The organism is Maribacter sp. Hel_I_7, from assembly GCF_000688315.1.
GTDB lineage: Bacteria > Bacteroidota > Bacteroidia > Flavobacteriales > Flavobacteriaceae > Maribacter > Maribacter stanieri.
In genome coordinates this window covers 1,903,156-2,018,498 of the sequence record NZ_JHZW01000003.1, presented here as the reverse complement: position 1 = coordinate 2,018,498, position 115,343 = coordinate 1,903,156, and the positions used below count along the sequence as shown (strand labels likewise).

Below are 115,343 nucleotides of genomic sequence, written 5' to 3'. Positions count from 1 at the left end.
ACGCGGTGTCAATGTTTCTAAAGCACGCTCAATTTCTGTACGAAGTGACTCATGTAATAACTCTCTGTCCGGATTTGGAGATTCGCCACTACGAAGTACATCATAAAGGTTAGAATCTTCACCGTCAATAAGAGGCGCATCCATAGATACGTGTCTACCTGAGTTTTTCAATGATTGTTTAACGTCTTCAACAGTCATATCCAATTCTTTTGCAATTTCTTCAGGAGAAGGCATTCTTTCATGCGCTTGCTCAAGGAAAGCAAAAGTTTTGTTGATCTTGTTGATAGAACCAATTTTGTTCAATGGCAAACGAACGATACGAGATTGTTCTGCCAAAGCTTGTAAAATAGATTGACGGATCCACCATACGGCGTAGGAGATAAATTTAAATCCCCGCGTTTCGTCAAAACGCTGTGCAGCTTTGATAAGACCAAGGTTTCCCTCGTTAATCAAATCCGGTAAAGTAAGTCCTTGGTTTTGGTACTGCTTTGCAACTGACACCACGAATCTGAGGTTGGCTTTGGTAAGTTTTTCAAGAGCGATCTGGTCGCCTGCCTTGATACGTTGTGCCAACTCTACTTCTTCATCAGCGGTAATCAAGTCTACTTTTCCAATTTCTTGTAAGTACTTGTCCAAAGATGCGGTCTCCCTATTGGTAACCTGTTTTGTAATCTTAAGCTGTCTCATTAAAATAAATTAAGTTCAGTTTGCATAGACTGCATATACTTATACGTAAAAAACTTCCGAATGTTACAATTGAGTGTAAAAAACTTCATTTTTTTGTTGAAATGCACAAAATAAAGCTCTAACATATTTGTCGGTGCTTGTTTTTTAAACTTACATGGCTGTTGATGTCTTCATAATTTTGAGTTGCAATCAGGTCTGTTTTTAAAACATACATGTATTATTATATCATTAGGTCTTAGTTTTTTACATAGAATGAGCTGTTCTTAAAATTTTAGAATTGCTATGTTGATTGCCTCTATATTTACATCTTGTTAAATCAAATATTTCTATCCTTTAGCTGAATAATTTTTTTGTTGCTTCATTTATTTGGGATGACACAAGAATACTTATCAAAAGCATCTACCTATAATGAGTTGGATGATTCAATAGGGTGGATGGGGAACTCAAAGAGTAATTTTCCTAAACATCGTTTGCAGAAAAATCTATTCTTAAATTTTGGACAAGACCATAGCGGTAGACTTAAAGATTCGTCTTAACGTTTATAAGCCCTTTTATAAAATTGATTGGCAATTGTACGAAGGGTGTATTCAATTTGTTTATGGTAAAGAAATTATTGTATTAGGTGAGATGGACTCTTATTATCAAATAAAAAAACATGTTTTTAGTCGAATGGGCTTGAAATATTATTTTATGGATATAGATAGCAGCTCAAAGCATAATACTTATATCGGAGCCTTTATCAATGCCAATTTAGGGTAAGCTAACTTTAGTGAACTTACGGAAGGGTATGTACACAAATTTGATTTTTGAAAGTAGTTTGTGCTCAATTTCAAGCAAAAAAAAACTCGTTTAATTAAAAACGAGTTTTTTAGTTATTTAAGAATAATTAATCTCTTCTTGGTTTTCTATCACGATCGTTTCCACGACGGTCATCTCTACGCTTATCATCACGTGGTGGTCTTTCAACAAAACCTTCTGGTTTTGGTAAAAGCGCTTTACGAGAAACTTTCTCTTTACGAGTACGTTTGTCTAACCCGAAGTATTTTACATCAAAAATGTCACCCATATTAACAACATCGGTTACATTTTCTGTACGTTCCCATGCTAATTCACTAACGTGTAATAACACTTCGTTTCCTGGTGCATCCATATATTCAACAACAGCTCCAAAATCTAACATTTTGATCACTTTTACTTCGTATACGCTACCAACCTCTGGCTTAAATAATAAAGAATCTATTTTTGCCATAACAGCATCAATACCTTTACTACCTACACCTAATATTTCAACAATACCTTCTTCTGTAACAGGATCTTCGTTAATAACGATAGTTGTTTCAGTTTCTTTTTGCATTTCTTGAATCACTTTTCCTCCAGGTCCAATTAAAGCACCAATAAACTCGTTAGGAATACGTCTAGTTACCATTGTTGGTGCGTGATCCTTAACAACTGAGTTTGGAGTAGAAATAGTTTCAGTGATTTTACCCAAAATATGCAAACGACCATCTCTTGCTTGTTTTAGTGCATTTACTAAAATTTCGTAAGACAATCCTTTTACTTTAATGTCCATTTGACATGCAGTAATACCTTCTGAAGTACCAGTAACTTTAAAGTCCATATCACCTAAGTGATCTTCATCACCTAAAATATCAGAAAGAACAGCATATTTACCAGTTTCAGCATCAGAAATTAAACCCATTGCAATACCAGAAACAGGTCTTGTCATTTGAACACCTGCATCCATTAATGCCATTGTACCGGCACAAACAGTTGCCATAGAAGAAGAACCGTTAGATTCTAATACTTCAGATACTACACGTACAGTGTAAGGGCAATCTGCAGGAATCATTCCTTTTAAACCACGTTGCGCTAAGTTACCATGACCAACTTCTCTACGAGATGTTCCTCTTAAAGGTCTAGCTTCACCTGTACAAAAAGGAGGGAAGTTATAATGTAAATAGAAATTTTCTTCGCCTTCATAAGATGGCATATCTATTTTGTTAGCATCTCTAGATGTACCTAAAGTTACTGTTGCCAATGCTTGAGTTTCACCTCTAGTAAAAATTGCAGAACCATGTGTTGATGGTAAGTAATCTACCTCACACCAAATTGGTCTAATTTCATCAGTCTTACGACCATCTAAACGCAAACCTTCATCTAAAGTTAAAGTTCTAATTGCAGCTTTTTCGGCTTTAGCATAATACTTAGATACTAAATCACCATAATCAGCCAATTCTTCTTCAGAGAAATTTGCTTTAATATCTTCTTTAATTTCAGAAAATGCAGTACTTCTTTCTTTTTTAGAAGAACCTGCTTTGGCAATAGCATAAACTTTATCATATGCCATGTCATGAATTTTCTTAGCTAAATCTAAATCTTCTCTTTCTTCAGCATACTCACGTACTTCTTTCTTGCCGAAAGCTTCAGCCAATTTTACTTGGGCAGCACATTGTACTTTTATAGCTTCATGTGCAAATTTAATTGCTTCAGCCATTTCCTCTTCAGAAATTTCATCCATTTCACCTTCTACCATCATTACAGAATCGGCAGATGCACCAATCATCATATCGATGTCAGATTCTGCTAATTGAGCTCTAGTAGGGTTAATAATGAATTCACCATTTACACGACCAACTCTAGCTTCAGAGATAGGACATTCAAATGGGAAATCTGATAATTGTATAGCAGCAGAAGCGGCTAAACCAGCCATAGCTTCTGGCATAACATCATCATCATGAGACATTAACTGAATCATAACTTGTGTTTCTGCGTGGTAATCTTTTGGGAATAACGGACGTAGAACACGATCCACTAAACGCATAGTTAATACTTCACCGTCACTTGGTCTTGCTTCTCTTTTAAAGAAACCACCTGGGTAACGACCAGCAGCTGCAAATTTTTCACGGTAATCTACCGTAAGTGGAAGAAAGTCCACATCACTTTGTTTGTAATTGGAAACTACTGTACATAATAACATACATTTTCCTGATTGAACAACAACAGAGCCGTGAGCCTGTTTTGCCAATTTTCCTGTTTCGATAGAAATTTCTCTACCGTCACCAAGGTCTATGACCTCTTTAAATACTTTTGGAATCATAAAATTCGATTAAAACCTGCGTATTGCAGATTTGTTAAACAATGGTCTTTCCGACTGAAATTTCTCTGGTCGGAGTTGTTGTGTTGTGTTGTGTTGACCAATGAAAAACCGTGTGTAGCTTTTTGTTCGCCTTTGCCAAAGTGTTTGGCTTAATCTCCCAAGGCATGGAGTAATTAAAAAAAAGGGGATAGTTAACTATCCCCTTTTTTGCAATATTATTTTCTAATACCAAGCTCTTTAATTAGCTCTCTGTATTTTACAATATCATTTTTAATCATGTAATCAAGAAGACTTCTTCTTTTACCTACTAGTTTCACAAGTGAACGCTCAGTGTTGTAATCTTTATGATTTTTTTTCAAGTGACCAGTTAAGTGGTTGATTCTGTGTGTAAATAAGGCAATTTGCCCTTCTGTAGAACCAGTGTTTTCTGCTTTACCACCGTGTTTCTTGAAAATTTCTGCTTTTACTTCTTTTGTAAGATACATTCCAATATTATTTTAAATGATTTTTATGTATTATGATTGATTTTCAATCAGGGCGCAAAGATACTCTTTTTTTAATATAAGAAACTATATCGAATCAAGAAATAAATTTAGGCTTCTTTAGATCTCACAGGGTTGTTCTGAATTAGGTCAATATATAGGTTAACCTTTTTCTTTAAATCTCTTCTGTGAGAAATAAAATCTAAAAAGCCATGCTCCAATAAAAACTCTGAAGATTGAAAACCTTCAGGTAATTCTTTACCGGTAGTATCTTTAACTATACGAGGACCTGCAAAGCCGATTAAAGCGCCTGGTTCGGCAATATTAATATCGCCTAACATAGCATATGATGCCGTTGTACCACCTGTTGTAGGATCTGTACATAATGAAATGTATGGTAAACCAGCATCAGATAATTGAGCCAATTTAGCAGATGTTTTAGCTAATTGCATTAATGAAAGCGCAGCCTCCATCATACGTGCCCCACCAGATTTAGAAATCATCATAAATGGTGTTTTCTTTTTGATGGCGTGGTCAATACCACGAGCAATCTTTTCACCTACAACACTACCCATAGAACCGCCTATGAATTTAAAATCCATACAGCAGATAACGATATCTTTACCAAAGGACTTTCCGTATCCTGTTCTTACAGCATCTTTAAGTCCGGTTTTTTTCTGTGCAGCTTTTAAACGCTCGCTATATTTCTTGGTATCCTCAAATTTTAAAGGGTCTTTAGAAGTAAGCTTTTCATCAAGTTCAGTAAACTTATTGTTATCGAACAGGATTTCAAAGTATTCTTTACTACCGATCCTTACATGATAATCATCTTCTGGGCTTACATAAAAGTTTTTTGCAAGATCATCAGACTCGACAATTTTACCTGTGGGCGATTTGTACCACAAGCCTTTTGGAGTGTCTTTTTTTTCCTCGGTAGAGGTTTGTATCCCTTTTTCTTTTCTTTTAAACCAAGCCGTCATATCATCCATTTATTGGTTAATCTAAAGTTTATTAAAGCGTATTAACGTTATTTAAATCTTCAAACGCTTTTTTCAAACGCTCAATAAAAGCAGTTTCACCTTTTCTTAACCAAACTCTTGGGTCATAATATTTCTTGTTAGGCTCATCTGATCCTTTAGGATTTCCAATTTGTGCCTGCAAGTAATCTTTATTATCCTGTACGTAGTCACGAACACCTGCTAAAAATGCATATTGTAAATCAGTATCAATGTTCATTTTAATAACACCGTAGCTGATACCTTCTCTAATTTCTTCTACTGTTGATCCAGAACCACCATGGAATACAAAATCGATATGGTTATGCTCAACCCCGTATTTCTTAGAAATGTATTCTTGAGAATTCTTAAGGATTTTCGGAGTTAATTTTACGTTACCTGGCTTATATACACCATGAACATTACCAAATGCAGCGGCAATTGTAAACTTAGGGCTAACTTTAGAAAGCTCTTCGTAAGCATATGCTACTTCTTCTGGTTGTGTATATAATTTAGAATCATCTACATCAGAATTATCAACACCATCTTCTTCACCACCTGTAATACCTAATTCGATTTCTAAAGTCATGTTCATTTTGCTCATGCGCTCTAGGTAACCTTTACAGATTTCAATGTTCTCTTCTAAAGGCTCTTCAGAAAGATCGATCATATGTGAACTGAACAATGATTTACCAGTTTCAGCGAAATGTTTTTCACTAGCATCTAGAAGACCGTCGATCCAAGGCAATAATTTTTTTGCACAATGATCTGTATGTAGAATAACTGTAGCACCATAAGCTTCTGCTAATTGGTGAACATGTTTTGCACCTGCAACTGCACCTAAAATAGCTGCTTTTTGCCCATCATTAGAAAGACCTTTACCAGCATTAAACTGAGCTCCACCATTAGAAAATTGAATGATAACAGGAGCATTTAAGCTTGCTGCTGTCTCTAGAACACCATTAATAGTATCTGAACCAATAACGTTTACCGCAGGTAATGCAAATCCTTTTTCTTTTGCGTAGTTGAAAATTGCTTGAACTTCGTCTCCGGTTGCAACTCCCGGTTTGATATTGTGAGCCATAATTATGTAGTTGTTTGTTTCTAAAAAAAAATGAAAAACAAAAGTAATAAAACAATTATATTTAAAAGGGATAGTTGATGCCTATTTGCAATACAGAATTCGCAAAATTATAATCTCTAAACCAACGTTTAGACTGAATTTCAGCAGGGTTGTAGGTTTTAAAGCCTAAATCTAACCTAAAAAGAAAGTAGGTAAAATCGTATCGCAGCCCAACACCGGTACCAAGAGCAATATCCTTTAAAGATCCCAATCCGTCAAAAGTAGCGTCAGGGTCTTCTACATTATCTAGAACGTTCCAAATGTTACCGGCATCGGCAAAAATTGCTCCGTTAATGTCACCAACAACAGGAAATCTATATTCTAAGTTTAAAGCTAATTTTAAATTTGCTTCATTAAAATCATTTACTGCAGATACACTACCAGGACCTAATGAGTAAGGGAACCATGCGCGGTTATCGTTTGAGCCACCACCAAAATAACTTCGTACAAAAGGAATGTTGTCAGAATTACCGTAAGGTATAGCAATACCGAAAAAAGCTCGCGCAGCTAATACATTTGAACGTGATAAGTCCCAATATTTAACATACTCAAATTCATTTTTAATGTACTGTGAAAATGGAACACCAAAAACTAAAAGTTGGTCATTGTCATTTTTGTTAAAGGGTATAAATGATGAGAATGCGGATAAAACATTTCCAGCGCCTTCAATCTTCCAGCGAAATTGATAAAATGAATTATCGATGATTCCTGTTCTATTTGTTTTATTGAACGTGTAGTTTGTTGCGAAAATTAAATTGTTTTCAGTAAGTCTAATTCTTCTTTCTTCAATTGAACTAACATCATCAAAATCGCTGGTAGTAGAAGCTACTTCATTATCTAAAATAGCACTTGTGAATCCTTTTGTACCTGATGGAATTATTAAATTAAGTTCAGTGTCGCTATCTCCTGTTTCAAAATAATCGGCTAATTCTGGGTATAAATCAGCGTCCTCATATGTGTCAGCAATATCGTCTAAGAGTTCATATGTGTTTGTATAGACATTATAGAACCTGTTACTGTTTACGTTTCTTACAAATTGGATGTTCAATAATTCAACATCGTGATTTACAAAGTCGCTAGGTGTCCAGCTGTAGCCTAAAACGGTGTTGAATGTCTGCTTGTCTAGACCAATATTATTCTGAAAATTGGTTCCAATAGCAATTCTAGTTTTAGGTAGCGTGTAATTAGGTATTATTCTAGACGTATTAATGAATGGAAACCAAATTCTTGGGAAATCTAAAGTTACATCTCCACCAAATTCTGAGAAATAGTTGGCTTCAAAAGTATTGCTGCTCAAAAGACCATAAGATCCATTTGCCGAAATGCTTAAGTTTTCTGCTCCTTTAAAAATGTTTCTTATAAGTAGGGTAGTGCCTAGACCAACACCTAATCTACGTAAGTTAGAACGACTAACTTCAAAATCAGTCCCAAGCGAATACTTGGTTTTTGGGGCTAAATAAATATTGGTATTTACCTGGTTACCTAAGGAGTCCGCTTCAAAAATAATGTTTGGATACTTAAAAACATTAAGTGCGTTTAACTGTCTAGAAGTTCTAATTTTATCTACATCTCTATAAATACTATCCTTTTTAAAAAAGATGGCATTTGCCAAAGTTTTTGGTTTAATGTCAAAATTTTTAGAGTAATGAATGGTATAATCTTGGTAATCTAGTGTGTAAAGAGAATCTTGGGTGCTTGTAGATAAGTAGTCTGTATAGATATTGATCTTATTAATTTTTTCAACTTTATAAGCAGATGTCGTTACTTCGTTTTCACCTCTAGTTTTTAAATCACCAATATTAAGGGTGATATTCATTTTTTGGTCATCTGCAGATCTAGTGGTATCCCTTAATATATCGAAAGTAATGGAGCTTTCTTGAAAATTTCTAATACCACTATTTCTAAAAATACCTGTTAGTCGTTCTCTTTCGCTGTTAAAGTTAGATAAGTCGAATTGCTGGCCTTCTCTTATTAGTGAGTTTGCAGAATTTAAAAAATAAAGCGAGTCGATTGCGGTTGATGAAATATTGTTGCCAAGAGAATCTATCATATAAGGGTCTCCTAGTGCTATATGATAATTTACTTTTGCTTTTTTGTGTTTAGTACTGTCAATAAGATATGTGGTAGAGTTGGTGAAAAAACCCTTACTCTGATAATAGGCACTTAGTTTTGCTAAAGTTAAACGTGTTTTTGTAGTATCAAGAATAGTAGGTTCTTCTCCAATATCTTTAAGCCAGTTGCTAAGACCTTTTACCATAAAAGACTCCCCTAAACGCTCTACTTGTTTAGCGGAAAGTAATTTTGTAAGTCTCTTTTTTCTGTTTTCTTTCTTATAAAGCCATTCATTAAAAGAGGAATCCGGATTTTCTTTGGCTAGGTTATATAAATTAAGTCTTAATGGATATCCTAATACGGTAGAATTGGATTTTTGATAGATAAGACTTTCTAATTCTTCGTTGTTTACTTTTATAGAATCGGCGTAGATGGAGTTCTTAATTACCAAATATTCATCTTCCTCAACTTTTTTAAGCGAGTTACAGGATAGCAAGACTATTGCTAGTAGTGATAATAAGCTTAATTTAGCCATGTTGTTTTTGGAGCAAAGTGCCATCCTCATATAAATCAAAAATACATTATTTGAATGGTTGTCAAAAGTGAATTGAAACTTATCAAAAGTCTACAGCAAAAAAAGTGCCGAAATGAGCATGGACTTTTTGTTGTTGAAGGTAAAAAGACCGTGGAGGAAGTATTGAATTCCAACATGGAGATTTATAAATTATTTACTGTTGATTCTAATGAATTGGAAACTGGTGACATACCGTTCTATTCAATATCAAATAAGGAATTATCACAAATAAGTAGCCTTAAAAATCCTAATGGATATCTTGGGGTTTTTTATATTCCTAAACCAACAGATCAAATTCTTTCAGATTGGATTTTAGTATTGGATGGTGTACAGGATCCAGGTAATTTGGGTACCATAATTAGATTGTGTGACTGGTTTGGAATTACAGATATTATTTGCTCAACGGATACTGTTGATTGTTATAATCCTAAAGTGCTACAAGCAACTATGGGTTCTATTACCAGAGTAAATGTTCAATATAAGGATCTTGATGCTTTTTTAAATTCAACACAATTGCCAGTGTATGGAACATTTATGGATGGGGTAAGCGTAAATAATACAAAACTGCCGAAAAAAGGAATAATGATTATGGGTAATGAGGGTAAGGGTATTTCAGATGCAATTGCTAAATTATGTACAGATAGGTTGGCTATTCCACAATTTGGCGAAGCAACTACAGAAAGCCTAAACGTAGCTTCTGCAACTGCAATTTTACTACATGAAATTAGAAAGTAGTTAGGTGTTGGTAATCGAATAATTTATTTTTTGCTAATTGCTAATTGCTAATTGCTAATTGCTAATTGCTAATTGCTAATTGCTATTACTATTACTATTCAAAAGTAAAATTGATGAAAAGACCACGAGTTTTTAAAGATTCAATATTTCCGGTCCAAGGACTATTTGGATCTTGATCTGGTACTAGTTCATCGGTTAAGGCAAAAACACCTCGTATGGATGGAGTGAATTTAAAGTATTCCAAATAAAAATCTATGCCAAAACCTAGTTCGTAATTATAAACCCATTTTTTCATTCTAAAAGTACCAGAGCTGTTATCATCTAGACTTTCTTCATTACTACCTAGATTTAAACTACGTGAGCCACCAGCTAATAAAAATGGTTTAAAATTCCCGAATCTTCGTGTACTTGCTTTAAGTAGAACAGGAAAATTGATATAAGTAGATTTAACTTCTCGAATAGCATCACGTTCATCATCAAAGCCAGGAAAGCCCATTAATCTTGATCCGTAATGTAGACCTGGTTCAAAGCGAAGGTCTAAAAATTCGTTAAGTCGCAGTTCGCCAATCAATCCAACATTAAAACCAAAACTTTTGCTAACTAAGACATCTTGTGCATTTTCCTTGTATTCAATTTTGAAATCATACTGATTTAAACCTAAGAAATAACCCCAGTTAATGAGTTTCTTATCCTCGTTCTGTTTGTTCAATATGGGACTTTCGTTGAATTGAGCACTCAATATATTCGTTATCAACAACGTTAGGCTTATAAAAAACCACTTCTTCATATATGCTGGTTTACGATTGTAAAACGTCAAATATATATTGTGAGTATGCTAAAATTAAATATTAGCCTTTTTCGCAACATAAATTGATGCAACCCCAAATGTTTGAGGTTTATTCGTTACATCTATAAACCCAATTTCCCGTAAAATATTGTTGAAGTTTTCGCCATGAGGAAAAACGGATGCAGATTCGCTTAGATAGCCATATGCAGAATCATCTTTTGAAAAAAGTTTACCTATTAAAGGGAGGATATTTTTTGTGTAAAACTTATATCCTTGTTTGTACGGTGTTTTAGTAGGTACTGAAGTTTCTAAGATAACTAATGAACCATTAGGTTTTAAAACACGAAGTATTTCAGCCATTCCCGTTGTAAGAGTTTCAAAGTTACGTACTCCAAAAGAAACGGTAACGGCATCAAAAGAATTATCTGCAAAAACAAGGTTTTCACTATCGCCTACGACCATTTCAATAGTATTGTCTAGATTTTTGTCCGTAACTTTTTCTTTACCGACAGACAGCATCCCTGGTGAAATATCAAGACCTACAATTTTCTTAGCACCGGTACTAACCAATGCGATAGCTAAGTCTCCTGTGCCCGTAGCTATATCCAAAATAGACTCAGGCTGTTCTTTTTTTAATATTTCAACCACTTTTTTACGCCATTTAATATCTATACCAAAAGAGATAACACGGTTTAAGCCGTCATAATTTTTAGAAATAGTATCGAACATTTTTGTAACCTGTTCCTTTTTTCCTAGATCAGAATCTTTATAGGGCGTAACTTTTTGGGGCATTTGATAGCTATTTTTTTGGCAAATATACAATATAGCTATTGCTTAATTCCTTTTTAACCACTTAGCTTGGTATAAGAAGTCTTAAAGAATTGAAAATAAAGAATAAACTAATTTAATTATGTAATTTTGTGCCTTAATAAATGCTATGTTTTTTCAAACCTACTTTTAAGTATCTGTAATATTTAAGAGAAGAAAATTGGTACTTGATTGGTAGCGCTCTAATAAAATAAATGAAGATTATAATTGCTGGTGCTGGGGAGGTAGGCTTTCATTTAGCTAAGTTGCTTTCTTATGAATCACAGGATATTACTTTAATCGATTCTAAAAAAGAAAGTCTTGCATACGCGGACAATCATTTAGATATACGAGTTTTAAAAGGTGATGCAACTTCTATTGCGGTATTAAATGATGCCCAGGTAAAAGATTCAGATTTGGTTATTGCGGTAACTTCTTCTGAAACAACGAACTTAACGCTGTGCATGTTGGCAAAGCAGTTGGGGTGTAAGCGTACTATTGCTAGAATATCAAATACCGAATTTATAAAGAACAAAGAATTACTGAAATTCTCAGAATTAGGTATAGATGAGTTAATATCACCAGAAGCATTAGCGGCGACGGAAATTCAAATGTTGTTGAATAAGTCTGCTTTTAATGATACATATGAGTTTGAGGAAGGTGAGCTGATTATGGTAGGTGTTTCTTTACTAAAGTCTGCACCGTTTGTAGGTAAGATGGTAAAAGAAGCCGCAAAGATTTTTCCTGAGCTACACTTTATGCCAATTGCACTTCAGCGAACAGGAACTCAATATACAGTAATACCACGTGGAGATACTGTTTTTAAAGAAGGTGATCAGGTTTATTTTATAACAGTGAAAAAGGGTGTTGATGAACTCTACAAACTTACTGGTAAGAAAAAAGCCGAAATCAAAAATGTAATGATTCTTGGTGGTAGTAAAGTAGGGTATAAAACTGCAAGAGATCTTTGTGCCAATAAATTCAATGTAAAGCTAATTGAGAAGAATAAAGAAAAAGCTTTTGACTTAGCAGATGAATTGCCAAATGCTTTGGTAATTAATGGCGATGGTAGAAATGTTGAATTGCTAGATGAAGAAAGTTTAGAATCTATGGATGCGTTTATAGCGGTAACCGGAAATTCAGAAACTAATATTATGTCATGTTTAGTGGCGAAATCCAAGTATATAAAAAAGACAATTGCCTTGGTAGAGAATATGGATTATTTTCAACTTTCTCACTCCATTGGTATTGATACTTTGATAAATAAAAAACTTTTAGCTGCCAATAATATCTTTAGACATATTCGTAAAGGGGAAGTGGTAGCTCTAATGCGTTTAAACAATTTAAATGCTGAGATATTAGAATTTATAGTAAAAAGGAATTCTAAAGTAACGGGAGCAATCATACGAGAATTAGACTTTCCTAAAGCAGCCACTATTGGTGGGGTTGTCAGAGGCGGTGTAGGTCATATTGCCCTTGGTGGATTTAGAATACAAGAAGGAGATAGGGTAGTAGTTTGTTGTTTGCCTTCAGAGATTCCAAAAATTGAACGAATGTTCCTTTAAGATGCGGCTTAACTTAAGAATCATATTTCATTTAATGGGGCTTCTGCTGCTTTGTAACGGAGGCTTTATGCTTTTAGCGGCTGTTGTTAGTGGTGTTTACCAAGATGGCGCTACTTTAAGTATAATGTTGGCATCTATCACCACTATGTTTGTAGGGGTTTTTATGATGTATTATACCAGGGGTCATAAAAAAGAGGTTAAACAGAAAGAGGGTTATATCATAGTAACTTTCGGTTGGATCGTGATGTCCATTTCTGGTATGCTACCATATCTATTTTCAGGAGCGATACCAACGGTTACAAATGCTTTTTTTGAAACCATATCGGGTTATACAACAACTGGGGCTTCTATTATGGATGATATTGAAGCTATGCCAGAGGGTATTTTGTTTTGGCGAAGCTTAACCCATTGGATTGGGGGTATGGGTATAATTGTATTGGCAATTGCCATATTACCATTGTTGGGAATTGGAGGTATGCAGTTGTTTTCTGCAGAAGCCCCAGGGCCTACGGGAGATAAATTGCACCCTAGAATTACAGATACGGCAAAACGTCTTTGGTTAATTTACTTTGGGTATACCGTGGCTGAAACAATCTTGTTGCAAATTGCAGGTATGTCTTTCTTTGATGCTATAAACCACGCTATGGCAACCCTGTCTACAGGAGGTTTTTCTACTAAAAATGCTAGTGTTGCTTATTGGAACGATCAACCAATGATTCAGTATATCATCATTTTCTTTATGTTTTTAGCTGGTAGTAATTTCGTTTTAAGCTATTTCGCGTTTAAAGGAAAGGTACAGAAAGTATTTAAGGATGAAGAGTTTAGGTATTATGCAGGTTTCGTTGTTGTATTTACCATTATAGTTGCTTTAGGTGTCTATTATAAAGCTAATATAACAGAGTTGACTCCTGGTTATCCTATGGTATTGGGTAAGGCGGAGAGCGCATTCAGGCATTCATTGTTTCAGATTATTTCGGTAATAACTACAACAGGTTTTGTTAGTGCAGATTTTACACAGTGGACTCCCTTTTTAACCGTCTTTTTCTTTGGACTATTCTTTTTAGGTGGCTCTGCTGGTTCAACAGCTGGTGGTATAAAGGTAATGCGTCACTTATTGATTATTAAGAACGGAGTGTTGGAGTTTAAGCGAACGTTGCATACAAATGCCATAATTCCAGTACGTTATAACAATAAAACAGTAAAGGAAAAAATCGTTTATAACATCATTGGTTTCTTCGTGTTGTATATGTTGTTATTTATTATTGGGGCACTGGTACTTGGTTTTCTCGGTTTAGATTTTGAATCGGCTATAGGTGGTGCAGCATCTTCTTTGGGTAACGTTGGTCCGGCATTAGGAAGTTTAAATCCTGTAAGTAATTTTAATAGTTTGCCAGATTTGGCAAAGTGGTGGTGTGGATTTTTAATGCTGGCCGGTAGGTTAGAACTCTTTACGGTATTGATATTATTGACACCATATTTTTGGAAACGAACATAAGCCGAATGATAACTTTCATTTATAAAATAAAAAAGTCCCTTCAAACGAAGGGACTTTTTTAATATGATTAAGTGCTGAGGTTTATTTCAGCGCCTCTTTTATTCTTGAAATAGCTTCTTTAATTTCCTTAACCGATGCGGCGTAAGAAATACGTATACAATTACCATTACCAAAAGCATCACCGGTTACGGTAGCAACATTGGCAGCTTCTAAAATATACATAGAAAAGTCTGAAGCATTATTAATTTTTGTACCGTTCAAAGTTTTACCGAAATATGCGGTAACATCTGGGTATACATAAAATGCACCTTCAGGTTCGTTACATTTAAACCCTTCGATCTCATTTAATAAACCTAAAATAAGCTTACGTCTTTCTTTAAATTCATCAACCATATATTTAATACGATCAGGAGATTCTTCTAAAGCAGTAATAACGGCTCGTTGAGCAATACAATTTGCACCACTCGTTACTTGACCTTGTAATTTGTTAGTTGCACGCGCTATGTAAGCTGGTGCGCCAATGTAACCTATACGCCACCCGGTCATAGCAAATGCTTTTGCAACACCGTTTACGGTAACTGTACGATCAAACATATCTTCAAATTCAGCCATAGAAGCATGCTTCGTTACGCCGTAACTTATATGTTCGTAAATTTCATCACTCACTACAATAATTTGAGGGTGATTTTTTAAAACGTCTGCAAGAGCACGCAACTCTTCTTTACTGTAAATTGATCCACTAGGGTTGCATGGCGAACTATACCATAGCATTCTAGTTTTAGGTGTAATGGCAGCTTCTAATTGTTGGGGAGTCATTTTAAAATCATCCTCTAATTTAGTAGGCACTTCTACAGGTACGCCATCTGCTAGTTTAACTATGTCGCTATAACTTACCCAGTAAGGACAAGGTAAAATAACTTCATCCCCTGGGTTTAATATTACTTGGGCAACGTTGTATAAAGATTGTTTTGCTCCAGTTGAAACAACAATTTGTGCAGGCTCATAACTTAAATTGTTATCTCTCTTGAATTTAGTGATTATAGCCTTTTTAAGGTCTACATAACCATCTACAGGAGTGTAAGCATTGTAATCGTCTTTTATAGCCTGAATTGCAGCCTCCTTAATGTAATCTGGAGTATTAAAATCAGGTTCGCCTAAGCTTAAACCTATAATATCTTTTCCTTGTGCTCTTAATTCACGGGCCTTAGCGGCCATTTCCAAAGTAGCTGACGGTGTAACACTGTTTATTCTGTCCGAAAGTTGATTGCTCATGGGTGCTATTGATTTCTAGTATTGTAATGTAGGCTCTTTGCCTAATTCTTTTAAATGTTTAAAGTGCGAAATTATAGCTTTTCTAGTAGTTTTATACTCGTGATATGGTAAATTAAATTCCTGTGCTGTTTGTTTCACAATTTTAGAAATATTTGTGTAATGTACATGGCTAATGTTAGGAAATATATGATGCTCTACTTGGTGATTTAATCCACCAGTAAACCAGTTTACGATTTTATTTTTTGTACCAAAATTAACGGTAGTAAAAAGTTGGTGAATAGCCCAAGTATTTTTCATTGTTCCAGATTCGTCTGGTAAAGGTGTGTCTGCGTCATCAACAATATGTGCTAGTTGAAAAACAACACTTAATATTACGCCAGCTACATAATGCATTAAAAAGAATCCAATTAAAATTTTCCACCAAGCAATATCTAAAATTAACATTGGTAGTACGATCCAAATAGTAATATATAATAACTTGGTAACGATAAGTGTACTCCAGTTCAATCTAGCGCTAGGTAATTTACCGTAAGATAATTTACGTTTCATGTAGCGATACATTTGCTGAAAATCTGTAGTAATTGCCCAATTAAAAGTTAGCAACCCATAAAGAAGTACGGAGTAGAAATGTTGAAACCTATGGTGTTTCTTCCATTCTGCATGTTTAGAGAAACGTAGAATTCTACCTGCTTCCATATCCTCATCATGTTCATGTATGTTAGTGTACGTATGGTGTAGTACATTGTGTTGTACTTGCCAATTGTAAACGTTACCGGCAAGAATGTATATACTGCTTCCCATTAGTTTGTTTACCCATTTTTTGTTAGAATAAGCCCCGTGGTTACCATCGTGCATTACGTTCATACCAACACCGGCCATACCGATACCCATAACAATGGTTAATAATACGTTTGCCCAATTAGGTAGACCTAAAGTTAAAATCAAAAAATAAGGAGCAAGAAAAAGAGCGAACATAACCACTGTCTTAAGGTGTAGTTTCCAATTTCCTGTCTTTTTTAATTTATTGGTTTTAAAGTAATCGTTAACTCTGCTATTTAAAGTTTTAAAAAACTTTGCAGAATCTGTTCTTGGAAAGCGAATGCTATTTTGTTCCATAATTCGGTAATCTTTTACTTAATATGATGTAATTGAATGTATAATAGTTTGATAGCTTAATTAAAAGCTAAATCTTTGCAATAGTGAATATACTAATAATATCTACTTTACAAATATACGGATGACAGCTGAAATCATATTTGAAAATTTTCCCAATTTATCTGAAGATCAGAAACAAAACTTCATAAAATTAGAGGAACTATATAAAGATTGGAACCAAAAGATTAATGTAGTTTCAAGAAAAGATATAGATGAGCTTTATTTAAGACACGTTTTACACTCGCTTGGAATAGCTAAATTCATAGCGTTTAAAGATGGTTCAACTGTACTTGATGTAGGTACGGGTGGTGGTTTTCCGGGAATTCCTTTAGCCATTTTTTTTCCTGAAGTACACTTTACTTTAGTTGATTCCATCGGTAAAAAAATAAAAGTGGTTAATGAAGTTGTAGAGGGATTGGGAATCACTAACGTAACCACTATTAATGCAAGAGTTGAAGAAATACCTGGCCAGTTCGATTTTATCGTAAGTAGGGCAGTGGCTGCTATGCCTACATTCGTGCACTGGATTAAGGGTAAAATCAAAAAGGAGTCAGCACATTCCATAAGAAATGGAATACTTTATCTAAAAGGTGGAGATTTAAAAGATGAATTGAAAGACTATAGAACAGCGGAAATCTTTGATTTGACCGATTACTTTAAAGAGGATTTTTTTGAAACAAAGAAAATGGTCTACCTACCCTTGAAATACAAAGGCTAGAGAAATCTCCTAACTAAGTTGAATTTAGATGCTAAATGCTTGGTAATAAGCTCTTCTGTATTTCTGTACAAATAGTTTAATAGAATTCCAGGTTAACATATAAAAACTGCTTAATTGAGTACTTGTTTTAGAATTTTTCATAAGAAGTTGATTTTGAATGAACTATGAATTTCGGAAATTCTTCATTAGTTTACAATTTATTAACGTTAAATTTACATTGATATTGTTTGTAACACCGGCTCTTATTTTGAAATAATAAAAAAACGCCCAATAACTACTAAGTAGTTTTTGGGCGTTTTTAATCTGAATTTGGTTTTTATTTACTCCATGGTGGTACAACACCGTTTGTTCTTGCGTAGGCAATAAGTTGACCTTTATGTTCGCCGTTATGTTCCATAATGGCTAATAAACCACCTAGTTTATTAGATTTCATAAACCCGAAATCAACTTCTTCATTTAAACTACCATCTTCTACTTTGGTAATGTTTTCAAGTACAAAATCGTTAGATTTTTTAAGAGCGGCAATGATGTTTTCTTTTCCTGTGATTTTACCCAAATTCATTACATCTACATCTTCAGGTGGCGCAAAGCCTAGTTTAGAGGCAAGAAAATAATTTCCGCCTGCTACATGCAAAAGAGCTTCGCCAACAGAACTGATGCCTTCAGCAGGTCTCCAGTCATATTTGTCCTCTGGGAATGCTTCGGCAAGTTGTATTACTTGGGCTTGATTACCTGTTAAAACTGCTTTAATTGTGTTTTGTGTTAATTCTTCTTGTGCATAAGAAAAACATCCAACAAATAAGAATGTAATTACTAGTAACTTTTTCATAGTTGAGGTTTTAAGTTGAGTGAAAATCAAAATTTATTAGAGTAATGTACTATAATTATTGAGTACAGTCAATAAAAAAGGCCGAATATGAATTCGGCCTTCTTAAATGTTTTATCCTAAAAATGGATACCTGTAATCAACTGGAGTAACAAATGTCTCCTTAATTAATCTTGGAGATACCCAGCGTAAAAGGTTTTGTGCGGAACCAGCTTTGTCATTTGTTCCAGAAGCTCTTGCTCCACCAAATGGTTGCTGTCCAACAACAGCGCCAGTAGGTTTGTCATTGATATAGAAGTTACCTGCACAATTTTGCAGGGCTTTAGTAGCTTCATCAATAGCGTATCTATCTTGTGAAAGAACAGCACCTGTAAGTGCGTATTCAGACGTGCCATCAATTAATTTTAATGTTTCGCTCCATTCTTTGTCATCATAAACATAAATAGTTACAACAGGACCGAATAATTCAGTTTCCATAGTTGTGTATTTAGGGTCTGTAGTTAAGATAACTGTAGGTTCAATGAAATAACCTTTAGACTTGTCAAAAGAACCACCTGCGTAAACTTCTGCATTCTTGTCCTCTTTTGCTTGGGTGATGTATTTTGCCAATTTATCAAAAGAACCTTCGTGAATTACGGCGGTTATAAAATTGCTCATATCCTCAGGAGAACCTGGTTTGTTAAATGATGCAATATCAGCTTTAACATATTCTAAAATCTCTTTTGAAGTAGATTTCGGTAAATATACTCTTGATGCAGCACTACATTTTTGACCTTGAAATTCAAATGCCCCTCTAGAAATAGCTGTGGCCACTTGTTTTGGGTTAGCCGTTGGGTGTGCAAGAATAAAATCTTTACCGCCAGTTTCACCAACAATTTTTGGATAGGTTTTGTAGGTATGAATGTTATTTCCTATTTGTTTCCAAAGTTCTTTGAATACGTGTGTAGAACCTGTAAAATGTATACCAGCAAAATCAGGGCTGTCCAATACCGTTTCGGTAATCATTACTGGGTCACCATAAACAACATTAATAACTCCGTCAGGTAAACCAGCTTCTTTAAAGATATCTACGATTACTTTTGCAGAGAATATTTGACTATCACTAGGTTTCCATACAACTACATTACCCATCATGGCGGCACTTGCAGGTAGGTTACCTGCAATAGCGGTAAAGTTGAATGGGGTAATTGCGTAAACAAAACCTTCTAATGGTCTATATTCGACTCTGTTCCATATTCCTTCTGCAGAATCTGGTTGTTGCTCATAAATTTGAGACATATATTCTACGTTAAAACGTAAAAAGTCAATCAATTCACACGCAGCATCTATTTCTGCCTGGTGAATATTTTTAGATTGCGCAATCATGGTCGCTGCGTTAATTTTTGCTCGGTAAGGGCCTGCAATTAACTCTGCCGCTTTAAGGAAAATAGCCGCTCGTTGTTCCCAAGTTAGGTTGGCCCAAGCATCTCTTGAAGTTAAACAGTTATCTATTGCAGACTGCACATGCTTTTTCTCCGCGGTATGATAAGTACCTACAATATGCTTGTGGTCGTGCGGTGGTGACATAGGCTTAGTATTGCCTGTACGTACCTCTTCTGATCCAATGTACATTGGTACATCAACCGTATCGTTGAAATATGCTTTGTATTGTTCCAAAACCGCTTCCCTCTCTGGAGATCCAGGAGCGTAGCTTTTAATTGGTTCGTTAAATGCTGTAGGAACTTGAAAAAATCCTTTACCCATTGTCAAAATTTTTAAATTAAAAAGTTGACCAAAGGTACTAAAAGGGTGTTGGACTAAAAACTATAAAAAAGGTAAAAGGATTTAGTTTAGGGCAAAAGGTGCACTAAATTTAAAAGTAGGAATGTAGACCCTGAATTTTTCGGCGTTATTTATGATTACCATATTATAATGACCTTTCATAGCACCTATTGGTGATGTTAGAAGACAGCCAGAATTATAGGTGTGAGAATCCCCAGGTTGAATTACAGGTTTTGTACCTATAACACCTTCACCATCTAAGGTTTCCATATCATTTAAAGAATCATATATTTTCCAATGACGAGAGGTTAACTGAACAGCATCTTTACTTTGATTCTCAATGGTAATAGTATACCCAAATGCATAATGCATTTTGTAATTTTTAAAGAACGTGCCTTCAAAAGTTGTCTGAACCGATATTTTAATGCCTTTAGTGACCTGTGTTATCATCATATTTAATATGTAAATACGCTTGCAGCGATTAATATTGTTATCGCAATACCCCCTAAGATAAAAAATATTGTATTTAGGAGAAAATACTTTATAACAGTTTTAACTCTTCCTTGCTGATAGAAATTTCGCATTGCTTTATAAAGGTAGATTGCGAATATTAAAATAAATAATCCTTCACTACCAATATTGAACAAAGCGTTAATCAAATTGCTAACAATGAGCAAGATAAATAATAATGATTGATTGTGGAAACTAAAGATTAAATGATCGGTATAAGTATATTTTTTTCTGATATAGACCATCCAAATGAAGAAAGAAAAGAACGGAAGAAAGAAAAATGTGGTAATTGGAAGTTTTGAGATCAGAGAATTTAAAAATGAACCCGGTCTTCTTTCAATATCCGATAAACTATTAGCTAAGTTAAATGCCATTTCATTTTCCTTTGCTTTCGGTAAATTGAATTTAGTGACGCCCTGTTCAAAATAATTTATGGTATCGTGTTTTATAACGGTGCTAAAAAATTGAATTTTTTCAGCGAATCTTTCGGCTATTCCGCCTGAATCTATTTTTTGGAAATATAATTCTGGGTTAGATAATAGGGTAGAATCACTTTGGCTTATTCCATTGGTAATAAACCTTTTAATTTTTAGGGAATCTAATTGGGCAAGAGCTATTTGTTTTTCTTGCTCGCTATCAAATTCAAGCTTATTTAATTCTGTGTCAAGATTAAAAATAGGGCTGTTGTTTCCTGAGCCAAATTTATTGAAAGATTCAAATTCACTATTGAAACTTATTATTAAAAAGTAAATTATGGCTAGACTTAATAGAAAACGAAAGGGGTTGGTGTATGAAAGTCGTTTGCCAGAGATATATTCATTGGTAATTTTACCTGGTCTTAAGAGCAGGGCGGCAAGTGTACGCCATAACTTAGAATCGTAAGAAAGGTAATTGGCGAGAAATTCTTCAAAAAAATCAACTAAAGTGAGTTTTTTGGTGCTGTTAGCTTGCGAGCAATTAGGGCAGTATTTATCGCTTAATTCTAATGGGTGCCCACAATTAAGGCAATTTACGCCTCTATATCGCAGTTTAAATCTTCCTGATGGTTGAATAGTTGGTTTGTTTTCCATGAATCAATGAAAAACGCGAATATACAGCTAGTTGGTGATATTTCTAGAGTTGGCAGAGCCAATACCTATTATACTATCGTACATGTCTCCAAAATTTCTGTAATATACCAGTACCAAATAGTTGTTTTCGGTAAAATGAAAATTTCCGTCTACCTCGTTCAGCTTAGTTTTTTCTCCATTTTTTAAAGCGTATTTATAATTGTAGAAACCTTGTTTCATTTTTAATTTAGCTTCTAGCATACCGGTTTTTTCATTGTACACCATCTTATTTTCATCGGTAAGAGCGTAGTTGTTGAATTTGCCAAAAATGTAAACATCATCAAGAGCTATAAACTCGGTATATGGAAGACTAAAATAAACATTGGTGTATTCCGCTTCTCTCGAAGCGTTATCTCCTTGTAGAGTTCTTATGACAAAATCACCGTTAATATCAGGAAAATAGGTGTAGGCTTTGTCATTTCTAAATCCGTCGGAAAATAAATAATGATTATAAAGGTCGGTAAGGTCTATACTTGAGATCTGTGAACTTGGCGCTCTTAGGTCGCTTGTGTCAAAAAGCAAATATTCGTTACCACCATAAAAAGCCGTTTCTTGATCGTATTTATAAACTAATTCGCTACCCATAGTGTACTGCGGTGCTATATTGGTAATGGCAGTACCCCAATAATGATTTTGAAGTATGGCTACTTTTACTTCCTTTTTGGGGTTAATCAACCTTAATGATCCGGAGGTGATGCTAAATTGAACCACCTGCTTTTCATTGATAAAATTAAAGTCCCTAGAACGTTTTACTGAAGTAGAAACGGAAACAATGTCTTTGTAAACTACAAACCTTCTTGAAAACTGTAGATCATCATCACTATTGTAGATTTCTAACAGGTAGTTGCCACTAACTTTTAACCTGACATTGTCATTAGGTATGGTTAGTTGGTAATTAGAGTAGGATTGTAATGTGCTGTAACTATTCTCGTAATCTGTAATTCGTTGGTTATCTACACCATCTAGATATTGTGATTTTAATAACGAAGACGGGGTCCAATCATAATCGCAATGAACAACCTTATAGTAATAGTCTTGCTCATTGGCCAAAAGGTCATCGAATTCTAAATAAATAGGTTCCCCGATTTTAATAACAGGAAATTGGTCTTCTGTAGGTCCTTTAAAGATGATGGACTTTATGTTATTTGGTGGATTTACTTCTACTTGAACCTGGGCAACTAAATTTTGCAAAAATAATAGACAAATAAAATGTTTGAAGAAAATGCGCATTGTACCCCGTATTTTTTAAGTAAAGGTAAACAAAAACGATGCCTAAAAAATATAGCTCGTTCTAATGTCTAAATTATGGGACAATAATTATGAAAACGAAGTTTTTGTACTTAAATTTGCTCAAATTTTGATAACCTAAAGGTCTATACGCACATGTCAAAAGACATTCGAATTAAAAAAGGGCTTAACATTAATCTTGTGGGCGCCGCAGAACAGACTACTTCTAAAGCTGTTTTAAGTAATGTTTATGCTATACAATTAAGTGATTTTCACGGAATTACTCCTAAAATGATGGTAAAGCAAGGCGCCGAAGTGAAAGCGGGAGAGCCTTTGTTCTATAACAAAAACATGGAAAGCATGCTTTTTGTTTCTCCAGTAAGTGGTGAGCTTATTGAGATTGAAAGAGGGGATAGAAGACGTATTTTGACTTTAAAGATATTAGCAGATAAAACACAAGAGGCATTTTCAGGTGCAGCTTTAGATGTAGAGAAGGTGTCTAAGGAAGAGCTGAAGGCAACTTTGCTAAAAAGTGGCTGTTGGCCATTTATTAAGCAAAGACCTTATGATGTAGTGGCTAATCCTGATACAACTCCTAAGTCTATATTTATCTCTGGTTATTCAAGCGGGCCGTTACAGGCAGATTTGAATTACGTATTACAGGGTAAAGAAAAAGAATTGCAAACGGCAATTACTGCATTGGGCAAATTAACGCCAGGAAAGGTTCATGTTTCTGTTGGTTCAGCAAGTTCACCTCTTTCTTCTATGAAAGGTATTGAGTTACATAACGTTTCAGGTCCTCATCCAGCAGGTTTGGTAGGAACTCAAATAAATAAAATAGATCCTATAAATAAGGGTGAATTAGTTTGGACGGTAACTCCTCAAGATTTAATTATCATAGGTGATTATTTGATGACAGGAAAATTCAATGCCGAGCGTGTTATTGCTCTTGCGGGGTCTTCTGTTAAAGCGCCTAAATATTACACTACTAAAATAGGGGCTGAGATTTCTACCTTTTTATATGCTAGTGGAGTAAATGAAGAAAATTTTAGGGTTATAAACGGTGATGTTCTTACAGGTTCTAAAAGTAAGCCAGATGGTTACTTAGGTTTCTATAATAATACGGTTACGGTTATTCCAGAAGGAGATGATTATGAATTGTTTGGTTGGAATAAACCGGTTTTTGATAAAATCTCTGCTACTAGAGCGTTAACGTTCTCTTGGATGCAGCCTAATAAAAAATATGATTTAGATACCAATACTAACGGAGAGCATAGAGCTTTCGTAGTAACGGGACAATATGAAAAAGTTTTTCCGATGGATATTTTTCCAATGCAACTTTTAAAAGCTTGTATGGTAAAAGATTTGGATGAAATGGAGCAATTAGGTTTGTATGAAGTAGCTCCAGAAGATTTTTCGTTAACTGAGTTTATATGTATTTCTAAACAACCGCACCAGAAGATTATTCGCGAGGGGTTAGATTTATTGCAAAAAGAAATAGGATAAGAAATGAGTTTAAAAAGTAAATTACACGAACTTAAACTAAAGTATCAGGGTAAGAAAATGGCTCCTGCCTTTAATGCCTTTCATACTTTTTTGTTTTCTCCAGATGAAACCACTCATGCAGGTGGTACACATGTAAAATCTGCGGATGATTTAAAACGTACCATGAATACGGTAATAATGGCACTGATACCAGTGTTAATATTCTCTATGTTCAATGCGGGTTATCAGCATTTTTCTGCTATAAATGGTTTTCCGGCAGATTTTTCTTTAATGAACGATTTCCTTACATGGGATAACTTTTGGATCGGTATTATTAAGGTATTGCCATTAGTTGTTGTTTCTTACGGGGTTGGTCTTATAGTAGAATTTATTTTTGCTGTTAAAAAAGGTCACGAAGTAGAAGAAGGATATTTGGTTACCGGTATGTTGGTGCCATTAATAGTTCCTATTGATACACCTTTATGGATGTTGGCGGTAGCTGTAGTATTCGGTGTTGTTATCGGTAAAGAAGTTTTTGGAGGAACGGGAATGAATATCCTTAATCCTGCATTAACAATTAGAGCCTTTTTGTTCTTTGCTTATCCAACTTGGATGAGTGGTGATAAAGTATGGGTTTATGGTGCACGTGAGCGTTCAGAAGAAATTTTGGCAGGTGCGAATGTAGATGCAATTTCAGGTGAAACAATATTAGGTTACTTGGCACAGAACAAAGGTGCTGAAATGACTTATTCAGTTTCAGATATGTTCTTTGGTTTTATTCCGGGTTCAGTAGGTGAAACTTCAGCTTTTCTAATTCTATTGGGAGGTTTGTTTTTGATTTTTACAAAAATTGCTAGCTGGAGAATAATGTTGAGTGCTGTTATCGGTTCATTAGTAATGGGCTTAATATTCAATCAAGTAGTTGATTTTGGATGGGTTGGCGAATCAAGTAAGTTTTACGGATTGATGAGTTTCGATTTCTGGAAACATTTAATCGTAGGTGGTCTTGCTTTTGGTATTGTATATATGGCAACAGATCCGGTTACAGGTTCTCAGACAAACAAGGGTAAATGGTACTATGGTTTCTTTATAGGTTTTATATCTGTAATGATACGTGTATTTAATCCTGCGTATCCAGAAGGTGTTTTCTTGGCTATCCTTTTGATGAATGTATTTGCACCAACAATTGATCATTATGTTGTAAGGGGTAATATTAAGAGAAGAATGAACAGATTAAAAAATGCCACTATCTATCCAAAAGATTCAGATGGTAAGGCAGAAGAACTTAAAGCTGAAACAGTTTAATTATGGCTAATAAAACAGATAGTAACGTTTATACAGTAGTATTTGCTGCTGTTATGGTTGTGGTAGTTGGTTCGATACTAGCATTCTTGGCCTCAGCATTGCGTCCTAATATTAAGGAGAACGAACGTTTTGAAAAACAACAAAACATTCTTTACGCAATGGGTGTTAATGAAAATGGCGATGATGCCGGTAGTGTAAATTTTATTCCTACAGATGTAGTAGAAGAAGAGTTTGCAAGTTATATTAAAGAGCAATTGGTAATACAAGGTGACAAGATTACCGAGGATAATGAGGCTTATTTAATTGATTTAAAAAAGCAACTAGCTAATATCAAAAAAGGTGAAGATTACAAATTACCAGTTTTTATAGGAGAAAAAGATGGTAAGAAGTTTTATATCATTCCTATGTATGGTAAAGGACTTTGGGATGCCATTTGGGGTTTCATTGCTTTAGACGATACAATGACGGTTCAAGGTGTGTATTTTGACCATAAAGGGGAAACACCTGGTTTAGGTGCCAACATTAAAATGCGTTATTTCATGGACGATTTTAAAGGGGAGACTATTTTAAATGGTACACAATACGCAGGTATAGATGTAGCAAAGGGTAATAATGATCCTTTAAATAAAACTAAAGATGATAATGAAGTAGATGCCTTAGCGGGTGCTACGATTACAGGTAACGGTGTTTCTGCTATGATAAGAGAAACTGTTAAATTATATAAACCTTATTTAGAAACAATTAGAGCAAAGTAATATGGCACTACTATCAAAAAAAGATACAAATCTTATTACGGATCCGTTAGCCGATAACAACCCTATTACCATTCAGGTATTAGGTATTTGTTCTGCGTTAGCTATTACGGCAGAGTTAAAGGCATCTTTGGTGATGGCTGTTTCTGTAATGTTCGTTTTAGGTGCGGGTAACGTGGTAATCTCATTAATGAGAAACATTATCCCTTCAAAAATTAGAATTATTGTACAACTTATTGTTGTGGCTACATTGGTAATTATTGTGGATCAAGTACTTAAGGCATATCAATATGAATTAAGTAAAACCTTAGCGGTATTCGTTGGTCTAATTATTACGAACTGTATAATAATGGGTCGTTTTGAAGCATTTGCTTTGGCGAACGGACCATGGCGTTCATTTTTGGACGGAATTGGAAACTCTTTAGGTTATGGGGTTATTTTGGTTATCGTAGGGTTCTTTAGAGAACTTTTAGGTTCAGGTACACTTTTTGGATATCCGGTTTTGGGTGATCCAATTATGAAAACTGGTTTATATTCTACGGGATATGAAAATAATGGTTTTATGATTATACCGCCAGCAGCATTAATAGTTGTAGGTATTATAATTTGGGTGCAACGCTCAAGAAACCCAGCACTTGTAGAAGAGAATTAACAAGACATTTAAGTAGAAATTATGTTAGAACATGTAGAATTATTTTTTAAGTCCATCTTTATCGATAACATGGTATTTGCCGTGTTCTTGGGGATGTGTTCTTATTTAGCGGTATCCAAAAAAGTGGCTACTGCAGTTGGTTTAGGTGCTGCTGTTATATTCGTATTGGCGGTTACTGTACCAATGAATTGGTTGTTAGATAAATATTTATTGCAAGACGGTGCCTTAGTTTGGTTAGGTCCTGAGTATGCCGATTACAACCTTAGCTTTTTATCATTTATTTTATTTATTGCGACCATTGCTACAATGGTACAATTGGTAGAGATTGTAGTTGAGAAATTCTCACCTTCTTTATATAACTCATTGGGTATATTCTTACCGTTGATTGCGGTTAACTGTGCAATTCTTGGTGGTTCTTTATTCATGCAAGCTAGAGAAATTGAAACATTAGGTTTAGCATTCAATTATGGTGTTAGTTCTGGTATTGGCTGGTTCTTGGCAATTTTAGCAATTGCTGCTATACGTGAGAAAATTAGATATAGTAATGTTCCAGCTCCCTTAAGAGGTTTGGGTATTACATTTATTATTACTGGTTTAATGGGTATTGGCTTTCAAAGTTTTGGAGGTATGTTAACCGGTGGCGGTGATGATGCAGAAGAGGCTAACGAACAAGTTAACCAAGTTTTACAACCAGAGGTAATAACACCTTCAGAAGAAGAGATAGTAGTAGAAGAGAACAAAGAAATTGACGAAAAAGTTATTTCTTATAACGACGTAAATAAATAAACATGATTTTAGCTGCAAGTACTGGCGGAACTATAGTAATAACCGTTGTCGCATTTCTAATACTTTTAATGGTGTTAGTGGCATTACTTCTGTTTACTAAACAAAAACTTTCTCCATCTGGTCCTGTTACCATTACTATTAACGGAGAGAAGAAAATTGAAGTAGCTTCTGGTGGATCTTTGTTATCAACCTTAGGTAATCAAAAAGTATTTTTACCATCTGCCTGTGGCGGTGGTGGAACATGTATTCAATGTGAGTGTCATGTACTTTCTGGTGGTGGCGAAGCTTTACCTACAGAAACACCACACTTTTCTAAGAAAGAATTGAACCATGGTGCACGTTTAGCCTGTCAGGTTAAAGTGAAGCAAGACATGGAAATCACCATTCCAGAAGAGGTGTTTGGTATTAAAAAATGGCCTGCGAAAGTGGTTCGTAATTATAACGTAGCTTCTTTTATTAAAGAATTTGTAGTTGAAATTCCAGAAGATATGGGCTACAAAGCAGGTGGTTATATTCAAATTGAGATTCCTGAGTGCGAAGTAAAATATGCAGATATTGATATAACAGCGCACCCAGAAGAGCATGAAACTACTGATAAATTTCAAGCAGAGTGGGATAAGTTTAACCTTTGGCCTTTGGTAATGAAGAATCCAGAAACGGTTGAAAGAGCATATTCAATGGCATCTTTTCCTGCAGAAGGTAGAGAAATTATGTTGAATGTACGTATTGCTACTCCGCCATGGGATCGATCAAAAAATGGATGGATGGATGTGAACCCAGGTGTGGCTTCATCTTATATTTTTAATTTGAAACCAGGTGACGATTGTACTATTTCTGGACCTTACGGTGAATTCTTCATCAATGAGTCAGATTCTGAAATGTTATATGTAGGTGGTGGTGCAGGTATGGCGCCAATGCGTTCTCATTTATATCACCTATTCAAAACATTAAAGACTAAAAGAAAAGTTACTTATTGGTACGGTGGTCGTTCTAAAAGAGAATTATTCTATTTAGATCATTTTTACAAATTGGAAGAAGAGTTCCCGAATTTCAAATTTTACTTAGCATTATCTGAACCACAAGAAGAAGATAATTGGAAGGTAAAAGAAAATATTGATGCACCAGGAGATGGTTTCGTAGGTTTTATACATAATTGTGTTATAGATAACTACTTAAGTCTTCATGAGTCTCCAGAAGATATTGAATTATATTTTTGTGGACCGCCGTTGATGAACAAAGCAGTTCAGAAAATGGGTGAAGATTTCGGTATCCCTGATGAACATATACGTTTTGATGACTTTGGTGGATAAACTTAAAGTCTTAGAATTGATAAAAAAACTAACCGATATGTAATGTATCGGTTTTTTTATAAAAAGTATTTTAATATGCATGTATTAACAGAACAAGAACTTCATAACTTGGCAATGAATATTGTTGGGAAGAAATTAGAAGATGAAGGCTTTGAATTTTTAGCCGTTAACAGTGAATTACGTAAAAATCCGCAATTTGTTTGTACAAAGGATAAGAAGATGCGTTTTGTTGTGGTAAAGGCAATTGAATACCCTGGTGATCCCAAGGATATGGATTTCTTCATGTCCGATCCTAAGAAAATGAAAGAACACGCAGAAAAATTTGAGGCTACAACTTTTTATGCAGGTGTTGGTTTGGTAAATGCTACAGATCATAATTTACCTGTGTATTTAGATGAGGAATATATTGTTGATTATGATGGTTTAGTTGAGATATGAAGAAATATTTTTTAGTAGTTATTGTTGTTTTTGGATTGTTTCAATCTTGTAAGCAGAGTAACAGTGTTGGTGTTCGGAATGAGAATATTGGGGGTGCTTTAGGAACATCTTATAGTATTATTTCAATTACATCTGATAAAATTGATTTGCAAAAAGAAATCGATTCTGTATTTGCAGTAATTAATCACTCTCTATCTACCTATATTCCTGAATCGGATATTTCTAGAATCAATAATGGTGATAGTACTGTTGTTGTCGATGAAATGTTCAGGGAAGTTTTCAATCTCTCAAAGGAGATCAATAAGGAGACAAATGGCTTTTTTGATCCTACTGTAGGTACACTTGTAAATGCATGGGGATTTGGACCAGAACGCCAAATATCTATGGATAGCCTTAAGATAGATAGTTTGTTGAATTTTGTTGGTTTGGATAAGATTCTAATTGATGATACCAATCGTATAATTAAAACAAATCCGAATATTTATTTAGATTTCAATGCCATTGCAAAAGGATATTCTATAGATAGGCTTGCGGCAATGCTTGATGCCAAGGGTATTAATAACTATTTAATTGAAGTAGGTGGTGAATTGGTAGCTAAAGGGAAAAATACCATTAAAGATAAATCTTGGGTTGTTGGTATTGATGATCCAGAGATGCAAGTAAAAAGAGCTACTAAAATATTGATTAATTTAAATGATAGGGCATTAGCCTCTTCTGGCAATTATCGTAAGTTTAGAGTTGATGAGACTACGGGAAAAAAGTATGTGCACACTGTAAATCCTAAGACGGGATATACACAGATTTCTAATACATTAGCTGTAACCATATTGGCAGATGATTGTGCAACTGCAGATGCTTATGCAACTGCATTTATGGCTATGGATTTAAGTGATGCTTTTAAGTTAATCAATGAGAATAAAAGGTTAGAAGCCTATATTATTTATGTAGATGAAAAGGGTGAGACACAAGAATTTTTAACCAAAGGGTTTAAAGAGTTCGTAGTTGAATAACTATTTCTTTACTAAAGGAATTATCTCGCCATTTGCTAAACGATATCTATTAATTTCTTCTTGACTCATTAGTTTGGTGAAATCTATTTCTTCTACTTTAAAACCTATATCTCTTAATTTGTTAAAATAGTCTCTGCCGTAAATTCTAACATGATCATATTGACCAAATATTTTAGCACGTTCAATTTTGTCCGTAATGGTATTGTCCTCAAAAGTTTCTTCTCTATTTAAATCTTGGGGAATTTGAAAGATACCCCAGCCACCAGGTTTTAAAATTCTATATAATTCAGACATGGCTTTTGTATCATCAGGAATGTGCTCTAATACATGATTGCAAAGAATAACATCGAACTTGTCATCTTCAAAAGGAAGGTTGCAGATATCTGCCTTAACGTCTGCTAGAGGCGAATTTAAATCTGTCGTAACATAATTTAGGTTTTTGAGTTTTCTAAACCTTTTGTAAAACGCTTGTTCTGGTGCAAAATGTAATACATGTAATGGAGCGGTGAAAAAATTAGTCTCCTCTTTTAGAAATAGCCATAATAAACGATGGCGTTCTAAAGAAAGCGTAGAGGGAGAAAGCACATTATCGCGCGGGTTCTCATACCCATAGGGTAAAAAACTGCGAAAAGTATTGCCGTCTATAGGATCTTGATAAGTATCACCTTTATAATAAGCCTTAAAAAAAGGTTTTACTAAATAGCTAAGCGATATTAATACAGGCCTTGGGATAAGGTTTAGAAAAAATTTAAAAATTTTCTTCATTTGTATTTACTAAGCTTTTATTGTAGAAGCAGTAAACTCATCCTCTTCGTCGCTTACAATACCTAAAGCTTCGTAAATATATTTGAAAGTTGATAATAATTGTGGTTTACCGTTAACTATGGCAACATCATGTTCAAAGTGAGCACTTGGTTTACCATCAGCAGTAAGAATTGTCCAACCGTCTTTAAGTTGCTTAATATTTTTTGTACCCATATTGGTCATAGGTTCTATAGCAACAGTCATTCCTTCAGCAAATTTTTTACCTCTACCGCGTCTACCGTAATTAGGCATTTCTGGACCCTCGTGCATTTTTCTACCTAAACCATGACCTACTAATTCGCGTACTACGCCATAACCATGGTCTTCTGTGAATTTCTGAATAGCATAACCAACATCTCCAACTCGATTTCCTACCTTAAATTCACGTATACCAACATACAATGACTTTTTAGTGACCTCTAATAATTTCTTAATTTCAGGGGAAACTTCTCCTACTTCGAAAGTATAAGCGTGATCGCCGTAAAAATCATTTTTTAATGCCCCACAATCTATAGAGATGATATCTCCCTCAACTAAAGGGGTGTTATTTGGAATACCATGAACTACTTGAGCGTTAGGACTCATACATAATGAGTTTGGGAAATCATATAATCCCAAAAAGCCAGGTACTGCACCGTGATCTCGTATAAAAGTTTCAGCCAAAGTGTCTAAGTGTAGTGTAGTAACACCCGGTTTTACCTCTGAAGCAATCATTCCTAAGGTTTTAGAGACAATTAGCGCACTCTCTCGCATTAATTCAATCTCTTCGGCTGTTTTTAATTTTATCATACTAATATACTTTCTGTTTTGCCCAAATTTATACCAATGAATTCTGGGTCATAAATTTAGATTTTTCAATACCCATTAATTTTAAAATAGTGGGTGCTATATCTCCTAAGACACCATCTTTTATTTGGTGTATATCTTTATCTACTAATATTAGCGGAACTGGGTTGGTGGTATGCGCTGTATTAGGGCTACCATCTTCATTTACCATTGTTTCGCAGTTACCATGATCTGCAATAACAATTACTGAGTAATCTTTTTCAATGGCTGCAGTAATTACATCGTTAGCACATTTATCAACTGTTTCGCAAGCTTTTATAGCAGCTTCCATTACACCTGTATGACCAACCATATCTGGATTTGCAAAGTTCAAGCAAATAAAATCTACATCACCCTTTTTAATTTCTGGTATAATTTTATCCCTAATTTCATACGCACTCATTTCTGGTTGCAGATCATAAGTGGCAACTTTTGGTGATGGGCATAATATACGTGACTCACCTTCAAAAGGAACTTCTCTTCCGCCATTGAAAAAGAAAGTTACGTGAGGGTATTTTTCAGTTTCGGCAATTCGTATTTGCTTTTTGCCGGCATTAGATATAACCTCGCCTAAAGTTTCAATAATATTATCTTTATTGTAAACTACATGTACATTATTGTAAGACTCATCATAGTTGGTTAGCGTAACATAATATAAGTTAAGCTTATGCATATTTTGTTCATGCATATCTACTTGACTTAGTACTTGAGTTAGCTCTCTACCACGATCTGTTCTAAAATTGAAGAAAATTACGACGTCATCTTCTTTTACAGATGCAATTGGTGTACCATCTGTGCTGGTCATTACAATTGGTTTTATAAACTCATCGGTAATATCATTGTCGTAACTTTTTTGAATGGTTTTACCAATGTCAGTAGATTTTTCACCTACTGCATTTACAATGACATCATATGCTTCTTTAACGCGCTCCCATCGTTTATCACGATCCATAGCGTAATATCTACCAATTACAGTAGCTAACTTTGTATTTTTATCTGCACCAAAGTGTACAATATCTTCTAAAAAACCTTTGCCACTTTTTGGGTCTACGTCTCTACCATCAGTAAAGGCATGTAAATACATGTTCTCTACACCAGATTCTTTACCAGCGGTAATTAATCCTTTAATATGATTTGTATGGCTATGCACACCACCATCACTTAAAAGACCTAGAAAGTGAACATTCTTATTATTCTTTTTGGCGTATTCAAAAGCAGTTTTTAAAACAGGCTCAGAACTTAAGGTGTTTTCTTTAACCGCTTTGTTGATTTTTGCTAGATCTTGATAAACAATTCTACCAGCCCCTAAATTCATATGTCCTACTTCGCTATTTCCCATCTGACCTTCAGGTAGGCCAACATTCATACCATCGGTAAGTAAGTTAGAATTAGCGTATTTAGTATATAAACTATCAATAAAAGGAGTATTGGCTTTATCTACGGCAGATACAGCTGGATCAGGAGATTTACCCCAACCATCTAATATCATTAAGATTACTTTTTTGTTCATCTTTCAAAAGGTTTTAGGATAACAAAAATACTATGTTCTATTAAGTTAAGCTACTAGATTACATACCTTTTTTATATAGATAGTGTATCGCAACATATTTTCATGATGGGTGAAGATTTGTTTGTTAAAGTTTAGTTATAACAATGTTAAAGATTGAAACAATTTAGATTAGTTGGCGTCTTATAAGTGTACACTATTGTACTCATCAATTAAAATCAATCATCATGAAAAAAGTAATTCTTACATTATCAATGGTAGCTCTTACCATGGGATCAACAGTAATGGCTTCTGAAACCGCAAATTCAACATTAACTTTTAATACAGAACTTGTTTCCAAGGTTGATATTAGTTCATTTTGTAAAGCAGTTATACAAGGAGATTTAGAGACCGTAGAACGTTTAATCGATTTAGGTGAAGACGTTAATCAAAAATCTTTGGGTATGACGCCGGCAATGTTTGCTGCCCGCTATAACAAAGCAAACATTTTAAAGGTGTTAATAGCTAGTGGTGCTGATTTGAATATGCAGAGTAGTCAAGGGTATACGGCTAAACGTTATGCAGAACTTTCAAATGCGGCAGAGGCTCTTGAATTAATTGAAACAGCAATAGGAAGCTAAGTCCATTTTAAAATATTTCTACTTGTAGAAACTAAACCCTATGCCCCGATTTTTAAAGAAATTGAGGTATAGGTTTTTTTTAGTATTTTTTAATTGTTAAATATTTATTATTTCTTTCTTAATTTCATGATATTAACATAATTATATATGTAAATTTATGTAATCAATAAAAATATTAATCAAAACAATATAAATATTATGAAAAAATCAATTTCAATTTTGTTATTCATTAGCGTGTTTACATTAACAGGAGTTTATGCAAATAATAGTAATCTTATCAATTTAAACGAATCAATATCTGTTTCGGTCAATGATGAAATTAGCTCATTGTGCAAGGCGGTAATGAAAGGGGATATTGACCAAGTTAGAAGTCTTATCGCTATAGGGGAAGAATTAAATGAAAAGTCTTTAGGACTTACACCTGCAATGTACGCTGCTAGATATAATAAGGCAGAAGTATTAAAAGTGTTATTGCTAAACGGGGCAAACCTTAATATTAAAAGTGATCAAGGGTATACAGCTAAAGAATATGCTAAAATGTCTAATGCAAAAGATGTGCTAAGTGTAATAAATGAAAATTCTTAGTATTTAAATTTTTAAATAATACATAATTCTACTCCAAATAGTGTTCAGGTAAAAGAGTAAAAAACGTTAAAAATCAAATCCGTTTGCAGCTCTTATGACAAAAGCATACAGTGCCATAAATATCATTAGGGCACAAAATACTGAGTAGACTTTTAAAATTGCAACCAATATTTCTGGTTTACAGTTTTCAAACGCCTGCACGTATAAATTCTTGAAATGTGTAATTGTTCCCATTATAGTGTTCTTCTATGATTAAATCATAGCTATAAAGGCAATTCATAAATGGCAAAATAAGCTTGGGACTTACTCAAATTTACAAAAATATAAATAGCAAGGTATGTGCTCTAGACAAAGTGCACAAAAAATCCGATTAACCCTGGTTTTTGTACTTGTCTATGGCTTCTTTAATTTTTTCTATTCTATTTTCTGGATCAGGGTGGGTACTTTGAAACTCAGGAGTACGATCAGGACCGCCTGCTGCTTTTAAAATTTCCATAACTTTAATCATTTCATAAGGATCGTAACCAGATTGTATCATGAACAATACGCCAAGCTCATCACTTTCCAATTCATCACCACGTCCATTTTTTAAAAGTGTGTTCTGACCAATACTACCTAAAATACTACCCATATCACCAGCGCCAACTGTTGCGCCCATGGTTGCTGTCTGCCAAGTTTGACTATCTGCAATTCTTTCTGCAGAATGTCTACCAATAACATGACCAATTTCATGACCTAAAACTCCGGCTAATTGAGCTTCGTTTAGTTGAGAAAATAAAGCATAGGTTATAAAGCATTGTCCACCAGGTAATGCAAAAGCATTTATGGTCTGGTCATCTGCCAATAAATGAAAATCATATTGATATGGTGTTTCTCTAGCAATACTATTTTGAACTAACTTATTACCCACAGATTCAACAAAAGATTGTAAACGTTGATCAGGATAAAGACCACCATGTTGCTGCGCCATTTCTGGAGCACTTTGTAAGCCAATGGCAATTTCTTGATCAGAAGTCATAGTAATATGCTGGGATCTCCCTGTGTAAGGGTTCTCTTCAGTATTGCTGCATTTTTGTATAAATGCGAAGGCAACAATTGCCAAACCAATAAAAATTCTAATTTTCCAACTTCCTCTTCTCATGGTAATGTGTTATAGTACAGGCTCTAAAGTACAAAATGCTTATAATAGGTCACTATTAATATCTAAAACATTATTTTGAATGTAAGATTTTAAAAATCCCATTGTAAAATTATCTGCTCCGTAAAAATCTTCTCGAATAAGAATTGATGCGATATTCTTGCTTCTAAATTGCTCAAGCATTGGTATGGATAATGGTGCGTAGCTATAATGCCAAGGTTCATATTTAAACCCTCTTCTTTTAGGGTCATCTGTATATACTAGGTAAAAACCGTAGGTCTCGGAATTTTCATCCATCCATTTTTTGAAGTCAACGTAAGGACCTTCCCCTTCAAACTTATGAGGAACCAAAACATCACCCTCTACTTTTCTGTAACCATCAACTACATCAATATCGGTACCCCAATGATGTCTACTTGTACCTGGGATGGTAGAATATTCAATTATTTTATCAATAGCATCTGTAGGATTCATGCCATCATCATCTGTATATTTTAAAAATTTGCGCTCAAAAATTGCTTCTTGCCTATCGTAATTTCTAAAGCTTGAAACTATTTTAAGGTCAATGCCATCTTTGTATGCTGCTTTTTTCATTTCAACAAAGGCATCATGAGCTTCTTTTCGAAGGTTAATGTCTTTTCCATAAAGCTCAATATCCTCTTTTCCCATAAGTTCTAAAATGGAATATTCGGTATCTTCTTGAATAAAAAAAGTTGGGGCAATGGCTAGTGCCAAAGCAGCTGAACTGCTTCTGTTGATAAATGTTCTTCTCTGCATAACTCTATATTGGTGTTATTTAATACAAAAGATTTGCCAAACTTGATCAAAATGAAAAAACTTTTGAAATTGGTAAATCATGCAATGTAAAAGTAGTGAATCTTGAACTTAAAAGATTTTAGTATCAATTTTCTTCATAAGTAGTAAGGTATAAATACCCTTGATGTTTAATGTTTAAATCGTTCAAGGTTATTATGTAATAGTAAATACCAGAAGGTAAACCTATATTTTTAGCTATTACACCATTAACATTAGAAATACCATTAAACTCATTGTTATAATTCTTCAATGAGAATACCATTCTACCGTACCTATTAAATATTTGCAAGGCATTATTTGGAGAATTTTCTATACCCTCTATAATGAGATAATCATTTATACCATCACCATTAGGTGTCATATAATAATTATCTAAAGTAATATTATCTAAAGCTTCAAATATATCTGAATTGCCCCCAATGGTCAAAATTTCATAATCGTTAGGTATAAATTCTTCGGAAGTAATAGAACCATTACTAAAATCACCTTCAACATTGGTATTACCCAGGCTAACCCAAACTTTATCAGTTACGCTCCAACCAACAACTTTTAAATCAGAAATGAAGTCACCGAAAAAATTAGCATTACTGTCTTCGTCCCAGGTCAATGTCACTTTAGAAGGAACGCTACCTTCTAAATGCCAAAATTCATATTCACTTACAGATAAAAATTCGTTCTCTTTTAAACTGGTGTCGAAACTGGTGCCAACTATACTTGGGGTGTTAGGGTCTTCGAAATAGTATGCAGATTTGGCATAATCGTTAGAGCTAATGGATTCTATACTTAACGGACGTAATTTGCCATATTGTCCAATAGGAAAGGTGAATTCAGATTTCTTGCTCATTGCGGCATAACCGTCTACTTTAGTATTATCACCTTCTCCAATGTAAAATGAATTGTTTAAGAAATTAATATTTACTTCGGATGCAACTCGTGAAGTAATAATATCACCGGCAATTAAATTAGCATTGTTTAAAACGCCAACAGTATTGTCCACATAAAGGTCATTGTCTACGGCAACCTCAAAGTCATAGAAGACTGGGTTAGAGCCACCCGATATGGTTAGTGCTTTATCTATAGAATAAAAACCTACTAAGCCTTTATTTTGATTAAAGGCACCGTTATTTATAACATCCATATGGAATCCAACAATACCATCGTCATGAATTTGAATATTACCATAGTTATGCACAGCATCTTGACTCCAACAGACCATTGGTATCAAAAGCAGAAAAATAATTTTTATTATGTTATTTGCTAGGTTCATATTTTATTTAAATGCTTCGAATATTATAACTAAACCATCTGAAAAATTATCAGTGTTTAAAGTGAATCCATCTGAGTTAAAGTTGCTTAACGTGGCGGTAGTTAAACCCAAATTATCACCATTTTGATTGGCGTAACGTATTCCGATACTGTGTGAGCTAGAGGCATATCTAGATATATCGTTTATAGAATTACCGTTACCACCGTTGAAAATAACTTGTTCAGTTATGGAGCCATTGTCATCTCTAGCAAAACCTTTCATGCTACCATAGGCATTTGGTAAGCTATTGTCATTATTTCTTGTGCCATTATCTGTATTTAGATTAAAATCTTCAATGTTAGCATATGCTACAAAAGATATTGAAGATGGCTGAAATGGAATGCCACTTATGGTAATGGAACCACTACCTGTAATTCTAAATGTACCCGTATAGGTTTTTTTCTCTCCCATAGCACTCCATGATGTGCCGTTAAAAACATAAACTTCATTATCATCAGAATTAAAAACTAACGAGCCTTTTGATGCATCTGTTGTTGCATTGATATCTGATGTGGATGCCGTAATTAAACCTAAAAGTAATCCACTATCTAATTGAGCATTGGATAATGAAGTGATTAGTAGGCTTATTACTAAAATTATATTTGTTTTCATATTCATTTCTATAAATCTAAAATGGTAAACATAAACTCAGAATCAAATCTAGAACGGTCGGTGCCACCATTATCGTTATCACCAATAATAACTTCAAAACTTGTTGTAGTTTGGTTAGAGTAGGAGATGCCAGGATCATCGTTACCGGCACCACCTCTGCCAGGTTGTGTTAATTGAATAATATAATCGGCATCAGATACTGAACCTGCAGGTAGGGTAACTCTATAATAGCCTATGCTAATTCTTGTAACGGTTACACCTAGGGTCCCTTTGGTAACACCACCAGTAGCACTAATTTTACCAATGGCTTTTATCGGGCTAGCATAGAAGGCACCTCCATTGGCACCTACAGAAATATTATTGTTTGTTTCAGCCCCTACGGTATTTGCAGTTTGGCTAGTATTGGTTTCATTCGTATAAGTGATAAGACCAGTAGAAGTATTTTGAGTTAAGTTCGTAGATATATCAGAAGATTGATTTTCCCAAACTACGGTACCAGAACTGTTTGTGGTCAATACTTGATTATTACTGCCAGGCTGAATTTTAATAGGAGTTACATTGCCATCCAATATATTTTCGGTTTCTACCGCATCAACTTTTAGTTCAGAAGTGCCAACGGCATTTGAATTAATTTCCGACGCATTCACTGAATTTGGAGCAAGATCTGATGCCGTTATTGAATTGTCCGCAATTTTACCTCCAGCACCACCACTTATAGCGCCATCAGCTATGACAGTTGCATTAGTAGGTCCTGTTACATCACCAGCTAAATTATTTACAGAGAATGTAGTTGCACTTAAAGTTAGTCCAGTACCAGCCGTGTATTGTGTATCTGTATCGACCGTATGTGCTAAATCTGAGATTTGCGATTCGGTAATAGTTAAGGCAGTTTCATGTTGGGTAACGTTTGATTCTTGTACACGAGCATTATCAAGGACTCCAGCAGTTAAATCCGCCGCATCCGTAGTATGCGCGCCTGTACTATAATTGTTATTGGCAACAAAAGCATCCACTTCCGCTTCGGAAAGTTGTGTATTGGTGTCAACTGTATGTGCTAGGTCACTGATTTGCGATTCGGTGATAGTCAAAGCAGTTTCATGTTGTGTAACGTTTGATTCTTGTACACGAGCATCAGCTAAAACACCCGAAGTTAAATCCGCCGCATCCGTTGTATGCGCACCTGTACTGTAATTGTTATTGGCGACAAAAGCATCCACTTCCGCTTCGGAAAGTTGCGTATCCGTATCAATGGTATGTACTAAATCACTTATTTGCGATTCGGTAATGGTCAATGCAGTTTCATGCTGCGTAATGTTCGATTCTTGAACTCTTGCATCTGCGAGCACACCTGTAGTAAGGTCAGCTGCATCGGTGATATGCGCACCAGTACTATAATTGTTATTGGCAACAAAAGCGTCTACTTCAGCTTCGGAAAGTTGCGTATCCGTATCAACGGTATGTACTAAATCACTGATTTGCGATTCGGTAATGGTCAATGCAGTTTCATGTTGTGTAACGTTCGATTCTTGCACACGCGCATCATCAAGAACACCAGAAGTTAAATCCGCCGCATCGGTTGTATGCGCACCTGTACTGTAGTTATTGTTTGCTACGAAGGCATCCACTTCCGCTTCGGAAAGTTGCGTATCCGTATCAATGGTATGTACTAAATCACTGATTTGCGATTCGGTAATGGTCAATGCAGTTTCATGTTGTGTAACGTTCGATTCTTGAACTCTTGCATCTGCAAGCACACCTGTAGAAAGGTCAGCGGCATCAGTAGTATGCGCACCAGTACTGTAATTGTTATTGGCAACAAAAGTATCCACTTCCGCTTCGGTAAGTTGAGTATCATCGTCACCATCATCTAAACCTGCTGGTCTGTTCGCAAGACTTGTCCATTCTCCGTCAAAGTCATCCGTTGAATCCGTATCCAAATTAGCTGGTACATCCGTTAGATTGTTGAAACTACCATTGAAATCATCGGTAGCGTCAGTATCAAGGTTCGGAAATTCGGTATTAACTGCGGCTGCAACTTGTGCATCCGTCAATTGCGTATCGTCATCGCCGTCGTCCAAACCTGCTGGTCTGTTCGCTAAGCTTGTCCAATCTCCATCGAAATCATCGGTAGCGTCTGTATCAAGGTTAGGAAATTCAGTGTTAACTGCTGCAGCGACTTGTGCATCAGTTAATTGAGTGTCATCGTCACCATCGTCTAATCCTGCAGGTCTGTTCGCAAGACTTGTCCATTCACCATCGAAGTCATCCGTTGCGTCAATATCAAGGTTCGGGAATTCGGTATTTACGGCTGCTGCAACTTGTGCATCCGTAAGTTGAGTATCATCATCGCCATCGTCCAAACCTGCTGGTCTGTTCGCAAGACTTGTCCATTCTCCGTCAAAGTCATCCGTTGAATCCGTATCCAAATTAGCTGGTACATCCGTTAGATTGTTGAAACTACCATTGAAATCATCGGTAGCGTCAGTATCAAGGTTCGGAAATTCGGTATTAACTGCGGCTGCAACCTGTGCATCCGTTAGTTGAGTATCGTCATCGCCGTCGTCCAATCCTGCTGGTCTGTTTGCAAGACTTGTCCAATCTCCGTCAAAGTCATCTGTCGAATCCGTATCCAAATTAGCAGGGACATCTGTTAGATTGTTGAAACTACCATTGAAATCATCGGTAGCGTCAGTATCAAGGTTAGGGAATTCAGAGTTTACGGCTGCTGCAACTTGCGTATCTGTTAGTTGAGTGTCATCGTCACCATCGGCAATATCAGCGGGGATACTTGTAATGTTTGTCCAATCTGGATTAAGTTCCGCATCGTTGACCGAGAATTCGGTTCCGGTAAGGTCTAAACCTGTACCAGCGGTGTAAGTTGTATCGTCATCACCATCATCTAAACCTGCTGGTCTGTTCGCTAAGCTTGTCCATTCTCCATCGAAGTCATCTGTCGAATCAATATCCAAATTAGCAGGGACATCTGTTAGATTGTTGAAACTACCATTGAAATCATCGGTAGCGTCAGTATCAAGGTTAGGGAATTCGGTATTTACGGCTGCTGCGACTTGTGCGTCTGTAAGTTGAGTGTCGTCGTCACCATCGGCAATATCAGTAGGGATACTTGTAATATTTGCCCAATCTGGATTAAGTTCCGCATCGTTGACCGAGAATTCGGTTCCGGTAAGGTCTAAACCTGTACCAGCGGTGTAAGTTGTATCGTCATCACCATCATCCAATCCTGCTGGTCTATTTGCTAAGCTTGTCCACTCGCCATCAAAGTCATCCGTTGCGTCAGTATCAAGGTTAGGGAATTCGGTATTTACGGCTGCTGCGACTTGTGCGTTTGTAAGTTGAGTGTCGTCGTCACCATCGGCAATATCAGTAGGGATACTTGTAATATTTGCCCAATCTGGATTAAGTTCCGCATCGTTGACCGAGAATTCGGTTCCGGTAAGGTCTAAACCTGTACCAGCGGTGTAAGTTGTATCGTCATCACCATCATCCAATCCTGCTGGTCTATTTGCTAAGCTTGTCCACTCGCCATCAAAGTCATCCGTTGCGTCAGTATCAAGGTTCGGGAATTCGGTATTTACCGCAGTTGCGACTTGTGCATCCGTAAGTTGATTATCATCATCGCCATCGTCCAAACCTGATGGTCTGTTCGCTAAGCTTGTCCATTCTCCATCAAAATCATCCGTTGAATCAGTATCCAAATTAGCTGGGACATCCGTTAGATTGTTGAAACTACCATTGAAATCATCGGAAGCGTCAGTATCTAAATTGGGGAATTCGGTATTTACGGCTGCTGCAACTTGTGCATTTGTAAGTTGAGTGTCGTCGTCACCATCGGCAATATCAGCGGGGATACTTGTAATATTTGCCCAATCAGGATTAAGTTCCGCATCGTTGACCGAGAATTCGGTTCCGGTAAGGTCTAAACCTGTACCAGCGGTGTAAGTTGTATCGTCATCACCATCATCCAATCCTGCTGGTCTATTTGCTAAGCTTGTCCACTCGCCATCAAAGTCATCCGTTGAATCGGTATCCAAATTAGCAGGAACATCTGTTAGGTTGTTGAAACTACCATTGAAATCATCGGTAGCGTCAGTATCAAGGTTCGGGAATTCGGTATTTACGGCTGCTGCAACCTGTGCATCCGTAAGTTGAGTATCGTCATCGCCGTCGTCCAAACCTGCTGGTCTGTTTGCAAGACTTGTCCATTCTCCGTCAAAGTCATCCGTTGCGTCTGTATCAAGGTTAGGGAACTCCGTATTCACTGTGGCTGCAACCTGTGCATTTGTAAGTTGAGTGTCGTCGTCACCATCGTCTAAACCTGCTGGTCTGTTCGCAAGACTTGTCCATTCTCCATCGAAATCATCTGTAGCGTCAGTATCTAAATTAGGAAATTCGGTATTTACTGCCATTGCGACTTGTGCATCCGTAAGTTGAGTATCGTCATCGCCATCGTCCAAACCTGCTGGTCTATTCGCAAGACTTGTCCATTCTCCATCGAAATCATCGGTAGCGTCAGTATCTAAATTAGGAAATGCGGTATTTACGGCGGCTGCAACTTGTGCATCCGTCAATTGCGTATCGTCATCGCCATCGTCCAAACCTGCTGGTCTGTTGGCAAGGCTTGTCCATTCGCCATCGAAATCATCTGTAGCGTCTGTATCAAGATCAGGGAATTCAGTGTTTACTGCTGCGGCGACTTGTGCATCCGTAAGCTGAGTATCGTCATCGCCATCGTCCAATCCTGCTGGTCTGTTCGCTAGGCTTGTCCATTCTCCATCGAAGTCGTCCGTTGAATCGGTATCTAAATTTGCAGGTAAATCGCTTAAATCATTAAAACTTCCTGAGAAATCATCTGCAGCATTATCATCAAACCCTGATAAGTCTACAATTGTTGTATTTGGGTCGTTAGATAAAGTAAGTATGCCTGTTGTAAAATCTAACGTTTGTAATTCGTTTTGGTCATCTGCATCAGCATCGTCTACATTGATTACTATGGCATTACCATTGTCAATACTAATATTACCCGGTGTATTGTCTGTTTGTAAATTTTGGTTGTCGGTAGTTACAATTGAAATAATTGTTTCAATTCCGTTTTCATTGGTATATGTGTAAGTTCCATCGCCATTATCCACAAGCGTAGATATAGTTTGTGGAGCTCCATTAAAAGTTACATTGTTTCCATTCCCATCAGTTAGGGTAATGGTACCATCTCCATTATCGGCAAAAGAAAATGAACTGGAATTGTTACCGTCACAAAGGTTCGACCATATTAGACCGTTGTAATAATGAACACATTGTGTGTCTGTATTATATATAACAGCTCCATTAAGAGGAGTAATGGCTTGCATTTGGGCAGTAGTAAGTCTTGTAAGAACAAATGCTTTGTTTGTACTTTCTAATTCAACAATGGAAGCGGAATTTATACTGTTTGGATTCTCACCTATTTTTACCTGGGCATTTGCACAGAAAGAAATGAACACGAAAGAAAGTAATAGTTTAATTTTTGTAGACATCTAAATATTGGGGAATATGTTAACATCTGTAAAAATAAATAGGTTGTTGTAGGAAAAATATAATATGTTGTGTAGCTAGGTGAATATGTTGGGAAACCCCATATGTATTTCAATTCAACGCAGTAATATGCATTTAATCTAGTATAGATGTATTTAAAAGATGTAAGAATTTTAAAATACAGTAAGAAAATACTATCAAAAGATTATTTGTTCTAATAATTGATGACACTAATAAATCATCGTGATAAGTATAGAAATCCTTGATAATTTAAGTCTTCTTCTGGAATATAGATGGTGTAAAAATATACACCTGTAGGCAATCCTTTTTCTGCTCCAAAAGGAACATTATCCATATTTGAAAACCCTACAAAATCGTTAAGATAATCTGTTTTTTCAAAGACTTTAAATCCGTATCGGTCATAAATTTGAACAAAATTGCTATTAAAATCTTGCAATTCTTCTATGAAGAAATTGTCATTGACTCCGTCATCATTTACGGAAACAAAGAAGTTGTCAAGAAAAAGAACATCTTTTGCTAAAGGCTCGAACGGAGTTTTTGAAGACCCTAGGGTTATTACCTCGTAATCGTCTGGTATAAATGACTCTGTTGTTACAAACCCTTCGGTTAATGTACCTACAGGCACACTACCAACTAGATTTACCCATTGTTGGGAAGCTTTACTCCATCCTACGGGGATAACTTCATCAACGTTTTCGGTTAAACTCCCTATAGTACTGCGGTCATTCCAACTTAAGGTTACCGTAGATGGTACAGTACCTTCTAATCTCCAGAATTCAAAAGTATTTACAAGCGCTACATCTAAATCTGTTGTATTTGTATTGTAAGCACCAAGAGGTGCCGGTGCATTATTTGGATTTTCATAGTAATATGCGCATTTAGCAAACAAATTGACACTCTCAGAATTAAGAATTAATGGTCTTAAGTATTGCACATCGCCAACAGGAAAACCAAAATTTTGTTGATTGGTTATTGCTGCATAACCTTCAATTTTGCTAAAATCGTTCTCGCCACTGTAAAATGAATTATCTACAAAATTGTAGAAAATATCTGGTTGCGATAGGGGAGTAAGAATACTACCAAATATGAAGTTGGTGTTATTGGTATTGTCCATACCTATATTTAACTGCATGTTATTCTCTAAGGCAATTTCCATGTCATAGAACTGTGGTGTTACATTCCCAGAAATGGTTAAAAGTTGTGTGCCATAAAAACCTGCCAGTCCAAGATTATTGTCCATTGGCGATTCATTGATAAGGTTGGTGTGGAAACCAATTTGCCCACCTTCATGAATACGCAAGTTGCCATTATTATATAAGGCAGTTTGGGCAGAAACGCTAGCTACCAATAGAAAGAAAAGTATATGGGTGTATTTTTTCATTTTATTCAAAATCAGAAAGCGTGAAATACCAAATTGCTGGCATTAAATTATTAGATAAAGCATCTCTAATTTCTACTGTAAAACCGTTAGTTGTTTGTGAAGTAACATAGATTCTATTATCACCTACAACTGTTAGTTGAATAATATAATCTGCATCTATTCTTGGGGATATAAAATTAACAGTATTAATCCCCGCACCTCCCGAAATGGATTGAATTCCACTTATGTTTATTGAATTTCCACCATTAACCTTACCCATTGCAAAAATTTGTGGTTCTTTCCATTCAGTACCACTCGTAGTAGCTGTTAGAACTTCCCCCTCGTTACCAGGACTGCCGTTCTCATCTAGAAGTTGTTCTGTTAGTTCTAAACTGCCTTCAGCAATTATTTCAAGCCCATTTGTCGCTGATTGCCTCAATAATAAAGTTTGAAGACCTCCTGTGGAAAATCCTAATTGATCTTGAGCAGGAAAGTACATACCAGTATTATTATCTGTGTCGTTTACAAAACGATATGAAGGTGTTGTAGCGCTACCTGCAGAATTGATAATACCTTGAAAGCGTGAAACTCCGTTAACTCTAAAAATAGTATTTGTAGTAGTTGTTGGTCCAATTCTGAATAGGTTTGTAGTATTATCCCAATTTAACCAATCATTGTTTTCAGTTGGGGAGCCGTCAGTGTCTGCGAAAAAAATTGATCCAGTTGTACCAGCTAATTCGGCATCATTGGTTCCCAGCTCCCAAGCGGTTGTTGTATTGTTCCATTTTAGGATTTGATTTGCGGCAGTTCCCGGAATAATATCCAAAGCTCCTGAAGTTAAATTCTGTGTAAGTCCGTCACCTGCTACATTAGGGTCTATCATGGTATTATCTACAGCGTCCTCTTCAATGGTAACTACCCCTGCAATGTCTATAGTGGCATCGCCGGTAAGAGTTTGTGGTGTTGCTTTACCGGTTGCATTTCCTATTAAAACTTGACCAGCGGGTAGTTCGCCGCCAACATCGGTTCCTAGTTCCCAAATTTCGGTTGTATTGTTCCATTTCAGAATCTGGTTTTCAACAGATCCTGGTATAATTTCTAATGCTCCTGAAGTTATATTTTTAGCAAGTCCGTTACCTGCAACATTGGCTGCGATCATCGTATTTTCAACTGCGTCTGCTGTAATGGTAACTACTCCAGTATTGTCTATAGTAGCATCACCAGAAAGCGTTTGTGGAGTTGCTGCATCGGTTGCGTTTCCTATTAAAACTTGCCCATCGGCTAGTGCACCGCCAACATCGGTTCCTAGTTCCCAAATTTCGGTTGTATTGTTCCATTTCAGAATCTGGTTTTCAACAGTTCCTGGTATAATATCCAATGCTCCTGAAGTTATATTTTTAATAAGTCCGTTACCTGCAACATTGGCTGCGATCATTGTATTTTCAACTGCGTCTGCTGTAATGGTAACTACTCCAGTATTGTCTATAGTAGCATCACCAGAAAGCGTTTGTGGAGTTGCTGCATCGGTTGCGTTTCCTATTAAAACTTGCCCATCGGCTAGTGTGCCGCCAATATCGGTTCCCAACTCCCAAGTTAATGTAGTTTGATTCCATTTTAGAATTTGACCAGTTGTTGTGGCGCCCATCGGGTTTAGTTGGTCCAAGCCTATTGCGTTTTCTTTGACTCGCAGTGCATCACCAGCGATTTCTATTGTTGTATCGTCTACTTTTACGCTGTATCCTGTAGTTGCATTGAAATCTGTCAGTGCATCGTCGGTATCGATGTCGGTAACCGCAGAACCCGTGACATCGGTTCCCAATTCCCAAGCGGATGAAGTTTGATTCCATTTTAGGATTTGACCAGTTGTTGTGGCGCCCATAGGGTTTAATTGGTCTATACCTATTGCATCTTCTTTAACCTGAAGTGCGTCACCTACAATTTCGATTGTGTTGTCGTCAACTATAATATTATAACCTAATGTGTTGCTATAGTCGCTTAATCCATCATTAGCATCAGTATCGGTAACGTTAGCACCGGTGCCACCGGTATTATCATTGGCTATAGCCCAAGCTCCAAGACCGGCATTAAGAGTTTCATCCCATTTAATTATCTGCCCATTAGTTGCTCCGTTTTGGTTTAAATCTTGAAGAGTGATAGTGTTGTTAATGATATTGTCACTATCAATAATATTATCTACTATCGTGAACTCTCCAATATTATTCATTGTAAGATCGCCGCCTACATCAACTCCAATAGGTGTATTTAAGCTATTACCAACAAAAATTTGTTCGTCGTTTAAGGTTGATGTCGCTGTTGTTATTGTACTCAAGTCAACATCGTTTCCACCAGAAATGGCTAAAGTATTACCTGTAAGTGTTAGGTTTTGGCTATCAGTGTTAACAGTTCCAGCAGGTATATCAATCCATCCTACAATCCCAGCAGTACTTGTTGTTAAAATTTGTGTATTTACGGGTGCAGCTGCTGAGGGTGCAATATCTACTGTACCGATTGTTCCGTTTATAATATTAGCCGTGCCGACCGAATTATTTGCAAGTTTAGCTGTTGTAACAGAATTATTGGCTAATTCTGCTGTGCCTATCGCTACGGGTGATACATCTAAAGTATAAGGGTTAGCATTTGTGCCATCGCCATTTCGAACAAGTGTACCATCAGTAGCATTTAAAATTTCATTTCCTACTATTGCATCAACCTCTACAGCTGCAGCGGGCAAGGTAATAGTTCCGCCATTTGTTAAACTTATTTCGTTCGTGGCAGGATTAATACTTAGCTGCTGCAAATAGGTAGATAAATCATACGTATTGGGGTTATTTTCTATACTTAGAATATTGTTGTCTAAACTTAGTTGCTGATCATCTGAACCAACCAACGCAGCTAGGTCTATTGTAGATACACCTGTTGTGGTAGATCTAGAAATTGTTAAGGTATTATCTAATTTATTAAAGGTTAGATCGTAAAGTTCATCAGAATCTTGCCATTGTACAATTCCGTTTTCGTCAGTAGTTAATACTTGCCCTGGTAAAAAGTTAGCAATATCAGCAGGGGCAATACTACCATCTCTAATTTCTTCGGTTCCAACAGAATTTTGTCTAAGTTCACTAGAACCAACAGATTCTGCCGCTAATTTATCTTGGGTTATAGAATTATCTTGAATATCATCTGGTCCAATACCACCATCAATAATATTGTCACCTAAAATACTGTTTTTGGCAACTTCTAAGTTATAACCGCCCGCAGATTCGGTAATTTCTATAGTACTTCTACCGTTAATAACAGGGTCGTTGGTAATGGTAAAATTAACCGCATCACATAGGTTTATCCATTGGGTACCGTCATAGTAATTTATACACTCGGTGTCGGTATTGTAGACCATACCACCACGTTGTGGGGTGATAGCTTCCATTTCTAAAGTAGATACACGAGTAATGACCAAAACCTTAGAGGTACTTTCTAACTCTAAAACCGAGGTAGGGTCTATATTTTGAGGGTTATCACCTATTTTAATTTGTCCGAATACGGTAGGTACGGTTAGTATAGTAAAAAAAATAAATAAAATTATTGCTTTCATACTTAGTGTCTTATGACGAGAAAATAGTGATAAACAAAAATAGAATTATCTTCTTAATACCCTTTATTTATAAGTTGAAATAGTATGGTAATGGGTTAAAGAACATCAATCTTCGTTCAATGGGTTTAAAATTGGCGTCTAAATTAACCAAACGGTAGATGCATATTTTACTGTAGTCATTGAAGAAATTAACAAAAGTTTATTGGCGGGTTTTTTTTTATAAAGATTACAAATCTTTTCTTTATCTTTTGAATATCCTGTGAACAGGGAATTTTCAGAATAAATACACACTAAATGACCAAAAAATTACTTTTTTTACTAGTATTATTTACAGCAGTATCAGGCTTTTCACAAGATGATACAAGACAACCTTTAAGCGGGTCGGTAATTTACATGAATATTGGCGTGCCCAATGAGAATGTAATTAATTCAACTTCTGAGCGAGCTACCATAACTAATGATCAAGGGCTATTTAGAATTAATGTAAAAGTTGGTGATGAACTTGTTTTTACAGCAGTAAACTATAATATTAAAGTGGTGACGATTACCGAAGAAATACTAGCTAATAATCGCCTAGTAGTAGAAGTAAACGAAAAGGTGACCGAGCTAGACGAGGTGGTAATTACCCCAGAACAACAAGAGCGTTTTTTAGCAATGAAGAACGAAGAATTTAAACAGCACGAATATGAAATTGATCGTAGTACTGAGGTAGAGAACATTGCCATGTCACAAACAGACAGGGGAATGCAAGACGGATTAAATTTCGTCAATATTTTTAGGGCTATTTTTAAATCTCAAGATGAAACTGTCGAAGAGGGACCAAAATTAAAGGTAAGTGAAGTGTTACGTCAAGTTTATGACGATTCCTTTTTTGTGGTAGATCTACAAATACCTCAAGATAAAATAAATGAGTTTCTATACTATTGTGATGCCAGAATGCCTGCACAAACGTTGCTTAGAAAAGAGAACGAATTTCAGTTGATAGACGCGTTGGTTAATCATAGTAAAACTTTTCTTAAAGAATTAAATGAGGAGTAGACTCCTTATATTTTTTCTCTTTTCCAGCGTCTATGTATTCGCACAGTTAGGTGAACCTAAAAGGTTAGAGGGTAAGGTGTATAGTGATGACGGAGACGTTGCCGCTACCCATGTTCTTAACCTAACATCTCAAAGAGCAACCATTACAGATGAGAATGGTTTTTTTACCATACCTGTACAGATGCTAGATACCTTAGAGTTTTCTGCCATACAATACAAGAAGAAGATTGTAGTGGTCAGTACGGCAATTATAGATAGCAAATTTATATCTGTTGGTTTAGAAGATGCTTTAACAGAATTAGATGAAGTTACCGTAACACCCTATAGTCTTAGTGGTAATCTTTTAGCCGATCTTTCTACCTTAGATTTAGAACCAATTGTTACCGCATCTACTTTAGGTCTGCCCAATGCATATGTAAAAATACCAACGAAAGCAGAGCGGGAGCTTAGTGCAGCAACAGCAAGCCCAGTCATGAGTTTTGACCCCTTAATAAATGCAATTACAGGGCGTACCAAAATGCTTAAAAAACGGGTAGAGCGAAATAAACTCTACGATAGAACAGAGCGTGTAAGAGAATTTTACGAGGATAGTGTTTATCTAAAACAGCTATTGATTCCCATAGATAAAATAGACGATTTTCTATATTATTGCGAAGTTGACCCTAGGTTTCAACAAGTTGTAGATACCCATAGCGAATTGGAAATATGGGAATACCTCCGCCAAAAAAGCTTACTGTATAGAGAGAATAATTCTTTAGATTAAGGGCATTATCTTTGGCATATGGTTTGCAAAGACATTATAAAACAATACAAAATGAAGATTGTAAGATCCGTGTTCTTATTAATGATACTGCCACTATTTGCATTTGCTGGAGCGCATAAATTTTACATTAGTGTTACCAATGTAGATTATTCGCAGAAAGATGAAGCTGTGCAGATTATTACGCGAGTATTTATAGATGATATGAATACGGTACTTAAAGAACGCTACGAATTTCCTGCTAAATTAGGCTCTGATCAAGAATCTGATTTGGATAAAGAATATTTAGAAAAGTATTTGAGAACCAAGTTTTTGGTAGAGATTAATGGTGAAACGGTAAAGTATGATTTTATAGGGAGCAAATATGACTCAGATATGGTTCTATGTTACCTAGAAGTTCCTAATATTCCGCTTAAAGACCTAAAGCAAATCGCTATAGAAAATGAAGTGCTGACAGATATATATGATGATCAGCAAAACGTGGTTCATATGAATATAAATGGGAAGAAAAAGAGCCATGTTCTAGTAAAATCGCGTCCTAAAGGAATGTTAAATTTGTAACATATATTAAGATATCCCTATAAAAACTTTAATTTTCGCACACTAAATAACTAAGTAATGATAAGAGTAAAGTACGCATTTGCGTCTATTTTATTCCTTTTTGCCGCTGTAACTTTTGCACAAGAGCCGGTAACTAAAGAAAAGGAACCTGGGCATGAAAACCAGAGTAAGTTTAAACAATTATACGAAGAATTTGCAACCCCCAATACCTACAGGTCTGCATCTGGAGCACCGGGTCCTGATTATTATCAGCAGCAGGCAGATTATGTAATGGACATTCGTTTAGATGATAAGAATGCCAAAATATTTGGAGAAGAAACAATTACTTACACCAATAATTCACCAGATGACCTAGAGTATCTTTGGGTGCAATTAGATCAGAATATTAGAACCAAAGATTCTAAGGCAGCTTTAAAAAACGGAAGCGGAATTTCTCTAGGTGATCAACCATCGGCTTTTGTAAATAACTATATGACCGAGCCTTTTGATGGCGGTTTTAATATAGATTATGTTAAAGATGCTTCAGGTAAAGCTTTGCCTTATACTGTTAACTTTACAATGATGCGTGTAGATTTAGCTACACCACTAAAAAGCGGAGATAAATTTTCTTTTGATATCAAATGGAACTACAACATTCCTGATCATACCGTAAACAGAGCTAGATCTGGTTATGAATTTTTTGAGGAAGATGGAAACAGAGCTTATGTAATTGCTCAATTCTTTCCAAGAATGGCAGTTTATAATGATGTAGAAGGATGGCAGAACCACCAATTTTGGGGCAATGGAGAATTTGCACTTCCATTTGGTGATTATGAAGTGAACATTACTGTACCTGCAGATCATATTTTAGATGGTACAGGAGTACTTCAAAATAGAAAAGAAGTATATACAAAAGAAATGATGAGTCGTTATGAGCAGGCTAAAAAGTCTTATGACAAACCTGTTATCATTGTAACACAAGCTGAAGCTGAAGCAGCTGAAAAAGGATTTTCCGATAAGACAAAAACATGGAAGCTAAAGGCAGAAAATGTTCGCGATTTCGGATTTGCTACATCAAGAAAGTTCATTTGGGACATGCAAGCGGTTAAGTTAGGAAACAGAGATGTTATGGCTGTTTCTATGTACCCTAAAGAAGGTAACCCATTATGGGAAGAATATTCTACAAAAGCAGTAGCGCACACATTAAAGTCATACTCATCTCATACATTCGATTACCCTTATCCAAAGGCAATATCTGTACATGCTAAAAATCAGGGTATGGAATATCCTATGATTTGTTGGAACTACGGTAGACCAAATAAAGATGGTAGCTATTCTGATAGAACTAAATATGGAATGATCAGTGTAATTATTCACGAAGTAGGTCACAACTTTTTTCCAATGATCGTAAACTCAGATGAGCGTCAATGGGGATGGATGGATGAAGGTTTAGATACTTTTATGCAGTATATGGCAGAGCAAGAATTTGGTGAAGCATACCCAACTGCAATAGCACCAAATGATAAGTACCCGTCTAGAAGAGGTGATCCTGCGAAGATCGTACCTTACATGAGCGGAGATCAAAGTACTATTTCACCAATTATGTCCAATCCAGAAAATGTATTTCAGTTAGGACCAAATGCATACGGAAAACCAGCAACGGCATTGAATATTTTGAGAGAAACCGTTATGGGACGTGAGTTGTTTGATCATGCTTTTAAAACATATTCTCACCGTTGGAAGTTTAAACACCCAACACCAGAAGATTTCTTTAGAACTATGGAAGATGCTTCTGCCGTAGATTTAGATTGGTACTGGAGAGGTTGGTTCTATACCACTGACTATGTAGATTTGGCTGTAAAGGATATTAAAAAATACTATGTAAGCGATAAGCCCAACAAAAAAATGCAAGCTTATTTGGCAGAACGTGGTATACCAGAATCTAATTTAAGACCAATGGTTTATTTAGAGGAATATGATGATGCTGGTATAGTAGCTTCTGAACTAAAGGATAACTTACCATCAGAATCTTCTAAAACTTTAAAAGAATTTATGATGGATAACATGACTGCGGCAGAAAGAGCGGCGGTTAAAGAACCAAAGTATTTTTACGAAGTAACGTTTAATAGCCCAGGTGGTTTACCAATGCCGTTGATCGTAGAGTATACATATGCAGATGGTTCGGTTAAAAATGTAACCTATCCTCCAGAAATTTGGAGAAAGAACAGTAAAGAAGTAAGTATGGTTATTTCTTCTACTACTGAGCTAACGGGAGTTAATATTGATCCTAAAATGGAAACGGCAGATATTGATACCACAAACAATAGCTGGCCAAAGAAAGAGCAAGAGAGCGATTTCGATAAAATGAAAGAAGGAATTAAAGGAGATTAATTAACAAAATAATTATTAAAAAAAGCCTCGTAGTTATACGAGGCTTTTTTAATTTCGATACTAAACTTGTTTATATTTGTAGTATGATTGCTATGTATTCATTATTTATTAGTGGCGCAGAAATTTTCTTCATTATGTTTATCGTAGTGATGGTATTTGGTGCCGACAAAATTCCTGATATTGCCAAGGGATTGGGTAAAGGTATGCGTCAACTAAAAGATGCTACCGAAGATATTAAACAAGAAATTCAAAAGAGTGCCGATAAGCAGGGCATTGATACTAGTTTCGTTACCGATATAAAAAAAGATATCGATGATATGAAAAAGGACATTAGTTCTGGCTTAGGTAATGACGTTAAAAAGCAAATTAGCGACGTTAGTAAGAACATCAATGATGTAACCGGCAGTATCAAGAGAAAGTAATCTTCTATGTTAGATAAGATTTTACAATGGGATCGAGATGCCTTTGTCTATCTTAACAGTCTTGGTATAGAGCAATATGATACCTTTTGGTCAACGGTAACCAAATTTCCACCTTGGATTCCCTTATTTGCCCTTATCATAATTCTATTCTTTATTAAGTTTCCGAAACGAGAAGCAATAGCGATGATTTTGACCCTATTGGTCATGGTTTTATTTGTGGGTACAGTAACAGATTTGACTAAAAATGTGGTTGCCAGGCTAAGACCAAATAATGATGAGGAAATAAATACTTTAATTCGTATTCTAAGAAGTCCGTCAGGGTTCAGCTTTTTCTCAGGTCACGCCTCTTCTTCCTTTTCGGTAATAACTTTAACGGTACTTTTTTTAAGGCGAAAATTTAAATGGGTGTACTTATTTTATATCTGGCCATTATTATTTGCAATGAGTAGAGTGTATGTGGGTGTACATTTTCCTATCGATTTAATTGTAGGTGCGTTGGTAGGTATAGTATCGGCTTGGCTATTTTATAGACTGTACGGGGTGCTTATTTCACCCTACTTAAAGTCAGTCCATCGCGTATAGGCAACAAAACTGTTTCTAATAGAGGGTGTTCACTTAGTTTTTTATTGTAGTCTAAAAGTACCTTTGTAGTAACATCTTTAGGGTCTAAGGGTTCTACCACTTTACCAGACCACAGCACATTATCGGAAAGTATTACGGAACCCGATTTTGTTTTGGGTAAAACAACTTCTAAAAAATTATCGTACTGCTTTTTCTCTGCATCTATAAAAATAAGATCAAAAGTAATATCAAGCTTTGGTATAATATCTAAGGCGTTACCTACATGCTGTATAATTTGTGTACCATAATCGCTACGGTCAAAAAAGGTACGTTGTATTTGGGCTAGTTCTGCATTTACATCAATTGTATGTAATTGTCCGTTTTTCTGTAAACCCTCCGCGAGGCATAAGGCAGAATACCCCGTGTAGGTACCGATTTCAAGAATATTGGTAGGGTTCATCAATTTAGAAAGCAAGCTCAAAACACGACCCTGAAAATGCCCGGTAAGCATACGTGGCTGTATTACTTTTAAATGAGTTTCGCGCGTAAGCTCCTGTAATAATTTAGGTTCTTCTTGTGAGTGGTCTGCTAAATAGCTTTCTAAAAGTGGCGATAGAAAATGCATGCGTTTCTTTTTGCAAAAATAGGGTTTTAAGCCTTAATTTAATGGACTCAAAATAGGGAAGAGATGAAAACTGAAATAACGATTAGGGAAGCAGTAGATAGCGATTTGCCCGTCTTATTGAAATATGAGCAAGGCATGGTCAAGGCAGAACGCCCTTTTGACCCTACCATTAAAGATGCTGATGTTACCTATTATGATTTAGGTGCACTAATGGAAAACCCTAAGGCCATTCTATTGGTTGCCTGTGATGCAGATAAAATAGTAGCTACGGGTTATGCCCTTGAAAAACCTGCCAGACATTATTTAGATCATGAGACTTTTGCCTATTTAGGTTTTATGTATACAGATCCCGATTATAGGGGTATGGGTATAAATGGAAAAATTGTTAGTGGTTTAAAAGATTGGTGTACTGCGTCTAGATTAACGGAAATACGATTACATGTGTACAGCGAAAACGAACCCGCAATTAGAGCCTATGAGAAAGTAGGGTTTAAAAGGCATATGATAGAAATGCGTTTAAGAATAGAATCTTAAATGTCAATTATTGTTTAGAGCTTATTAAATTATAGGCTTATGATTACTTTTATATAAAATTAGTTATGGAATTTAAAAATACGTTAGAGTTTGCACAGTCTTTAGATGCAAAGGACAACTTAAAAACATATAGAGATGAGTTTATTTTTCCTAAAATCAACGGGAAAGAAGTCATCTATTTTACGGGGAATTCTCTGGGATTACAGCCAAAAAGAACCAAGTCATTTGTAGACGAGGTTATGAAAGACTGGGGAGAACTAGCCGTTGAGGGTCATTTTTATGCTGAAAAACCATGGTGGGATTATCATGAGCGTTTGGCAGAACCTTTAGCAAAAGTGGTAGGTGCATTACCAGAAGAGGTTTCAGTGATGAATACCTTGACCGTGAATCTTCATTTATTGATGGTTTCCTTTTACAACCCAACAAAGAAGAGATTTAAGATTCTGTGTGAAGAAAAGGCTTTTCCCAGCGATCAGTATATGTTTCAAAGTCAGGTTCGCTTTCATGGGTTAGACCCAGAAGAAACCATTGTTGAGATTAAGAAACGTGATGGGAAACATCATTGGAGAACAGAAGATATACTTGCAAAAATAGAAGAGTTAGGTGATGAACTAGCGCTTGTATTAATTGGCGGTGTAAATTATTATAACGGTCAGGTAATGGATATGGAAGCTATAACCAAAGCGGGAAAAGCTGTTGGTGCCAACGTTGGATGGGATTTGGCACATGCTGTAGGTAATGTAGAATTGAAATTACATGATTGGGATGCAGATTTTGCCTCATGGTGTAGTTATAAGTACATGAACAGTGGTCCAGGAAATGCATCTGGTATTTACGTGAATAAAAAACACTTGAACAAAAAGGATATTCAACGATTTGAAGGTTGGTGGGGAACTAAAAAAGAAACTAGATTTCTTATGAAGCCAGAGTTTGAACCTATGGAGAATGCAGATGCATGGCAAATAAGTAATGTTCCAATACTTTCTGTAGCACCTTATTTAGCATCGCTTACTATGTTTGAAGAAGTAGGTATGGCCAAGTTGATAGCAAAGCGAAATCAGATAGTCGCTTATTTAGAATATATTTTGCATGAAATAGATAAAGAGGTAGATAGTTCTTTTGAGATTATCACTCCCGAAGATAGAGGTTGTCAGCTATCTGTGTTTTTACACGGGCAAGGGAAATCTCTTTTTAATTATTTAATGGAAAATGGCGTAATAACCGATTGGCGCGAACCTAATGTAATTAGATTGGCACCAGCTCCGTTCTATTCTACTTATGAGGATATGTACCGTTTTGGGCAAATTTTAAAAGCTGGAGTTCTCGCAAATTAAATACTTTAATTTGCTAACCAACAATCATATGTAGATGAGGTCATTACGTTTAATATTGGGTAATGCTAGGTATTTTGGTCCCTCTTGGGTATTTGCCAGTATTAATATACTTTTCGGCACGTGGGCAATATATATACCAACGGTTAAAGATGCTTTAAACATCAGTAAATCCGAATTAGGAATTGCTATTTTCTTTTTGGCCTTAGGGGTGTTTACAATTTTTCCGTTTGCTTCAGCAATAATAAATAAGTTTGGTGTTGGAAAAACTACTTTTTACGGAGTATTGTTAAGTTGCATAACGGCAATGTTGCCGTTATTGGCACCTAATTATTATATTCTCATGGGAGCTTTATTTCTATTTGGGGCAACTAATGGTGTTACAGATATTTCTATGAATACCTTGGTGACCGAGATAGAGAAAAAGGACAAGGTGAAGTTCATGGCGGCATCACATGGCTTTTTTAGTCTTGGGGGAGTTTTGGCAGGTTTGGGTAGTTTCTTAATCGGTCCGTTATCAAATCCGGTATTACACATGTCTATTGCTGTTTTGTTGGTTTTAGTTGTCAATTTTAGATTTAGAAGCCAGTATTTCTCTGAAATTGCCGAAGAAATTGAAAACGAACCTTTTAGTTTTGGTTTGCTAAAACCATTACTGCTTTTAGGACTTATATCTTTTGTAGCAATGGGTAGTGAGGGTGCCATTGTAGATTGGAGCGGACTTTATTTAAAGGAAATTACTTTGGCCCCAGAAGCCTTATGGGGATTAGGATTTTTAGGATTTCAAGTAACCATGACATTAGGTAGATTTTTAGGAGATGGTATTAGTGACAAAATTGGATCTATTAAAATAGTAGCTATTGGTGCCATTTTAGCTATTGTAGGATATTTTCTAGTTCTTACAGGAAATACCTATTTCAGCATACTAGGTTTTGCGTTAAATGGATTGGGTTTTTCTGTAATGGTGCCCGAAGTATTTAGAATAGGAGGGAACGTAAAGGGAATAGATTCTTCTAAAGGTATTGCGTTCATTGCAGGAGCAGGCTACACCGGTTTTTTATGTGCACCCCCCATACTGGGATTCTTGGCAGAAAATTATAGTCTTACCCGAAGTTTTGTAGTGCTGCTTGCATGCGGATTTCTTATTCTTTTATTTACACTTTTATTGAAGCGAAAAAAAGCTTAGACCTTAGCCGGGTTACATTAGTTTTTAATATTACTTCTAACTTTAAACTCGTTGCTGGGTTCTTGTACTTTTTCAATAAAATCTAACATCTCATCTGTTAGTAATAGTTGGTTTTGAGCATTCCAATAACTTTGGTCGTAAGGGTGATTAATTTTAAATAAGTCCTTAGAAGTACTAACGTTTTTCTTAACATCAAAATCACCTTCGTTATCTGAAGTAGTTAAAATAAAAGATATATCGTAAAATGAGGTAAATGACTTTTCCTCATCTGTCAATTCAACCTTCACATCGTATTTTGCTGAGGCTATATAGTATTTACCTGTGTTAGAGGATTTGGAGAGCGAAATTTCTTTGTCAAATGATACCGTCCTGAATTTTATTTTTTTACCACTTTCTTGAAAAGGCTTATTTTTTAACACAACGGACATTTTAAACTGTTCCATCGCATAGTTTTCTGTATTAATAATATAATGACCCGAAAAATCCTCATTTTCAATTGTTGGTTTAGATTGAAAATTTATATTTATTTTTTTACCATTATCAAAAGTAGATTCGGTTAAATCAAAATTATCTCCAGTAGCATTTACAGGTATTAGGTTCATAAATAAACTATGGAACGATTCAAAAATAAAGTAGACATCATTTTCGTCCTTAACTAGACCAACTTTACGCATATTGGTCAGTTCTACTTTGAAATCTGTTTTATCGGGGTCAATTTCATTTGTATACAAAAGTGTTCTTCTTTCCAGTTTACCCTGTATATCTTGAATACGGGTAATTTCGCCATTATATCTTAGAACACCTCTAAGCAAAAATATCTCTTTATATGGATAAATTGGGTAGTTAGACTTCACCGAATCTCCAACTTTTTGCCACAAGGTTTTTTCATTAGTAACGATTACTTCGTTAAGCTCTAATACACTTTTGTTGAGGAAGATAGTATCTTTGATCTTTTTAAATGTTGTGTAAAGTTTATCATAACCAGCTCTGTAAACAGTAATGGAATCTGAAGATGATGAAAACTGAAAGCGACCATCGGCATTGGTCATGGTGTGGTCTTTGCCATTGTAAATACCAACGAATTCTAAAGGAGAATTGTCTGCATTATCTAAAACAATTGCAGTTTTACTATTTTGAGAATACCCGAATAGAGAAAATAAGAATAGCGCAAATACTGGTAGTTTCATATGTTGGTTGAAGTGGTAATATATACTTCAAAATCTATACCACACTATTTAACTTCAACTCCTGTAAAGTATAATGAGAAATCAGCATCAGGTCTTTTGTGCATCATGCCAATGTTTAAACCTTTCAGTTTTTTATAATCTTCCCAACTAGTAGTCATATTAGGTTCAGATTGATTCTCTTTTCTATATACCCATTCCTTAATAATGTAATCGTCACCAAAATAGTAATCATAGGCATCGCCAGGGGTGTAACCTCCGTCATTATCATATACCGTTGTCAATTTGTGCAAAGTAGTTTTGCTGATAGGCGCTTCAACACCCTCGGTATGTTTATAGGTAAAACTTTTTTGATCCCAAACCAATTGGTAAGGAGCCAGTAACCAAAATTTATCATTTACAAACCCTCCGTCTGTTGCAACCATGGTGCTGTCAACAGATTTTCTGTTATATGAGATAGTATCTTGCCTGGTCATCATTGTAACGTCATTAGACTTTGTATTCCATAACCAAGTGCGTTCAAAATGCTCGGCATCTCTATCTACGTTGAAAGTGAACTTAATACTTTGCACATCATTCCAATTATCAAAGCCATTTGCATTGGCTATTTTTTCAAGAACCGTCAATTCCTTATCTTCGGCAACAGAAATTTTAGGTTCTTTTTTGTCGGTTTTACAACCTGTAAATACACTTGAAATAAGAATAGAAAGAATAATTAATTTTTTCATTTTTAGCAGATTTTCAAGTAAATATATCAATTACAGTATCTTTAACCTACTTTTATTTTTTGTAAACAATATACCAAAGTGACATTTCTTAAAAAGCTATGTTTTATTATTATTGGAAACCAATTCAGTGACAAATCGGTTTCTGATAGTGTACATGAAAAATACACTGATTTAGAATTAATAGAACAGATTGTTTCTAAGAATGATTCTATGCTCTTTGGTGTGCTATATGATAGATATTCTAAACTAGTTTATAATAAGTGCTTGGGGTTCGCAAAATCTAATAAAGAGGCAGAAGATTTAACCCAAGATATATTTCTAATGCTTTTCGTGAAACTGGGGTCCTTCAAAGGAACATCTAAGTTTTCTACTTGGCTTTATTCTTTTACGTATAACTTCTGTGTTAATTATGTAAATAGAAATAAGGAAAGAAAGATCAATGATAATTCAGTAAAATTTGACAATCAAGAAGATGTACCAATAGATGTTACCGATAATTTGCTTTTACAGATGCAGGTGGATAAACTTAAAAAAGCTTTGGAACTTTTAGACCCAGAAGATAAATCTATCTTGTTATTAAAGTATCAAGACGGGGCATCGATTAAAGAGTTAGAAGATATATTAGATTTAAAATCTAGCGCTATAAAAATGAGGCTCAAAAGAGCAAAGGTAAAAGTTACGGAAATTTATAAAACCCTACCTTAAATGTTAGAACAGGACAAAAATCCATTTAAAAACTTACAAGGAGATCTTAAGGATGTTCCTCCAGAACTACGTAAAAAAGTTATGGAAGATGTTGCTACGGCTAAGTTAATTATGGAATTGACAGGTCTGTTTACAGGTAGTTTTGCCGCTATCATAGAAGGGATGTTAAAAACGAAATCGAAAACCGAATAAAATTTAAAGTAGAAAAAGCTAAATATGGAAACAGTTGATAAGTGGAAAGAACTCACCTTTGATTCATTAAGTAATATATTTAAGGATATTGCATCTGCATTACCAGGGATATTTGGAGCGTTTATCGTTATTATATTTGGTTGGATAATCATTAAGGTAACAACCTTTATTTTAAAGAGAATTTTCAAAGCGATAAAATTAGATACCGTTTCTGAAAAAATCAATGAGGCTAAACTTTTTGGAGATGCGGATATCAAGATAGATTTACCCAAAATAATCATCACCTTTATTAAAGTACTTCTTTGGTTAGTATTTATAATCGTTGCTTCTGACATAATGGGTTTAACCATTATATCTACCGAAATTGCAAACCTGTTGCGTTATTTGCCTGTATTGCTTTCTGCAATGGTGATTTTAATGCTAGGTCTATTTTTGGCTAAAACAATCAAGGAAGCAATTATTAAAGTATTTGGTTCAATTGGTCTTGGCGGTGGTAAGCTCTTAGGTAATGTTTTATTTTACCTAATTATCATTTTTGTAAGTATTACAGCATTGAACCAAGCGGGTATAGATACTCAGATAATCACTAATAATTTCACTATTGTATTGGGAGCATTCTTACTAGCTATTGCATTAGCACTAGGTTTAGGGTCTAGAGAGATCGTGGGTGATTTATTAAGAACCTTTTATTCTAGAAAGATTTACGAAGTAGGAGATAAGGTTAAAATTGGAGATTTACAAGGTACGGTAATAGGTATTGATAATATTTCAATGATTTTAAAAACCAAATCTGGTAAAGTAGTGATACCTATAAAAAAGGTTGTAGAGAAAACAGTTACAGTAGAAGAACAATCCTAATACATAAATAACGTTGTTCATTTAATAGAAACAGAATTGACAATAATTCATAGCGTTAATGCCGCATCTGTTTATGAATTAATTCATTAATTTTGTTAGAGATAATTAAACTTAAAATATGAGTGCTAAAAAAGGAAAAATTCAGGAAGCCATAGATGAGAAAATGCTGGAGGAAAGAAAGGTGTTCCTATGGGGTATGGTTGATGACGATTCTGCAAAACATGTAATTGATAGGTTATTATATCTAGATATGCAGAATGATAAAGAAATTCAACTTTACATAAATAGTCCTGGTGGTTATGTTACTTCTGGTTTTGCTATGTATGATACTATAAAATCTTTGAAGAGTCCGGTTTCTACAATTTGTACTGGTTTGGCTGCATCAATGGGTTCTATCTTGTTATCTGTAGGTAAAAAGGGTAGAAGGTTTATACAACCACATGCTCAGGTAATGATTCACCAACCAAGTGGTGGAGCAAGAGGTCAGGCTTCTAACATTGAAATACAGGCTAGGGAAATTATAAAAACTAAAGAATTAAGTGCCCAGATATTAGCAGATAACTGTGGTCAAGATTTTGAAAAAGTTTTAAAAGATTTTGATAGAGATTACTGGATGAATGCAGAAGAATCTATTAAATATGGTATCGTTGACGGTATTATGGAATAGATTACAAATAGCTATAAAATTAAAAAGTCCTTTACAATAAAATGTAAAGGACTTTTTTTATGGTTGATTGATTATTTTACTTAGATGCTAGAACTCCTTTTTTAATTTGTAGAATTGGGAATTCTGTTCTTCTATTCAATTCTAATTCCTCTGGGCTACAATCTTCTTTACTTGTACATTTATTAATAGGTATACGTTTACCAAATCCTTTATAAGAAACAATTCTGTCTCTTGAGATGCCATTTTCAATAAGGTATTCATAAGTAGATTTTGCCCTTCTTTCAGAAAGGTCATCATTGTATGCGTGACTTCCTACCGGATCTGTATGTGCTTCAAGTTTAATAATCATATCTGGGTAGGTATTGTTCATTACTCGAACAACCTTATCTAACTCTCTCGCTGCGTCTGGTCTAATATCACTTTTATTGAAATCGAAATATATTTTATTGAGTCCAGCTAATAATTTTAAGTCAAGAACAGGTTCAAGAACGATATCTTGACGCATTATCTTCTGAGCTTTAGGTGTAGCCGAGGTATTAAAAAATACGTTTTTATGTGGGTGTGTTTTTCTTACAGCCTCAATCATATAGGCAGTTTTTCTATTAACAGGAAATCTATAATACCCATTTTCATCTGTAGTAGTCTGTGCTACTAAAGTATTTGTGACTTGATCGTATAATGTAACTTTAACACTGTCTAGCATTTGGTTGTTTATACCATCTACAACATAGCCTTCAACATCTAACGCAGGAGTGAATTTAAATTTGTAGATATCATCACTACCCATACCACCTTCTCTGTTAGAGCTAACATAACCATCTAGTCCGTTAGGTAGACCATAATAAGCAAAATCGTCACTTGAACTATTTATAGGTGTCCCTAAATTAATGATGTCAATAACTTCACCATCCTCATTAGAAATAGTAGAGAACACATCTAATTGACCAAAACCAACATGCCCATCAGAACTAAAGAACAGTTTTCCTTCTTCGTTTATGAACGGAAACATTTCATTTCCTTCGGTATTTACAATTGGTCCGGCATTAATTGGTTCCTGTACACCACCACGCTCATGAATTTCAGCATAATAAATATCAGTACCACCATAACCGCCAGGGCGATCAGATGTAAAGTACAAGCGTGTTCTGGCTAAATTTACCGACGGATGCCCAGTAGAGTAGTAATCACTATTAATTCTAAGATTACTATTCTCTTCCCATTTATCATCCACCAGTTTAGCAGAATATATTTTTAAGTTTATTTCGTTAGAAGCGCCGTAACCTTCCTTTTTGTCATAGAAGTTATTACGGGTAAAGTACATGATAGTATCGTTCTTATAATCTGTAGAAAATGCTACCGAACTTTCATGAAATTTAGTATTGATATTACCTTTTACACGTTTTGGTTCAGATAATGGGTTATCTTCTTGAACGGCAAAAAGGTCTAACCAAGGTTCATCATTCCAGCCATAACTTTCACCGGTAACTACATCTCTTCTAGAAGAGCCGAAGTACAAGTTTCCCATAAATCTATAAGTACCAAAATCACTATCGGTAGAATTGAAAGCTACGGGTTCAACTTCATATCGTTGTCTACTATTAAATACTACAGATGCAAGGTTGCCATCTTTTAGAAAGCGTTTAACACGAGAATCGTTCTTATTGTATTTTTTATATTTTTTCAACCAAATTTCAGACTCATCTAAATCTCCGTTGGCATATAAAGCCATGGCGTATTTAAAGTAATAATCTGTTGGTAGTGTAGCATTATTAATAACCGCACTAAAATGTGGAATAGATTTTTTATAGTCGCGTATAAGTAAATAACACTCCGCTAATTGCTGGTGAGCATACTCTGCATTGAAATCGGTTTTAACCATTTTTTCATACTCTTCAATAGCTAATGAATATGAGAATTTGCTAAAATAATAATCAGCTTTTTTTTGCGATGCAATCTGTGCTATTGAAAGTTGACCTACTAGAAAGAGTAGCATCAATAGCAGAACGTTTTTATAATTTTTCATCCTATAGATTTTAAATTATTAGAAATATCTAGGAGATTTAACAGGTCCTAACACCTTTTTTGTAAGTTCATATATTAATATAATTTCATGTGTACCACCTGTGTAAGGTCTTACGGCAGAGGTAGGTAAATCATAAGCATAACCAACTCTAAAATCCCTGGAAACCTGATAGTCCATCATTGCTCCAAAGTTAGAAGCGTCGTTCACTCGGTAAGAAGTACCTACCCAAAATTTCTCGTTGAATAAAAAGTTAATCGTAAAGTCATATGTTGCCGGAGCACCATTGGTAAATTTTGTAATAATGGTAGGTTTGAAAATAGTAGTTTCAGATAAGTCAAAAACTAAACCACCAATAGCGTAGTAACTATTACGCTCTATAGCTTCAAATTCTCCATCGTTTAAATCTGTATTTAATATTCTTGGAGAAGAAAGACCTGCATACCATCTATTGGAACCAATGTAAAAACCTGCACCAAAATTTGGGTTTATACTATTGAAATTAGCATTAAAAAACTGATCGTTAGGATCAGGGTTTTCTAAGTTATAACTTGTGAAACCACCCTTTAAACCAAAGCGCATTTTAACTTGTTGGCTAACCGGAACGGTATATGAGAAATCTCCGTAAAAGTAGTTGGTGCTTTCAAAACCTAAACGGTCATTAATATATGAAACGCCTATGCCTACTTTCTCGTTTTTTAAAGGTGAATGTATAGATAGTGTACTGGTTCTAGGATTACCTTCAAGACCTGCCCACTGGTTTCTATGTAGAATAGTCGCGTTCAGCGTTTCTCTACTACCTGCATACGCTGGGTTTACCGAAATAGTGTTGTACATATATTGTGTAAACTGAGGTAACTGCTGTGCACTTACAAAAGCACCTGTAAAAAATAGAATGGCTAAAAGTAGATTAGCTTTTTTCATGGTTGTGTTTGGGTTTAGCTTTTTGGGCTATATGTTAATGTATAAGTAGGTTATCTTATTATTTACAAATTTAATTGCTCTTTTGAAGGATATGAAAAATAACGGCTGACACCCCATATTATTCGTTCTGAAACAGCATTTTCGTTCAATTGATGCATTTTTCGGACGAACTAAATTGAGCATCTAAAAGACTTGTGTATAGTAGTTTATGTCAAAAAAAATACTGGTAGAGAAGAAAAAAAACCTCACCATATTTATGATGAGGCATTATCAATAATATATTTTAATTTTAATTAGTACCTAGGTAGATATACCCATTAAATGGTTCTAAAATAGTACCTGTGTTTTTATCGGTAGCAGTAATAATATAATAATATGTACCTGTTGGCAACATACCAGATTGTCCAAAAGAACCATCGGGAGATTCACCGCCCCAGTCATTTTGATAATCTTGAACCTCAGCAATTTTAGTACCCCAACGGTTAAAAATCATAACATCAAAACTGAAGGCACAATACTCTACACCTTTTATTTCAAAGAAATCATTAACACCATCGCCATTCGCTGTAACTGCTTTAGAGATAATAATATCACCTCTTCCGCATGGTACACATTCTGTATCTACAATTACGGTAAAGTCAACATAGTACTTGCAAGTGCCTTCGGTAGAACTGTAGGCAATTTTATACTCGCCAGGCTCATGGTTCATAGGGTCAAAATAGTTTTGCTCTAATACTACATCGCCTTCAAGAATCATAAATGTACCATTGCGATCAAAATCGGCAGGTAAATAATTCAACAAGTCAATTCGCTCTTCTTCAATACAAATATTAATAGTAATTTCTTGTAATTGTGGTTGAAGAACAAATATGATCTGTTCAAAAGAAGCTGTGTTTCCACAAGAGTCAGTTACGTTCCAAGACCTAATAATCATGTAATCATCAGAATCATCTGCTTGTTGTCTTTCTTCATTAAATACAACGTCAAAATTACCACAGCCACCTGTAAATACCATTTCTGGAACCTCAGGAATATCATCACCACAAATAATGGTAATCTCATCCTCGTAAGGCTGACTCATAATTGGACCTGTAGGTTCTACAGTAATTACTTGTGTATGTTCTGTAGTATTACCGGCACAATCAGTAGCGGTCCATGTTCTGGTTACCGTATAACCAAGAGCGCAGTTTTCATCATTTGTAATTGTTTCTTCAAAAGTTACTTCAATATCTGGCTCACAAGAATCAGATGCCGTCAGTGTAGCAGCATCTGGCACCATATTACATTCTACCGTCATATCTTGTGGTAGCGCCTCTGTAAATGTCGGTGCAATTGTATCTTCTATGGTTATTACTTGAGTATGTGTACGTACATTACCAACACAATCAGTAATAGTCCATGTTCTAGTAATCGTATATTCTGTTGCACATTCATCATCTTGACCTTGAATCAATTCTTCTAAATCAACTGTAATGGCACAAGTGCTATCTGAAGTAATTACAAAAGCATCAGGAATTGAATCACAAGCCTCAATAGTTTCATCAGCTGGCCAACCTTCATTACCATCATTATCGATAATGGTTACGGTAGCAATATTGTCTGATAAAATACCTACAATAGGACTTGATATGTTCTCAAGAATTACATTGAACGTTTCTGAATCTTCAATAATAATATCATCAATAATCGGAATAACGATTGTCTGAGTATTAGAATTTGTGCCGCCAAATGTCAAAGTTTGTGTATTACGAGGAACACCAGTGTAATCGCTCCCTTCTATTGTAGAGCCATCTATAGTATAGTATTCTACGGTAAATTCATCTTGAACTTGAGCATTTAGTACCACATTAAGAGTAACGGTACCAGCGTCTTCATTTACCTCGATCGAAGTAGTATCAAACTGCACACCATATAATGACGGGTCACTATCGTTATCAATAATGTTTACCGTTGCCGTATCATTTGCAAGAATACCAACAATAGGAGTAGAGATGTTCTCCAAAATTACTTGGAAATCTTCTGTGTACTCAATTAATACATCATCGATAATCGGAATAACGATTGTCTGTGTATTGGAATTTGTTCCACCAAATGTCAAAGTCTGAGTATTTTGAGGAACACCGGTATAGTCACTACCTACTATGGTAGTACCGTCAACCGTATAATATTCTACCGTAAACTCATCTTGAACTTGCGCATTAAGGACAACATCAAGAGAAACTGTACCCGCATCTTCGTTTACATCAACTGAAGTAACATCAAATTGTACTCCGTAAAGTGATGGGTCGCTATCATTATCAATAATGTTTACCATTGCCGTATCATTGGCAAGAATACCAACAATAGGAGAAGAAATATTTTCCAAAATTACTTGGAAGTTCTCTGTATACTCAATTAATACATCATCTATAATAGGAATAACTATTGTCTGCGTATTAGAATTTGTTCCACCAAATGTCAAATTCTGCGTATTTTGAGGAATACCGGTATAATCACTACCTTCTAAAGTAGTTCCATCAACCGTATAATATTCTACCGTAAACTCATCTTGAACTTGCGCGTTAAGGACAACATCAAGAGAAACCGTACCTGCATCTTCGTTTACATCAACTGAAGTAACATCAAAAGCAACACCGTAAACCGATGGGTCAGCATCGTTATCGATAATGTTTACCGTTGCCGTATCATTGGCAAGAATACCAACAATAGGAGAAGAAATATTTTCAAGAATTACTTCAAAATTCTCGGTAAATTCAATCAAGACATCATCAATAACTGGAATAACTATAGTTTGTGTATTGGAATTTGTTCCGCCAAATGTCAAAGTCTGTGTGTTTTGAGGAATACCGGTATAGTCACTACCTTCTATAGTAGTACCATCAACCGTATAATATTCTACCGTAAACTCATCTTGAACTTGCGCATTAAGAACTACATCAAGAGAAACAGTACCTGCATCTTCATTAACGTCAATAGAAGTAACATCAAACTGAACACCATAAAGTGATGGGTCACTATCATTATCTGTAATATTAATTACCCCTTGATTGTCATTAATGGCAATTAAAGTAGTAGACAGGTTAGAAAGATCCACAAATAGACTTTCAGTAAATTCTATTAGAGAATCATCAATTATACTTATCGTAATAGGGTGTATTTCACCATCTGTACCGGCAAATGTTAACTGACCTGAATTAGTGGTATAATCACCAGGTGCTATTGCAGAATCATTAGTAGTCGTATAATCTAAAGTGAATCCGCCTTGTACGTTTCCGGTCAATAAAACATTGATAGTTGCCGTACCCGCAGCTTCATCAACAGTAATATCATCATTTTCAAATGAAATACCAGTAACACCAGGTATGTTATCATTATCTGTGATATTGATATTACCTTGGTTATCGTTTATGGCAATTAACGTGGTAGACAGGTTAGAAAGGTCTACAAACAATCTTTCCGTTGCTTCAATAACATTATCATCTATGATTGTAACTGTAACGGGATGAATTTCCCCATCTGTACCAGCAAAAGTCAGTTGACCTGCATCGGTAGTATAATCGCTAGGTTGAACAGCAGTATCATCATTGGTGGTATAGTCTAAAGTGAATCCGCCTTGAACATTACCAGTTAATAATACATTTATTGTAGCTGTACCTGCAGCTTCATCAACGGTTATATCATCATTTTCGAATGAAATACCGGAAACACCAGGTATGTTATCATTATCCGTGATATTGATATTACCTTGATTATCGTTAATACCTATTAATGTGGTAGATAAATTTGATAAGTTAACCAAAAGCGCTTCAGTCGCTTCGATAAAATTATCATCGATAATGGTAACCGTAATAGGTTGCAATTCTCCATCGGTTCCAGCGAAGGTCAATTGACCTGAGTTGCCAGTATAATCGCCTGGAGCTATTGCAGAACCATCTGCTGTAGCAAAATCTACAGTAAATCCGCCAGGTACATTACCGGTTAATTGAACATTAATAGTTGCTGTACCCGCAGCTTCATCAACAGTTATATTATCATTTTCAAACGCTATACCTGTTGTGCCAGGTATATTGTCATTATCTGTGATATTGATATTACCTTGATTATCATTAATGGCAATCAATGTTGTAGACAAGTTAGAAAGATCTATAAATAGTCGTTCTGTTGTTTCAATTAAATTATCATCAATAATACTTACCGTAATTGGATGAATTTCACCATCTGTACCATTAAATGTTAACTGACCTGTACTTGTGGTGTAATCTCCTGGTTGTACAGCAGTATCATCAGTAGAAGTATAATCAAGGGTAAATCCGCCTTGAACATTTCCGGTTAGTAAAACATTTATTATGGCCGTACCTGCAGCTTCATCTACAATGATATTATCATTTTCAAATGAAATTCCGGTTGTACCAGGTATGTTGTCATTATCGGTAATATTGATATTACCTTGATTGTCTTTTATCGCTATTAACGTAGTCGACAAGTTTGATAAATCTATAAATAGTCTTTCAGTAGCTTCAATACTATTATCATCTATAATGGACACGGTTATAGGTTGTAATTCTCCATCTGTACCAGCGAAAGTCAGTTGCCCTATATTGGTGGTATAATCACCTGGTTGAACCGCAGAATCATCAGTTGTCGTATAATCTAAGGTGAACCCACCTTGAACGTTTCCGGTTAGCAATACATTAATAGTTGCAGTACCCGCTGCCTCATCAACAGTGATGTCATCATTTTGGAATGAGATACCTGTTGTACCCGGTATGTTATCATTATCGGTGATGTTGATATTGCCTTGGTTATCGTTGATAACGATTAAGGTTGTAGATAGGTTAGAGATGTCTACAAATAAACGCTCGGTAGCTTCAATACTATTATCATCTATAATTGTAACGGTGATAGGTTGAAGCTCACCATCATTACCATTGAAAGTTAATTGTCCGCTAATAGGCGTGTAATCCCCAGGATGTACCGCTGTATCATCACTAGTAGTATAATCTAAAGTGAATCCACCAGGAACATTACCAGTTAATTGAACATTGATAGTTGCTGTGCCTGCTGCTTCGTCTACCGTAATATTATCATTTTCGAAAGCAATACCCGTTGTGCCCGGTATGTTATCGTTATCGGTGATATTAACGTTTGCTTGATTATCGTTTATGCTAATCAATGTGGTTGAAAGGTTAGAAAGATTTACGAATAATCTCTCTATAGTCTCAATTGCGCTATCGTCAATAATTGTGACTGTAATAGGTTGTAATTCACCATCTGTACCAGCAAAAGTCAATTGACCTGCACTAGTTGTATAATCACTTGGTTGAAGAGCTGTATCATCACTAGTAGTATAATCTAAGGTGAAACCACCTTGTACATCACCGGTCAATAATACATTAACCGTTACAGTACCCGCTGCCTCATCTACGGTAATATCATCATTTTGGAAAGTGATACCCGTACCTGCAACATTATCATTATCTGTAATATTGATGTTCCCTTGAGCGTCATTAATGGCAATCAAAGTAGTTGATAGGTTAGATAGATTAACAAACAACCTTTCCTTAGCTTCAATAACAGAATCATCTATTATTGATACGGTCACAGGGTGAATTTCTCCATCATTACCGGCGAAAGTCAATTGACCAGACGTTGAGGTATAATCCCCAGGCTGTATAGCAGTATCGTCATCAGTAGCATAATCTAGTGTAAATCCGCCTTGTACGTTCCCAGTCAGTAATACATTGATAGTGGCCGTACCTGCTGCTTCATCTACTGTAATATCATCATTTTTAAATAAAATACCTGTTGTACCTGGTATATTATCATTATCGTTGATGTTGATGTTTCCTTGATTGTCGTTAATGGTAATCAATGAAGTGGATAGGTTAGAAAGATTTACAAATAATCTTTCTGTAGCCTCTATAATGGTATCATCATTAATAGTAACGGTTACAGGTTGTACTTCGCCATCAGTACCTGCGAAAGTTAATTGACCGGTATTACTAATATAATCACCAGGTTCAATTGCAGAATCGTCTGCTGTTGCGTAGTCTAATGTGAATCCGCCTTGAACATTTCCAGTTAGTAGAACATTTATAGTAGCTGTACCATCCGCTTCATTAATGGTAATATCATCGTTTTGGAAAGAGATACCTGTACCCGCCAAGCTATCATTATCTGTGATATTGATATTCCCTTGATTGTCGTTAATAGCAATCAAAGTAGTTGATAGATTAGAAAGGTCAACAAATAAACCTTCGGTTACCTCAATAATACTATCATCTATAATTGAAACAGTTATAGGGAGTATTTCTCCGTCAGTACCTACAAATGTTAATTGACCATTGTTTGAAGTATAATCATCTGGTTGAATTGCAGTATTGTCAGAAGTTGCAAAGTCTAAAGTGAATCCGCCTTGAACATTACCGGTTAGCAAAACATTTATTGTAGCTGTACCTGCTGCCTCGTCAATAGTAATATTATCATTTTGGAACGATATACCAGTTGTTCCCGGTATGTTATCATTGTCATTAATAGTACCTGTAGCAGTATTTGTTGGTTGTGCATCAAAAAAACCAACGTTAATATTAGACTGTATATTAGACAAGGTAATAGTAAAATCTTCTGCTGGTTCAATTAGATTATCATCAATAATTGGCACATCTATGTTTACAGAATTGGTAGTGCTGTTGAAAGTTACTGTACCTGTAAAAGTAGTATAATCTCCAGGTTCAATTGCAGTGCCATTAGCCGTTGCATAGTCTACGGTTACCGTTTCTCCTGGTGCAATGTTACCGGTGAACGTAGCTACAAATCTAGCGTAGGTATCAGTACCTTCGGTAACAATAACATTATCGTCAGCAAAAGATACACCCGTACTACCTGAAACATTATCGTTATCGGTAATAGTCGCTACTCCCTCATTGTCATTAATGGTAGGAGTATTGGTTCCAATTGATAATTGTACTAATAATTGCTCTGTAGTTTCTATTAAGTTATCATCATTAATAGTTATAGTAACTAGTCTGATTTCATTATTTGTTCCTGAAAAAGAAACAGTGTTTGAAGTAGAAACGTAATCGCCTGGTTGTATAGCCGTATCATCTGCAGTAGTATAATTTAAGGTAAAACCACCAGAAACAGAACCTGTATGGGTTATTTCAAGAACGGCAGTGCCAGCGTCTTCATTAACAGTAACATCATTGATACTAATACCAATTGGATTGCCATTTTCACTTACATAAATATACTGAGTATGGCTTGTGCTATTACCTGCGCAATCATTCGTTGTCCAATTTCTAACTATAGTATATGAAGTACTTGTATTATCACCAATATATGTTTCGTTGAAAATAACTGTTGAATTAGAATCACAATTATCATTTGCAGAAAGTATTGGCGCTACAGGAATATTATCATGAGCTGCATATGAATCTTGCGGTAGAGACTCATTAAAAGTTGGCGCTTCATCATCTTCTATAGTGATTACTTGAGTAAAAGTAGAACTTACCCTACCACAAGCATCTGTAAATGTCCAAGTATTGGTATATGTACCCTCTGTAGTACAAGCTCCAGATTGTACAAAGCTACCAGCTGTTTTATTCAATGTGAAATTACAAGAAGCCGATGCAGGAACTAAAGAATTTGCATTATTTAGCCCAGCGATATCATCACAAGAAATTGTTCTATCTAAGGCATTTGGTGCAGTAGACCAATTTACCTGTGGTGGTTGCTGCACATCAATTACCGTTGGTGTATGTGTACCGATACCACAAGAATCTGTAGAGGAAGAGCTATTGGTAGTAATAGTATCTCCATTGGTAACACCACTATAAGTTGCAGTCGCTTGTAATTCAAAACTTGCTATACAAGCTGTCTCTAAAAAATAACATGCCTCAATAATTTCTATATCAAAATCAATATCATAATTTTCACCCATATTGGTAAAACCATCTTGAGCTGTAAAGGTTAAGGTTCTAGTAGTTGGGTCATATGAATGTGTTACACCAGAAGGTAATGTTCCAACCCCAGAGAAATCAGCTTCAATTGGTAAAATAGTAGTTATTTCAAGGTCTTGAATATCATCGTTACCAGTATTGGAAACATTTAAAGTTAATGGTACAATATCACCAGCATTAAAAGGACCAGTAGTATTTGCATTTAAACTTAAGGCACCTAAACTTGGGTAGTAGACATCAACGCTCATACCCATTAAATAAAGACCGTACGATTCTTGATCCGTTGTAATTTTAAAACGGGCAAAAGTTTGATCGTTATCTATATATCTATTAGCTGTATTTGCTAAAGGAAACACAGTAGCATCAAAACCTAAGGTATTGGTACTGGCAGCATTTCTATCCACATAATTCAATCCATCTATGGTAATTCGGCTATTGAAGAAGTTATCTTCATCCCTTAATGTAGTAGAAAGTTTAGACCAGTTGTTGCTAGCGTCGTAAATTAATAGTTGATCACCAGTAAGGTCGCGGTCACCTTCTAAAGCACCTAACATTACATTAGCATTAATATTCCCGTTTGGTATAGTCTCGAAACCGCTAAAGTTAAACTCGGTTTCACCAGCACCATCAGAAGCAAAAGTATGTACATACCCATCGTATAATGTAATGTTCTTAGGGTCTAATGAAACATTTTCATAGACAAAAACAATTTGCCATCCACCGGAAGTACCAGTTACATTTGCAATACCATGAGAGCGTAAATCTCTCTCAGTAGCTTTTACGTTACCAACTTGGTAAGAACCAAAAGGAGTTGAAAGCGCATTGATATCATCAGTAATATCTTTAATACAAACGTATGGGTCATTTTGGAAATGATCATTACGACCTCTATAGATAACCTCATCTGCAGAAACTGTTGTGTATGAAGATTGACCAGGCAACATCAACTTTACTTGATTATAGTTCCAAGTCGGCTCTGTAGCACCACCACCTGTTGTGCCGTCATATTCCTTGTCAGCGGCTGCCCAATATAAATATGCTTTCTTAATATTTAAACAACTTAAAGAAGGCTCTGGGTTGGCTAAATTTGCATTGGTAGAGTTGAACGTAGTTGGGTCGGAATCAATATCAACAAACACATTGTTATTGAAATCATGGTTACCAGCTTCACCGTTATAATTACCCGTTGCGTTTCTAGAAAGTACATTGTTGGCAATCATGGTGAAATCTCCATTGATACTACCAGAATAACGAATTTCAAAATCCTTTTTAAGGTTAGTATCATTTACAAAGATGTTTACAACAGCTTCGTCTTCAGAACCATTGGAATCAACTATTTTATATCTAAACGAGTCGTTTCCGTTGAATGAAGGACTAGGTTGATATTCAAAATAATCATCTGTAGCATCAGTAGGAGTTCCATTATTTCTAAGAGTTACCGTACCGTTTATTGGGTTGTTAACTATCTGTAAAGGATTAGTCGAGGCTGGTCCGTCAAAACCATAATCATCGTTTGCAAGAACAGTAATATTTGCAGAAGCCTGATTTTGGAATACTACAAAAGAGTCATCTACAGCTGTTGGTAGGTGATTAATATCGGTAATAGTTCCTAATGCAGTTGGGTTAGATGCCGTAATTAAATTTGGAGAAATTGAAGTTATGGTAATACGTAATGATTCATTTCCTTCAATTATAGCATCTTGAATAATATTTACAGGAACCTGTAATACTTCTCCTGTTGTACCTGAAAAGTTTAGAGTACCAGTTTGAGATGCAACTGAGTAATCGCTACCCGCTGTTGTGGTATTATCTGTAATTTCATATGAAGCTGTAAATCCGCCATTTATAAGATTACCGGTATAGGTAGCTTCAAAATTTGCAGTAACATTAAATTCATCTTCTGTAAAACCTGTAACAGCAATACTACCAGAATCATCATTGGTTATAATTCCAATAGCATCGGTATTCGTAATGTTTATTTCAGGAATAGAAGGGTTGGCAATTACAATGCTTAAATTCTCATTATTTTCAATGAAATCATCACCAATAATATTTATTTGCACTGAACGTACTTCGTTATCTACACCTGTAAAATTCAATACTCCAGTAGCAGAAGCTACCGTATAATCGATACCTGCAGAAGTTGTAATATCTACAATTGAAAAGTCCACCGTAAAACCACCAGTTACCCTATCACCACTATAAGTAACATCAAAATTAATTGCATTGGTTTGCTCTACAATAGTAAATCCGGTAACAGAAAGAGAACCGCCATCATCATCTGTAATGATTCCATTTGCTTGGTTATTCAATAAGTTGATGCCCACAGAAGAACGTATGGCCACAAGATTTACAAAGAAATCTTCTTCATTCTCAATGGTGTTGTCACTAATAATAGGAACAACAATATTTCCTGTCTTAATAGCATTGGTAAAAGTCAATGTTTGTACGGTAGGGCTAGGTGTAAAATCTGTTGCATTTGCAGCAGTACCATTATTTACAAAGTAATCTACCTCAATAGTTTCACCAGTGTCAATATCGCCATTAAATTCAACTACGAATGTTGCGTTAACATTGTCCCCTGGATCTCCTTCACTTAAAGTAACAGTAGCGTTCTGAAAATCAATTCCGCTAGTTGGGGTGTTGTCATTATCGGTAATTGTACCAGTACCTGTTGGGTCTACTATATTTATTAGCGTAGTAGATAGGTTTGATAATTGAATATTTAAGTCTTCTGTTGCTTCAATAAAAGTATCTTCTAAAATATTAATGGAAACCGATTGCTGGCTGCCATTTGTAGTACCAGCTGGAAAAGTTAATTGACTAGTAGCCAAAGCAGTATTGTAATCTTTGCCAGATGTGGCAGTACCATCTGTTATGCTATAATCTACAGTGAAACTAGACTGTACTTCATTTCCATTATAAGTGATTAAGAAATTTGTACTGCCAGCAGACTCATTTACAGAGAAGTCAGAAGCACTTAAACCCGTTGTAGCGGTTTTAATATCATTATCTGTAATAGTACCAATTGCGGTAGCATCAACTAGATTAATTAATGTTGTTGATAGGTTGGATAATTGAAAGTTGAGATTTTCATTGCTTTCAATTATACTATCATCCACTATATTAAGACTAACATTTTGCTGATCTCCAGTAGTAGTTCCGGCAGGAAAGGTTATTTGACCAGATAGGGTAGGAGCTCCATTAAAATCTGTACTAGCATTTGCAGTACCATCAGTAATATTATAGTCTACCGTAAATGAATTTTGTAAATCAGCACCATTATAGGTTACTACAAAATTAGTAGTACCAATAGCTTCATCAACTGTAAAATCAGCAACAGATAAACCTGTTGTAGCGGTTTTAGTATCATTATCTATAATAGTACCAATACCCTTAGGATCTACTAAGTTGATAAGTGTCGTTGAAAGATTGGATAATTCAATATTTAAGGTTTCACTACCTTCTATGATAAGGTCGTCAATGATGTCTACGTTTACCAATTGAGTGGCACCATTAGTAGTTCCGTTAGGAAATGTTACTTGTCCAGTTTGTACCGCGTTATAATCAGTACCGGAGATTGCAGTTCCGTTAGTAATTGTATAGTCAACAGTAAAACCGGTTTTTACATTACCTCCATTATAGCTAATAATAAAATTAGACGACGCAGTAGATTCGTTGAAATTAATATCTGCAACAGATAGTCCTGTAGTAGGGCTAGTGTCATTATCTATTATTGTACCTGTGGCATCGGCATCTACAATACTTAAAAGACTATTTGAAATATTTGATATCTGCACTGTTAAGCTTTCATCACCTTCAATAACCGTATCATCTGTAATAGCCAATAATATAGGTCGTGTATCGCCATTTTCAGTACCTGCAGGGAAAGTTACCTGACCGGTAAGGTTTACATTATAATCTGAAGTTGAGGTAGTGGTAACATCAATTATGATATAATCTACCGTAAAGGCATTTTGAACAGTAGGTCCTGTGTACGTCAACACAAAATTTACCGTACCAATATTTTCGTTTACAGAAAAATCGGCAATGGATACTCCGTCACCTGCTGTAGGTAAATTTATATTTGTTATTGTACCTGTTGCTGTATCCGTTATGTTACCGGCATTGGTAGAACCATTGGTCATACCTAGGGTAAAAGTCTCATCTCCTTCAATAATAGAGTCGTCAAGGGCAGGTATTATAATACTTGTGTTTAATGTATTACTTGGAACCGAAAAGCTAGATAAAGCCGTATAGTCAGTAGGTAGGGTAGTAATATCAGAGTACAATAAATCAAAAGTTACCACCTCATTCACTGCATGTGAAAGTGTAACGGCAAAATCTAAGTCTGTTCCTTCTGCGGTAGATGCATCTGCAATTGCCACATTGGGTCTAATAAAAAGATCCACTTCGTTAGTATAGGTATATGGAGTACATAAGTTTTCACTATCAAATGCACCGAAACGATATTGGTTTCCACTATCTGTACTAGAAATAGTAGTCAAAACTAAAGCAGTAGTATTTGCACCTGAGTATATTCCTCCATTTGAAATAGCAGTCCAAGTAGCACCATTATCCGCACTAACTTCCCATTGGTAAGTAAGTCCAGTTCCGTTAACGGCAGTTGTATATGTTACGGTGTCGCCTAAATTTGCAACTTTATCAGTAGGTTGTAATGTTATACTAACTGTTTGAAAAGCCGTAGTTACTTTACTATCTGTACCAGTATAGCCACCTTGACCAATAACTAGTCCAGTTGAATTAATAGATAAAGGAGAAGTGCCTAAGTATCCGTCATCATCTGGATCAGAATGACCAGCTTCTACAGCATCAGGACATCCATCGTTATCAGAATCGGAATCTAAACTATCTATGATTGTATCTCCGTCAGAATCTCCACTACCTTCGTTAATATCTGTAATTCCATCATTATCATCATCCTCATCAACTAAATCGTTAATTCCGTCAAAATCGGTATCTAAATCATCGTCTGTAATGGTGATTTCCCCTTCATTAGCAACAAAAACAATGTTTTGAGGAACAAAGTTGGTCATTGCATTCGCATCTGGTGAGTAAGACGGCACCACCGTGAAATATTCAGTAGACTCAATAACGGTATCATCTATTATACTAAAATTACGTTGAAAATTTTGACCGTTAGAACCGTTGAAATTTAAGAATCCTGTATTAGAGTCATAATCTGAAGGTTGGGTTGCCGTATGGTCTGCAGTAGCATAATTAATTCTAAAATTGTCTTGAACCTCACCACTTAGAGTAAAAACTATTCTAGCATTACCTACCGATTCTAATTCTGTTGTATTACTTAAATTAATAGTAGCGACATCATTGTCGTGAATACGTAATGCAGAATTTTCAGTATTGATACTCACCCTAGATGGTGTAGCACCATATTTTGTAGTTTCTGCAGCATTTCTTGATTTAACGCCCCAAAATTCTTCAGATGGTTCAACTATAGTATTGTCAATAGTAGGTATAGGAATAATTATTTCTGTACCTGCAATAGAACCTGCCGGGAAAGTAACTGTGGTATTGAACGAATTAAAATCTGATCCATCACTAGCTGAACTTGTGGAACCAGGATTGGTTTCAATCGAAAAGTCTACATTATAGGCATCTTCAATACCAACATATTGTTGACCACCAGAATTAATACCATTAGACAAGGTTAAGGCATACTGTATTTCTCCACCTTCTGTAATATCATAATTGCTACCAATAACATAGGCAACATCGGTATCTATAACTGTACCTATACCCGTAGCATCTGAAAATGAATATGTACTAGATGGATCACTTAACGTAAGAGTAAACTCTTGTTGAGTTGCTTCTACCCAATCATCATTCAATGCTGCAACGGTAAAAGTAGAGGTTGTATTAAAAAAGAAATCGAGGGTTATCGAAGTAGCTCCAGAATAATCAGCAGCTATTGCAGTACCATCTGTATAGATTACGTCAAATGTATAGTTACCTAAAAGCGGACTGCTAGAAGTAACTGTAAATGTCATATTAGACCCTTCGTTCGCACTTGCGTCAGAAATAGAAAAGGTCTGTGCCAATACATCTGTAGATCCAAAAAAGAACCACATGACAAATAACAACATTGTCGATTTTATGAAAGTAGAATTCTTCATTATTGATTCTTTGTATTAGTTGAAAATGTACTGTTTGAAATATTTGAATATCGATTAACTATCTTCTGTTGAGAAAAGTCAATGTTTGCTGAAAACATGTTTTTTACAATAGTAGATGTAAGGTCAATTTGGGAACCACTGTTTTCTTTCTTACACGGATTAACTATATGATTGATTCCAAAACAAAATGAGGATGTCTCATACAATCCATATATAGGATATGTAGCTTTTTGATTTCTGTATTGGGGGAGAATACTTTTAGAAGTGTAAATTGACTTCATATTAATGGTTAAGTTTAATTCTTTATTTTATTACTTAACCTTACTTAAAATGAATGCAATTTTTTGCAAAGCATTATCGATTAGCAGGTTAAGAAAAATTTTTTGAACAGATTTGGGATCTAATTCGAATACAAAATTAGCGCCTATCTGTCCAAAATCTAAATTTTATAGTCCACACGATGTTATTCGTCGATGAACATACAGTGGCAAAATAACGCTGATATATTTCGGATATTTAATTCTTGTTGTGAAGTAAGGTAAACCTGTGGTGGTTTCTTTGTAGTCCTTTTTCTTAGGTTATTAATATCGTATTTATTGGATATAGTTAAAGTAAAATATAACTTATTGATTATCAGTTATATATAAATATATAATTGTTAGTTTATTGCTATTGTAATTACAAATTGTAGATTAAATACTTTTTCTGAAATTGTTGTAGATTGTTAAAATAGTTGTCAAAGAGGTGGAAATTAATGTAATTGCACTTTATCGGTAAAATTAGCGTATACAACGTATAACCGTGGTTTTGTACAATAAATAAAGACACAATTCTCTTTCAATTGCTTGTAGAATTTGGGTGAAAATAAGAACATCTATTCTTTCCTACAAAAAGGTGTTTTAATAGATGAAAAATTTTATAAAATGTGCTGTTTATTTAAGTGAGTATAGAAAAGTTTTAATCACTTTTTTACATTTAATTTTATTTACAAAATGTTTTAAAAAGCATCCAAATTTTCAATTATTGAGGCAGCTCTTTTTTGAATTTCTGCTAGTTTGTTTCCGTCCATTTTATTTAATAACGCCATCATCATATTCATGCGTTGATTGTCTTTAAAATGCTCTTTTTTATCTGCTAAAAAATTCCAATAAAGTGAATTAAAGGGACATGCGTTTTCACCAATTTTTTTAGTATGGCTATAATGACAATTACCGCAGTAGCTACTCATTTTATTAATATAATTTGCACTACTAACATAGGGTTTTGTAGCAACGATTCCACCATCTGCAAATTGGCTCATTCCTCTTGTGTTGGTAATTTCTACCCATTCAATAGCATCAATGTATATACCTAAATACCATTTGTCTACTTCATCTGGATCAATTTGCGTCAATAAAGCAAAATTACCAATCACCATAAGTCGCTGAATGTGGTGGGCATAGCTAGAATCTAAACTTTGACCAATTGCTTTTTGTAAACAATTCATTTTGGTTTCGGCTGTCCAAAAGAAATTTGGTAATTTATTTTTATTATTTAACTTATTTAAGTGTTGATAGTCAGGCATTTCTTTCCAGTAAATACCACGCATATATTCTCGCCAGCCCAAAATTTGCCGTACAAATCCTTCTACTTGCGATATTTCAATTTCTTTAGAATTTTCATAATAATGGTCTAAAACTGTATCTATTACCTCTTTGGGAGATATTATTTTGGTATTCATGGCAAATGATAATCGCGAGTGAAATAGGTATTTTTCATCGTCATGCATTGCATCTTGGTAATCGCCAAAATAAGGTAAGAGTTCATTACAGAAATAATCTAAAGTACTTATGCATTCTTTTTTAGTTACTGGCCAGGCAAATGTTCTTGGATTAATAACCCCAATTGTTTCTACGTTACTTTTAGTAAGCTCTTGGATAATTTCTTCAACATTTTTAATAAATTCTTTTTCATGCGGAATACTAGGTTGACCTTTCCATTTGTTTCGGTTACTTTGATCATAGTTCCATTTACCACCTTCAGGTTGATCACTATTCATCATTATTCCATGCTTTTTACGCATCATACGATAAAAGCTCTCCATAACCATTTGTTTTTTACCTTGGTAAAATTCTTTCAGTTCAAATCTGGTAGTATAAAAATGTTCCGTATCATAATGCGAAGATGTTACCTGTAGTGAACTACAAATTTGTTGAAGTTGCTGATCAAGCCTAAATTCATCTGGCAACTGATATTCAAAATTTTCAGCATTATTTTCTTCAATAACTTTTGAAATAATTTTGTTTAGCTGTTGTAGGTTATTTTTATCGTTGAGGGTATAGTATATAAATTGATTACCCTTTGCAGACATGTCATCTTTGAAATTACGCATTGCTAAAAAGAAGGCAACTACTTTTTGTATATGGTGTTTTACATAGTCGGTTTCTTGACGCATTTCTGCCATCAAGTATATAATTTCATCATCTACAGAGTTAAACCAAGAATGATTTTGATTTAATTGATCACCTAAAATTAAACGTACAGTTTTCATATGTTTTTACAATTATAGATTTAAAATAAGGTGTTTTGTAGCCACATACGTTGGTATGTTCCAGAGGCATCGTACCGTTCCGCCTGTAGTTTAATATTAAACTTTCTATCTCTGGGGTCATTACCGACACCACTATTGTACATCCAATTTCCCCAATTACTATGTACGTCATAATCAATCAACATACTTTCAAAATATGCGGCTCCTATACGCCAATCTTGTTCAAGTTCTTTAGACCAGTAACTGGCAACATTTTGTCTACCTCTATTACTCATCCATCCCGTTTGTAAAAGCTCTCTCATATTGGCATTTACAAACGACTCTTTAGTTGTACCATTTATCCAATTGTTTCTATGTGATGAATCTGTTTTCCAGGAGTATGATTTTTGTAAAATACCGTCAATATGAAATATAGAATCTTGGTATTTTAGGGATACATATTTGAAATAATCACGCCAGATAAGTTCAAAAATTAACCAATATGTATCTTGGTTTTTGGTTATTTCCTTTTCAAATTTTTTCACTTCCCAGTAAATCGTTCTAGGTGATATACTACCGTTAGCTAACCAAGCAGATAGTTTAGAACTATAATCGGTACCAATTAATCCGTTTCTTGTTTTCTTATAAAAAGCTAGTTTTTTTGTTTCCCAAAAATAATCTTGAATACGCGCTAAAGCTTCTAGCTCTCCACCTTTAAAAGGGAATGCTGATTTTTGGTGAGGCAAAATTTCTTCAAAGCCTAAATTTTTTAATGTTGGCATGGTATTTTCAAAGCCTATGAGATTTTCTTGAGGCATTTTTGATGAGATATTTTTTAAAGGTCTTATAGAACAATGTGCCTCGCACTTTTTTTTGAAATTTGTAAAAATATATGGTATAGAATTGAAGTCGTGATAGGGGATGTCGTTAGGATGAAATAGAAACTGGTCGTAAACTTCAGTGAATTTAATAGTAGATGATAATTTAGATTTTACATTATTGAGGATAACCTGTTCGTCTCTTGTCCATTCTTTTTGTAAAAAAACAGTATCAATATTTTGAGTTTCTATGAGGTTTGGTAAAAAATCAGCTGATGTGCCGTAATATATGTATAATGAAATGTTGATTTTTGCTAGTTCTTCCTGTAACTGTGTAACAGTTTCTAGTAAAAATTTGGCTCTGTATTTTTCGGTTCTTTTAAATCCGAATTCATCTCTTTCAAAAAACACAGACTCAAAACAATAAAATGCAATAGCTTTAGCACCTTTCATAGCTTCTACAATAGAAGAATTGTCTTGCACTCTTAAATCGTTTCTAAACCAAATTAAATTATTCATCTGTTTTACTTTTGAGTTTGTTGCGTCTACATTTTTCACCACAATATTTTACTTCGTCCCAATTACGCTCCCATTTTTTTCGCCATGCAAATGGTTTCTTGCAAGTAATACATATTTTGGTAGCTAGATTTACTTTTTTATGGGCCACTTACAGTATAGTTTTAGTTGGTTCATTAGGCTTGGCATACCCATATCTGCCTAAAAGAGCAGGTAATGCATAAGCGTCCAAACCATTAACCGTAACACCACTTGTTTTGTCTAATTGTAACCAGCCATCTTCATTAAGAATATTATCTGGTAAATAAATATGTTCAATGGCTCCAATAATAAGAAGACAGCCATTCTCTTTTATTTCATATTCATTAACATAGCTACACCCTAATTTAATAGCACTTTCCTTTACGTAAGGTGCTAGAAAGTTATCTAAATATGATTCTGTTAAATTGGTTTTAGAAAATTCTGAGATATCAACTTCGTAACTAGCGGATGTATGATGGGCATCTTCAATAATATCTTTATTAACTTGATTAACTGTGAAAAAACCTGTTTCCTTAAAATTGGAATAGGTGTTCCTTTTTACCGTTAAAGGTCTAAGGATAAAACCTAACATTGGCGGTGTACTACCTATATGAACAACAGAATTAAAAATGGCTAAATTAGAATTGCCTGTGTTCGATTTAGACCCTAAAAGATTTGCAGATTTGTAACCTGTACAACTATTAATTAAATGAGCTCTATACCTACTAGGCATATTACGTAGGTCCTCTATATTAAAATGTTTCAATGAAAAATATTTTTTGTCTAACAAAAATATTAAAAAATTAAACAAAAAATGAACTTCATTAAGAAAATGATTTGCTTAGTTTATAATAGTAATAACAGAAATTAGGGCATAATTTCATATTTTTAACGTTCACTTAATGTTGGCTTAAAGCCTTAAACATGACCCAAGAAAAAAAGAACATTGCCATAATTGGCTCAGGCTTGGTTGGATCCTTGCTTGCTATTTACTTGAAAAAATACGGACATCAAATAACGGTTTTCGATAGGCGGCCCGATATTAGAAATATTGAATTCTCAGGTAGGTCAATTAATCTTGCGATGAGTAATAGAGGTTGGAATGCGCTAAGGGAAGTGGGTATAGAAGAAGAAATTAAAAAAATTGCCATACCGTTAGATAAACGTGCCATGCATGTTATAGGCAAGCCGGAATATCATCAAAAATATGGTAAGGATGGTGAGGCAATTTGGTCTATTTCTCGTGGTGTTCTAAATAAGCTCATGATAGATTTGGCAGAAAAGAACGGTGTAGAATTTCGTTTCGAGGAAAAAGTATGGGATATTGATTTACCGGGAGCCAAGGTGTTTACAGGTGATAGTGAAAGAGGGGAGTGGACAGAATATCCGTTTGATTTAGTATTTGGGTGTGATGGAGCTTTTTCAAGGGTAAGGCACAAAATGCAACGTCGTAGTAGGTTTGATTATTCTCAAGATTTTATTGATGTAGGTTATAAGGAATTAACAATACCGGCAAACGAAGATGGTTCGCATAAATTAGATAAACATTCTTTTCATATTTGGCCACGAGGTAAGTTTATGTTTATAGCTATGCCCAATTTAGATGGCAGTTTTACATGTACTTTATTTATGCCTTTTGAAGGTGATATTTCTTTTGAAAGTATTGATACTAAAAAAGATGCGGTTCGTTTTTTCAATACTTACTTTCCAAATGTTAAGGATGAAATAGAAAATTTGACCGAAGACTTTTTTAAGAATCCTACAAGCGCCTTGGTAACGATGAAATGCTATCCATGGACATATTGGGATAAAGTTGCTCTTGTGGGCGACTCAGCACACGCGGTAGTACCTTTCTATGGGCAAGGAATGAATGCCGGGTTCGAAGATATTTTTGTGCTAGATGAAATAATAAAGAAATATGGTGATGATTGGGGACGTATTTTTTCAACTTATCAAGAAGTGCGTAAGCCAAACGCCGATGCAATTGCAGAATTAAGCTATCGCAATTTTATTGAAATGAGTAGTAAAACGGCAGATGCTAATTTTTTACTTCAAAAGAAAATAGAAAAACACTTTTCTGGGAAGTACCCAGAAAAATGGGTGCCAGCATATAGTAGGGTTACTTTTTCAAATAGACCTTATGCCGAAGCTCTAGCAGAAGGAGATGCTCAAGAAGAGATTATGAAAGAAGTTATGAAAATCCCAAATATAGCTGAGAAATGGGATAGTGAAGAAGTTGAAAAGATGATGCTTAAACTAATAGGGTAACTAATTCTTCAACTTCATTTCGCTCATGCGCATTGGCATGCTATCAATACGGTTAAAAAGTGCTACTAAATTTATAGGATATGCTGCTTTTAACTTTATACCGCCATCCTTTCCAATTAATATGTAGCCATCATAAGAAATAGGTAATGCGTCTGGGGTTTTAAGATTGATGGAGTTATTAGAAGTGTTTGCAAATTTTCCATTCTCATATATAAATACAATTATATCTCTTTCTTCAAATTCGATATTGCTTTGTTTGATTTCTTTTAGGGCAGAGTTCACTTCTTCAACATTAATATTGTCATTACAAAGAATAATGATTCTATTTTTCCAAGTGTAGTCGGCAATATCTTGTGCAGAAGAGTAGAAGCCTTGTATTATCATTAATAGAAGAATAATTTTTAAAGAGTTCATCATGATTAATATAAACAAAAAAAGCCATCTTTTTAAAGATGGCTTTTTCTAATATATTCAATGTTTACTACTATAATTTAGAAAACATTTTTTGCATTTTTTCACTTTCTTCTTCAGCTAAAGTAGGATCAACTAAGATACGACCACTGTGCTCATCTGTAATAATCTTCTTTCTAGAAGCTATTTCAACCTGAACCTGAGGTGGAATAGTAAAGAAAGATCCACCAGAAGCACCTCTTTCAATTGGCACAACAGCTAAACCATTCTTAACATTGTTACGAATACGTGCATATGCCTTTACTAAACGCTCTTCAATTTTATCCTGAAATTTAATTGACTCTTCAAGTAAAGCTTTTTCCTCTTTTTCTGTTTCAGCAAGAATAGCGTTTAATTCACTTTTCTTATGCTTAAGGTGTGCTTCACGCTCAGACAAACGTTCTTTAGTTTCAGAAATAACAGCTTTCTTCTGATCAATTTGAGCTTTAAATTCTTTTATATTCTTTTCAGCCAATTGAATTTCTAATTCTTGAAACTCTAATTCTTTACTGATAGAATTGAATTCTCTACTGTTACGAACATTCTTTTGTTGCTCGCCGTATTTTTTAATTAAAGTCTTTGCTTCTTCAATAAGGTTTTTCTTAGCACCGATTTCAAAGTTTATATTCTCTAAATCAGATTTAAGTTTATCCATTCTCGTTTTTAGGCCAAGGACTTCATCTTCCAAATCTTCTACTTCTAAAGGTAGTTCACCACGAACATTCCTTATTTCATCAACCCTAGAATCAATTAATTGCAAATCATATAATGCTCTTAACTTTGCTTCTACAGATGAATCTTCTTTTTTTGCCATATTAAAAATAATTGATGGGATTTGTTATACTTTCCGATAAATGGATTGCAAAATTAGGAATTTTTTTCGTAAGATAATCAACTAAAAGGTTTTTTGTAAACTGCTCAGTTTCAAAGTGTCCAATATCTGCCAAAACTATTTGGTTTTCAGCCTCGTAAAACTGATGGTATTTAAGGTCTGCAGTAATAAAAACGTCTGCTCCGGCAGCTTTTGCCGCTCCAATGGCAAAAGATCCACTACCACCCAACACAGCTACCTTTTTAATAGGTTTATTTAAAAAATTAGAATGCCTTACTAGTTTAGCGTTCATTTTAAGCTTTAAACTGGTTAGAAATTCAGTTTCTGTAACTTCATTTTCTAATTCTCCAATCATACCAATACCAATATATGGGTTGGTATTTTCTATAGATTGAATATCGAAAGCGACCTCTTCATATGGATGTGAACTCTGTAATGATTTAATAATTGCAGATTCATTGTTCTTTCCAAAAACGCATGTTAGCATTGTTTCCCTTTCAGTATGGTTTGTTCCAATAGTACCTTTCGTAGGGTTTGCATTTTTATTTGCTTTGTAACTACCATTGCCTTCTACAGAAAAACTACACTCGGAATAGTTGCCTATTTCTCCTGCACCAGCTTTAAATAGCACATTTTTAACATCTTCTAAACTATCTGTAGGTACGTAGGTTGTTAGTTTTTTTATAGTGCTTTTTTGCGGAATTAATATTTTGGTGTTTGTAAGACCAAGCTTTTCACTAATTTTTGCATTTACCCCATGTCTAGCATTATCTAGAGCAGTATGGTTAGAGTAGATAGCAATATCATTTTTAATAGCTTTTATAACGACACGTTCCACATAATTTTTTCCTGTAATTTTTTTCAATCCGCCGAAAACAATTGGGTGAAAGCTTACAATTAAGTTGCAATTTTTAGCAATGGCTTCGTCAATGACATTTTCTAATGTGTCTAAGGTTACAAGTACGCCGCTAACCTCTGTATTGGCGTTACCAACTAGCAAACCTACATTGTCAAAATCTTCGGCAAAGGCTAAAGGAGCAAAGTCTTCTAAAATTTGGGTGATGTCTTTTACGGTCATTTTATTGGAATAATAAGATTTTCAAAGATAAATTATTATAATTTCGTTCTGATGCAGGTATTACGAAAACTTCTTTTTCCTATTTCATTAATCTACGGGTTAATAGTATATCTCAGAAATCGATTGTATGATTTAGGGATTTTTTCTTCAAAATCATTTTCAACGAAAACTATTTGTGTAGGTAATTTAAGTGTTGGCGGTACGGGTAAAACTCCAATGATAGAACTACTGGTGAAATCTCTTTCAGACACTTATAAAGTTGCTGTTTTAAGTAGAGGTTATAAAAGAAAATCGGAAGGGTTTCTACTTTCAACATCATCTACAAGTGTTGAGGATATGGGTGATGAACCTTTTCAGATGAAAAGTAAATTTCCTAAAGTTCATGTTGCCGTAGATGCTAATAGAAGAAATGGCATAACAGAACTTGAACAGAAAATTAAACCTGATGTTATTCTGTTAGATGATGCTTTTCAACATAGAAAAGTAAAACCAGATTTTTCCATATTATTAACTGCATATGGAGAGTTATATATGGAAGATTGGTATTTGCCTACAGGTAACTTACGGGATACAAAAGGCGAAGCTAAAAGAGCAAATATTATTGTGGTGACTAAATGTCCTTCAGATATTTCTAAATCAGTGAGGGATAGCATTCGGGTGAAAATTAATCCGAAGTCTCATCAAAAAGTATTGTTTAGTTATTTGGCATATAATAAAGAATTAAAAGGCGCTGAAGCTTCGTTAGATTCTCTTAAAGGGAAAATGGTAACGCTGGTAACAGGTATAGCAAATCCTACACCATTGGAAAAATTTTTACTTTCAGAAGGACTCAAATTTGATCATTTGAAATTTAAGGATCATCATTTTTTTACAGCGGAAGAACTTGAAGTTTTAAAAGAAAAAGAATGCATCCTTACCACTGAAAAAGATTATGTACGTTTAAAAGATAAGATTACAAAGTTGCACTATATTGAAGTGAAACATGAATTTTTAGAAGATGGGATGGAGCTGTTGAATACAGACTTGCAACAGTTTATGATAAAGGTTTCTTAGTTCTTTTGTCAAAAATATTTTCACCTATTTTTTGATAAAATACTTCAGGTTTAAATGGTTTAGTAACCACATCGTCACACCCAGCGGCATAAAAACTCTCTAAACTATCATCTAATGAAATTGCTGTTAATGCAATAATTGGAGTGTCTTGATTAAATTTTCTAATCTCAATAGTGGCTTCTTCACCGCTTATCCCTGGCATATGAATATCCATAAGAATTGCATCATATACATTCTCTTGGGCTAAGGTGATTGCTTCATGTCCGTTGTTGGCAATATCAGAGGTCATGTCTCTTTTAGAAAGCATCTTTTTGGTGATAACCTGATTAATCTTATTGTCTTCAACGATTAACAAGTGAAGATTTTTGAAATCATAATCTTTAGGTGTAATTTCAAAAGTAACATCTTCAGAAATATCCTCTAAACTCTTCATTTTAATTTCAAAGAAGAAAGAGCTACCTACATCTAAGTTACTTTCCAGTTCAATTTTACTATTGAACAATCCTAAAAGACTTTTCACAATGGTTAGTCCTAAGCCGGTTCCGCCATATTCCCTATTAATTTGAATAGAGCCTTGTTCAAAACCTTCAAAAATACTTTTTTGTTTTTCCTTAGAAATACCAATGCCATTGTCATTAACTTCAAAATAGATAGTTACATCATCTTGAACTTTGTTCAATAATTTAGCAATAACTTTTACTTCTCCACCTTTGGTAAACTTGATAGAGTTACCGATTAAGTTCATGAAAACTTGAGAAAGTTTTAATGGATCGCTCAGTAAATGTCCAGGTATATCTGAATCGTACTCTAAGGTCAATTTTGTGTTGTTAGACTTTGCACTTTGACTTAAAGAATTTATAACCTCATTGATAACCTTATTAAGGTTAAACTCCATATTAAGAGGTTCTAACTTATTAGCGTCAATTTTATTGATATGAAGAATATCGTTAATGAAATTGAGAAGGTAATCTCCAGAAAATTTCAAAGCTTTTAAATGCTCTTTTTGATGTTCCTCTGGATTTTCCTCTAATAAGAGGTGGGTAAGGCCAGTAACAGCATATAACGGAGTTCTAAGTTCGTGACTAACCGTTGAAAGAAAGTTTGTCTTTGCTTCCATAGCTTGTACGGCACCATCTCGCGCAATCTGTAATTCTTTATTTTTAGTCTGTAATAAGTCGTTTGTTTTTAACTTAATTTGATTGTTTCTGTATAAGGTAACAGCTAAAAGAGATATTATTATTAAAAATGCAGAAGTTAAAATGGCAGTAAGTTCAGACCTATTTTGAGACTCTGTGAGTTCTTCTATTTTCTTTTCTTGGCGTGCTATTTCTTCAGTTTTGTAATCATCTCTAATCTTGTCTGCCGTTTTAGCTTCAATTTTATTCTTATCGATATTAAAAATTGAATCTTTTAACTGAACTAAATTTTGACTGTTTACAAGAGATTTTTGATATAATCCTAGTCTTTCATATACAGAAGATAAAAGTGTATTAGAATTTTTGATGTCTTTTAAAAATCCGTTATCGGTGGCAAGGCTTAATGCATTCTCTCCATTTTTTGCAGCTTCAGGTAAATTGTCAATTTTTAAATTGAGTTCTGCTAATGTTAAGTATGCTTGTGTAGTAAGGTATTCCTTTTCGTAAAGATCGGTGTTTACAATAAGGGAATTTAAATTTTTTGTGGCGCTATCGTATTTTTCTAAGCTGAGGTATACTTTAGCCTCGGTCAATAATAAATTATTATAAAAATTACGATCGTTATTAAGTTGTTTTGCTTCGTTAAGCATAAACAATGACTGAAAATTTCTATTACTTCTGTGTAAAAGAATCGCTTCAATATACTTATGCATTCCGTCACCATAGGGGTAAGCAACATCTTTTAATAAAACACTTGCGCGATCCCAATAGAATTCGGTGTCACCTTCTTTGTCTATTTTTAAATAGACAAGGGCAAGTTCATGTAAGCTATCTATAAGTCCTTTTATGTCTTCGCCCTTCTCAGCTTCATTCGCTGCCGTATTTAAGGTTTCTAATGCCAGATCTATTTTATCTTGATTTTTAAACTTTCTAGCTTGATCAAAATAAGGTTGAATGTCTGTTTGTGGAATTGGATCTTGTGAAAATACAGCGGTTGTAGTCGCCAAAATTACAATGGGGACTAGTAAGATTTTAAATACTTTATTTAAAAAAAAGATCTTCAAATATAATTTTTAATACTAATGAAGTTAATTAAATCTATAATTCTGCTGCTATATCCGGTTTCGTTATCGTACCAACCAATAATTTTAACCATTTTTCCTATGACTGAAGTCATTAATGAATCAAACGTACAAGAATAACAACTATTGTTTATATCTATAGAAACTATTGGGTCACTTGTATAATGAACAATATTTTTAAATTCGTTTTTTGATGCTTTTTCAAATGTAGAGTTTATTTCATCAATACTTGTAGCCCTTTTTACATTTAAGGTTATGTCTGTTAATGATCCATTAGGTACAGGTACACGTATACCACAACCTCCAATAGTATCTGCCAATTCTGGAAAAATTTTGGTAAGTGCTTTTGCGGCACCTGTGGTTGTAGGTACAATAGATTGCGATGCGGCACGGGCTCTTCTTAAGTCTCTATGCGGTTGGTCATGCAAGCTTTGATCCGTAGTATAGGAATGTATAGTTGTAATATAAGCTTGTTCAATACCGCAAAGATCATTGATAATCTTAATCATTGGAGCAGCATTGTTAGTGGTACAAGATGCGTTTGAAATGATATCATCAGATTTTGTCAACGTATTTTCATTGATGCCAAAAACAATCATTTTTATGTCATCTTCTGCAGGTGGGACAGAAAGAATTACTTTTTTAGCTCCATTTTTGATATGAAAGGATAAGGTTTCTTTATCCTTGAATTTACCAGTACACTCCACAACCAAATCAACCGCTGCAGATCCCCATTTTATTTCAGAAGGATGAGATTCGTTAAATAATATAATAGGTGTATCATTAACAATAATATGCTTTTCATCGCAAGAAATGGTGTGAGGAGAAGTACCATGAATACTATCGTATTTTAATAAGTGAGATAGGGTTCTGGTATCTGCCAAATCATTTATGGCAACAACATTTAAATTTTCATGTTCTTGCATTAGGCGAAATAGGGTTCTGCCTATTCTTCCAAAACCATTGATGCCTATGTTTAATTTTTGCATTGGTTATAGTAGCATATAAATAATTATACTAATGGTTCTATGAAATTAAGAACTAGTAACCATTAGTGTTTAATTCAATAAAATAAGAGTGTTTTCTTGAAACTATAGAATGTGCTTGTGTGCTTTGTAAGAAGATCTAACTAGTGCACCGCTTTCTACATGTCTAAAGCCCATTTCAAGACCTATATCCTCATATTTTTTAAATTGTTCTGGTGTTATGAACTCTTTAACCGGTAAATGCTTTTTAGATGGCTGTAAGTATTGACCAATAGTAACAACATCAACATCAACCTTGCGAAGGTCTGCTAAAGTAGTTATTACCTCGTCTTCATGTTCTCCCAAACCTAGCATGATACCAGATTTAGTTCTATTGATACCTTGTTTTTTTAAGTAATTAAGAGCTTCTAAACTACGCTCATATTTTGCTTGAATACGAACCTCCCTAGTAAGTCTTTTTACAGTTTCCATGTTATGTGAAACAACTTCTGGTGAAACTGCTATAATTCTATCCAAATGCTTCTCTATACCTTGAAAATCTGGTATTAAGGTTTCCAAGGTTGTTGTAGGGTTCATTCTTCGAATAGCCTTAACGGTTTCTGCCCATATAATAGAGCCCATGTCTTTAAGGTCATCTCTGTCAACTGAAGTAACTACAGCATGCTTAATGCCCATAATTTTTATAGATCTTGCTACTTTTTCAGGTTCTGCCCAATCCACATTTTCTGGTCTGCCAGTTTTAACGCCGCAAAAACCACATGATCTGGTACATACATTACCTAATATCATAAATGTTGCGGTACCTTCTCCCCAGCATTCACCCATATTTGGACAACTACCACTGGTGCAAATAGTATGCAGGTCGTACTTGTCAACCAAGCCTCTAAGTTGAGTGTATTTTTTACCGGTAGGTAATTTTACCCTTAACCATTTCGGTTTACCTTTTGGTGGAGCTACATTTTCTTTTAAAACTGTTGACATGCTTTAATTTTAATACAAATATACAAACTAATAAAGTGAGGATAAAGTAGAATTACATACTGCACAAATGAGTTTGAATTATAAGATTTTTTAGTGTTGGGGAAGCTATTTATTTTCTAGCCTTAATAATTTCGGAAAGTAATTTTTTTGCCCTTAATAATTTAACCTTAACGCTGTTAATAGGTTCATTTAAATTGGTGGCTATATCGGCATAGCTCAATTCATTAAAATACCTCAGATTAATAACAGCTTGGTAATGCGGTTTTAATTTTTTGATATCTCTAAGAAGATCTGCTAAGTTTTGCTCTTGAATTAATTGATCTTCCATAGAAGGGGAAACATCTAGCGCACTTGAAATGGCTTCAGAATTACTTCTGGAATCTAGTAGGCTTTTTTTACGTTTTCTAACTAAATCAATATGGATATTCTTAGAAATGGCAATTAACCAAGTTTTAAAAACATACGAATCATTGTAGGTGTGTATTTTATCAAATGCCTTTGAAAATGTCTGTATGGTTATATCTTCAGAATCATTTTCATTTTCAGTACGTTTTAGTTGAAAACCGTAAACATCGTTCCAGAACATATCTAATAAACGACTAAAGGCAATTTGGTTGCCCTCTTTCGCTTTTAAAATAGTTTCGTCTAAAGTGTCTGTGTTGTTCAAATACTGGTTTTGGTATGCGTTAGGTTAAGATAAAGATTTTTTATCTATTCTGTAATGGAATCTTTCTTGCAATCTTGTTCGCTAGGTAATTTACCGCACATTCCACATGCTTGTCCATCTTGATTTAAAAAAGGACTTTGACTAGCGCAAGTTCCCGCAAATTCTCCATCTTTTTTAGACCATATTTTTATGGCAATACCTGCAAAAGCCAATGCTAACAACCCAATGGTTAATAATACTAGTTTCATATAAAAAATTTATGCAAAGATAAAAAATAAAGCCCCAAAAATGGGGCTTTAAGAATACTTTATGTGTGAAAGCTTAGTAAGCTATATTCGCAACTATATTTTCTACACTTGGCGCATGATTGCCACCTTTTTGTTCTATTGTAATGTAACCTACGGCATTTTCAGCATATGGTAATGCTAATAATTTTTGCTGATCACCAGCTTCTTCGATAATACCTAGGTTAATCATTTTACCATTAACTTCTGCCCACATTTGAAAACATTGACTTTCAGGAATGTGAGGTAATTTGCTAACGTTAATATAAGATAACTTCTTTACAGGGTTAATGTAAGCAACAGCTTTTAAATCTTTTGCCTTCTGGTTACCCTTAACATTATACTTTTTGGTTTGAGGATTGTTTAGAACGATAAACTGATTACGTACATCTTCTAATTGCTCTTTCATGTTTTCTTCTAACAATTTTATTTTATTGCTAACAACACTGTTCTCTTCTTGTAAATTCTGATTTTGATTCCAGAAGAAAGTAGAGATGCCAATAAATAGTATAGCTGTGATACTAGCAGCAATGGCATAACTGTAAAATCTTTTTCTGCCTTTACGTTCTGCTTTTATTCTTGAGTTTATTTTATCCTTTAAACCTTGTGGAGCTTCAATAGCGTGTAATTTTGCAAATACCTCTAAATTGTCTTGCAATTCGGCATAAGTTTCTCTTACCTCAGGGTACATGGCAATGTAGCGTTCTACTTGCATGCTCTCCATATCTGTTGTAGTTCCTAGTAGGTACTGTTCCAATAAATCAGAATCAAGGAAAATTTTTATTTTGTCTTTCATAATACAACATTTAAAATCATGGCAATTAAGGCAGGACCATATATTTTGCCTAATTCGCGCAATCCAATCTTTAGTCTAGATTTAATAGTTCCTAAAGGTATATCCAACTCATCACTTGCCTCTTGTTGGGTCATTCCTTGAAAGAAAAGAGCTTCTAAAACAATTTGATATTTATCTTCAATTTTGTCTAGATGTTCTCTTACATCCATTAACTCTGGCCTTGTACTTTCTACGCCTAAAGTATATACGTCAGAAACATCTATTTGGATTTCTTTATCTGATTTTGTGTTAACACTTCTTAACTTATCTATAGCTGTGTTACGTGTAATTCTAAAGAGCCATGTAAAAAGTTTGGCTTTTTTTGGATCGTAAGTATCTGCTTTCTTCCAAATTTTTACAAAAGATTCTTGAACGACATCTTGGGCTAGTTCAGGATCACGTACGACTTTATTGGCGACACCCAGTAGGGTGTCGGCATAATTATCGTACAAAAGGGAAATCGCTTTTTCGTTTCGCTCTTGTAATAATTCAACAATATGATTTTCTAATAAAGTGCTCATAATTTAAAAGATGTACAATTTTTTATATAATGGACATCCAAATACTAAGATTGAACCGTATATGCTTAAACGCTAAATTATAAAATTGATTGTTAACGATGCGTTTTCTAAAAATATATATTGAATAAGTGGTCGGCTGGTAACTGCCCACTTTGTTTTTGGTTGGTTTGGTTTGGTAATAACCCTTGTGATTTATTTCACAGGGGTTATTTTATTAAGTTCACCTCTGGACTAATTTCAATATCAAAAGTCCTTTTAACCTCTTTGATGATTTTTGCGGCAAGGTCTAATATGTCTTTTCCAGTAGCCTTGTCATAATTAACAAGTACTAACGCTTGATTTTTGTGAACTCCAGCATCACCAAATCGTTTTCCTTTAAATCCACATTGCTCAATTAACCAGCCTGCCGGTATTTTATAAAAATCATCAGACATTTTATAAAAAGGGGCGTCAGGATTTTTAGCGATAAATGCCTCGAATATTTCAGTTGAAACTATAGGGTTCTTAAAAAAACTACCACTATTGCCTAATATTTTTGGATCAGGTAATTTGCTTTGGCGTATTGCAATAACAGCATTAGAAATATCTTTAATAGTAGGGTGTATAATCGATTCTTTTTCTAGCTGGTTTTCAATAGCGCCGTATCCCGAATTTATTTTGTGTACGTTTTTGGTAAATGAAAAAGTTACCGAGGTAATTACAAATTTATCTTTACCCTCATTTTTAAAGAAAGAATCTCTATAACCAAATTTGCATTCTTCTTTGGTAAGTGTAACCAAGTGTTGATCTATAACTCTAACAGCTTCACAACTTACAAAGCAATCTTTAAGCTCAACACCATAAGCACCTATGTTTTGAATAGGAGCGGTACCGGTATTGCCAGGAATAAGCGACATGTTTTCTAGTCCTCCAAAATTATTATCAATTGCCCACATAACCATTTCATGCCAGTTTTCACCAGCCATTACCTTGACCTGAATATTATTAGGTGACTCTGAAATAATTTGCTTTCCTTTTAAGTTTATATGAATAAATAGAGCATCAATACTATCTGTAAGCAGCATATTACTACCGCCGCCAATAATTATTTTACGGGGATAATCTGGGTTGCTTAAAATTTGTTGTAATTCTTCAATAGTGGTGATTTCAACAAAGTATCTTGCTGTAGCATCAATACCGAAAGTATTGTATTTTTTTAATGAAAAGTATTCAAGAACAACCATTAACCCTTGTAGCTTTTTAGTGCCTCTTTTAAAATACGAACAGCTCTTTTTAAGCTTTTCTGATCAAGTACATAGGCAATTCTAATTTGGTTTTTACCTAAGCCTTCTGTTGCATAAAAACCTGCTGCAGGTGCAACCATAACAGTTTCATTGTCCATATTAAATTCTTCAAGTAGCCATTGTGCAAAATGGTCTGCATCCTTAATGGGTAATTCGGCAATACAATAGAATGCTCCTTGAGGTTTAGCAATTTTAATACCTTCAATTTTTTCTAACTCTGCTATTAGTATATTTCTTCTTGCTACATATTCAGTTTTTACATCGGCAAAATAGCTGTCTGGTGTTTCTAAAGCCGCCTCACTTGCTATCTGCGCATATGTTGGAGGAGAAAGTCTTGCCTGGGCAAATTTCATAGCCGTTGCAATAAAATCTTTGTTTTTAGAAACAAGGTAACCTATTCTAGCGCCACACATACTGTATCTTTTAGAGACAGAATCTATAACGATAGCATGTTCCTCTAATCCTTCTTCTTTTAAAATAGAAGTGTGGGTTTTATCATCATAGGTGAATTCTCTATACACTTCATCGGCAACTAGAAAAATATTGTGTTTTTTTACTAATGCCGCTAATTTTTCAATTTCTTCCTTACTATATAAATATCCCGTTGGGTTACCTGGGTTACATATTAAAATAGCCTTAGTTCTAGGTGTGATTAACTTTTCAAATTCCTCTATAGGAGGTAGCGCAAAATTATCTTCCAATTTTGAAACTACAGGTACAACAGTTACACCACAAGCAGTTGCAAATCCGTTATAATTTGCATAAAATGGTTCAGGAATAATAATTTCATCGTTAGTATCAGCAATAGTGTTCATTGCAAAAGATAATGCTTCAGATCCTCCTGTAGTTACAATAAGGTCTGTAGCACTAACACGTATATCATATTTTTCATAATACTTCGCAATTTTGGTTCTAAATTCTTCAGAACCTTCCGTACGGCTATATTCTAAAACACTAAGGTTGTTATTCTTTACGGCATCTAACGCTTGTTGTGGCGTTTTTATATCTGGTTGTCCAATATTAAGGTGAATAACATTAATTCCTCTCTTTTTTGCATTTTCTGCGAAGGGAACTAATTTTCTTATAGGTGATTGGGGCATGGAAAGGCCCTTGTTTGAAACAGATGGCATATTAAATTTATTTTACACAAAAGTGATAAATGATAATGGTTCTTACAATATAATTAGGTTTTATTTGATTTTCCACTACAAGTTAAAATTAGGTATTGTATTCAATAATTATGTATCTTATAAGAGGTTAACTAATTCATACAGATTATGTTACGAAAATATACCTTTCTTTCTTTTCTTTTAGTGTGCTGTTTTTCCTTCTCGGGATTAGCGCAAACCTATAAGCTGCCTGCTGGCAAGAAATTTCATAAAGTGAAATTTCAGTTGATAAATAATTTAATTGTTATACCTATAGAATTAAATGGGTCAGAATTGTCTTTTGTTCTTGATTCTGGTGTAGGGACTCCAATACTGTTCAATTTAGCCGATCAAGATTCTATTCAATTAAACAATGTAACGGAGATAACTATAAATGGATTAGGGGAAGGAGATCCCATAAATGCTCTTAAATCAACCGGTAATTTTGTTCAATTAGGGAATGCTAAGAACACTTCGCAAAACATTTATGTAGTAATGGATGCAGGTATTAATTTCTCGCCAAGTTTAGGCATTCCTGTTCATGGTATTATTGGTTATGATTTGTTTAGAGATTTTGTAGTGGATATTAACTACATAAATAAGACAATTAAATTTTATGACCCCAATCTTTATAAATATAGAACATCAAAGAATACAAGGGTAGTTGATATGTCGGTTATTAGAAGAAAGGCGTATTTAGATGCTTTTGTTATGATTAATAAAACGGATGAAATTCCTGTAAAAATGTTATTGGATACTGGCAGTAGTGATGCTGTTTGGCTGTTTGAAGATGAGAGAATACAATTACCCGAAAAACACTATGAAGATTTTTTAGGACAAGGTCTTGCTGGAAATATATATGGTAAGAGAACCAAAATAAATCATTTAAAAATTGCAGATTTTATATTAAGCGATGCAAAAGCGGCTTTTCCAGATATGGAAACATTTACTACTATTACAGATTTTGGAGGAAGAAACGGTAGTCTGGGTGGTGAGGTTATTAAGCGATTTAATATTGCATTTGATTATACCAATAAGAAATTAATACTGACGAAGAATTCTAATTTTGATAAACTGTTTCAATATAACATTAGCGGTATTGATTTGCAGCATGCGGGCATGAGATATGTTTCAGAAAGAATAGCCGATGCAAATGGAGTAGTCCATAAGGATGCAAAATCTTATGGTAATGTGCAAATAGTATTACAAGGGGCGACAAGGTTAAGCCTTGTGCCAGAAATTATAGTATCGGGTATTCGTCAAGGCAGTCCGGCACATTCGGCAGGTTTAAGAGAGGGCGATGTAATATTGGCAGTAAATGGAAAACGTATTCATAGATATAAATTGCAAGAAATTATGCATATGCTCAATTTTAAAAAGGATAAGAAAATAAAAGTATTAGTAGAGAGGTATGATAATGACTTGCTGTTCAGTTTTGTTTTAAAACCCTTGTTCGATTAACAATGAAATATAAAAAAAGCCCAACTTTTCAGTTGAGCTTTTTAATTTTATAAAGAGTTTTCTTTATTTGGTGCCAGTGGCAGCCTTAACATCTCCTTTAATCTTTAAAACCTTTGTAGGAGTATCAGCGTTAGATATTACCGTAATTGCTTTACGAATAGGGCCAACTCTGTTTGTGTCATATTTAACTTGAATTTCACCTGTTTTACCTGGTAAAATTGGATCTTCTGGCTTTTTAGGAATTGTACAACCACAGCTAGAACTAACTTTGCTTATAATAAGTGGTGCGGTACCAGTGTTTGTAAATTCAAAAACTCTTACACCGTCTGATCCTTTAGCGATTTCGCCATAGTCAACAGTTTCTGATTTAAACTCTATTTTTGCAGCGGTATCTTGCGCTGTTAAGCTAAATCCAAGTAAGCCAATAAATAATACAAGTACTATTTTTTTCATCATTTTTAATTTTGGGTGGATTTCAAAATTAAATCTTTTCAGATCAACCTCAAAATCCTTTTGTTATACTCTAACGTTACTTATTTTTGTTTCGTATTTATATTTAGGTAAAATTCAGCTGAAATGACCGTTAGAATGTCAATTCGGCTTTATTTTTAAATAACCCAATTTATTATTATTCAAAAACTGTTCCAAATATGGAAATTCCATCAAAATATAATCCGCAGTCCACAGAATCTCATTGGTATGAGTATTGGATGAAAAACGGATATTTTCATTCTGTTCCCGATGAAAGGGAGCCTTATAGTATTGTAATACCACCGCCGAACGTAACGGGTATTCTGCATATGGGTCATATGTTAAACAATACTATACAAGATGTGTTGATAAGAAGAGCGCGTCTTTTAGGTAAAAATGCTTGTTGGGTACCTGGTACTGATCATGCATCTATTGCTACAGAAGCAAAAGTTGTAGCAAAACTTAAAGAGCAAGGTATCAACAAAAATGACCTTACTCGCGATGAATTCTTGAAGCATGCTTGGGATTGGACGCACGAATATGGCGGTATTATTCTAGAGCAATTAAAGAAGCTTGGTTGTTCATGTGATTGGGACCGTACTGCGTTCACCATGGATAAAGAAAGATATGACAGTGTAATTAAAGTCTTTATCGACTTATATAATAAAGGACTAATTTATCGTGGTTACCGCATGGTAAACTGGGATCCAGAGGCGCAAACTACCTTGTCAGATGAAGAAGTAATCTATGAGGAGAAACAAGGTCTTTTGTATTATTTGGCATATGCTATAGAAGGATCTGACGAAAAAGTGACTATTGCAACAACAAGACCTGAAACAATTTTAGGAGATACTGCTATTTGTATAAACCCAAATGATGAGCGTTTTGCACATTTAAAAGGTAAAAAAGTAATTGTACCTATTTGTAATAGAGTAATTCCAATTATCGAAGATGAGTATGTAGATATGGAATTTGGTACAGGTTGTCTAAAGGTGACACCTGCACATGACATAAATGACAAAGCTTTAGGTGAAAGACATAATTTAGAGACTATAGATATCTTTAATGATGATGCTAGCTTAAATAGTTTCGGTATGCATTATGAGGGTAAAGACCGCTTTGTAGTTAGAAAAGAAATATCAAAAGAATTAGAAGAAAAGGGTTTCTTGGTAAAAACAGAAACTCATATTAACAAAGTAGGTACTTCAGAGAGAACTAAGGCAGTTATAGAGCCAAAGTTATCAGACCAGTGGTTCCTTAAAATGGAAGACTTGGCTAAGCCAGCATTAGAAGCTGTTTTAGAAAGTGGAGATGTTAAGTTGCATCCAAAGAAATTTGATAATACATACCGTCATTGGATGGAGAATGTTCGTGATTGGAATATTTCTAGACAATTATGGTGGGGTCAACAAATACCGGCATTTTATTTTGGTGATGGTCAAGAAGATTTCGTTGTTGCGGCAAATTTGGTAGATGCATTAAAACTTGCTAAAGAGAAATCTGGAAATTCAAGCTTACAAGAAAGTGATCTAAGACAAGATGCAGATGTGTTAGATACATGGTTTTCATCATGGTTATGGCCAATGAGTGTTTTTGGTGGTATAATGGAACCAGATAATGAAGAGATAAATTATTATTATCCAACCAACGACTTGGTAACAGGTCCGGATATTCTTTTCTTTTGGGTTGCTAGAATGATTGTTGCTGGATATGAGTTTAGGGGAGAGAAACCTTTTGAAAATGTTTATTTCACCGGTTTGGTAAGAGATAAGCAACGTAGAAAAATGTCTAAATCTTTAGGTAATTCACCAGATGCGTTGAAGCTTATTGAAGATTATGGCGCTGATGGGGTTCGTGTAGGTTTATTATTAAGTTCCGCTGCAGGTAATGATTTAATGTTTGATGAAGACTTATGTCAGCAAGGAAAGAACTTTGCCAATAAAATTTGGAATGGTTTCCGATTGATAAAAGGATGGGAAATTGCTGATATTTCACAACCTGAAGCATCAAAACTTGGTTTGGAATGGTATGAATCTAAGTTGAATAAAACGCTTTTAGAAATTGAAGATCACTTCAGTAAATTTAGAATTTCAGATGCGTTGATGTCTATTTATAAATTGGTTTGGGATGATTACAGTTCTTCATTATTAGAGATAATTAAACCAGCGTACCAACAACCGATAGATAAAACAACATTTGATAAAGTAATTCAGTTGTTTGAACAAAATTTAAAATTACTGCACCCTTTCATGCCATTTTTAACGGAAGAAGTATGGCAACATATTTCTGAAAGAAGTGACAGCGAGGCATTGGTAATTTCTAAATGGCCAACTGTTGGTAAAATAGATGAAGAGTTAATTGAACAATTCGATTTTGCAGCTGAGGTTATAGCGGGAGTTAGAACTATTAGGAAAAATAAAAATATTCCAATGAAAGAGTCCTTGGAATTGTCCGTATTAAATACCGAAAAAGCTAGTGACCGTTGGGATGTTGTAATTTCTAAGCTCACTAATATTTCTGAAATTAGTTACATAAAAGAACAGTTAGAAGGAGCATTGACCTTTCGTGTAAAAAGTAACGAATATTTTGTGCCTATGGAAGGTGCGATTGATGTTGAGGCAGAGATTCTTAAAATCAACGAAGAGTTGAAGTATACTAAAGGGTTTTTAACATCTGTTCAAAAGAAACTCTCTAATGAAAGATTTGTGAGTAATGCACCTGAAAAAGTTATCGCTATAGAACGCCAAAAACTTGCAGATGCAGAAGCTAAAATTGAAACTTTAGAAAAGAGTTTGGCTAGTCTTAGCTAGAATTTTTAATAAATATATTATATAAGCCTCATTCCTAATTTATTGGGAATGAGGCTTTTTGAGTTGTTAAAATTATTCTAGTGACTCAACGTTTTTTGTATTTTTAGAAAAGAACAAAAATTCTTAAGAAAATGAAATCACTAAGAAAAGAAGATATTAAACAAGAGGTGTTCGATTTATACGATGCTTATGCGCATAATAAACTAGAGCGAAGAGATTTTGTACAGAAGCTATCTATGTATGCCGTGGGCGGTATTACAGTACCTTCATTGATGAGTTTTTTGATGCCGGACTATGAAAGCACTTTTATAGTAGATAAGAATAACCCAGATTTAGACTCAAGCTTTATAACCTATAATTCTACTAAAGGTGGTGGTGAAATAAAAGCACTGTTGTCTAAACCTAAATCAGCAACTGATAAACTGCCTGGGATTGTGGTAGTGCATGAAAACAGAGGGTTGAACCCGTATGTTGAAGATACAGCGATAAGGGCAGCTTTATCAGACTTCATTACTATTGCTCCAGATGCGTTGAGTCCTTTAGGCGGGTATCCTGGTAATGATGATAAAGGGCGAGAAATGCAACGTACTAGAGATCGAAATGAAATGTTAGAAGATTTCATTGCGGCATTTGAGTATTTAAAGTCGCACAAAGATTGCAATGGTAAAATAGGAGTAGTGGGATTTTGTTTTGGCGGATGGATATCTAACATGATGGCGGTAAAAGTACCAGACTTAGGGGCATCTGTACCTTTTTATGGAGGGCAGCCTACCGAGGGGATAGAAAAAATTAATGCTCCATTAATGTTGCAATACGCCGGTTTAGATGAACGTGTTAATGCAGGGTGGCCAGCTTATGAGAAAGCTTTGAATGTACTAGGTAAAGAAAACGTAGCTTATTTTTACCCGAATGTAAATCATGGTTTTCATAATACGTCAACACCAAGATATGATGAACCTGCCGCAGAATTGGCATGGTCACGGACTATTGAGTTTTTTAAAGAAAAATTGATTTAAGTTATTGACTATGAGTACCCATTAAAGGGTGTTTTTAAGATATGTTTCAGAATTTGAGCTAGTAATCCATTGATTTGAGTTAAGCTTAAAGGGGTGATTCTCTTAATTTTGGAATATAAACAATCTAAAAAACACACATTATGAGAAGTCTATTATGGTTAGTAGCAGTTATTTGTATAATTATATGGTTATTAGGAATGTTAGGAATTGTTCCTGGACTAGCAACCGGTAGTTTGGTACATATTTTATTGGTAATAGCGGTTATCGTTATTTTGTACAATATTATATCAGGAAAAAAGGTATTGTAAGTCGAAACTTCCAAACCATATTTTCAAAAAATATAGAACCCTTGATTGATTTCAAGGGTTTTTTTTGTGCTTTAAAAATGAATTTATTAATAGTACCTTTAGTATTATGATTAGACCTTTTGTACTAGCGGAAACGAACTGGGAGCATTTAAAAGATGAGCAAATTGATTTAGCAATATTGCCATGGGGTGCAACTGAAGCTCATAACTATCATTTACCATATGGTACAGATAATTATCAAGCGCAACATATGGTTGAATTGGCAGCCGGTTTAACTTGGGAAAAAGGTAAAAAAGTAATGGTATTGCCAACAATACCTTATGGTGTTAATACGGGACAAAAAGATATCTATTTGGATATGAACTTAAACCCATCTACACAACTGGCTATTTTAAAGGATTTGGTAGAAGTATTAAATAGACAAGGTATTTATAAGCTATTGTTATTCAATGGTCATGGAGGCAACAATTTTAAACCAATTGTTCGTGAGTTGGGTTTATTGTTTCCTAAAATGTTTATTAGCTTTTGTTTTTTTCCTCCAATGTTCGATAAGTCAAAATACTTTAAGGAAAAAGGCGATCATGCAGACGAAATGGAAACAAGTTTAATGCTTTATTTGAGACCAGATTTAGTTTTACCAAAAGAAAAATGGGGTAGTGGTAGTGCTAAGAAGTTTAAGATAAAAGCTTACAATGAAGATTGGGCTTGGGCAGAAAGACAGTGGTCTAAAGTAAGTAGTGATACAGGTATTGGTAATCCTGAATTTGCTACAATAAAAAAAGGCGAACGCTTTTTTAATGATGTTTGTAAGAAATTAGATGAGCTCTTCTGTTCTTTATGTGATGCAAATATTACGGACTTGTATGAATGAACTTGTTTAAAGCTTCATTTTTAATGGGTTTTAATAATTGGTTGGTTAAAAACCTTTTTCTCATCCACTTTAAACTCTTTTGTCAACGATAAAAGTGCTCCTAAAATAATTATATTTTTAAAGATGTATTGACTTAATAAAGTGATTGTAAAATCATTTTTACCAAAAAGAAGTTCCGGTAAAATAAATACCGGGGTAAATGTCATTACTATATGTGCAATGCTAGAATAGATTATATATTTATTTCTAAGGTTTACTAAGAATGCTATTCCTATGAAAGTTTCAAAACTCGCCAAGAGTAATAATCCCATTTGATCAGGAACTAAGTTGAATGTTAGATTAGCTATAGTTTCCTGTACAAGGTCTTCTGCTGGGCTAGTATTGGGAAAAAATTTTAGTAAACCAAAAAAAAGATAGACCATACCAATGGTCCATGGTAGAATTCTGTTATTGAACTGTAGGTTTTGTTTGAAAGTCATAACGTTGCTTTAAAGGGTTATTTCTTGAATTCATCAAGTAATTCTTGGTCAATTTTTACTTTAGTATTGTACACTCTATATGTAACTCCAAAATTTATCACGTAATCGGCAAAAGCTGCATCTCCATGTCTTGGAGAACCGGTAGATTGTTCTGTTTGTAGATCGGTAATGCTTTGTGGACGGTCTCTTCGAACAGCAAAAGGAACATTTAAGTTAAAGGAGAAATTACCTTGGTTCAATGCTAGTCCGGGGTCAATTGATAATACATTGCCGGGTCGCCTAAAACCATCATTGCCACCAATTAAATCTTTTACCGGTACGCAGTCATAACGCGCGCCCAAAGAACTTGAAAGCGTAGGGGATAGTGTAAAACTTAATCCTGTCCTTATGGAATATTGATCAGGTACCGCCATTATAGCTTCATTTTCAAGAATAGGATTTAAAGTTTCCCTAAAGGTTCTGATACCATTGGTTTCCCTAGGATTAACAAGATAGAAACCGCTGGCATAACCAAAAATACCATTGGATAATTTTTGGTATAATTGCGCATCCAAGGTAAAACCTAGACCCCCATCACCAAGCTGTATGGATTGGTCAACCGGTCTGGTCTGCGGTTCACCACTTGGACCTACATTATAAAAAATATCAGAAGCATTATAATTTCCGGTAGGTAGTTTTAAGCCTAGACCAATTGCAATATTTCCTTCAGGATGTTTTTCAAAGTCCAATAGCCAAAGTCCTACACCTAAACGAATGTCGCCAAGTCCCCTTGAAAATGTCGTATTTCTTTCATTGCGTCCATGCTCATATAAAGATGATCTTGAATTAAAGACGTTAGGTATGGTAATACTGGTGTATAATTTTTTGTTGATGCCATAAGTTAAAAAGAAATCCGTGCTATGGGAGTAATTGACCACCTCGGTATTATTCGTTACACGATCTGGTTCTTCCTCCGTACCCCTAAAATGCCTAAAGGATTTAAAGTATCTGTAATTTAATCCCAATTGAAAGTCCCCTTTGCCTATAATGTTGTTTTCAAGGCTGTTACCTACACAAGAGGAAAAGTGGCGAATGGCAACACAGCCTTGTGCCTTGACATTTAATACGGTTATTAAAAAAATAACCAATAATAGTTGCTTGTGGTTCATAATATTGTTGGTTTGGTCAGTTGATAGAAAATGGTCAACTCCAGAAATTAAGAAGATGACCATAATATGATTTGAAATAACTTAAGTGACTTAAGTTTAATTAACTCACGACCAATTTAATACTATGACCTAAATTTGAGGTTAATAGATGTCCAAAAAAGATTAATGAAAAGTTAATGCACTTAATGAAAGCTTAAGTTTGTTTAATATTAAGAACTAATTGAGTTTCTTTAAAGATTATGTGGAAGAAGAGAAACCTGTATGTAGCCCTTTTGTTTATTTCCTTGTTTGGATTGGCCATTATACAATACCAATATTTAAAGATTGGTCTTAACCTGGCAAAACTCCAGTTCAATACTAATCTAGGAAAGGTAAGTAGTGATGTTTCCTTAGGATTACAATCTAAAAACCAGCTCACCTTTTTATTGGGCAGTGCTCTTAAAAAGGATACTGCATATTTTACGATGAGCGTAGATAGTATACAGGATGCCTCAAGTTTTTTCTTAAATGATTATATCACCGAAAAATTGGTTAATAATGGGATTGATTCAGATTTTAGTTATACCCTTCACACAAAGGATTCTGCATTTTATCTTCAATCGCCCAAACAATTTAAAGTAAAGGACAATGTGGAGTCTTACCCTATTGAGCTTACCGGATATTTATCTCAACTTCTTGGAAAAAGACTAGTGTTAGAATTGCATTTTAGGAACTTGAACGGGTATTTTTTATCCAAGTTAAATGGTTTTACCTTACCGAGTATTCTGTTCATTTTGGGTATTTGTATTGCAATAGTCTGGGTGTTGCGAACATTTTATTGGCAACGGCGTGTAATTACCACAACCAATGAATTTATTAATAATTTAACCCATGAATTAAAAACACCTGTATTCTCAATTGGTTTGGCTACTAAAATTTTGGATGAAACCGCCTTGTCAACTCAAAAACCAATTTTAGGAATGATAAGGCAGCAGGTAAAAAGACTATCTGTACATATTGACAAAGTTTTGGAGCTAGGTAGTTTAGAGTCCGAAAAGAAGGTATTAAAGTTTGAAAAAGTTGATTTTAGACCATATTTGCTCAATTTGTGCAAAGAATTTGCCACATTGGTGACTATTGAGAAGGCAACCTTTACCTATCATATACAAGAAGGGGAATTTATATTGAGAACCGAAGTTTTTCATTTAGAAAATACTATTAACAATATCTTGGACAATGCAAAGAAATATGCGGATAACCCGATCATTCAACTCAATGCTTTTAAAAAGGATAATTGGTTGGTCATTGAGATAGGGGATAACGGTCAAGGAATATCCTTAAATGATCAGAAAAAGATATTTTTAAAGTATTATAGAGTTACGGGTAAAGAGCGTACTATGGTAAAAGGTTACGGACTTGGATTAAGTTACGTAAAGAATATTGTGGAAAAACATAAAGGAAAAGTTGAAGTGAAAAGTGAGGTTGGCAAGGGAACGCAAATATCTCTTTTAATACCCCTGTGTAATGAATAATGATAAACATAATATACTCTTAGTAGAGGACAGTACGGATCTTGGGTATTTATTATCGGAATACCTTAGGATGAAAAATTTCAAAATAAGTTGGTTTGCCGATGGGGAAAGTGCACTTAAAAATTTGGAAACCGTAAAATATGATTTGGCAATATTGGATATTACAATGCCAGGTATGGATGGCTTTGCCCTTGCCGAACAAATTAAAGAGCGTTTTCCAGAGCTTCCTTTTTTGTTTTTGACAGCACGTTCCCTTAAAGTAGACGTGTTAAAAGGTTTTTATATAGGTGCAGTAGATTATTTGAAAAAACCTATTGATGAAGAAGAACTGGTCATTAGAATAGAAAATTTATTGTCCAGAATGGTCGTAAGAACCACAGCTGGGGAAAAAGCTACCATTTTTAAAATTGGTAGGTATACATTTAATGTAATTAATCAAGAATTGATGTTCGAAAATGAAGCATTTCACCTGACCACCAAAGAAAGTGAGCTGTTACATTATTTGGTGATGAGAAAGAATAAATTGTGTAGTCATAAGGATATTTTGATAAAATTATGGGGTGCAAACGATTACTTTAACAAGAAAAGCTTGAACGTATTTATTACACGTTTACGGAAGTATTTGGAGATGGATGATAGTTTGAGTATAGATAATATTCATGGCCAAGGATTTATATTCCGGCAATAAGCCAAAATATTGGCTTATTTTAATTCTTTATTAGCCAATTCAATATAGGCACGCATAGCCTTTTTTTTGCTCATATTCTTAGCTTGAAATAGCGCGTTTGCCTTAAAGGCATTAATTAGAGGGGTTTTACTGCCTGGGTTATCAAAATTTGAATTCGCTATTTTATAATAAGCGTACAATTTTAAAAGTATATCTGCAGGAATTGGCTCGGTATAATTATTTACCAAAGTAACAGTTTCCTCAAATTCAATATGTAAGTTCGTCTTTTTCATTTGGGTCAACAAAAGTAGCTATGCATGTTTCGGCACCTTTTACCTTTTGGTTCAGTTTTACATTAATTTGACAATCTAAAGGTAAGAACAAGTCTACTCTAGAACCAAATTTTATAAAACCTGCATCATCACCCTGTTGTACACTTTCTCCTTTTTCAGCATAATTTACAATACGCCTTGCTAAAGCACCAGCAATCTGTCTGTAAAGTATTTCACCAAATTTAGGAGTTTTTATAACTACCGTAGTTCTTTCATTTTCTTCACTAGACTTTGGGTGCCAAGCTACTAAGTATTTACCCGGATGGTACTTTGAGAAAGTAATGCTACCACTAGCAGGATATCTAGTAACGTGTACATTTACAGGTGACATGAATATGGAAACTTGTTTTCTCTTGTCTTTAAAATATTCTTTTTCAAAAACTTCTTCTATTACGACCACTTTACCGTCAACGGGAGCCAAAATTTCATTGAAAGTTTTTAGCGCTACTCTCTTAGGGTTTCTAAAAAATTGTAGAATAATTATTAAAACAATTAAGCCCAATAATTGAACAACTAATTTTAGCCACGCTATATCAATGAAAAAATGAGCTAAAAGAACACTAGCGCCAATAATTACAAAAGAAAACAATATTATTTTTTGTCCCTCCCTATGAAACATAACTGAAAATATTTAAAGTTAAATAAGCAAACGGTGCTGCAAATACTAAACTATCTAAACGGTCTAACATACCACCATGTCCTGGTAATATGGCGCCACTATCTTTAACACCTGCCGCTCTTTTTAATTTTGATTCTATTAAATCGCCTAAACTTCCTGCAACCACAATAACTGTTGCAAGTATCATCCATTGTATTGGACTAATCAAGGCTTCAAAGGTAGCCATTAAATACGCAGCTGCCAGTGCAAATATAAAACCTCCTAAGGTACCTTCAATTGTTTTTTTAGGAGAAACAGAAGGAAATAATTTAGTGCGTCCAATGCTTTTGCCTACTAAATATGCAAATGAATCATTTACCCAAATTAGAATAAAGATTCCCATAATTAATAATTTTGCGAAAGCATCATTTTTATAAGGAATCATAGTAAGGAAAATACATCCTCCACCAATATAAAATAGACCTACAATAAATTTTTGTGCGGTATTAAATTTTATTGGTTTCTTGCTAAAGAGATTAACAAGGAGGTAAATGTCGACAACTATGGTTATCAACATTAATATATTTATTAGTTGTTGATCTTTTACTAAATAAATGAAAGCCCACCATATGGCTAAATATGCAGCAAAAATGTGATATCCTTTTAAATGTACTAGCTTTTTATATTCATATAGACAAGCAAGTCCAAAAGTCATGAATAAGAAATCGAACGCATCAGAACTTAAGAATACTGCGGACAATAATAAAATTATGTAGACAGCCCCTGTTAATGACCTTCGTAAAATTTCTTTCATACTATAAATCTTCCAGAAGTAAAAGATAAAGATTTTTAGTACTACTACCATACGTTAGAAAATCATCTGAATTTTCTGCGGTAGCTTTAAAGTGTTTTAAGGTAGTTATGTTGGCCGGTATTTTTTGGCCATATTTTTTCTTGATGGTCTTCAAACCCTCGCCTATTGATTCTACCAGTTGACTAGTTGTAGCGAATACAACAACATTGCTTGGTAGTTCATTTACTTTTTTCTCGTGCAATTGATTAGAACAAACTAGGATACTTCCGTTTTGCGCAATTAAATGCTCACAAGTAGTAAAGAATACTTCGCTCTGTCTGGCATTATTGGTAAAAGTAATTGGTTCTTTAGAAAATTTTTGGGCTAGCCTTTCATTTAAGACAAAGAAAGGCTCACTCTCCCAATTATTTTCGGTAACAATATTTTCTATTGCCCTTGAAACTTCTACATCAGAATCACAGTAAATAAATTTACCTCCATTTTGTTTAAAATGAATTGTAAATTTTTCATCAACGGGAATATTTAAATCTGGCATATGATCGCCTCGCGTTTCCGCAGTTTCTTTCGAAACCTTCTTTTTGCCACCACCAAATAAAATATCTAAAAACCCCATTTACGTTGTTGAAATAATTGCTAATCTAAAGTACTGTAATTTTAGTTATTCTCTGTAATTTCTTCTTCTTCCGATTTTGAATCTGAATCTTTTAATTTTTCAAGATTTTTCTTATTTTCTAAGGCTAAAATATCTTTTTCAAAATTTCTTACACCAAATATTTTTTCTAAATCTTCTTTAAAGATAACTTCTTTCTCTAACAATCGTTCGGCCAAAGTCGTTAATTTGTCCTTGTTATCTGTAAGAACTTTGATAGCTCTTTGGTATTGCTCTTCTATAATCTTAGATATTTCAGCATCTATTTTACGAGCGGTATCTTCACTATATGGTTTAGAAAAACCATAAGAATCTTGCCCAGCAGAGTCATAATAGGTGATATTTCCTATTTCATCATTAAGACCATAGATGGTTACCATTGCACGAGCTTGTTTAGTTACTTTTTCTAAATCACTTAATGCACCTGTAGATATTTTATTGAAAATAACTTTCTCTGCAGCTCTACCACCCATTGTTGCACACATTTCGTCCAACATTTGTTCTGGCCTAACAATTAAACGCTCTTCTGGTAAATACCATGCAGCGCCTAAAGACTGTCCTCTCGGTACTATAGTTACCTTAACCAATGGAGCAGCATGTTCTAACATCCAACTAGTAGTTGCATGACCAGCTTCATGATAAGCTATAGTTTCTTTCTCACCAGGTGTAATTATCTTATTTTTCTTTTCAAGACCACCAACTATTCTGTCAACAGCATCTAAGAAATCTTGTTTAGAAACAGCTTTTTTCTCTTTTCTAGCTGCTATTAAGGCCGCTTCATTACAAACATTGGCAATGTCTGCACCAGAGAAACCGGGCGTTTGTCTTGCCAGAAATTCAAGGTCTAATGCCTCAGATGTTTTAATAGGTCTTAGGTGAACTTCAAAAATTTCTTTACGTTCACGTATGTCTGGTAAATCAACATATATCTGTCGATCAAATCTACCTGCACGCATTAAAGCCTTATCCAATACATCTGCACGGTTGGTTGCTGCCAATACTATAACATTGGTATTAGTTCCAAAACCATCCATCTCAGTTAATAACTGGTTTAATGTATTTTCACGCTCATCGTTAGAACCTGTAAAGTTATTTTTACCTCTAGCTCTACCAATTGCATCAATTTCATCAATGAATATAATAGCAGGAGATTTATCCTTTGCTTGTTTAAACAAGTCACGTACTCTAGAAGCACCTACACCAACGAACATTTCTACGAAATCTGATCCAGATAATGAAAAGAAAGGCACTTTAGCTTCACCTGCAACGGCTTTTGCTAAAAGTGTCTTACCTGTTCCTGGAGGTCCTACTAGTAATGCACCTTTAGGAATTTTACCACCTAAAGAGGTATATTTATCTGGGTTTCTTAAGAAATCTACAATCTCTTCAACTTCTTCTTTTGCACCTTCTAAACCGGCAACATCTTTAAATGATGTTCTAGTATCTGTTTTTTCGTCAAATAATTTGGCTTTAGATTTGCCAATATTAAATATTTGACCACCAGCGCCACCGCCACCGCCGCCAGACATTCTACGCATAAGGTATATCCAGATACCAATAATTAAAACAAATGGTAATAAGGATAGTAAGAAATCTAAAATGGCTGTAGATTCTTTACCAAATTCAATAATGGTATCTAAATTATTTTCTTTTTTTATCTCTGTTATTTCATTTTGAAATATTTGAAGATCACCATAATCTAAGGTGTACTGTGGTACATTACCAGAAGCTGGAAGAAATGATTTCTCGTTAACGTCTTTATGAACTTCTTTTGCAATGGCTTCATCAGTTAAAAAAACCTTTGCTTGATTTGTATTAGTAATGATTAAAACTTTTTTAACATCACCGTTTCTCAAATACTGCTGTAATTCTGAAGTAGTCGTTTTTTGGGTGCTAGCTAAATCATCACTATTGAATAATTGAAATCCAATAAGTAATACTGCTACTAATCCATAAATCCACCAAGAACTAAACTTTGGTTTCTTCGGATTTGTCTTGTTTTCTTTTGCCATTATATTTTTTTATTAATTTACGCTACTTTCTATTGTTGTGAATTTTGCATCTCCCCATAGCCCTTCAATGTCGTAAAATTCTCGAACTTGCTTTTGGAATATATGAACTACTACATTTACATAGTCCATTAATACCCATTCGGCATTGTCCTCGCCCTCTACGTGCCAAGGTTTGTCTTGAATCGCTTTACTTACTGTTTTTTGGATAGAACCTACGATCGCATTTACATGCGTATTGGAAGTACCGTTACAAACTATGAAGTAATCGCAAACGGTATTCTCAATTTCTCTTAAGTCTAAAAGATTGATATTGTGACCTTTTACTTCGTCAATTCCCTGTATTATTAATGCAATTAACTCATCGTTGCTAAATTTACTTTCCTGCATTCAAAAATTTTAATTTTTACAAAGTTATTATTTTTTTGTTCTTTTAGGTCTAGTTTTTAACAATACATTAAAGATTCACAATAAGTACTGTAAATGCAAATAATCAAACTTGATGCCACGGGGTCTACAAATACTCATTTAAAAGAATTATTACAGCAAAAAGAATTAGAGGACTTTACTATTGTTACTACTCAAAATCAGACCTTAGGTAGAGGTCAATTAAATGCTAAGTGGGAATCTGAACCTTATAAAAATCTAGCAATCAGTTTGTTGAAAAAGGATTTGGACGTTCCTGTTAATAAGTTGTTTTTGGTAAGTATGACCGTTTCTTTAGCAATAATTGATTGTTTAAGTAACCTAGGAGTACCTGATTTGTCTATAAAATGGCCTAACGACATTCTGTCAGGTAAATCTAAAATAGGCGGTATATTAATTGAAAATATTATTTCAGGCTCACAAATTAAAAGATGTATTATTGGTTTTGGGCTAAATGTAAACCAAACTGTTTTTAAAAATGCTCCACATGCATCCTCCTTAAAATTAATTATTGGTCGCGATTTTGATTTGGATATGGTATTTTATTCTTTGGTTGAAAAATTACATAAACAACTAAACCAACCAATGGCTTCTTTAGAAAAAGAACTATTTGATCAGTATCATTCTAAAATGTTTAAAAAAGGTGTGTATTGTAATTTTAAGTTGCATAATGAAGAACTAATTTCAGGCATAATAGTTGGTGTTACCATCAACGGCATGTTGATGGTAACACTAGAAGATAATAAAATTTATGAATTTGGCTTAAAAGAAATACAACTTCGGTATTAGATTTTTTCCAAATTTGTAGAAAGTGTGTTAACGAAATTCGTGATCGGCTTTTTTATCATCATTGCCATCATTGCATTGAATTCACCTGTAAAACTTAGAACTACTTCACTTTTAGCACTTTCAATTTCCTCTATATTTGCAGTTAGTGTAAAAGGTAATTTTTCACTTGCGGCGCCTAAAACAAGTTGATTAAACGGAGTTTGGTCTTTTTTCTCCAATACTATTTCTGGCATACCTTTTAAAGCAAAAAGAAATCTATTCTCGTTTAAAACTTCAAATTTGTCAATATTTTCAGGCATTAATTGTCTAAAGT

At 34.7% G+C, this 115,343-nt stretch carries 96 protein-coding genes (2 of these 96 only partly in view); 38 read left to right on the top strand and 58 right to left on the bottom strand.

Going from position 1 to position 115,343, the window contains the following annotated elements:
• Positions 1–687, bottom strand: the 5' portion of a protein-coding gene (locus P178_RS0120405) for an RNA polymerase sigma factor RpoD/SigA (RefSeq protein WP_027067982.1). 177 nt of this gene lie to the left of the window's left edge; the window shows 687 of its 864 coding nt (coding positions 1–687); the start codon lies at positions 685–687; the stop codon falls past the left edge of the window.
• Positions 688–1,058: 371 nt separating this feature from the next.
• Between P178_RS0120405 and P178_RS23325 the strand changes: the two genes are divergently transcribed.
• Positions 1,059–1,223 (top strand): hypothetical protein, encoded by a 165-nt coding sequence (locus tag P178_RS23325; protein ID WP_197026826.1) that lies wholly within the window; start codon positions 1,059–1,061, stop codon positions 1,221–1,223.
• A 350-nt stretch (positions 1,224–1,573) separates the two neighbouring features.
• Here P178_RS23325 and P178_RS0120395 read toward each other — a convergent pair whose 3' ends face one another.
• The 5 genes from P178_RS0120395 to P178_RS0120375 form a co-directional block, all read right to left on the bottom strand.
• On the bottom strand, positions 1,574–3,784 hold the full coding sequence (locus tag P178_RS0120395) for a polyribonucleotide nucleotidyltransferase (protein WP_027067980.1): 2,211 nt from the start codon (positions 3,782–3,784) through the stop codon (positions 1,574–1,576).
• Positions 3,785–3,999: 215 nt separating this feature from the next.
• Positions 4,000–4,269: a 30S ribosomal protein S15 gene (gene rpsO, locus P178_RS0120390; RefSeq protein ID WP_027067979.1), complete on the bottom strand. Its 270-nt coding sequence runs from the start codon at positions 4,267–4,269 to the stop codon at positions 4,000–4,002.
• Positions 4,270–4,376: 107 nt separating this feature from the next.
• Entirely contained in the window at positions 4,377–5,246 is an 870-nt protein-coding gene (gene accD, locus P178_RS0120385; RefSeq protein ID WP_036147529.1) for an acetyl-CoA carboxylase, carboxyltransferase subunit beta, read from the bottom strand.
• 31 nt (positions 5,247–5,277) lie between these two features.
• Positions 5,278–6,345, bottom strand: a complete 1,068-nt coding sequence (gene fbaA / locus P178_RS0120380) for a class II fructose-bisphosphate aldolase (RefSeq protein ID WP_027067977.1) — start codon at positions 6,343–6,345, stop codon at positions 5,278–5,280.
• 61 nt (positions 6,346–6,406) lie between these two features.
• Complete coding sequence (locus P178_RS0120375) at positions 6,407–8,971, bottom strand: BamA/TamA family outer membrane protein (RefSeq protein ID WP_231500577.1); 2,565 nt, start codon at positions 8,969–8,971, stop codon at positions 6,407–6,409.
• Positions 8,972–9,025: 54 nt separating this feature from the next.
• On the opposite strand from P178_RS0120375, the gene P178_RS0120370 reads away from it, so the two are divergent.
• Positions 9,026–9,745, top strand: a complete 720-nt coding sequence (locus tag P178_RS0120370) for a TrmH family RNA methyltransferase (RefSeq protein ID WP_027067975.1) — start codon at positions 9,026–9,028, stop codon at positions 9,743–9,745.
• 94 nt (positions 9,746–9,839) lie between these two features.
• Here P178_RS0120370 and P178_RS0120365 read toward each other — a convergent pair whose 3' ends face one another.
• Together P178_RS0120365 and ubiE are read right to left on the bottom strand one after the other, a co-directional pair.
• The gene (locus P178_RS0120365) at positions 9,840–10,532 is read right to left on the bottom strand and encodes a porin family protein (RefSeq protein WP_027067974.1); all 693 of its coding nucleotides are present in this window, start codon (positions 10,530–10,532) and stop codon (positions 9,840–9,842) included.
• A 54-nt stretch (positions 10,533–10,586) separates the two neighbouring features.
• The gene (gene ubiE / locus P178_RS0120360) at positions 10,587–11,324 is read right to left on the bottom strand and encodes a bifunctional demethylmenaquinone methyltransferase/2-methoxy-6-polyprenyl-1,4-benzoquinol methylase UbiE (RefSeq protein ID WP_027067973.1); all 738 of its coding nucleotides are present in this window, start codon (positions 11,322–11,324) and stop codon (positions 10,587–10,589) included.
• Positions 11,325–11,554: 230 nt separating this feature from the next.
• Between ubiE and trkA the strand changes: the two genes are divergently transcribed.
• Positions 11,555–12,904 carry a Trk system potassium transporter TrkA gene (gene trkA / locus P178_RS0120355; RefSeq protein WP_027067972.1) on the top strand — a complete coding sequence of 450 codons (1,350 nt, stop codon included), beginning with the start codon at positions 11,555–11,557 and terminating at the stop codon, positions 12,902–12,904.
• A gap of 1 nt (position 12,905) precedes the next feature.
• A complete protein-coding gene (locus tag P178_RS0120350; protein WP_027067971.1) occupies positions 12,906–14,399 on the top strand; it encodes a TrkH family potassium uptake protein in 1,494 nt (497 codons plus the stop codon).
• A gap of 81 nt (positions 14,400–14,480) precedes the next feature.
• Here P178_RS0120350 and P178_RS0120345 read toward each other — a convergent pair whose 3' ends face one another.
• On the bottom strand, positions 14,481–15,671 hold the full coding sequence (locus P178_RS0120345) for a pyridoxal phosphate-dependent aminotransferase (RefSeq protein ID WP_027067970.1): 1,191 nt from the start codon (positions 15,669–15,671) through the stop codon (positions 14,481–14,483).
• A gap of 15 nt (positions 15,672–15,686) precedes the next feature.
• The gene (locus P178_RS0120340; RefSeq protein ID WP_027067969.1) at positions 15,687–16,787 is read right to left on the bottom strand and encodes a fatty acid desaturase family protein; all 1,101 of its coding nucleotides are present in this window, start codon (positions 16,785–16,787) and stop codon (positions 15,687–15,689) included.
• A gap of 121 nt (positions 16,788–16,908) precedes the next feature.
• Here P178_RS0120340 and rsmG point away from each other — a divergent pair, with 121 nt between their 5' ends.
• A complete protein-coding gene (gene rsmG / locus P178_RS0120335) occupies positions 16,909–17,544 on the top strand; it encodes a 16S rRNA (guanine(527)-N(7))-methyltransferase RsmG (RefSeq protein WP_027067968.1) in 636 nt (211 codons plus the stop codon).
• 316 nt (positions 17,545–17,860) lie between these two features.
• Here the strand turns inward: rsmG and P178_RS0120330 are convergent, their stop codons facing one another.
• From P178_RS0120330 to P178_RS0120310, 5 genes are all read right to left on the bottom strand, one after another.
• The gene (locus P178_RS0120330; RefSeq protein ID WP_027067967.1) at positions 17,861–18,373 is read right to left on the bottom strand and encodes a DinB family protein; all 513 of its coding nucleotides are present in this window, start codon (positions 18,371–18,373) and stop codon (positions 17,861–17,863) included.
• Between the two features lie 111 nt (positions 18,374–18,484).
• Positions 18,485–20,113 carry an L-glutamate gamma-semialdehyde dehydrogenase gene (gene pruA / locus P178_RS0120325; protein WP_027067966.1) on the bottom strand — a complete coding sequence of 543 codons (1,629 nt, stop codon included), beginning with the start codon at positions 20,111–20,113 and terminating at the stop codon, positions 18,485–18,487.
• 81 nt (positions 20,114–20,194) lie between these two features.
• Positions 20,195–20,581, bottom strand: coding sequence for a Co2+/Mg2+ efflux protein ApaG (gene apaG / locus P178_RS0120320; protein ID WP_027067965.1), 387 nt, complete (start codon positions 20,579–20,581; stop codon positions 20,195–20,197).
• Between the two features lie 5 nt (positions 20,582–20,586).
• On the bottom strand, positions 20,587–21,711 hold the full coding sequence (locus tag P178_RS0120315) for a DUF3667 domain-containing protein (protein ID WP_027067964.1): 1,125 nt from the start codon (positions 21,709–21,711) through the stop codon (positions 20,587–20,589).
• Positions 21,712–21,738: 27 nt separating this feature from the next.
• The gene (locus tag P178_RS0120310; protein WP_410477210.1) at positions 21,739–22,941 is read right to left on the bottom strand and encodes a DUF5103 domain-containing protein; all 1,203 of its coding nucleotides are present in this window, start codon (positions 22,939–22,941) and stop codon (positions 21,739–21,741) included.
• A gap of 192 nt (positions 22,942–23,133) precedes the next feature.
• Here P178_RS0120310 and P178_RS0120305 point away from each other — a divergent pair, with 192 nt between their 5' ends.
• The 8 genes from P178_RS0120305 to P178_RS0120270 all read left to right on the top strand — a co-directional run bounded on the left by P178_RS0120305 (position 23,134) and on the right by P178_RS0120270 (position 30,715).
• Complete coding sequence (locus tag P178_RS0120305; RefSeq protein WP_027067962.1) at positions 23,134–24,483, top strand: Na(+)-translocating NADH-quinone reductase subunit A; 1,350 nt, start codon at positions 23,134–23,136, stop codon at positions 24,481–24,483.
• 3 nt (positions 24,484–24,486) lie between these two features.
• On the top strand, positions 24,487–25,767 hold the full coding sequence (locus P178_RS0120300; protein WP_027067961.1) for an NADH:ubiquinone reductase (Na(+)-transporting) subunit B: 1,281 nt from the start codon (positions 24,487–24,489) through the stop codon (positions 25,765–25,767).
• A 2-nt stretch (positions 25,768–25,769) separates the two neighbouring features.
• The gene (locus P178_RS0120295; RefSeq protein WP_027067960.1) at positions 25,770–26,522 is read left to right on the top strand and encodes a Na(+)-translocating NADH-quinone reductase subunit C; all 753 of its coding nucleotides are present in this window, start codon (positions 25,770–25,772) and stop codon (positions 26,520–26,522) included.
• Position 26,523: 1 nt separating this feature from the next.
• Positions 26,524–27,171 carry an NADH:ubiquinone reductase (Na(+)-transporting) subunit D gene (locus tag P178_RS0120290; RefSeq protein WP_027067959.1) on the top strand — a complete coding sequence of 216 codons (648 nt, stop codon included), beginning with the start codon at positions 26,524–26,526 and terminating at the stop codon, positions 27,169–27,171.
• Between the two features lie 21 nt (positions 27,172–27,192).
• Positions 27,193–27,957, top strand: coding sequence for an NADH:ubiquinone reductase (Na(+)-transporting) subunit E (gene nqrE / locus P178_RS0120285; RefSeq protein WP_027067958.1), 765 nt, complete (start codon positions 27,193–27,195; stop codon positions 27,955–27,957).
• A gap of 2 nt (positions 27,958–27,959) precedes the next feature.
• The gene (gene nqrF / locus P178_RS0120280; protein ID WP_027067957.1) at positions 27,960–29,267 is read left to right on the top strand and encodes an NADH:ubiquinone reductase (Na(+)-transporting) subunit F; all 1,308 of its coding nucleotides are present in this window, start codon (positions 27,960–27,962) and stop codon (positions 29,265–29,267) included.
• Between the two features lie 75 nt (positions 29,268–29,342).
• Positions 29,343–29,705: a hypothetical protein gene (locus tag P178_RS0120275; RefSeq protein WP_027067956.1), complete on the top strand. Its 363-nt coding sequence runs from the start codon at positions 29,343–29,345 to the stop codon at positions 29,703–29,705.
• Positions 29,702–30,715, top strand: a complete 1,014-nt coding sequence (locus P178_RS0120270) for an FAD:protein FMN transferase (RefSeq protein WP_027067955.1) — start codon at positions 29,702–29,704, stop codon at positions 30,713–30,715. The genes P178_RS0120275 and P178_RS0120270 overlap by 4 nt, the downstream gene beginning before the upstream one ends.
• On the opposite strand, the gene P178_RS0120265 is transcribed toward P178_RS0120270, so the two are convergent.
• Genes P178_RS0120265 through gpmI form a run of 3 tightly spaced genes read right to left on the bottom strand, consistent with a single transcriptional unit; the run spans position 30,716 to position 33,854 of the window.
• Entirely contained in the window at positions 30,716–31,480 is a 765-nt protein-coding gene (locus tag P178_RS0120265; protein WP_027067954.1) for a class I SAM-dependent methyltransferase, read from the bottom strand.
• 9 nt (positions 31,481–31,489) lie between these two features.
• Positions 31,490–32,308, bottom strand: a complete 819-nt coding sequence (gene map, locus P178_RS0120260) for a type I methionyl aminopeptidase (protein ID WP_027067953.1) — start codon at positions 32,306–32,308, stop codon at positions 31,490–31,492.
• A gap of 28 nt (positions 32,309–32,336) precedes the next feature.
• Positions 32,337–33,854 (bottom strand): 2,3-bisphosphoglycerate-independent phosphoglycerate mutase, encoded by a 1,518-nt coding sequence (gene gpmI / locus P178_RS0120255; RefSeq protein ID WP_027067952.1) that lies wholly within the window; start codon positions 33,852–33,854, stop codon positions 32,337–32,339.
• Between the two features lie 224 nt (positions 33,855–34,078).
• Between gpmI and P178_RS0120250 the strand changes: the two genes are divergently transcribed.
• On the top strand, positions 34,079–34,471 hold the full coding sequence (locus tag P178_RS0120250) for an ankyrin repeat domain-containing protein (RefSeq protein ID WP_027067951.1): 393 nt from the start codon (positions 34,079–34,081) through the stop codon (positions 34,469–34,471).
• Positions 34,472–34,669: 198 nt separating this feature from the next.
• Positions 34,670–35,056: an ankyrin repeat domain-containing protein gene (locus P178_RS0120245; protein ID WP_027067950.1), complete on the top strand. Its 387-nt coding sequence runs from the start codon at positions 34,670–34,672 to the stop codon at positions 35,054–35,056.
• A gap of 66 nt (positions 35,057–35,122) precedes the next feature.
• Here P178_RS0120245 and P178_RS23495 read toward each other — a convergent pair whose 3' ends face one another.
• The 8 genes from P178_RS23495 to P178_RS0120205 all read right to left on the bottom strand — a co-directional run bounded on the left by P178_RS23495 (position 35,123) and on the right by P178_RS0120205 (position 49,424).
• Positions 35,123–35,290 carry a DUF6747 family protein gene (locus P178_RS23495; protein WP_177214976.1) on the bottom strand — a complete coding sequence of 56 codons (168 nt, stop codon included), beginning with the start codon at positions 35,288–35,290 and terminating at the stop codon, positions 35,123–35,125.
• Between the two features lie 136 nt (positions 35,291–35,426).
• Positions 35,427–36,197, bottom strand: a complete 771-nt coding sequence (locus tag P178_RS0120235) for a M48 family metalloprotease (RefSeq protein WP_027067949.1) — start codon at positions 36,195–36,197, stop codon at positions 35,427–35,429.
• Positions 36,198–36,236: 39 nt separating this feature from the next.
• Complete coding sequence (locus tag P178_RS0120230; RefSeq protein ID WP_027067948.1) at positions 36,237–36,971, bottom strand: M15 family metallopeptidase; 735 nt, start codon at positions 36,969–36,971, stop codon at positions 36,237–36,239.
• A gap of 124 nt (positions 36,972–37,095) precedes the next feature.
• Positions 37,096–38,277 carry a gliding motility-associated C-terminal domain-containing protein gene (locus tag P178_RS0120225; protein ID WP_027067947.1) on the bottom strand — a complete coding sequence of 394 codons (1,182 nt, stop codon included), beginning with the start codon at positions 38,275–38,277 and terminating at the stop codon, positions 37,096–37,098.
• A 3-nt stretch (positions 38,278–38,280) separates the two neighbouring features.
• A complete protein-coding gene (locus P178_RS0120220; RefSeq protein ID WP_155941675.1) occupies positions 38,281–38,928 on the bottom strand; it encodes a hypothetical protein in 648 nt (215 codons plus the stop codon).
• An 8-nt stretch (positions 38,929–38,936) separates the two neighbouring features.
• Entirely contained in the window at positions 38,937–44,459 is a 5,523-nt protein-coding gene (locus tag P178_RS0120215; RefSeq protein ID WP_027067945.1) for a beta strand repeat-containing protein, read from the bottom strand.
• A gap of 236 nt (positions 44,460–44,695) precedes the next feature.
• A complete protein-coding gene (locus P178_RS0120210) occupies positions 44,696–45,859 on the bottom strand; it encodes a gliding motility-associated C-terminal domain-containing protein (protein WP_027067944.1) in 1,164 nt (387 codons plus the stop codon).
• 1 nt (position 45,860) lies between these two features.
• Positions 45,861–49,424 carry a beta strand repeat-containing protein gene (locus P178_RS0120205; RefSeq protein ID WP_027067943.1) on the bottom strand — a complete coding sequence of 1,188 codons (3,564 nt, stop codon included), beginning with the start codon at positions 49,422–49,424 and terminating at the stop codon, positions 45,861–45,863.
• Positions 49,425–49,718: 294 nt separating this feature from the next.
• Between P178_RS0120205 and P178_RS0120200 the strand changes: the two genes are divergently transcribed.
• The 6 genes from P178_RS0120200 (at position 49,719) to P178_RS23075 (ending at position 55,157) form a co-directional block, all read left to right on the top strand.
• Complete coding sequence (locus P178_RS0120200) at positions 49,719–50,462, top strand: hypothetical protein (RefSeq protein WP_027067942.1); 744 nt, start codon at positions 49,719–49,721, stop codon at positions 50,460–50,462.
• The gene (locus P178_RS0120195; protein WP_027067941.1) at positions 50,452–51,225 is read left to right on the top strand and encodes a hypothetical protein; all 774 of its coding nucleotides are present in this window, start codon (positions 50,452–50,454) and stop codon (positions 51,223–51,225) included. Before P178_RS0120200 ends, P178_RS0120195 begins: the two co-directional genes overlap by 11 nt.
• Before the next feature lie 51 nt (positions 51,226–51,276).
• Complete coding sequence (locus tag P178_RS0120190; RefSeq protein ID WP_027067940.1) at positions 51,277–51,783, top strand: DUF6702 family protein; 507 nt, start codon at positions 51,277–51,279, stop codon at positions 51,781–51,783.
• A gap of 57 nt (positions 51,784–51,840) precedes the next feature.
• Positions 51,841–54,153, top strand: a complete 2,313-nt coding sequence (locus P178_RS0120185; protein ID WP_027067939.1) for a M1 family metallopeptidase — start codon at positions 51,841–51,843, stop codon at positions 54,151–54,153.
• Between the two features lie 92 nt (positions 54,154–54,245).
• Positions 54,246–54,575: a twin-arginine translocase TatA/TatE family subunit gene (locus P178_RS0120180; protein ID WP_231500576.1), complete on the top strand. Its 330-nt coding sequence runs from the start codon at positions 54,246–54,248 to the stop codon at positions 54,573–54,575.
• Positions 54,576–54,581: 6 nt separating this feature from the next.
• Positions 54,582–55,157 (top strand): phosphatase PAP2 family protein, encoded by a 576-nt coding sequence (locus P178_RS23075; protein WP_081819480.1) that lies wholly within the window; start codon positions 54,582–54,584, stop codon positions 55,155–55,157.
• On the opposite strand, the gene P178_RS0120175 is transcribed toward P178_RS23075, so the two are convergent.
• Positions 55,120–55,761: an O-methyltransferase gene (locus P178_RS0120175; RefSeq protein ID WP_027067937.1), complete on the bottom strand. Its 642-nt coding sequence runs from the start codon at positions 55,759–55,761 to the stop codon at positions 55,120–55,122. The genes P178_RS23075 and P178_RS0120175 overlap by 38 nt on opposite strands.
• A 63-nt stretch (positions 55,762–55,824) precedes the next feature.
• On the opposite strand from P178_RS0120175, the gene P178_RS0120170 reads away from it, so the two are divergent.
• The 3 genes from P178_RS0120170 to P178_RS0120160 all read left to right on the top strand — a co-directional run bounded on the left by P178_RS0120170 (position 55,825) and on the right by P178_RS0120160 (position 58,812).
• Positions 55,825–56,295 (top strand): GNAT family N-acetyltransferase, encoded by a 471-nt coding sequence (locus P178_RS0120170; protein WP_027067936.1) that lies wholly within the window; start codon positions 55,825–55,827, stop codon positions 56,293–56,295.
• Between the two features lie 65 nt (positions 56,296–56,360).
• Positions 56,361–57,629 carry a kynureninase gene (kynU, locus tag P178_RS0120165; RefSeq protein ID WP_027067935.1) on the top strand — a complete coding sequence of 423 codons (1,269 nt, stop codon included), beginning with the start codon at positions 56,361–56,363 and terminating at the stop codon, positions 57,627–57,629.
• A 34-nt stretch (positions 57,630–57,663) separates the two neighbouring features.
• Positions 57,664–58,812, top strand: a complete 1,149-nt coding sequence (locus tag P178_RS0120160; RefSeq protein ID WP_027067934.1) for an MFS transporter — start codon at positions 57,664–57,666, stop codon at positions 58,810–58,812.
• 17 nt (positions 58,813–58,829) lie between these two features.
• Here the strand turns inward: P178_RS0120160 and P178_RS0120155 are convergent, their stop codons facing one another.
• Positions 58,830–59,999 (bottom strand): hypothetical protein, encoded by a 1,170-nt coding sequence (locus P178_RS0120155; protein ID WP_027067933.1) that lies wholly within the window; start codon positions 59,997–59,999, stop codon positions 58,830–58,832.
• A gap of 44 nt (positions 60,000–60,043) precedes the next feature.
• Entirely contained in the window at positions 60,044–60,724 is a 681-nt protein-coding gene (locus tag P178_RS0120150; RefSeq protein WP_027067932.1) for a hypothetical protein, read from the bottom strand.
• 78 nt (positions 60,725–60,802) lie between these two features.
• Between P178_RS0120150 and P178_RS0120145 the strand changes: the two genes are divergently transcribed.
• The 4 genes from P178_RS0120145 to P178_RS0120130 all read left to right on the top strand — a co-directional run bounded on the left by P178_RS0120145 (position 60,803) and on the right by P178_RS0120130 (position 63,146).
• Positions 60,803–61,429: an RNA polymerase sigma factor gene (locus P178_RS0120145; RefSeq protein WP_027067931.1), complete on the top strand. Its 627-nt coding sequence runs from the start codon at positions 60,803–60,805 to the stop codon at positions 61,427–61,429.
• Positions 61,430–61,621 (top strand): hypothetical protein, encoded by a 192-nt coding sequence (locus tag P178_RS0120140; protein WP_027067930.1) that lies wholly within the window; start codon positions 61,430–61,432, stop codon positions 61,619–61,621.
• Positions 61,622–61,645: 24 nt separating this feature from the next.
• Positions 61,646–62,479: a mechanosensitive ion channel family protein gene (locus P178_RS0120135; RefSeq protein WP_027067929.1), complete on the top strand. Its 834-nt coding sequence runs from the start codon at positions 61,646–61,648 to the stop codon at positions 62,477–62,479.
• A gap of 118 nt (positions 62,480–62,597) precedes the next feature.
• Positions 62,598–63,146 (top strand): ClpP family protease, encoded by a 549-nt coding sequence (locus P178_RS0120130; RefSeq protein WP_027067928.1) that lies wholly within the window; start codon positions 62,598–62,600, stop codon positions 63,144–63,146.
• A 76-nt stretch (positions 63,147–63,222) separates the two neighbouring features.
• Here P178_RS0120130 and P178_RS0120125 read toward each other — a convergent pair whose 3' ends face one another.
• The 7 genes from P178_RS0120125 to P178_RS0120100 all read right to left on the bottom strand — a co-directional run bounded on the left by P178_RS0120125 (position 63,223) and on the right by P178_RS0120100 (position 84,833).
• Positions 63,223–65,169 carry an OmpA family protein gene (locus P178_RS0120125; RefSeq protein ID WP_051638376.1) on the bottom strand — a complete coding sequence of 649 codons (1,947 nt, stop codon included), beginning with the start codon at positions 65,167–65,169 and terminating at the stop codon, positions 63,223–63,225.
• Positions 65,170–65,187: 18 nt separating this feature from the next.
• Positions 65,188–66,090, bottom strand: a complete 903-nt coding sequence (locus P178_RS0120120) for a type IX secretion system membrane protein PorP/SprF (RefSeq protein WP_027067926.1) — start codon at positions 66,088–66,090, stop codon at positions 65,188–65,190.
• Positions 66,091–66,379: 289 nt separating this feature from the next.
• A complete protein-coding gene (locus tag P178_RS23320) occupies positions 66,380–80,203 on the bottom strand; it encodes a T9SS C-terminal target domain-containing protein (RefSeq protein ID WP_027067925.1) in 13,824 nt (4,607 codons plus the stop codon).
• Positions 80,204–81,200: 997 nt separating this feature from the next.
• Positions 81,201–82,733: a cryptochrome/photolyase family protein gene (locus P178_RS0120110; protein ID WP_027067924.1), complete on the bottom strand. Its 1,533-nt coding sequence runs from the start codon at positions 82,731–82,733 to the stop codon at positions 81,201–81,203.
• Between the two features lie 20 nt (positions 82,734–82,753).
• Entirely contained in the window at positions 82,754–84,049 is a 1,296-nt protein-coding gene (locus P178_RS0120105; RefSeq protein WP_027067923.1) for a DASH family cryptochrome, read from the bottom strand.
• Positions 84,042–84,197, bottom strand: a complete 156-nt coding sequence (locus P178_RS23000) for a DUF2256 domain-containing protein (RefSeq protein WP_081819479.1) — start codon at positions 84,195–84,197, stop codon at positions 84,042–84,044. Before P178_RS23000 ends, P178_RS0120105 begins: the two co-directional genes overlap by 8 nt.
• Positions 84,198–84,833 carry a flavin reductase family protein gene (locus tag P178_RS0120100; RefSeq protein WP_027067922.1) on the bottom strand — a complete coding sequence of 212 codons (636 nt, stop codon included), beginning with the start codon at positions 84,831–84,833 and terminating at the stop codon, positions 84,198–84,200.
• A gap of 158 nt (positions 84,834–84,991) precedes the next feature.
• On the opposite strand from P178_RS0120100, the gene P178_RS0120095 reads away from it, so the two are divergent.
• Positions 84,992–86,335 carry an FAD-dependent oxidoreductase gene (locus tag P178_RS0120095; protein ID WP_027067921.1) on the top strand — a complete coding sequence of 448 codons (1,344 nt, stop codon included), beginning with the start codon at positions 84,992–84,994 and terminating at the stop codon, positions 86,333–86,335.
• Here the strand turns inward: P178_RS0120095 and P178_RS0120090 are convergent, their stop codons facing one another.
• From P178_RS0120090 to P178_RS0120080, 3 genes are all read right to left on the bottom strand, one after another.
• Complete coding sequence (locus P178_RS0120090; protein ID WP_036147239.1) at positions 86,336–86,752, bottom strand: DUF4174 domain-containing protein; 417 nt, start codon at positions 86,750–86,752, stop codon at positions 86,336–86,338.
• A 67-nt stretch (positions 86,753–86,819) separates the two neighbouring features.
• Positions 86,820–87,599, bottom strand: a complete 780-nt coding sequence (locus P178_RS0120085) for a zinc ribbon domain-containing protein (protein ID WP_027067919.1) — start codon at positions 87,597–87,599, stop codon at positions 86,820–86,822.
• A 1-nt stretch (position 87,600) separates the two neighbouring features.
• Entirely contained in the window at positions 87,601–88,695 is a 1,095-nt protein-coding gene (locus P178_RS0120080) for a Nif3-like dinuclear metal center hexameric protein (protein ID WP_027067918.1), read from the bottom strand.
• A 51-nt stretch (positions 88,696–88,746) separates the two neighbouring features.
• Here P178_RS0120080 and lpxK point away from each other — a divergent pair, with 51 nt between their 5' ends.
• On the top strand, positions 88,747–89,748 hold the full coding sequence (lpxK, locus tag P178_RS0120075) for a tetraacyldisaccharide 4'-kinase (protein ID WP_027067917.1): 1,002 nt from the start codon (positions 88,747–88,749) through the stop codon (positions 89,746–89,748).
• Here the strand turns inward: lpxK and P178_RS0120070 are convergent.
• From P178_RS0120070 to P178_RS0120030, 9 genes are all read right to left on the bottom strand, one after another.
• Positions 89,729–91,948, bottom strand: coding sequence for a response regulator (locus P178_RS0120070; protein ID WP_027067916.1), 2,220 nt, complete (start codon positions 91,946–91,948; stop codon positions 89,729–89,731). The two genes, lpxK and P178_RS0120070, sit on opposite strands and share 20 nt — an antisense overlap.
• Positions 91,945–92,955, bottom strand: a complete 1,011-nt coding sequence (gap, locus tag P178_RS0120065; RefSeq protein ID WP_027067915.1) for a type I glyceraldehyde-3-phosphate dehydrogenase — start codon at positions 92,953–92,955, stop codon at positions 91,945–91,947. Before gap ends, P178_RS0120070 begins: the two co-directional genes overlap by 4 nt.
• Before the next feature lie 102 nt (positions 92,956–93,057).
• Entirely contained in the window at positions 93,058–93,933 is an 876-nt protein-coding gene (lipA, locus tag P178_RS0120060; protein WP_027067914.1) for a lipoyl synthase, read from the bottom strand.
• Positions 93,934–94,042: 109 nt separating this feature from the next.
• On the bottom strand, positions 94,043–94,600 hold the full coding sequence (locus P178_RS0120055) for an RNA polymerase sigma factor (protein ID WP_027067913.1): 558 nt from the start codon (positions 94,598–94,600) through the stop codon (positions 94,043–94,045).
• Positions 94,601–94,644: 44 nt separating this feature from the next.
• On the bottom strand, positions 94,645–94,848 hold the full coding sequence (locus P178_RS0120050) for a hypothetical protein (protein WP_027067912.1): 204 nt from the start codon (positions 94,846–94,848) through the stop codon (positions 94,645–94,647).
• A 73-nt stretch (positions 94,849–94,921) separates the two neighbouring features.
• The gene (locus tag P178_RS0120045) at positions 94,922–95,680 is read right to left on the bottom strand and encodes an anti-sigma factor domain-containing protein (RefSeq protein WP_027067911.1); all 759 of its coding nucleotides are present in this window, start codon (positions 95,678–95,680) and stop codon (positions 94,922–94,924) included.
• On the bottom strand, positions 95,677–96,240 hold the full coding sequence (locus P178_RS0120040; RefSeq protein ID WP_027067910.1) for an RNA polymerase sigma factor: 564 nt from the start codon (positions 96,238–96,240) through the stop codon (positions 95,677–95,679). Before P178_RS0120040 ends, P178_RS0120045 begins: the two co-directional genes overlap by 4 nt.
• Before the next feature lie 206 nt (positions 96,241–96,446).
• Entirely contained in the window at positions 96,447–97,463 is a 1,017-nt protein-coding gene (gene murB / locus P178_RS0120035) for a UDP-N-acetylmuramate dehydrogenase (RefSeq protein WP_027067909.1), read from the bottom strand.
• A complete protein-coding gene (locus tag P178_RS0120030; RefSeq protein WP_027067908.1) occupies positions 97,463–98,653 on the bottom strand; it encodes a pyridoxal phosphate-dependent aminotransferase in 1,191 nt (396 codons plus the stop codon). The genes murB and P178_RS0120030 overlap by 1 nt, the downstream gene beginning before the upstream one ends.
• A 147-nt stretch (positions 98,654–98,800) precedes the next feature.
• On the opposite strand from P178_RS0120030, the gene P178_RS0120025 reads away from it, so the two are divergent.
• Complete coding sequence (locus P178_RS0120025; RefSeq protein WP_036147234.1) at positions 98,801–100,132, top strand: aspartyl protease family protein; 1,332 nt, start codon at positions 98,801–98,803, stop codon at positions 100,130–100,132.
• Positions 100,133–100,195: 63 nt separating this feature from the next.
• Here P178_RS0120025 and P178_RS0120020 read toward each other — a convergent pair whose 3' ends face one another.
• Complete coding sequence (locus P178_RS0120020) at positions 100,196–100,588, bottom strand: DUF1573 domain-containing protein (protein WP_081819478.1); 393 nt, start codon at positions 100,586–100,588, stop codon at positions 100,196–100,198.
• 194 nt (positions 100,589–100,782) lie between these two features.
• Here P178_RS0120020 and P178_RS0120015 point away from each other — a divergent pair, with 194 nt between their 5' ends.
• From P178_RS0120015 to P178_RS0120000, 4 genes are all read left to right on the top strand, one after another.
• On the top strand, positions 100,783–103,413 hold the full coding sequence (locus P178_RS0120015) for a valine--tRNA ligase (protein ID WP_027067905.1): 2,631 nt from the start codon (positions 100,783–100,785) through the stop codon (positions 103,411–103,413).
• Between the two features lie 131 nt (positions 103,414–103,544).
• The gene (locus tag P178_RS0120010) at positions 103,545–104,429 is read left to right on the top strand and encodes a dienelactone hydrolase family protein (RefSeq protein WP_027067904.1); all 885 of its coding nucleotides are present in this window, start codon (positions 103,545–103,547) and stop codon (positions 104,427–104,429) included.
• A gap of 140 nt (positions 104,430–104,569) precedes the next feature.
• Positions 104,570–104,737 (top strand): lmo0937 family membrane protein, encoded by a 168-nt coding sequence (locus P178_RS23315; RefSeq protein WP_027067903.1) that lies wholly within the window; start codon positions 104,570–104,572, stop codon positions 104,735–104,737.
• 106 nt (positions 104,738–104,843) lie between these two features.
• On the top strand, positions 104,844–105,608 hold the full coding sequence (locus P178_RS0120000; RefSeq protein WP_036147228.1) for a creatininase family protein: 765 nt from the start codon (positions 104,844–104,846) through the stop codon (positions 105,606–105,608).
• A gap of 20 nt (positions 105,609–105,628) precedes the next feature.
• Here P178_RS0120000 and P178_RS22460 read toward each other — a convergent pair whose 3' ends face one another.
• Positions 105,629–106,087, bottom strand: coding sequence for a hypothetical protein (locus tag P178_RS22460; RefSeq protein ID WP_051638375.1), 459 nt, complete (start codon positions 106,085–106,087; stop codon positions 105,629–105,631).
• Between the two features lie 17 nt (positions 106,088–106,104).
• Entirely contained in the window at positions 106,105–107,235 is a 1,131-nt protein-coding gene (locus P178_RS22455) for a transporter (RefSeq protein ID WP_036147519.1), read from the bottom strand.
• Positions 107,236–107,474: 239 nt separating this feature from the next.
• Between P178_RS22455 and P178_RS0119985 the strand changes: the two genes are divergently transcribed.
• On the top strand, positions 107,475–108,746 hold the full coding sequence (locus tag P178_RS0119985) for a sensor histidine kinase (RefSeq protein WP_027067901.1): 1,272 nt from the start codon (positions 107,475–107,477) through the stop codon (positions 108,744–108,746).
• On the top strand, positions 108,739–109,434 hold the full coding sequence (locus tag P178_RS0119980) for a response regulator transcription factor (RefSeq protein WP_027067900.1): 696 nt from the start codon (positions 108,739–108,741) through the stop codon (positions 109,432–109,434). The genes P178_RS0119985 and P178_RS0119980 overlap by 8 nt, the downstream gene beginning before the upstream one ends.
• A gap of 14 nt (positions 109,435–109,448) precedes the next feature.
• Here the strand turns inward: P178_RS0119980 and P178_RS0119975 are convergent, their stop codons facing one another.
• Genes P178_RS0119975 through rsfS form a run of 6 tightly spaced genes read right to left on the bottom strand, consistent with a single transcriptional unit; the run spans position 109,449 to position 114,205 of the window.
• A complete protein-coding gene (locus tag P178_RS0119975; protein ID WP_027067899.1) occupies positions 109,449–109,706 on the bottom strand; it encodes an acyl-CoA-binding protein in 258 nt (85 codons plus the stop codon).
• Positions 109,681–110,364: a phosphatidylserine decarboxylase family protein gene (locus P178_RS0119970; RefSeq protein WP_027067898.1), complete on the bottom strand. Its 684-nt coding sequence runs from the start codon at positions 110,362–110,364 to the stop codon at positions 109,681–109,683. The genes P178_RS0119975 and P178_RS0119970 overlap by 26 nt, the downstream gene beginning before the upstream one ends.
• Entirely contained in the window at positions 110,354–111,157 is an 804-nt protein-coding gene (locus P178_RS0119965; RefSeq protein WP_027067897.1) for a phosphatidate cytidylyltransferase, read from the bottom strand. Before P178_RS0119965 ends, P178_RS0119970 begins: the two co-directional genes overlap by 11 nt.
• A gap of 1 nt (position 111,158) precedes the next feature.
• Positions 111,159–111,770, bottom strand: coding sequence for an LUD domain-containing protein (locus P178_RS0119960; protein WP_027067896.1), 612 nt, complete (start codon positions 111,768–111,770; stop codon positions 111,159–111,161).
• 41 nt (positions 111,771–111,811) lie between these two features.
• Positions 111,812–113,818: an ATP-dependent zinc metalloprotease FtsH gene (gene ftsH / locus P178_RS0119955; RefSeq protein ID WP_027067895.1), complete on the bottom strand. Its 2,007-nt coding sequence runs from the start codon at positions 113,816–113,818 to the stop codon at positions 111,812–111,814.
• Positions 113,819–113,830: 12 nt separating this feature from the next.
• A complete protein-coding gene (gene rsfS, locus P178_RS0119950; protein WP_027067894.1) occupies positions 113,831–114,205 on the bottom strand; it encodes a ribosome silencing factor in 375 nt (124 codons plus the stop codon).
• 93 nt (positions 114,206–114,298) lie between these two features.
• Between rsfS and P178_RS0119945 the strand changes: the two genes are divergently transcribed.
• Positions 114,299–115,030: a biotin--[acetyl-CoA-carboxylase] ligase gene (locus P178_RS0119945; RefSeq protein WP_027067893.1), complete on the top strand. Its 732-nt coding sequence runs from the start codon at positions 114,299–114,301 to the stop codon at positions 115,028–115,030.
• Here P178_RS0119945 and P178_RS0119940 read toward each other — a convergent pair.
• Positions 115,027–115,343 carry the 3' portion of a hypothetical protein gene (locus P178_RS0119940; RefSeq protein WP_027067892.1) on the bottom strand. The gene runs 76 nt beyond the window's last position, so 317 of the gene's 393 nt are visible here — the last part of the coding sequence; its start codon lies off the right edge, out of view; it ends in the stop codon at positions 115,027–115,029. The two genes, P178_RS0119945 and P178_RS0119940, sit on opposite strands and share 4 nt — an antisense overlap.

What these genes read in the sequence shown, in the direction of transcription:
- P178_RS0120230 (WP_027067948.1), bottom strand. Translation starts at nt 36,971, where the DNA reads ATGCAGAGAAGAACATTTATCAACAGAAGCAGTTCAGCTGCTTTGGCA.
- P178_RS0120395 (WP_027067980.1), bottom strand. Translation starts at nt 3,784, where the DNA reads ATGATTCCAAAAGTATTTAAAGAGGTCATAGACCTTGGTGACGGTAGA.
- apaG (WP_027067965.1), bottom strand. Translation starts at nt 20,581, where the DNA reads ATGATAACACAGGTCACTAAAGGCATTAAAATATCGGTTCAGACAACT.
- P178_RS0120295 (WP_027067960.1), top strand. Translation starts at nt 25,770, where the DNA reads ATGGCTAATAAAACAGATAGTAACGTTTATACAGTAGTATTTGCTGCT.
- P178_RS0120330 (WP_027067967.1), bottom strand. Translation starts at nt 18,373, where the DNA reads ATGAAAAAGTTACTAGTAATTACATTCTTATTTGTTGGATGTTTTTCT.
- P178_RS0120375 (WP_231500577.1), bottom strand. Translation starts at nt 8,971, where the DNA reads ATGGCTAAATTAAGCTTATTATCACTACTAGCAATAGTCTTGCTATCC.
- P178_RS0120160 (WP_027067934.1), top strand. Translation starts at nt 57,664, where the DNA reads ATGAGGTCATTACGTTTAATATTGGGTAATGCTAGGTATTTTGGTCCC.
- P178_RS0120040 (WP_027067910.1), bottom strand. Translation starts at nt 96,240, where the DNA reads ATGAGCACTTTATTAGAAAATCATATTGTTGAATTATTACAAGAGCGA.
- P178_RS23325 (WP_197026826.1), top strand. Translation starts at nt 1,059, where the DNA reads ATGACACAAGAATACTTATCAAAAGCATCTACCTATAATGAGTTGGAT.
- P178_RS0120365 (WP_027067974.1), bottom strand. Translation starts at nt 10,532, where the DNA reads ATGAAGAAGTGGTTTTTTATAAGCCTAACGTTGTTGATAACGAATATA.
- P178_RS0120245 (WP_027067950.1), top strand. Translation starts at nt 34,670, where the DNA reads ATGAAAAAATCAATTTCAATTTTGTTATTCATTAGCGTGTTTACATTA.
- ubiE (WP_027067973.1), bottom strand. Translation starts at nt 11,324, where the DNA reads ATGCCCCAAAAAGTTACGCCCTATAAAGATTCTGATCTAGGAAAAAAG.
- P178_RS0119970 (WP_027067898.1), bottom strand. Translation starts at nt 110,364, where the DNA reads ATGTTTCATAGGGAGGGACAAAAAATAATATTGTTTTCTTTTGTAATT.
- ftsH (WP_027067895.1), bottom strand. Translation starts at nt 113,818, where the DNA reads ATGGCAAAAGAAAACAAGACAAATCCGAAGAAACCAAAGTTTAGTTCT.
- rpsO (WP_027067979.1), bottom strand. Translation starts at nt 4,269, where the DNA reads ATGTATCTTACAAAAGAAGTAAAAGCAGAAATTTTCAAGAAACACGGT.
- P178_RS0120015 (WP_027067905.1), top strand. Translation starts at nt 100,783, where the DNA reads ATGGAAATTCCATCAAAATATAATCCGCAGTCCACAGAATCTCATTGG.
- P178_RS0120010 (WP_027067904.1), top strand. Translation starts at nt 103,545, where the DNA reads ATGAAATCACTAAGAAAAGAAGATATTAAACAAGAGGTGTTCGATTTA.
- P178_RS0120305 (WP_027067962.1), top strand. Translation starts at nt 23,134, where the DNA reads ATGTCAAAAGACATTCGAATTAAAAAAGGGCTTAACATTAATCTTGTG.
- P178_RS0120290 (WP_027067959.1), top strand. Translation starts at nt 26,524, where the DNA reads ATGGCACTACTATCAAAAAAAGATACAAATCTTATTACGGATCCGTTA.
- rsmG (WP_027067968.1), top strand. Translation starts at nt 16,909, where the DNA reads ATGACAGCTGAAATCATATTTGAAAATTTTCCCAATTTATCTGAAGAT.
- P178_RS0120000 (WP_036147228.1), top strand. Translation starts at nt 104,844, where the DNA reads ATGATTAGACCTTTTGTACTAGCGGAAACGAACTGGGAGCATTTAAAA.
- P178_RS23075 (WP_081819480.1), top strand. Translation starts at nt 54,582, where the DNA reads ATGTTAGATAAGATTTTACAATGGGATCGAGATGCCTTTGTCTATCTT.
- P178_RS0120110 (WP_027067924.1), bottom strand. Translation starts at nt 82,733, where the DNA reads ATGAAAACTGTACGTTTAATTTTAGGTGATCAATTAAATCAAAATCAT.
- P178_RS0120235 (WP_027067949.1), bottom strand. Translation starts at nt 36,197, where the DNA reads ATGAGAAGAGGAAGTTGGAAAATTAGAATTTTTATTGGTTTGGCAATT.
- P178_RS0120175 (WP_027067937.1), bottom strand. Translation starts at nt 55,761, where the DNA reads ATGCATTTTCTATCGCCACTTTTAGAAAGCTATTTAGCAGACCACTCA.
- P178_RS0120215 (WP_027067945.1), bottom strand. Translation starts at nt 44,459, where the DNA reads ATGTCTACAAAAATTAAACTATTACTTTCTTTCGTGTTCATTTCTTTC.
- P178_RS0120095 (WP_027067921.1), top strand. Translation starts at nt 84,992, where the DNA reads ATGACCCAAGAAAAAAAGAACATTGCCATAATTGGCTCAGGCTTGGTT.
- P178_RS23495 (WP_177214976.1), bottom strand. Translation starts at nt 35,290, where the DNA reads ATGGGAACAATTACACATTTCAAGAATTTATACGTGCAGGCGTTTGAA.
- P178_RS0120170 (WP_027067936.1), top strand. Translation starts at nt 55,825, where the DNA reads ATGAAAACTGAAATAACGATTAGGGAAGCAGTAGATAGCGATTTGCCC.
- P178_RS0120135 (WP_027067929.1), top strand. Translation starts at nt 61,646, where the DNA reads ATGGAAACAGTTGATAAGTGGAAAGAACTCACCTTTGATTCATTAAGT.
- P178_RS0120185 (WP_027067939.1), top strand. Translation starts at nt 51,841, where the DNA reads ATGATAAGAGTAAAGTACGCATTTGCGTCTATTTTATTCCTTTTTGCC.
- P178_RS0120140 (WP_027067930.1), top strand. Translation starts at nt 61,430, where the DNA reads ATGTTAGAACAGGACAAAAATCCATTTAAAAACTTACAAGGAGATCTT.
- P178_RS0120130 (WP_027067928.1), top strand. Translation starts at nt 62,598, where the DNA reads ATGAGTGCTAAAAAAGGAAAAATTCAGGAAGCCATAGATGAGAAAATG.
- P178_RS0120270 (WP_027067955.1), top strand. Translation starts at nt 29,702, where the DNA reads ATGAAGAAATATTTTTTAGTAGTTATTGTTGTTTTTGGATTGTTTCAA.
- P178_RS0120125 (WP_051638376.1), bottom strand. Translation starts at nt 65,169, where the DNA reads ATGAAAAATTATAAAAACGTTCTGCTATTGATGCTACTCTTTCTAGTA.
- P178_RS0120210 (WP_027067944.1), bottom strand. Translation starts at nt 45,859, where the DNA reads ATGAAAAAATACACCCATATACTTTTCTTTCTATTGGTAGCTAGCGTT.
- P178_RS0120350 (WP_027067971.1), top strand. Translation starts at nt 12,906, where the DNA reads ATGCGGCTTAACTTAAGAATCATATTTCATTTAATGGGGCTTCTGCTG.
- P178_RS0120020 (WP_081819478.1), bottom strand. Translation starts at nt 100,588, where the DNA reads ATGATGAAAAAAATAGTACTTGTATTATTTATTGGCTTACTTGGATTT.
- gpmI (WP_027067952.1), bottom strand. Translation starts at nt 33,854, where the DNA reads ATGAACAAAAAAGTAATCTTAATGATATTAGATGGTTGGGGTAAATCT.
- P178_RS0120090 (WP_036147239.1), bottom strand. Translation starts at nt 86,752, where the DNA reads ATGATGAACTCTTTAAAAATTATTCTTCTATTAATGATAATACAAGGC.
- nqrE (WP_027067958.1), top strand. Translation starts at nt 27,193, where the DNA reads ATGTTAGAACATGTAGAATTATTTTTTAAGTCCATCTTTATCGATAAC.
- P178_RS0119960 (WP_027067896.1), bottom strand. Translation starts at nt 111,770, where the DNA reads ATGGGGTTTTTAGATATTTTATTTGGTGGTGGCAAAAAGAAGGTTTCG.
- kynU (WP_027067935.1), top strand. Translation starts at nt 56,361, where the DNA reads ATGGAATTTAAAAATACGTTAGAGTTTGCACAGTCTTTAGATGCAAAG.
- lpxK (WP_027067917.1), top strand. Translation starts at nt 88,747, where the DNA reads ATGCAGGTATTACGAAAACTTCTTTTTCCTATTTCATTAATCTACGGG.
- P178_RS0120250 (WP_027067951.1), top strand. Translation starts at nt 34,079, where the DNA reads ATGAAAAAAGTAATTCTTACATTATCAATGGTAGCTCTTACCATGGGA.
- pruA (WP_027067966.1), bottom strand. Translation starts at nt 20,113, where the DNA reads ATGGGTAAAGGATTTTTTCAAGTTCCTACAGCATTTAACGAACCAATT.
- P178_RS0120150 (WP_027067932.1), bottom strand. Translation starts at nt 60,724, where the DNA reads ATGAAAAAATTAATTATTCTTTCTATTCTTATTTCAAGTGTATTTACA.
- murB (WP_027067909.1), bottom strand. Translation starts at nt 97,463, where the DNA reads ATGGTTGTTCTTGAATACTTTTCATTAAAAAAATACAATACTTTCGGT.
- P178_RS0120030 (WP_027067908.1), bottom strand. Translation starts at nt 98,653, where the DNA reads ATGCCATCTGTTTCAAACAAGGGCCTTTCCATGCCCCAATCACCTATA.
- P178_RS0120265 (WP_027067954.1), bottom strand. Translation starts at nt 31,480, where the DNA reads ATGAAGAAAATTTTTAAATTTTTTCTAAACCTTATCCCAAGGCCTGTA.
- P178_RS0120080 (WP_027067918.1), bottom strand. Translation starts at nt 88,695, where the DNA reads ATGACCGTAAAAGACATCACCCAAATTTTAGAAGACTTTGCTCCTTTA.
- P178_RS0120120 (WP_027067926.1), bottom strand. Translation starts at nt 66,090, where the DNA reads ATGAAAAAAGCTAATCTACTTTTAGCCATTCTATTTTTTACAGGTGCT.
- P178_RS0120370 (WP_027067975.1), top strand. Translation starts at nt 9,026, where the DNA reads ATGGTTGTCAAAAGTGAATTGAAACTTATCAAAAGTCTACAGCAAAAA.
- P178_RS0120205 (WP_027067943.1), bottom strand. Translation starts at nt 49,424, where the DNA reads ATGAAAGCAATAATTTTATTTATTTTTTTTACTATACTAACCGTACCT.
- P178_RS22460 (WP_051638375.1), bottom strand. Translation starts at nt 106,087, where the DNA reads ATGACTTTCAAACAAAACCTACAGTTCAATAACAGAATTCTACCATGG.
- P178_RS0120180 (WP_231500576.1), top strand. Translation starts at nt 54,246, where the DNA reads ATGTATTCATTATTTATTAGTGGCGCAGAAATTTTCTTCATTATGTTT.
- gap (WP_027067915.1), bottom strand. Translation starts at nt 92,955, where the DNA reads ATGCAAAAATTAAACATAGGCATCAATGGTTTTGGAAGAATAGGCAGA.
- rsfS (WP_027067894.1), bottom strand. Translation starts at nt 114,205, where the DNA reads ATGCAGGAAAGTAAATTTAGCAACGATGAGTTAATTGCATTAATAATA.
- P178_RS0120275 (WP_027067956.1), top strand. Translation starts at nt 29,343, where the DNA reads ATGCATGTATTAACAGAACAAGAACTTCATAACTTGGCAATGAATATT.
- P178_RS0120105 (WP_027067923.1), bottom strand. Translation starts at nt 84,049, where the DNA reads ATGAATAATTTAATTTGGTTTAGAAACGATTTAAGAGTGCAAGACAAT.
- lipA (WP_027067914.1), bottom strand. Translation starts at nt 93,933, where the DNA reads ATGTCAACAGTTTTAAAAGAAAATGTAGCTCCACCAAAAGGTAAACCG.
- P178_RS0120300 (WP_027067961.1), top strand. Translation starts at nt 24,487, where the DNA reads ATGAGTTTAAAAAGTAAATTACACGAACTTAAACTAAAGTATCAGGGT.
- P178_RS0119980 (WP_027067900.1), top strand. Translation starts at nt 108,739, where the DNA reads ATGAATAATGATAAACATAATATACTCTTAGTAGAGGACAGTACGGAT.
- P178_RS0119965 (WP_027067897.1), bottom strand. Translation starts at nt 111,157, where the DNA reads ATGAAAGAAATTTTACGAAGGTCATTAACAGGGGCTGTCTACATAATT.
- accD (WP_036147529.1), bottom strand. Translation starts at nt 5,246, where the DNA reads ATGACGGCTTGGTTTAAAAGAAAAGAAAAAGGGATACAAACCTCTACC.
- P178_RS0120345 (WP_027067970.1), bottom strand. Translation starts at nt 15,671, where the DNA reads ATGAGCAATCAACTTTCGGACAGAATAAACAGTGTTACACCGTCAGCT.
- P178_RS0120195 (WP_027067941.1), top strand. Translation starts at nt 50,452, where the DNA reads ATGAGGAGTAGACTCCTTATATTTTTTCTCTTTTCCAGCGTCTATGTA.
- P178_RS0119945 (WP_027067893.1), top strand. Translation starts at nt 114,299, where the DNA reads ATGCAAATAATCAAACTTGATGCCACGGGGTCTACAAATACTCATTTA.
- fbaA (WP_027067977.1), bottom strand. Translation starts at nt 6,345, where the DNA reads ATGGCTCACAATATCAAACCGGGAGTTGCAACCGGAGACGAAGTTCAA.
- P178_RS23315 (WP_027067903.1), top strand. Translation starts at nt 104,570, where the DNA reads ATGAGAAGTCTATTATGGTTAGTAGCAGTTATTTGTATAATTATATGG.
- P178_RS0120085 (WP_027067919.1), bottom strand. Translation starts at nt 87,599, where the DNA reads ATGGCAAAAAAAGAAGATTCATCTGTAGAAGCAAAGTTAAGAGCATTA.
- P178_RS22455 (WP_036147519.1), bottom strand. Translation starts at nt 107,235, where the DNA reads ATGAACCACAAGCAACTATTATTGGTTATTTTTTTAATAACCGTATTA.
- P178_RS0120025 (WP_036147234.1), top strand. Translation starts at nt 98,801, where the DNA reads ATGTTACGAAAATATACCTTTCTTTCTTTTCTTTTAGTGTGCTGTTTT.
- P178_RS0119985 (WP_027067901.1), top strand. Translation starts at nt 107,475, where the DNA reads ATGTGGAAGAAGAGAAACCTGTATGTAGCCCTTTTGTTTATTTCCTTG.
- P178_RS0120340 (WP_027067969.1), bottom strand. Translation starts at nt 16,787, where the DNA reads ATGGAACAAAATAGCATTCGCTTTCCAAGAACAGATTCTGCAAAGTTT.
- P178_RS23320 (WP_027067925.1), bottom strand. Translation starts at nt 80,203, where the DNA reads ATGAAGAATTCTACTTTCATAAAATCGACAATGTTGTTATTTGTCATG.
- P178_RS0120050 (WP_027067912.1), bottom strand. Translation starts at nt 94,848, where the DNA reads ATGAAACTAGTATTATTAACCATTGGGTTGTTAGCATTGGCTTTTGCA.
- P178_RS0120225 (WP_027067947.1), bottom strand. Translation starts at nt 38,277, where the DNA reads ATGAACCTAGCAAATAACATAATAAAAATTATTTTTCTGCTTTTGATA.
- P178_RS0120200 (WP_027067942.1), top strand. Translation starts at nt 49,719, where the DNA reads ATGACCAAAAAATTACTTTTTTTACTAGTATTATTTACAGCAGTATCA.
- P178_RS0120045 (WP_027067911.1), bottom strand. Translation starts at nt 95,680, where the DNA reads ATGAAAGACAAAATAAAAATTTTCCTTGATTCTGATTTATTGGAACAG.
- nqrF (WP_027067957.1), top strand. Translation starts at nt 27,960, where the DNA reads ATGATTTTAGCTGCAAGTACTGGCGGAACTATAGTAATAACCGTTGTC.
- trkA (WP_027067972.1), top strand. Translation starts at nt 11,555, where the DNA reads ATGAAGATTATAATTGCTGGTGCTGGGGAGGTAGGCTTTCATTTAGCT.
- P178_RS0119975 (WP_027067899.1), bottom strand. Translation starts at nt 109,706, where the DNA reads ATGAAAAAGACGAACTTACATATTGAATTTGAGGAAACTGTTACTTTG.
- P178_RS0120315 (WP_027067964.1), bottom strand. Translation starts at nt 21,711, where the DNA reads ATGGAAAACAAACCAACTATTCAACCATCAGGAAGATTTAAACTGCGA.
- map (WP_027067953.1), bottom strand. Translation starts at nt 32,308, where the DNA reads ATGATAAAATTAAAAACAGCCGAAGAGATTGAATTAATGCGAGAGAGT.
- P178_RS0120220 (WP_155941675.1), bottom strand. Translation starts at nt 38,928, where the DNA reads ATGAAAACAAATATAATTTTAGTAATAAGCCTACTAATCACTTCATTA.
- P178_RS0120155 (WP_027067933.1), bottom strand. Translation starts at nt 59,999, where the DNA reads ATGAAACTACCAGTATTTGCGCTATTCTTATTTTCTCTATTCGGGTAT.
- P178_RS0120190 (WP_027067940.1), top strand. Translation starts at nt 51,277, where the DNA reads ATGAAGATTGTAAGATCCGTGTTCTTATTAATGATACTGCCACTATTT.